This window comes from Wenjunlia tyrosinilytica (genome assembly GCF_014646055.1).
GTDB classification, from domain to species: Bacteria; Actinomycetota; Actinomycetes; order Streptomycetales; family Streptomycetaceae; genus Wenjunlia; species Wenjunlia tyrosinilytica.
In genome coordinates this window covers 1-115,343 of record NZ_BMMS01000016.1, presented here as the reverse complement: position 1 = coordinate 115,343, position 115,343 = coordinate 1, and the positions used below count along the sequence as shown (strand labels likewise).

Annotated in this window: 96 protein-coding genes (1 of these 96 running past the window's edge); 65 read left to right on the top strand and 31 right to left on the bottom strand. The window is 71.2% G+C overall.

From position 1 onward, the window contains the following. The 5 genes from IEY86_RS19385 to IEY86_RS19365 form a co-directional block, all read left to right on the top strand. Positions 1–1,982, top strand: the 3' portion of a protein-coding gene (locus IEY86_RS19385; RefSeq protein WP_189133014.1) for a DEAD/DEAH box helicase family protein. It extends 1,609 nt beyond the left edge of the window; the window shows 1,982 of its 3,591 coding nt (coding positions 1,610–3,591); the start codon falls outside the window, past its left edge; its stop codon occupies positions 1,980–1,982. Positions 1,983–2,179: 197 nt separating this feature from the next. Then, positions 2,180–3,412, top strand: coding sequence for a restriction endonuclease subunit S domain-containing protein (locus tag IEY86_RS19380; RefSeq protein WP_189133013.1), 1,233 nt, complete (start codon positions 2,180–2,182; stop codon positions 3,410–3,412). Next, positions 3,409–4,962, top strand: coding sequence for an HsdM family class I SAM-dependent methyltransferase (locus tag IEY86_RS19375; protein WP_189133012.1), 1,554 nt, complete (start codon positions 3,409–3,411; stop codon positions 4,960–4,962). Before IEY86_RS19380 ends, IEY86_RS19375 begins: the two co-directional genes overlap by 4 nt. Positions 4,963–5,299: 337 nt before the next feature. Continuing rightward, positions 5,300–5,647: a hypothetical protein gene (locus IEY86_RS19370; protein WP_189133011.1), complete on the top strand. Its 348-nt coding sequence runs from the start codon at positions 5,300–5,302 to the stop codon at positions 5,645–5,647. 526 nt (positions 5,648–6,173) lie between these two features. Continuing rightward, positions 6,174–6,989, top strand: coding sequence for a S1 family serine peptidase (locus IEY86_RS19365; RefSeq protein ID WP_229698576.1), 816 nt, complete (start codon positions 6,174–6,176; stop codon positions 6,987–6,989). 137 nt (positions 6,990–7,126) lie between these two features. Here the strand turns inward: IEY86_RS19365 and IEY86_RS19360 are convergent, their stop codons facing one another. Further along, entirely contained in the window at positions 7,127–7,357 is a 231-nt protein-coding gene (locus IEY86_RS19360; protein WP_189133010.1) for a DUF7455 domain-containing protein, read from the bottom strand. Between the two features lie 475 nt (positions 7,358–7,832). Here IEY86_RS19360 and IEY86_RS19355 point away from each other — a divergent pair, with 475 nt between their 5' ends. The 3 genes from IEY86_RS19355 to IEY86_RS19345 all read left to right on the top strand — a co-directional run bounded on the left by IEY86_RS19355 (position 7,833) and on the right by IEY86_RS19345 (position 12,329). Next, entirely contained in the window at positions 7,833–9,953 is a 2,121-nt protein-coding gene (locus IEY86_RS19355; protein ID WP_189133009.1) for a DNA gyrase/topoisomerase IV subunit B, read from the top strand. Between the two features lie 178 nt (positions 9,954–10,131). Continuing rightward, positions 10,132–10,608, top strand: a complete 477-nt coding sequence (locus IEY86_RS19350) for a DUF485 domain-containing protein (protein ID WP_229698575.1) — start codon at positions 10,132–10,134, stop codon at positions 10,606–10,608. After that, positions 10,605–12,329 (top strand): monocarboxylic acid transporter, encoded by a 1,725-nt coding sequence (locus tag IEY86_RS19345; RefSeq protein ID WP_506016879.1) that lies wholly within the window; start codon positions 10,605–10,607, stop codon positions 12,327–12,329. The genes IEY86_RS19350 and IEY86_RS19345 overlap by 4 nt, the downstream gene beginning before the upstream one ends. 86 nt (positions 12,330–12,415) lie before the next feature. On the opposite strand, the gene IEY86_RS19340 is transcribed toward IEY86_RS19345, so the two are convergent. Then, entirely contained in the window at positions 12,416–13,102 is a 687-nt protein-coding gene (locus IEY86_RS19340) for a response regulator (protein WP_189133008.1), read from the bottom strand. Beyond that, positions 13,099–14,820 carry a sensor histidine kinase gene (locus tag IEY86_RS19335; protein WP_189133007.1) on the bottom strand — a complete coding sequence of 574 codons (1,722 nt, stop codon included), beginning with the start codon at positions 14,818–14,820 and terminating at the stop codon, positions 13,099–13,101. Before IEY86_RS19335 ends, IEY86_RS19340 begins: the two co-directional genes overlap by 4 nt. Positions 14,821–15,161: 341 nt before the next feature. Between IEY86_RS19335 and IEY86_RS19330 the strand changes: the two genes are divergently transcribed. Genes IEY86_RS19330 through IEY86_RS19320 form a run of 3 tightly spaced genes read left to right on the top strand, consistent with a single transcriptional unit; the run spans position 15,162 to position 18,115 of the window. After that, positions 15,162–15,992: an ABC transporter ATP-binding protein gene (locus tag IEY86_RS19330; RefSeq protein ID WP_189133006.1), complete on the top strand. Its 831-nt coding sequence runs from the start codon at positions 15,162–15,164 to the stop codon at positions 15,990–15,992. Further along, a complete protein-coding gene (locus IEY86_RS19325; protein ID WP_229698574.1) occupies positions 15,982–17,049 on the top strand; it encodes an ABC transporter permease in 1,068 nt (355 codons plus the stop codon). The genes IEY86_RS19330 and IEY86_RS19325 overlap by 11 nt, the downstream gene beginning before the upstream one ends. A 28-nt stretch (positions 17,050–17,077) precedes the next feature. Continuing rightward, on the top strand, positions 17,078–18,115 hold the full coding sequence (locus IEY86_RS19320; protein WP_189133005.1) for an ABC transporter substrate-binding protein: 1,038 nt from the start codon (positions 17,078–17,080) through the stop codon (positions 18,113–18,115). Positions 18,116–18,133: 18 nt separating this feature from the next. On the opposite strand, the gene IEY86_RS19315 is transcribed toward IEY86_RS19320, so the two are convergent. Beyond that, the gene (locus IEY86_RS19315) at positions 18,134–19,048 is read right to left on the bottom strand and encodes a ferredoxin family protein (RefSeq protein WP_189133004.1); all 915 of its coding nucleotides are present in this window, start codon (positions 19,046–19,048) and stop codon (positions 18,134–18,136) included. Between the two features lie 131 nt (positions 19,049–19,179). Then, positions 19,180–21,630 (bottom strand): DNA gyrase/topoisomerase IV subunit A, encoded by a 2,451-nt coding sequence (locus IEY86_RS19310; protein ID WP_189133003.1) that lies wholly within the window; start codon positions 21,628–21,630, stop codon positions 19,180–19,182. A gap of 185 nt (positions 21,631–21,815) precedes the next feature. Between IEY86_RS19310 and IEY86_RS19305 the strand changes: the two genes are divergently transcribed. The 4 genes from IEY86_RS19305 (at position 21,816) to IEY86_RS36575 (ending at position 26,982) form a co-directional block, all read left to right on the top strand. Then, the gene (locus IEY86_RS19305; RefSeq protein ID WP_189133002.1) at positions 21,816–23,234 is read left to right on the top strand and encodes a M16 family metallopeptidase; all 1,419 of its coding nucleotides are present in this window, start codon (positions 21,816–21,818) and stop codon (positions 23,232–23,234) included. Between the two features lie 17 nt (positions 23,235–23,251). Then, positions 23,252–24,616 (top strand): M16 family metallopeptidase, encoded by a 1,365-nt coding sequence (locus IEY86_RS19300; protein WP_189133001.1) that lies wholly within the window; start codon positions 23,252–23,254, stop codon positions 24,614–24,616. Between the two features lie 526 nt (positions 24,617–25,142). Then, positions 25,143–26,030, top strand: a complete 888-nt coding sequence (locus IEY86_RS19295; protein WP_229698573.1) for a M23 family metallopeptidase — start codon at positions 25,143–25,145, stop codon at positions 26,028–26,030. A gap of 277 nt (positions 26,031–26,307) precedes the next feature. Continuing rightward, on the top strand, positions 26,308–26,982 hold the full coding sequence (locus tag IEY86_RS36575) for a GntR family transcriptional regulator (protein WP_229698572.1): 675 nt from the start codon (positions 26,308–26,310) through the stop codon (positions 26,980–26,982). Between the two features lie 212 nt (positions 26,983–27,194). Here the strand turns inward: IEY86_RS36575 and IEY86_RS19285 are convergent, their stop codons facing one another. Beyond that, positions 27,195–27,476: an HPr family phosphocarrier protein gene (locus IEY86_RS19285; protein ID WP_189132999.1), complete on the bottom strand. Its 282-nt coding sequence runs from the start codon at positions 27,474–27,476 to the stop codon at positions 27,195–27,197. 181 nt (positions 27,477–27,657) lie between these two features. Between IEY86_RS19285 and IEY86_RS19280 the strand changes: the two genes are divergently transcribed. The 5 genes from IEY86_RS19280 to IEY86_RS19260 all read left to right on the top strand — a co-directional run bounded on the left by IEY86_RS19280 (position 27,658) and on the right by IEY86_RS19260 (position 33,681). Continuing rightward, positions 27,658–30,456: a bifunctional acetate--CoA ligase family protein/GNAT family N-acetyltransferase gene (locus IEY86_RS19280; protein WP_189132998.1), complete on the top strand. Its 2,799-nt coding sequence runs from the start codon at positions 27,658–27,660 to the stop codon at positions 30,454–30,456. Positions 30,457–30,759: 303 nt separating this feature from the next. Continuing rightward, positions 30,760–30,990 carry a hypothetical protein gene (locus IEY86_RS19275; RefSeq protein WP_189132997.1) on the top strand — a complete coding sequence of 77 codons (231 nt, stop codon included), beginning with the start codon at positions 30,760–30,762 and terminating at the stop codon, positions 30,988–30,990. Positions 30,991–31,093: 103 nt separating this feature from the next. Then, positions 31,094–31,681: a DUF5998 family protein gene (locus IEY86_RS19270; RefSeq protein ID WP_189132996.1), complete on the top strand. Its 588-nt coding sequence runs from the start codon at positions 31,094–31,096 to the stop codon at positions 31,679–31,681. A 27-nt stretch (positions 31,682–31,708) separates the two neighbouring features. Then, positions 31,709–32,872, top strand: coding sequence for an alkaline phosphatase family protein (locus IEY86_RS19265; RefSeq protein ID WP_189132995.1), 1,164 nt, complete (start codon positions 31,709–31,711; stop codon positions 32,870–32,872). A 158-nt stretch (positions 32,873–33,030) separates the two neighbouring features. Continuing rightward, positions 33,031–33,681 (top strand): thymidine kinase, encoded by a 651-nt coding sequence (locus IEY86_RS19260; protein ID WP_189132994.1) that lies wholly within the window; start codon positions 33,031–33,033, stop codon positions 33,679–33,681. A gap of 72 nt (positions 33,682–33,753) precedes the next feature. Here IEY86_RS19260 and IEY86_RS19255 read toward each other — a convergent pair whose 3' ends face one another. Further along, the gene (locus IEY86_RS19255) at positions 33,754–34,530 is read right to left on the bottom strand and encodes a VOC family protein (RefSeq protein WP_189132993.1); all 777 of its coding nucleotides are present in this window, start codon (positions 34,528–34,530) and stop codon (positions 33,754–33,756) included. A gap of 241 nt (positions 34,531–34,771) precedes the next feature. Here IEY86_RS19255 and IEY86_RS19250 point away from each other — a divergent pair, with 241 nt between their 5' ends. Continuing rightward, positions 34,772–35,608 carry a sulfurtransferase gene (locus tag IEY86_RS19250; RefSeq protein WP_189132992.1) on the top strand — a complete coding sequence of 279 codons (837 nt, stop codon included), beginning with the start codon at positions 34,772–34,774 and terminating at the stop codon, positions 35,606–35,608. 141 nt (positions 35,609–35,749) lie between these two features. On the opposite strand, the gene sepH is transcribed toward IEY86_RS19250, so the two are convergent. From sepH to IEY86_RS19235, 3 genes are all read right to left on the bottom strand, one after another. After that, a complete protein-coding gene (sepH, locus tag IEY86_RS19245; RefSeq protein WP_189132991.1) occupies positions 35,750–36,799 on the bottom strand; it encodes a septation protein SepH in 1,050 nt (349 codons plus the stop codon). 433 nt (positions 36,800–37,232) lie between these two features. Then, entirely contained in the window at positions 37,233–38,573 is a 1,341-nt protein-coding gene (locus IEY86_RS19240) for a D-arabinono-1,4-lactone oxidase (protein WP_189132990.1), read from the bottom strand. Further along, the gene (locus IEY86_RS19235; protein WP_189132989.1) at positions 38,500–39,768 is read right to left on the bottom strand and encodes an MFS transporter; all 1,269 of its coding nucleotides are present in this window, start codon (positions 39,766–39,768) and stop codon (positions 38,500–38,502) included. Before IEY86_RS19235 ends, IEY86_RS19240 begins: the two co-directional genes overlap by 74 nt. 172 nt (positions 39,769–39,940) lie before the next feature. Here IEY86_RS19235 and IEY86_RS19230 point away from each other — a divergent pair, with 172 nt between their 5' ends. After that, positions 39,941–41,077: a ferrochelatase gene (locus IEY86_RS19230; RefSeq protein WP_189132988.1), complete on the top strand. Its 1,137-nt coding sequence runs from the start codon at positions 39,941–39,943 to the stop codon at positions 41,075–41,077. A gap of 298 nt (positions 41,078–41,375) precedes the next feature. Next, complete coding sequence (locus IEY86_RS19225; protein WP_189132987.1) at positions 41,376–42,176, top strand: inositol monophosphatase family protein; 801 nt, start codon at positions 41,376–41,378, stop codon at positions 42,174–42,176. Positions 42,177–42,362: 186 nt separating this feature from the next. Here IEY86_RS19225 and IEY86_RS19220 read toward each other — a convergent pair whose 3' ends face one another. Beyond that, positions 42,363–42,533: a hypothetical protein gene (locus tag IEY86_RS19220; protein WP_189132986.1), complete on the bottom strand. Its 171-nt coding sequence runs from the start codon at positions 42,531–42,533 to the stop codon at positions 42,363–42,365. 516 nt (positions 42,534–43,049) lie between these two features. Here IEY86_RS19220 and IEY86_RS19215 point away from each other — a divergent pair. The 4 genes from IEY86_RS19215 (at position 43,050) to IEY86_RS19200 (ending at position 46,772) form a co-directional block, all read left to right on the top strand. Further along, on the top strand, positions 43,050–43,703 hold the full coding sequence (locus tag IEY86_RS19215; protein WP_189132985.1) for a response regulator transcription factor: 654 nt from the start codon (positions 43,050–43,052) through the stop codon (positions 43,701–43,703). A gap of 5 nt (positions 43,704–43,708) precedes the next feature. Further along, positions 43,709–45,007 (top strand): sensor histidine kinase, encoded by a 1,299-nt coding sequence (locus tag IEY86_RS19210; RefSeq protein WP_189132984.1) that lies wholly within the window; start codon positions 43,709–43,711, stop codon positions 45,005–45,007. Between the two features lie 548 nt (positions 45,008–45,555). Further along, positions 45,556–45,855: a DUF4193 domain-containing protein gene (locus IEY86_RS19205; RefSeq protein ID WP_189132983.1), complete on the top strand. Its 300-nt coding sequence runs from the start codon at positions 45,556–45,558 to the stop codon at positions 45,853–45,855. An 11-nt stretch (positions 45,856–45,866) separates the two neighbouring features. Continuing rightward, entirely contained in the window at positions 45,867–46,772 is a 906-nt protein-coding gene (locus IEY86_RS19200) for a hypothetical protein (protein ID WP_189132982.1), read from the top strand. 229 nt (positions 46,773–47,001) lie between these two features. On the opposite strand, the gene IEY86_RS19195 is transcribed toward IEY86_RS19200, so the two are convergent. Then, on the bottom strand, positions 47,002–47,454 hold the full coding sequence (locus IEY86_RS19195) for a DUF3093 domain-containing protein (RefSeq protein WP_189132981.1): 453 nt from the start codon (positions 47,452–47,454) through the stop codon (positions 47,002–47,004). Positions 47,455–47,586: 132 nt separating this feature from the next. Next, complete coding sequence (locus IEY86_RS19190; protein WP_189132980.1) at positions 47,587–48,468, bottom strand: SDR family oxidoreductase; 882 nt, start codon at positions 48,466–48,468, stop codon at positions 47,587–47,589. Positions 48,469–48,676: 208 nt separating this feature from the next. Between IEY86_RS19190 and IEY86_RS19185 the strand changes: the two genes are divergently transcribed. The 3 genes from IEY86_RS19185 to IEY86_RS19175 are packed head-to-tail and all read left to right on the top strand — an operon-like array spanning position 48,677 to position 50,584. Beyond that, a complete protein-coding gene (locus tag IEY86_RS19185; RefSeq protein WP_189132979.1) occupies positions 48,677–49,282 on the top strand; it encodes a PaaI family thioesterase in 606 nt (201 codons plus the stop codon). Beyond that, complete coding sequence (gene dut, locus IEY86_RS19180; protein ID WP_189132978.1) at positions 49,279–49,815, top strand: dUTP diphosphatase; 537 nt, start codon at positions 49,279–49,281, stop codon at positions 49,813–49,815. Before IEY86_RS19185 ends, dut begins: the two co-directional genes overlap by 4 nt. A 1-nt stretch (position 49,816) precedes the next feature. Further along, positions 49,817–50,584, top strand: coding sequence for a DUF3710 domain-containing protein (locus tag IEY86_RS19175; protein ID WP_229698571.1), 768 nt, complete (start codon positions 49,817–49,819; stop codon positions 50,582–50,584). 297 nt (positions 50,585–50,881) lie between these two features. Here IEY86_RS19175 and IEY86_RS19170 read toward each other — a convergent pair whose 3' ends face one another. The 6 genes from IEY86_RS19170 to ybiA form a co-directional block, all read right to left on the bottom strand. After that, complete coding sequence (locus tag IEY86_RS19170; protein WP_189132976.1) at positions 50,882–54,214, bottom strand: SAV_2336 N-terminal domain-related protein; 3,333 nt, start codon at positions 54,212–54,214, stop codon at positions 50,882–50,884. A gap of 2 nt (positions 54,215–54,216) precedes the next feature. Further along, positions 54,217–55,167, bottom strand: coding sequence for an AAA family ATPase (locus tag IEY86_RS19165; protein WP_189132975.1), 951 nt, complete (start codon positions 55,165–55,167; stop codon positions 54,217–54,219). Beyond that, positions 55,164–57,359: a VMAP-C domain-containing protein gene (locus tag IEY86_RS19160; protein ID WP_189132974.1), complete on the bottom strand. Its 2,196-nt coding sequence runs from the start codon at positions 57,357–57,359 to the stop codon at positions 55,164–55,166. Before IEY86_RS19160 ends, IEY86_RS19165 begins: the two co-directional genes overlap by 4 nt. A gap of 3 nt (positions 57,360–57,362) precedes the next feature. After that, positions 57,363–57,785: a CU044_2847 family protein gene (locus tag IEY86_RS19155; protein ID WP_189132973.1), complete on the bottom strand. Its 423-nt coding sequence runs from the start codon at positions 57,783–57,785 to the stop codon at positions 57,363–57,365. Positions 57,786–57,980: 195 nt separating this feature from the next. After that, a complete protein-coding gene (locus tag IEY86_RS19150; RefSeq protein ID WP_189132972.1) occupies positions 57,981–58,499 on the bottom strand; it encodes a GNAT family N-acetyltransferase in 519 nt (172 codons plus the stop codon). Positions 58,500–58,631: 132 nt separating this feature from the next. Next, positions 58,632–59,219, bottom strand: a complete 588-nt coding sequence (ybiA, locus tag IEY86_RS19145; RefSeq protein WP_189132971.1) for a riboflavin biosynthesis intermediates N-glycosidase — start codon at positions 59,217–59,219, stop codon at positions 58,632–58,634. A gap of 388 nt (positions 59,220–59,607) precedes the next feature. On the opposite strand from ybiA, the gene IEY86_RS19140 reads away from it, so the two are divergent. Then, positions 59,608–60,630, top strand: coding sequence for an isopenicillin N synthase family dioxygenase (locus IEY86_RS19140; protein ID WP_189132970.1), 1,023 nt, complete (start codon positions 59,608–59,610; stop codon positions 60,628–60,630). A 287-nt stretch (positions 60,631–60,917) separates the two neighbouring features. Continuing rightward, positions 60,918–61,694 (top strand): SAM-dependent methyltransferase, encoded by a 777-nt coding sequence (locus IEY86_RS19135; RefSeq protein WP_189132969.1) that lies wholly within the window; start codon positions 60,918–60,920, stop codon positions 61,692–61,694. 72 nt (positions 61,695–61,766) lie between these two features. On the opposite strand, the gene IEY86_RS19130 is transcribed toward IEY86_RS19135, so the two are convergent. Further along, positions 61,767–62,684, bottom strand: coding sequence for a TauD/TfdA dioxygenase family protein (locus tag IEY86_RS19130; RefSeq protein ID WP_189132968.1), 918 nt, complete (start codon positions 62,682–62,684; stop codon positions 61,767–61,769). Beyond that, positions 62,681–64,024, bottom strand: a complete 1,344-nt coding sequence (locus IEY86_RS19125) for an ROK family transcriptional regulator (RefSeq protein ID WP_189132967.1) — start codon at positions 64,022–64,024, stop codon at positions 62,681–62,683. Before IEY86_RS19125 ends, IEY86_RS19130 begins: the two co-directional genes overlap by 4 nt. Before the next feature lie 1,087 nt (positions 64,025–65,111). On the opposite strand from IEY86_RS19125, the gene IEY86_RS19120 reads away from it, so the two are divergent. The 4 genes from IEY86_RS19120 (at position 65,112) to IEY86_RS19105 (ending at position 69,634) form a co-directional block, all read left to right on the top strand. Next, complete coding sequence (locus tag IEY86_RS19120) at positions 65,112–67,658, top strand: DUF4118 domain-containing protein (RefSeq protein ID WP_189132966.1); 2,547 nt, start codon at positions 65,112–65,114, stop codon at positions 67,656–67,658. Further along, entirely contained in the window at positions 67,655–68,335 is a 681-nt protein-coding gene (locus IEY86_RS19115) for a response regulator (protein WP_189132965.1), read from the top strand. Before IEY86_RS19120 ends, IEY86_RS19115 begins: the two co-directional genes overlap by 4 nt. Before the next feature lie 94 nt (positions 68,336–68,429). Continuing rightward, the gene (locus tag IEY86_RS19110) at positions 68,430–68,828 is read left to right on the top strand and encodes an OB-fold nucleic acid binding domain-containing protein (RefSeq protein WP_189132964.1); all 399 of its coding nucleotides are present in this window, start codon (positions 68,430–68,432) and stop codon (positions 68,826–68,828) included. 2 nt (positions 68,829–68,830) lie between these two features. Then, positions 68,831–69,634: a DUF3159 domain-containing protein gene (locus IEY86_RS19105; protein ID WP_229698570.1), complete on the top strand. Its 804-nt coding sequence runs from the start codon at positions 68,831–68,833 to the stop codon at positions 69,632–69,634. A 130-nt stretch (positions 69,635–69,764) separates the two neighbouring features. On the opposite strand, the gene IEY86_RS19100 is transcribed toward IEY86_RS19105, so the two are convergent. Both IEY86_RS19100 and IEY86_RS19095 read right to left on the bottom strand, forming a co-directional pair. Then, positions 69,765–70,442, bottom strand: coding sequence for a potassium channel family protein (locus IEY86_RS19100; protein ID WP_189132963.1), 678 nt, complete (start codon positions 70,440–70,442; stop codon positions 69,765–69,767). After that, positions 70,442–71,107, bottom strand: a complete 666-nt coding sequence (locus IEY86_RS19095) for a potassium channel family protein (RefSeq protein WP_189132962.1) — start codon at positions 71,105–71,107, stop codon at positions 70,442–70,444. Before IEY86_RS19095 ends, IEY86_RS19100 begins: the two co-directional genes overlap by 1 nt. 215 nt (positions 71,108–71,322) lie before the next feature. Between IEY86_RS19095 and IEY86_RS19090 the strand changes: the two genes are divergently transcribed. Both IEY86_RS19090 and IEY86_RS19085 read left to right on the top strand, forming a co-directional pair. Continuing rightward, entirely contained in the window at positions 71,323–72,501 is a 1,179-nt protein-coding gene (locus IEY86_RS19090; RefSeq protein ID WP_229698569.1) for a carboxylate-amine ligase, read from the top strand. Between the two features lie 56 nt (positions 72,502–72,557). After that, positions 72,558–73,607 carry an iron-containing redox enzyme family protein gene (locus IEY86_RS19085; protein WP_189132960.1) on the top strand — a complete coding sequence of 350 codons (1,050 nt, stop codon included), beginning with the start codon at positions 72,558–72,560 and terminating at the stop codon, positions 73,605–73,607. 18 nt (positions 73,608–73,625) lie between these two features. Here the strand turns inward: IEY86_RS19085 and IEY86_RS38125 are convergent, their stop codons facing one another. Next, complete coding sequence (locus IEY86_RS38125; RefSeq protein WP_373287053.1) at positions 73,626–73,880, bottom strand: CDGSH iron-sulfur domain-containing protein; 255 nt, start codon at positions 73,878–73,880, stop codon at positions 73,626–73,628. After that, a complete protein-coding gene (locus IEY86_RS19075) occupies positions 73,864–74,517 on the bottom strand; it encodes a HemK2/MTQ2 family protein methyltransferase (protein ID WP_229698568.1) in 654 nt (217 codons plus the stop codon). The genes IEY86_RS38125 and IEY86_RS19075 overlap by 17 nt, the downstream gene beginning before the upstream one ends. A 158-nt stretch (positions 74,518–74,675) precedes the next feature. On the opposite strand from IEY86_RS19075, the gene IEY86_RS19070 reads away from it, so the two are divergent. After that, complete coding sequence (locus tag IEY86_RS19070; protein WP_189132958.1) at positions 74,676–76,715, top strand: APC family permease; 2,040 nt, start codon at positions 74,676–74,678, stop codon at positions 76,713–76,715. A gap of 43 nt (positions 76,716–76,758) precedes the next feature. Beyond that, complete coding sequence (locus IEY86_RS19065) at positions 76,759–78,081, top strand: class I SAM-dependent RNA methyltransferase (protein ID WP_189132957.1); 1,323 nt, start codon at positions 76,759–76,761, stop codon at positions 78,079–78,081. A 2-nt stretch (positions 78,082–78,083) separates the two neighbouring features. Here the strand turns inward: IEY86_RS19065 and IEY86_RS19060 are convergent, their stop codons facing one another. Together IEY86_RS19060 and IEY86_RS19055 are read right to left on the bottom strand one after the other, a co-directional pair. Continuing rightward, on the bottom strand, positions 78,084–78,497 hold the full coding sequence (locus IEY86_RS19060; RefSeq protein WP_189132956.1) for a DUF3052 domain-containing protein: 414 nt from the start codon (positions 78,495–78,497) through the stop codon (positions 78,084–78,086). After that, on the bottom strand, positions 78,494–78,769 hold the full coding sequence (locus IEY86_RS19055) for a winged helix-turn-helix transcriptional regulator (RefSeq protein WP_229698567.1): 276 nt from the start codon (positions 78,767–78,769) through the stop codon (positions 78,494–78,496). Before IEY86_RS19055 ends, IEY86_RS19060 begins: the two co-directional genes overlap by 4 nt. A 512-nt stretch (positions 78,770–79,281) precedes the next feature. Between IEY86_RS19055 and IEY86_RS19050 the strand changes: the two genes are divergently transcribed. After that, complete coding sequence (locus tag IEY86_RS19050; protein WP_189132955.1) at positions 79,282–80,670, top strand: serine hydrolase domain-containing protein; 1,389 nt, start codon at positions 79,282–79,284, stop codon at positions 80,668–80,670. A 199-nt stretch (positions 80,671–80,869) separates the two neighbouring features. On the opposite strand, the gene dapD is transcribed toward IEY86_RS19050, so the two are convergent. Next, a complete protein-coding gene (dapD, locus tag IEY86_RS19045) occupies positions 80,870–81,886 on the bottom strand; it encodes a 2,3,4,5-tetrahydropyridine-2,6-dicarboxylate N-succinyltransferase (RefSeq protein WP_189132954.1) in 1,017 nt (338 codons plus the stop codon). Positions 81,887–81,948: 62 nt separating this feature from the next. Beyond that, entirely contained in the window at positions 81,949–82,881 is a 933-nt protein-coding gene (locus IEY86_RS19040; RefSeq protein ID WP_189132953.1) for an MBL fold metallo-hydrolase, read from the bottom strand. Positions 82,882–83,021: 140 nt separating this feature from the next. On the opposite strand from IEY86_RS19040, the gene IEY86_RS19035 reads away from it, so the two are divergent. From IEY86_RS19035 to IEY86_RS18990, 10 genes are all read left to right on the top strand, one after another. After that, positions 83,022–84,158 (top strand): AAA family ATPase, encoded by a 1,137-nt coding sequence (locus IEY86_RS19035; protein WP_189132952.1) that lies wholly within the window; start codon positions 83,022–83,024, stop codon positions 84,156–84,158. A gap of 85 nt (positions 84,159–84,243) precedes the next feature. Then, positions 84,244–84,564: a nucleotide pyrophosphohydrolase gene (locus IEY86_RS19030; RefSeq protein WP_189132951.1), complete on the top strand. Its 321-nt coding sequence runs from the start codon at positions 84,244–84,246 to the stop codon at positions 84,562–84,564. 233 nt (positions 84,565–84,797) lie between these two features. Beyond that, entirely contained in the window at positions 84,798–85,364 is a 567-nt protein-coding gene (locus IEY86_RS19025) for a DUF6099 family protein (RefSeq protein WP_189132950.1), read from the top strand. An 18-nt stretch (positions 85,365–85,382) separates the two neighbouring features. Then, positions 85,383–86,309 (top strand): LLM class F420-dependent oxidoreductase, encoded by a 927-nt coding sequence (locus IEY86_RS19020; RefSeq protein ID WP_189132949.1) that lies wholly within the window; start codon positions 85,383–85,385, stop codon positions 86,307–86,309. A gap of 127 nt (positions 86,310–86,436) precedes the next feature. After that, positions 86,437–88,044: a 3' terminal RNA ribose 2'-O-methyltransferase Hen1 gene (locus IEY86_RS19015; protein WP_189132948.1), complete on the top strand. Its 1,608-nt coding sequence runs from the start codon at positions 86,437–86,439 to the stop codon at positions 88,042–88,044. Next, positions 88,041–90,770, top strand: coding sequence for a polynucleotide kinase-phosphatase (locus IEY86_RS19010; RefSeq protein WP_189132947.1), 2,730 nt, complete (start codon positions 88,041–88,043; stop codon positions 90,768–90,770). Before IEY86_RS19015 ends, IEY86_RS19010 begins: the two co-directional genes overlap by 4 nt. A 92-nt stretch (positions 90,771–90,862) precedes the next feature. Further along, entirely contained in the window at positions 90,863–92,089 is a 1,227-nt protein-coding gene (locus IEY86_RS19005; RefSeq protein ID WP_189132946.1) for an arginine deiminase, read from the top strand. Positions 92,090–92,225: 136 nt separating this feature from the next. Continuing rightward, on the top strand, positions 92,226–93,242 hold the full coding sequence (gene argF / locus IEY86_RS19000) for an ornithine carbamoyltransferase (RefSeq protein WP_189132945.1): 1,017 nt from the start codon (positions 92,226–92,228) through the stop codon (positions 93,240–93,242). A 282-nt stretch (positions 93,243–93,524) separates the two neighbouring features. Continuing rightward, a complete protein-coding gene (locus tag IEY86_RS18995; RefSeq protein WP_189132944.1) occupies positions 93,525–94,352 on the top strand; it encodes an enoyl-CoA hydratase family protein in 828 nt (275 codons plus the stop codon). A 78-nt stretch (positions 94,353–94,430) separates the two neighbouring features. Beyond that, entirely contained in the window at positions 94,431–96,749 is a 2,319-nt protein-coding gene (locus IEY86_RS18990; protein ID WP_189132943.1) for a bifunctional salicylyl-CoA 5-hydroxylase/oxidoreductase, read from the top strand. A 28-nt stretch (positions 96,750–96,777) separates the two neighbouring features. On the opposite strand, the gene IEY86_RS18985 is transcribed toward IEY86_RS18990, so the two are convergent. Then, positions 96,778–98,415 (bottom strand): AMP-binding protein, encoded by a 1,638-nt coding sequence (locus IEY86_RS18985; protein WP_189133084.1) that lies wholly within the window; start codon positions 98,413–98,415, stop codon positions 96,778–96,780. A 183-nt stretch (positions 98,416–98,598) separates the two neighbouring features. Between IEY86_RS18985 and IEY86_RS18980 the strand changes: the two genes are divergently transcribed. The 5 genes from IEY86_RS18980 (at position 98,599) to IEY86_RS18960 (ending at position 102,826) form a co-directional block, all read left to right on the top strand. After that, a complete protein-coding gene (locus IEY86_RS18980; protein WP_189132942.1) occupies positions 98,599–99,711 on the top strand; it encodes an acyl-CoA dehydrogenase family protein in 1,113 nt (370 codons plus the stop codon). Further along, positions 99,708–100,106, top strand: a complete 399-nt coding sequence (locus IEY86_RS18975; RefSeq protein ID WP_189132941.1) for a RidA family protein — start codon at positions 99,708–99,710, stop codon at positions 100,104–100,106. The genes IEY86_RS18980 and IEY86_RS18975 overlap by 4 nt, the downstream gene beginning before the upstream one ends. Positions 100,107–100,282: 176 nt before the next feature. Further along, a complete protein-coding gene (locus IEY86_RS18970; protein WP_229698566.1) occupies positions 100,283–100,846 on the top strand; it encodes a DUF3761 domain-containing protein in 564 nt (187 codons plus the stop codon). 139 nt (positions 100,847–100,985) lie between these two features. Further along, positions 100,986–101,696, top strand: coding sequence for a GntR family transcriptional regulator (locus tag IEY86_RS18965; RefSeq protein ID WP_189132940.1), 711 nt, complete (start codon positions 100,986–100,988; stop codon positions 101,694–101,696). A 125-nt stretch (positions 101,697–101,821) separates the two neighbouring features. Continuing rightward, a complete protein-coding gene (locus IEY86_RS18960) occupies positions 101,822–102,826 on the top strand; it encodes a 1-aminocyclopropane-1-carboxylate deaminase (protein ID WP_189132939.1) in 1,005 nt (334 codons plus the stop codon). A 267-nt stretch (positions 102,827–103,093) separates the two neighbouring features. Here IEY86_RS18960 and IEY86_RS18955 read toward each other — a convergent pair whose 3' ends face one another. Further along, a complete protein-coding gene (locus IEY86_RS18955) occupies positions 103,094–103,321 on the bottom strand; it encodes a hypothetical protein (protein ID WP_189132938.1) in 228 nt (75 codons plus the stop codon). A 201-nt stretch (positions 103,322–103,522) separates the two neighbouring features. Between IEY86_RS18955 and acnA the strand changes: the two genes are divergently transcribed. The 9 genes from acnA to IEY86_RS18910 all read left to right on the top strand — a co-directional run. After that, on the top strand, positions 103,523–106,243 hold the full coding sequence (gene acnA, locus IEY86_RS18950; protein WP_308425152.1) for an aconitate hydratase AcnA: 2,721 nt from the start codon (positions 103,523–103,525) through the stop codon (positions 106,241–106,243). 354 nt (positions 106,244–106,597) lie between these two features. Further along, complete coding sequence (gene ngcE / locus IEY86_RS18945) at positions 106,598–107,980, top strand: N-acetylglucosamine/diacetylchitobiose ABC transporter substrate-binding protein (protein ID WP_189132936.1); 1,383 nt, start codon at positions 106,598–106,600, stop codon at positions 107,978–107,980. A gap of 86 nt (positions 107,981–108,066) precedes the next feature. Then, positions 108,067–108,999 (top strand): carbohydrate ABC transporter permease, encoded by a 933-nt coding sequence (locus IEY86_RS18940; RefSeq protein WP_189132935.1) that lies wholly within the window; start codon positions 108,067–108,069, stop codon positions 108,997–108,999. Positions 109,000–109,012: 13 nt separating this feature from the next. Beyond that, positions 109,013–109,954, top strand: coding sequence for a carbohydrate ABC transporter permease (locus IEY86_RS18935; protein WP_189132934.1), 942 nt, complete (start codon positions 109,013–109,015; stop codon positions 109,952–109,954). 216 nt (positions 109,955–110,170) lie between these two features. Next, positions 110,171–111,406, top strand: a complete 1,236-nt coding sequence (locus IEY86_RS18930; protein ID WP_229698584.1) for an ROK family transcriptional regulator — start codon at positions 110,171–110,173, stop codon at positions 111,404–111,406. Between the two features lie 172 nt (positions 111,407–111,578). Beyond that, positions 111,579–112,691 (top strand): substrate-binding domain-containing protein, encoded by a 1,113-nt coding sequence (locus tag IEY86_RS18925; protein ID WP_229698565.1) that lies wholly within the window; start codon positions 111,579–111,581, stop codon positions 112,689–112,691. Between the two features lie 200 nt (positions 112,692–112,891). Next, complete coding sequence (locus IEY86_RS18920; protein ID WP_189132933.1) at positions 112,892–113,680, top strand: ATP-binding cassette domain-containing protein; 789 nt, start codon at positions 112,892–112,894, stop codon at positions 113,678–113,680. Between the two features lie 8 nt (positions 113,681–113,688). Next, positions 113,689–114,975 carry a sugar ABC transporter permease gene (locus tag IEY86_RS18915; protein WP_189133081.1) on the top strand — a complete coding sequence of 429 codons (1,287 nt, stop codon included), beginning with the start codon at positions 113,689–113,691 and terminating at the stop codon, positions 114,973–114,975. A 209-nt stretch (positions 114,976–115,184) separates the two neighbouring features. Beyond that, on the top strand, positions 115,185–115,343 hold a 159-nt coding region (locus IEY86_RS18910; protein ID WP_189132932.1), incomplete at its 3' end, for a 1-deoxy-D-xylulose-5-phosphate synthase N-terminal domain-containing protein.

Genomic DNA, 115,343 nt, shown 5'->3' with positions numbered 1-115,343 from the left:
CCGCACACGTGGTGGTGTCCACCGTGCAGCGGCTGTGGCTCGCGCTGACCGGCCAGGCGGTGCCGAGCGCTGACGACAACACCGAGGCGCTAGACCGCTACGACCTCGTTGACGAGCCGGTGGGGGTCGGCTATAATCCGGCCCTGCCGCCGGAGTCCTTCGACCTCATCGTCGTCGACGAGTGCCACCGCTCCATCTACGGCAAGTGGCGAGCGGTTCTTGAGTACTTCGACGCCCACCTGATCGGCCTGACCGCCACTCCGGTCATGCAGACCTTTGGGTTCTTCTTCCAGAACCTGGTCAGCGAGTACCCGTACGAGCAGGCCGTCGCCGACGGAGTCAACGTCGACTTCGACGTCTTCCGGATCCGTACGGAACTGGGGGAGAACGGCGGAACGATCCCCGCCGAGACGGTAGTGCCGATGCGGGAGCGGAAGACCCGGCGGGAGCGGTACCAGGAGTTGGAGGAGGACCTGGAGTGGAAGGCGTCCCAGTTGGGCCGCCAGGTCATCAGCAAGGGCCAACTGAAGCTCGTCATCGAGACCTTCCGCCAGCACCTTTACACGGACATCTTCCCGCCGGTGGGCGAGGGTGAGGTCCAACGGTCGCGTACGCATGTGCCCAAGACGCTGATCTTCGCGGCGGACGACAACCACGCCGACGAGATCGTCCAGATGGTGCGGCAGGTCTTCGGTGAGAGCGACGACTTCTGCATGAAGATCACCCACGCCGCGAAGCGCCCCGCCGAACTCATCAAGGCATTCCGCAACAGCCCCGAGCTGCGTGTCGCGGTGACCGTGGACATGATCGCCACGGGCACTGACATCCCGCCGCTGGAGTGTGTCTTCTTTCTGCGGGACGTCAAGAGCTGGGCCTACTTCGAGCAGATGAAGGGCCGGGGTTCGCGGACGATCGACCCCGCGGAGTTTCAGGCGGTCACGCCCGACGCCGAGGTCAAGGAGCGGTTCGTGATCGTCGACGCGGTCGGTGTCACGGACTCGCCGCGTGTGGACGCGCGCCCGCTCAACCGTGTCTCCGAGCGGAAGATCCCGCTGGAGCGGCTGATGGCCAAGACGGCCGGACTGGCGCTGACGGAGGACGAGGTCGCCACGCTGGCGGGCCGCTTGGCGCGCCTCGACCGGCAGCTCACTCCCGAGGAGCGCGAGGAGGTCCAGGAACTCGCCGGCCAGCCGCTCCAGGAGATCGTCGGCGGGCTGGTCCGATCCGTCGACCCTGACCAGCAGGAGAGGGCTCGGCGGATCGGCGGCCAGGAGCAGATCCGGCAGGACATGTTGGAGGCATTGAAGCCGATCGCCGCCAACCGTGAGTTGCGCGACCGGCTGATGTCGATGCGCCGCGCCCACGACATCGTCATAGACGAGGTCAGCGTGGACGAGGTGAAAGAGGCGCGCGGCATCACGGCGGACGAGCTGGCGATGCGGCGCGTGTCCTCCTGGCAGCAGTACCTGAAGGACAACCGGGACGAGATCGCCGCGTTCAGCATCGCGTTCAGTGAGCGGCGTGACCCGAAGGAGGTCTACCGGCGGCTGCGGGATCTCGCGCGGAAGATCGAGCGTCCTCCGTTCCAGTGGACTCCGGCGCGGCTGTACGACGCGTACGTGCAGCTGGGTAAGGCAGCTCAGCATCCGCGGGGGGCAGCTGGTGTCGTCGACCTGATCGGCTTGCTGCGGTTCGAGTTGGGGCTGGACGAGGAGGTACGGCCGTACCGGGCGCTGGTAGAGGAACGGTACGCGGCGTGGCGGGCCCGGCAGGAACAGGCGGGGGCGGTGTTCACCGAGGATCAGGTGTGGTGGCTCGACCGGGTCGTGGATGTGATAGCGACAGATGCAGCGATCGAGCCCGAGCATTTGAAGGACGTACCCTTCATCGAGCGTGGGGGTGTGGATGGATTCCTTCGGGAGTTCGGGGCCGAGCGAGGGGCTGAGATTTTGGATGAGCTGGGACGGGAGTTGGGCGCGTGAGTGAGGGCGGTGTTCCTTCGGAACTGCCGAAGGGGTGGGCTTGGGTACGCCTGGGTGACCTCGGTACCGAGTGCCGGGAGGCAGTGGCGCCAGAGGGTGGCACCAGGTATGAGCTCTGGAGTGTGCCGTCTTTTGCAACGGGCCGTCCAGAAATTCTCGACGGTGCAGAGATCGGAAGTACTAAACTCCGGACCGCTGTGGACGACGTGCTTGTCTGCAAGATCAATCCAAGGATTAATCGTGTATGGCTAACTAAGCCAGGGGTCTCTAGACGGCCTAAGATCGCATCCTCTGAGTGGCTGGTCTTGCGCTTTCCGGAATCGGTCAAGGCTGTGATGGCGCCATACGTTCGCCGCTACCTGTCGTCTCCTGCATTTCGCGAGTGGATCACCGGGGCCGTGTCGGGTGCCACCGGCAGCCATACGCGCGCGAAATCCAAGGACATTCTGAATCAGCTAGTGCCAGTGCCCCCCCTGGAGGAACAGCGGCGCATCGTTGCCGCGCTCGACGAGCAGCTGTCACGGCTTGACACCGCCAGCGGAACCCTTCAGATCACGGGACGTCGTATTGATCGGTACCTCCAGGCAACGCTCCACAGGATGACGTCTGACTATGCCCCTGTCCAACTGCGTGAGGTTTTGACTTCCGGTCTGACGAATGGCCGCTCTGTCCCGACCCGCGAGGGTGGCTTCCCTGTGCTCCGCCTCACAGCTCTATCTAAAACCTACGTCGACGTTTCGCAACACAAAGACGGTGACTGGGAGGCGAGCGATGCTGAGCCGTTCCTAGTTAGGCAAGGGGACTTCCTCATCGCTCGCGGCAATGGTTCGCTTTCTCTGGTCGGTCGGGGGTCGCTCGTTATTAATGCTCCCATTCCGGTCGCCTACCCGGACACCGTAATTCGAGCGTGCCCCGACACCGAAAAGATCCTTCCCGAGTATCTACGCACTATCTGGTCTTCCCTTGCGGTGAGGCGTCAGATTGAAAGCCGGGCGCGTACCACAGCGGGCATCTACAAGGTGAATCAGAAGATTCTCGGCTCGATTGAGTTCCCGTTGCCGGACTTGTCGACTCAGCGAGTGCTATGCACTCAATGGTCGAGCATCGAACAACAAGCCGGGCATCTCACTCATACTGTGTCCGTCAGCAAACGGCGAAGCGCCACTCTCCGCCACTCGCTCCTCGCGGAAGCCTTCGCTGGCCGTCTGGTCCCCCAGGACCCCGCCAATGAGCCGGCCGATGCGCTGCTCGACCGTATCCGCGCCGAGCGCGAGGCGGCTGGAGTGAGCAAGTTCCGACGCCGAAGCCCCCGACGGGCACCCGCTCAGCGCGCGCACACGTCGGAACTGGCACCCCCGCCACCCTCGACCGACACATCCGCCCTGGCCGCCGCCACTCAGCCCACCCTTGACCTGGAGATTCCCTCGTGACCACGACCGAGGCCCGTCGGCTCGTCGACAAGCTTTGGAGCTACTGCCACGTCCTGCGCGACGACGGCGTCTCCACCATTGACTACGTCGAGCAGTTGACGCTGCTCGTGTTCCTCAAGATGGCGCACGAGGCGCAGTCCCGCCCGCCGATGTTCCGCGAGCAGATCATGCCCGAGGGGTCGGTCTGGGAGGGCCGCGGCTGGCCCGAGCTGCTGAACAACAACGGCGCCGCGCTCGAAGCCGCGTACACCGAACTCCTCGAAGACCTCGGCGCCCAGCGCAAGGACACCACCTTCCACCTGATCTTCAACGGGGCCCGGAACCGCATCCACGACCCCGCCAAGCTCAAGCGCCTGGTCAAGGACCTGATCGACAAGGAGAACTGGTCGGGACAGAAGACCGACATCAAGGGCGACGCCTACGAGGAGCTGCTGTCCCGGGGCGCGGAGGACATCAAGTCGGGTGCAGGGCAGTACTTCACCCCGCGTCCGCTGATCCAGGCGATTATCGACTGCGTCCGCCCGACCCCGGACGACACCATTACCGACCCCGCCTGCGGAACCGGCGGCTTCCTGCTGGCCGCGGCCGAGTACATCCTCCACGAGTACGGCAACCAGCTCACCCCCGAGCAGCGCAAGCACCTCAGCAGCGGCGGCATCTGGGGCACTGAGCTGGTCAAGAACACCGCCCGTCTCGCTGCGATGAACCTCTTCCTGCACGGCATCGGTCAGCCCACCGGACCTGCTTTGGTTCGTACCAAGGACGCCCTCGCCGCTCCGCCCGACAAGCGGGCAAGCCTGGTCTTGGCCAACCCGCCGTTCGGCAAGAAGTCGTCCATCACCGTCTACGGCGACGACGGTTCCGCCGCCCGCGAGGCGATCGCCTACGAACGGCGCGACTTCTGGGTAACCACGACCAACAAGCAGCTCAACTTCGTGCAGCACATCGCCTCGCTCCTGGAGATCCACGGCCGTGCTGCGGTCGTCGTTCCCGACAACGTGCTCTTCGAGGGCGGCGCGGGTGAGACCATCCGCCGGCGTCTGCTGAACGAGTACGACGTCCACACGCTGCTTCGCCTGCCCACCGGCATCTTCTACGCGGGCGGCGTCAAGGCCAACGTCCTGTTCTTCGAACGCAAGCCGGCCCGGCCTAACCAGCCGTGGACCGAGAAGCTGTGGGTCTACGACTTCCGTACGGCCCAGCACTTCACCCTCAAGCAGAACCCGCTCACCCGGACCCACCTTGAGGACTTCGTGCAGAGCTACCGCGCTGACGAGGACCGCTCCAAGCGCGTGGAGACGGAACGCTTCAAGGCGTACACGTACGAGGAAGTGATGGCCCGCGACAAGGCGAACCTCGACATCACCTGGCTCCGCGACCCGAGCCTCGACGACGCGGCCAACCTTCCCACGCCCGAGGTGCTGGCCGCCGAGATCGTCGAGGACCTCCAGGCCGCCTTGGAGGAGTTCGCCGCGATCGCAGAGACGCTGCAACAGGCCCGCGGCGAGGCGCTGAGCGTGGCGGCGGAGGAAGCGCACGTCACGGACTGAGCGCACATGCGGCCCCGTATGCGTGAAGTCGCGTGTGGGGCCGCATGTGTTTGCTCTGACAGTGCCCGAAGGCAACCCGGGCGCCCCTGGCCGGTCTCCGCCTCCCCGAAAGCGTCTGGGGCAGCGTGCGCCCGATGGTCACAGTCCCACTCTGTCTGACCGGGGGATGACGAGCCCCCGAGGACAGCGAATCTTTGCGGTCTTGTGCTTCATGACGATCTTCCTCCGACAGGTCCCGCCAGTCCTCGATCAGGCTTGCGATAGGGCACCGGCGTAATGTTTTGATTACGCAGTGAAATCGTATGCCCCCGCCTTGCTCGTGGAGGAGGCCTAACTGATGACCGACACCCCGCCCCCACAGTGGGGTCGGCCACCCCCTGGGGCTGGGAACCCCCTAGGCCCCGCCCCGGTTGCTAAGAGGAAGAAGCCCCGCAGGATCTTCCTCTGGATCTTCCTTGCGGTGCAGGTGCTGTTCTTGATCTGGATCATCGTGGGCGTGAACAGCGGCAGCGATGACCCCTCCTGCGAGGGCTTGACCGGAGACGCACTTCAGCTGTGTAAGGACGCCGGGGATGCCGGGACCGCGATCGGCGTTGGCCTCGTGATCGGCCTATGGGCAGCCGTGGACATCATCCTGGGCATCACGTACGGCATCTACCGGCTCAACCGCCGAGAGCGAACGTGAATCCAGGATATTTCGGCTCTCTCGCTCGGCTCCGACCTGCGTCTATGCAGGTCAAGCACAGCGTTCAGCCGCTCATGCTGCGCGACTACCTCGACTAGGCCGCTGGGCTGAGCACATCCCGCGAGCGGGGTTGAGAAGCCGAGAACGCCGGGGCCCGGGAGCGATGCGCTTCCGGGCCCCGGCGTTTGTCGTCTCAGCCGATTGCGCGATCATCACAGCATCACGATCCGCGTTCGCCTTGTTACGCTGAGTGGATCTGTCGTGACATGGGCGAGGAGGCGTTTTGCGCACTGAGGCCGCGGCCCTCGGCGGGATCCCGGAGACCCCGTCCGACCGGCCCCCCACCGACCGGCCCCCGACCGAGCGACACCTGACCCAACGACTCGCCACAGGACGAACCGCGTTCGACCGGTCCCCGGCGCAAGCATCGGCCGTCGGCCGGTCCCCGGGCTCCGGCCCCCTGGCCGGACATGCTCCGACGGAAGGGACGCAGGCCGACCGCCCCCCTACCGGGCGGACCCGGACAGTGCCCGCGTGCCTGCGCGCGTCGCTGGCCACCGGCGTCTTCGCCGCCGCGGCCCTCGCCCTGGCCCCTTCGGCCTCCGCGGCGCCCACGGTGGTTGGCGGAGGTCCCGCCGCGACCGAGACGCATCCCTGGGTCGTGGCCCTGGCGAGCCGCGAACGCTTCGGGGAGGAGCGCTCCGGGCAGTTCTGCGGAGGGGCGCTGGTCTCCTCGACCAAGGTCGTCACCGCGGCCCACTGCTTCGGCCGGGACATGCTCGGCGTGGCCGACGTGGACGCCGACCTGAGCGTGCTGGTCGGACGCACGGACCTGCGTACGGACGCCGGACGGCGGATCGATGTGAAGGACGTCTGGGTCAACCCGGCGTACGACGGCTGGACGAACGAGGGGGACATCGCCGTCGTCACCCTCGAGGAGCCCGTGCCGGCGGATTACGCGATCCGGATGGCGGCCCCGTCCAACACGACGCTGTACCGCAGCGGCGCCCGCGCCGAGGTCTACGGCTGGGGCGACACCACGGGGCGGCGCGACCTCAGCGACACGCTGCGGTCGGCCGAGGTGGAGATGCTGGGCAACGAGGCCTGTGAGCGCGCCTACCCCGGGGACTCGGAGGGCAGGTTCCTGTCCCGGTCCATGGTCTGCGCGGGAGAGCCCCAGGGCGGCCGTGACGCGTGCCAGGGGGACAGTGGGGGCCCGCTCGTGGCCGGCGGGCGGCTGGTGGGCGTGGTGTCGTGGGGCAGCGGCTGCGCCCGGGCGGACCATCCCGGTGTCTATGTGAGGATCGCCGCTCTGGCGCGTCTGCTGGCAGATCAGCTCTGAGCGAAATCAGGGAAGCCGCTCCGCTTCGACTACGGAAACGGCACAGAGAAATGCCGAGCGGCCACTCAGCGTGAGTGAGTGGCCGCTCGACCGCCGGCCTCAGGCGCCGGCCCAGAGCTCGTCGTGGGGTCCAGGAATCAGCGCTCTTCCTCGCTGGCTACCGCCGAGGTGGCGGACAGCCGGCCGGTCTCGTCCTGTATTTCCGCTGCGATCTTCTTCAGTTCGGGCTCGAACTTCCGCCCGTGGTGAGCGCAGAAGAGCAGCTCGCCACCGCTGATGAGAACGACACGCAGGTAGGCCTGGGCGCCGCAGCGGTCGCAGCGGTCCGCTGCGGTCAGCGGGCTTGCGGGGGTCAGAACTGTAGTCACGTCGCCTCTTCTCTAGCTCGACGAGCTGTCGTACCAGGGTCAACATCCAACCAGGCCGAAAACGTTCCCGCTCGTGGCTTTTCCTCAAAGTGGCTGTCTGAGGAGGACGGATGCTGCCAGGTGGCGGCGGGTAGGGCCGTAATGCTCTAGTTGTCAGATTTCTATGGAGTTGTCCGGCTTCTTCTCCCCCGATGGGGTCTCCATCGTGTTGAGGAGGACGTGCCCGCACCCTAAATGGTTCATGCGTCTCGGGGAACGTGATATTTCCATCACCCGAACGTGGGATCGAACGTGCGTGCGATGTGGGCGTAGCATCAACGGATATCGGGTCGCGGCGGAAGCACTCGACCCGGCCTCGGTACCCTGCTCACCGGCGGACGCGCAAGAACCCCTGTTTCAGGGCGACTCATTCGCCCGCCCGCGTACCCCCAGGGGTAGGCGAACACACCTGAACGAGACGAGGAGCTGTACCCGCGTGACCGCCGAAACCTCCGTGTCGTCCACCGCGCTGCTGACCGGCGCGGACCGTGACGGCTCCAACTACACCGCGCGGCACCTGCTCGTCCTCGAGGGTCTGGAGGCGGTCCGCAAGCGCCCTGGCATGTACATCGGCTCGACCGACAGCCGCGGTCTCATCCACTGCCTGTGGGAGATCATCGACAACTCCGTCGACGAGGCCCTGGCCGGCTACTGCGACCGCATCGAGGTGCTCCTGCACGCCGACGGGTCGGTCGAGGTCCGGGACAACGGCCGCGGCATCCCCGTGGACGTCGAGCCCAAGACCGGCCTGTCCGGGGTCGAGGTCGTCATGACCAAGCTGCACGCCGGAGGAAAGTTCGGCGGCGGCTCCTACGCGGCCTCCGGCGGCCTGCACGGCGTCGGCGCCTCCGTGGTCAACGCGCTGTCGGCCAGGCTCGACGTCGAGGTGGACCGCGGTGGGCACACCCACGCCATCAGCTTCCGCCGAGGGGTGCCCGGGATCTTCGTCGAGGACGGCCCCGACAGCCCGTTCGAGCCCGCCAACGGCCTGCGCAAGGCCCGCAAGGTGCCGAAGAACCGCACGGGCACGCGGGTGCGCTACTGGGCCGACCGCCAGATCTTCCTCAAGGACGCCAAGCTCGACTTCGCGAACCTCCAGGGCCGCGCCCGCCAGACCGCCTTTCTCGTGCCGGGCCTGACCATCGTCCTGCGCGACGAGCGCGGGATCGACGGGGCGGAGCCGACCGAGGAGGTCTACCGCTACGACGGCGGCATCAGCGAGTTCTGCGAGTACCTGGCCCCCGACAAGGCCGTGTGCGACGTGCTGAGGCTGACCGGCCAGGGCACCTTCAAGGAGACCGTCCCGGTGCTGGACGAGCTCGGCCACATGACCCCGACCGAGGTCACCCGCGAACTCGGCGTGGACATCGCCCTGCGCTGGGGCGCGGGCTACGACACCACCGTGCGCTCGTTCGTCAACATCATCGCCACCCCCAAGGGCGGCACCCACCTCACCGGTTTCGAACGTGCCATCACCAGGACGGTGAACGAGGCGCTACGGGGAGCGAAGCTCCTGCGGGTCGCCGAGGACGACGTCGTCAAGGACGACGCGATGGAGGGCCTGACCGCCGTGGTGACCGTCCGCCTGGCGGAGCCTCAGTTCGAGGGCCAGACCAAGGAGGTGCTGGGTACCTCCGCGGCCTCCCGGATCGTGGCCGCGGTGGTGTCCAAGGAGCTCAAGGCGTTCCTGACCTCCACCAAGCGCGATCACAAACAGCAGGCCCGCTCGGTCCTGGAGAAGGTCGTCGCGGCGGCCCGGACCCGTATCGCGGCCCGCCAGCACAAGGAGGCGCAGCGCCGCAAGACCGCGCTGGAGTCGTCCTCGCTGCCGGCCAAGCTCGCCGACTGCCGCAGTGACGACGTCGAGCGCAGCGAGCTGTTCATCGTCGAGGGGGACTCCGCGCTCGGCACGGCCAAGCTCGCCCGCAACTCCGAGTTCCAGGCGCTGCTGCCCATCCGGGGCAAGATCCTCAACGTGCAGAAGTCGTCCATCTCGGACATGCTCAAGAACGCCGAGTGCGGCGCGATCATCCAGGTGATAGGGGCCGGGTCGGGGCGGACCTTCGACATCGACGCGGCCCGCTACGGCAAGATCATCCTGCTGGTCGACGCCGACGTCGACGGCGCCCACATCCGCTGCCTTCTGCTGACGCTCTTCCAGCGCTACATGCGGCCGATGGTCGAGGCCGGAAGGGTCTTCGCGGCGGTTCCCCCGCTGCACCGCATCGAGCTGTCCAACCCCAGGAAGGGGCAGGACAAGTACATCTACACCTACTCGGACAACGAGTTGCGCTCGACGCTGCTCGAGCTCCAGCGCAAGGGTGTGAAGTACAAGGACTCCATCCAGCGGTACAAGGGCCTCGGCGAGATGGACGCCGACCAGCTCGCGGAGACCACGATGGACCCGCGCCACCGCACCCTGCGCCGGATCAACCTCGGCGACCTCGAGGGCGCCGAGCAGGTCTTCGACCTGCTGATGGGCAATGAGGTGGCCCCCCGCAAGGAGTTCATCGTCAACTCCGCCTCGACGCTGGACCTCTCCCGTATCGACACCTGACGTCAGCGCCCGAGTCGGCGCCCCGGTTCAGCGGCGCCCGACAAATCGCCATCAGCCGATAAAACATCTCATACTCCACCTGAAGGAATGAACGTTGCCGGGAGTTGCCCCGGCACCGCCGTGCCTTCCGCACGCTGGGTCGGGCCCATACCGGGCCCGACCGGCTTGAGGAGACGCGGTGGACGAGCACGACCGGATGGAACCGGGCACGCTCCAGGTGGACGATCCGTGGTACGCAGGCGCGGCCACGCAGGAGTGGGAGCGGGAGGCGCCTCCACCCTCGCGGGCGCCCGCCCCAGCGCCCGCCCACGAGCCCGAGCGGGGCTCCGGCAACCGGCAGGGCGCGGAAGCGGTGTACCTCGACGTCCAGCAGAGCGACGCCTTCCAGCGGATGCGCCGCGGCTACCGCCGCTTCGTGATGCCCGCCACGACGGTCTTCCTCGGCTGGTATCTCGCCTACGTCGTCGCCGCCACCGCCGCCCCCGAGCTGATGGGGCGCCAGGTCTTCGGCGCCGTCAATGTCGCACTGCTCGCGGGTCTGGCCCAGTTCGCCTCGACATTCCTGCTGACCTGGGCGTACGCGCGCAACGCCCGGCTGCACCGGGACCGAACCGCGCTCGATCTGCGCTGGGACACCCAGGAGCGCATCCGGTGACCGCTCTCTCCCTGACCGCCCTCCCGCCGGCGGCGCTCCCGCTGACCGGCCTGCCGCCGACCACCCTCCGGCCGACCACCCTCCCGTCGGCCGCCCTCCCGGCCGATCCCCGGCTCGCCGCCGAAGCGGCGTCCCAGGACCATCAGGGCCTCGCCCTGGTCCTGTTCACCGTCTTCGTCGCGGTCACCCTCGGCATCACCGCCTGGGCCGGGCGCAGACGCCGCGGCACGGTGGAGTTCTACACAGGCGGACGGCTGTTCTCGCCCCTGCAGAACGGCTTCGCCATCGCGGGCGACTACATGTCCGCCGCCTCGTTCCTCGGCATCTCCGGGATCATCGCCCTCTTCGGCTACGACGGGCTGCTGTACGCCGTGGGGTTCTTCGTCGCCTGGCTCGTCGTGCTCATGCTCGTCGCCGAACTCGTCCGCAACTGCGGCCGCTACACCATGGCCGACGTGCTCAGCACCCGGATGCGCCAGCGCCCGGTACGGCTGGCGGCGGGGGCCTCCTCCATCGCCGTCTCGATCCTCTACCTGGTCGCGCAGATGGTCGGCGCGGGCACCCTCGTGGGGCTCCTGCTCGGCCAGTCCGGCGGCCGGGCCATGACCTGGACGGTCGTCGGCGTCGGCGCACTGATGGTCGTCTACGTGACCGTCGGCGGCATGCGCGCGACCACCTGGATCCAGATCGTCAAGGCGGTCCTGCTGATGGGCGGCGCCCTGACCCTCACCGCGCTCGTCCTGGCGCGCTTCCACGGCAATGTCAACGACCTGCTGAACGCCGCCGCGGGAGGCTCCGGCCACGGCGCCTCGTTCCTCGGCCCCGGCCTGCGCTACGGCCAGTCGTGGACCTCGCGGGTGGACTTCATCAGCCTGGCCCTGGCGCTGGTGCTGGGCACCGCGGGGCTGCCGCACATCCTGTCCCGCTTCTACACCGTGCCGACCGCCCGCTCCGCCCGGCGCTCGGTGGTCTGGTCGATCGGCCTCATCGGCTCGTTCTACCTGATGACGGTGGTGCTCGGCTTCGGCGCCGCCGCGGTCGTCGGCTCCGGCGAGGTGCGCTCGTCCAGCGCCTCCGGGAACACCGCCGTCCCACTGCTCGCCCGCGACCTCGGAGGAGGCGCCGGATCCACCGGCGGCACGGTGCTGTTCGCCGTCGTCTCCGCCATCGCCTTCGCCACGATCCTCGCCGTCGTCGCCGGGCTCACGCTCGCCTCCTCGGCCTCCTTCGCCCATGACCTGTGGGCCACCGTCGCCCGCAAGGGGAAGGCGAGCGAGAGCGAGGAGGTCGGCGCCGCCCGGGTCTCCGCCGTCGTCATCGGCGCCGTGGCCATCGCGCTGAGCCTGTTCGCCCAGGAGCTCAATGTCGCCTTCCTGGTCAGCCTGGCCTTCGCCGTCGCCGCCTCGGCGAACCTTCCCGCGCTGCTGTACACGCTGTTCTGGCGAAGGTTCACCACTCGGGGCACGGTCTGGGCGATCTACGGCGGCCTGGTCCCGGCCATCGTCCTGGTGGTCTTCTCACCCGTCGTCTCCGGTGGCCCGGAAGCGATCTTCACCGGTGCCGACTTCCACTGGTTCCCGCTGGAGAACCCCGGCGTCGTCTCCATCCCGCTGGGCTTCCTCGCCGGCTGGCTGGGCACCCTCACCTCCCGTGAGGAGGCCGACCCCGCCAAGCACGCCGAGATGGAGGTCCGCGCGCTGACAGGTGCGGGAGCCGCCTAGCGCTGCCCCACGCCCAGGAGGGGTGCGCCCACGTCCAGGGGGCGCCGTCTGCGGACCGCCGCGGATCGGCAGCCACCGATCCGCGGCTACAGGTCCGCGGGCGCCGCCCAGGCGTAACGGTGCTCGGGACGGCCGGTGTCCCCGTACTTCAGGGTCAGCCGCAGCCGCCCCGCGCGCTCCAGATACTTCAGATAGCGCTGCGCCGTCGACCGGCTCAGGCCCGTGCGCTCCGCGACCTCGTGCGCCGACAGCGGCTCCGGCGATCCCGACAGCACCCGCCGGATCAGCTCCGCCGTCGGCGCCGAGTGCCCCTTGGGCAGCGGCGAGGCCGTGTCGGCGGTGCGCAGCGCCCCGAAGATCCGGTCCACCTGCTCCTGCCCCGCCTCGCTCACCCCGTCCAGCGTGCGCCGCAACTGGGCATAGGCGTCCAGCTTGCCCCGCAGGTCCGGGAAGCCGAACGGCTTGACCAGGTACTGCAGAGCCCCGAAGCGCATCGCCGCCTGGATCGTGGCCACGTCGCGGGCGGCCGTCACCATGATCACATCGGTGCGGTGCCCGAGCTGGCGCATCCGGCGCACGAGCGTCAGCCCCGTCTCGTCCGGCAGGTAGTGGTCGAGCAGGACCAGGTCGATGGACCCGCGCTCCAGCAGTGCCAGCGCCTGTGCCGCGTTGTGGGCGCGGCCGGCCACCCGGAAGCCGGGGACCTTGGCGACATAGGCGGCGTTGATCTCCGCCACCCGGAAGTCGTCGTCCACGACCAGGACATCGATCACCGTGCCGCCCCTTCCAGTTCGCGCAACGGCTCGTCGCGCAGCGCCTCGGGCAGCACGACCGTGAACACCGCGCCACCGCCTTCCCCGTTCGACACCCGGGCGGTGCCCCCGTACCGCTCCGCCAGCCTGCGCACCAGCGACAGTCCGATGCCCCGGGAGCGCACGGGTGCGTCGCGGGCGACCTCCGGGACGGCCGCGGAGGGGGCGTCCTGGGAACAGTCCGGGGAAGAGGCGGGGGAAGGGCGCCGGGAGACGCTCGGGAACGCGGCCGGCACCTTGGTGGACCAGCCCTCCGTGAACACCAGCTCCCGGGCGAGCACGGGAACCCCGGGACCGCTGTCCGAGACCTTCAGCACCACCGTGCTGCCGTCGGCCCGCAGCTCCACCTCGACGAAAGGCTCCCGGCAGGTGCCGGTACCGGCGGCGTCCAGGGCGTTGTCGAGGAGATTGCCCACCACCGTGACCAGGTCACGGGCGTCCACCACCCGGTCCGGCAGCAGGGTCGCCTCGCTGACCCGCAGCGCCACCCCGCGCTCCGCCGCGATGGCCCCCTTGCCCACCAGCAGCGCCGCCACCAGCGGGTCGTGCACCCGCTCGGTGACCTCCTCGGCCGTCGCCCGGTGGGCATGGGCCACCTCGGCGATGAACTCCACCGCCTCCTCGTGCATCCCCAGCTCCAGCAGGCCCACCAGCGTGTGCAAGCGGTTGGCGTGCTCGTGGTCCTGGGCCCGCAGGGCCTCGGTCAGCCCGCGGGTGCTGTCCAGTTCGCGGCCCAGGTGCTCCAGCTCCGTGCGGTCACGCAAGGTCGCCACCGCCCCGCCGTCGGCCGTGGGCATCCGGTTGGTGACGAGCACCCGCCCTCCGCACACCGTGAGCAGGTCCTTGCCCTCGACCCGCCCCTCCAGTACATCGGCGGTTCGCCCCGGCGGCACGACCTCGGCCAGCGGCCTGCCCGCCATGTCGCCGCTCACGCCCAGGAGGCGCTGCGCCTCGTCGTTGACCAGGCGCACCCTGCCGCGCCGGTCGAGCGCCACCACGCCCTCGCGGATGCTGTGGAGCATCGCCTCGCGTTCGTCCAGGAGCGCGGAGATCTCGGACAGCTCGATGCCGTGCGTGCTGCGCCGGAGCCTGCGGGAGACGGCGAACGCGGCGACCGCGCCGACACCGAGGGCGGCCCCGGCGTACATGAGGATCCCGGGGATGGCGTGCAGCAGGACATCCCGCACGCTGTCGTAGGCGATACCGACCGAGACCGCGCCGACGATGGCGCCCTCGGAGTCGTGGAGCGGGACCTTTCCCCGGGCGGAGCGGCCGAGGGTGCCCTCGTCGATGCCCGTCCACTCGTGCCCGGCCAGCGCCTCTCCGGGGTCGGTGCTCACATGCCTGCCGATCTCGGCGAGGGTGGTGTGCGAGTACCGGATGCCGTGGATGTCCATCACCACGACGTAGCTCGCCCCCGTGGCCAGCCGGATGCGCTCGGCCGCGGCCTGCACCGGGCCGTCGGGCGTCGGCCGGCTGCTGAGCAGGTCACGGGCGATTCCCGGCTCGACGGCCGTGGTCTGGGCGATGGCCTTGGCGCGCGCCATCGCCTGCTTGTCGAGCTGGGAGCTCAGCGGCGCGAGGAACAGCCCCGCCGCCAGCATGATCACTCCGGTGGTGATGGCGAGCTGGACGACCAGGACCTGGGAGAAGACGCGAGTGGGCCAGCGAAGTCGCATACGTCCCGTCCTCTCCCCTCAGCGAAACCGTCTCGACGAAGCCGTCTCGACGAAGCCGACTCAGCGACGCCGTCTCAGCGAAGCCCTCTCAACGAAGCCTTCCGCGCGGGCGGACCGGAATGCGTACGTCCATTTCAGGCCGGTCAACGCAACGTATCCGCCGTATGTCCCGGTGCCCAGTGCTGTTGCGCTTCCGTTGTTGTAGCGCGAGCAAAACGAGCACAACAGGCCCTGTGCGCTGAAGTCGCATTGCGCTCACAAGGCTGCCGCTGTGGTCCGGGCCACACCTAGCCTCCATCCCCAGTCGCCCCGAGCGGGACAGCAGGGGCAGGGAGGTACAGATGATCACCAGCGGGAAGAGGCACAGCGACGCCCCCGCCATTGAGCTGCGAGGCGCCAGCAAGGTGTTCCGCACCCCGTCGGGCGGGCTGCACACCGCCGTGCGCGATCTCGATCTGACGGTCGAGCAGGGTGAGTTCGTGGCCGTCGTAGGACCCACGGGATGCGGGAAGTCGACCACGCTGACCCTGGTCAGCGGTCTCGAGGAGCCGACCGAGGGCGAAGTCCTGGTCGGCGGCGTGCCGGTGGAGGGCATCGGCCCCGAGGTGGGCTTCGTCTTCCAGCAGGACGCCGTCTTCCCCTGGCGGACCGTGCTGTCGAACGTCATGGCGGGCCCGCGCTTTCGGGGGGTGCCCACGGCCCAGGCCAAGGAGCGCGCCCGTGAGTGGCTGGCCCGGGTGGGCCTGGCCTCGTTCGAGGACCGCTACCCCCACCAGCTCTCCGGCGGTATGCGCAAGCGCGTCGCGCTGGCCCAGACCTTCGTCAACGACCCGTCGATCCTTCTCATGGACGAGCCCTTCTCGGCGCTCGACGTGCAGACCCGGGCCCTGATGTCGGACGAGTTGCTGGAGCTGTGGGGCGGCACCGGCTCCTCCGTCGTGTTCGTCACGCACGACCTGGAGGAGGCCATTGCCCTCGCCGACAAGGTCGTGGTGATGACCGCCGGTCCCGCCACCGTCAAGCAGACCTTCCCGATCGACCTGCCGCGGCCGCGCAAGGTCGAATCCGTGCGGCTGGAGCCGAGGTTCGTCGAGATCTACCGGGAGATCTGGTCCTCCCTCGGCGAAGAGGTCCGGATCACCCGCGAGAGGGGTGCCGCCAGTGCCGCCTGAGAACGCGGCCGCCGCGGCGGCCTCCCAGACCAAGGACGCCGAGGACGCCATGGACATCCATCAGGCCGAGCAGACGAAGCACGCCGAGCAGACGGAGCGCGCCGAGCAGACGAAGCACGCCGAGCAGACGAAGCGCGCCGAGCAGACGAAGCGCGCCGAGCAGGCGAACGAAGCCGGGGGAGCCGGACGAGGCCAGGGGACCAAGGGCGCCGAGCGCCCCGCGGACCCAGCCCGGGGCGGGCGCACCCAGGCCAGGGCCAGGGCGGCCCGCAACCGCAGACTGGTCGTCTACGCCACCCGAGTCCTCCTGCTCATCGCCGTGCTCGCGCTGTGGGAGGTCCTGGCCCGCACCAAGACGATCGACCCGTTCAACTTCTCGATGCCCTCGAAGATCTGGGACCAGATCACCCAGTGGGCGCTGCACGGCACGGCGCAGGGCTCGCTGTGGGAGCAGATCTGGTACACCCTCTACGAGGCGCTGTTCGGCTGGATCATCGGTGTCATCGGCGGTGTGGTGCTCGGTATCGCGCTCGGCCGCGTCCGCTTCCTCGCCGATGTCCTCGGGCCCTACATCAAGGTCCTCAACGCGCTGCCGCGTATCGTCCTCGCACCGATCTTCCTGATCTGGTTCGGTCTGGGACCGGCGTCCAAGGTCGCCTCGGCCGTGGTCCTCGTCTTCTTCCCGGTGTTCTTCAACGCCTTCCAGGGCGCCCGCGAGGTGGACCGCAACCTCGTGGCCAACGCCCGGATCCTCGGCGCCGGCAACCGCCGTGTCACCTTGCAGGTCGTCATCCCGTCCGCGACCTCGTGGATCTTCACCAGCCTGCACGTCAGCTTCGGCTTCGCGCTGATCGGCGCGATCGTCGGCGAGTACATCGGCGCGACCAAGGGCCTCGGCCTGCTGGTCTCCGCCTCGCAGGGCACCTTCAACGCCGCCGGTGTGTACGCGGCGATGGTCATCCTCGCCGTCGTCGCACTGCTCGCGGAAGGGCTGCTGACCTTCGCGGAGAAGCGCCTGTTCCGCTGGAAGCCGGCCGAGCCCGGCGCCGACCGCTGAACCCCCTCTCACCCTCAAGGAACCAACCATGCGTACTTTCAGCAAGATCTCGGCGGCCGCGGTGGCGGGTGCGATGGCCTTCACCCTCAGCGCCTGCGGCGGGGACTCCTCGGCGGACAGCTCCGGCAAGAGCGGCGGCAAGGTGAAGATCATGGTGGGCGGCCTGGACAAGGTCATCTACCTGCCGGCGATGCTCACGCAGAAGCTCGGCTACTTCAAGGCGGAGGGCGTCGACGTCCAGCTCCTGACCGAGCCGGCCGGTGTGCAGGCCACCACCTCGCTGGTCTCCGGTGACGTTCAGGGCGTCGTCGGCTTCTACGACCACACCCTGGACCTCCAGGTGAAGGGCAAGCAGGTCGAGTCGGTCGTGCAGTTCGCCCAGGCTCCGGGCGAGGTCGAGGTCGTCTCCAACAAGGCGTCCGGCGACCTGACGTCGCCCGCCGACTTCAAGGGCAAGAAGCTCGGCGTGACCGGCCTCGGTTCCTCCACCGACTTCCTCACCAAGTACCTGGCGGTGAAGAACGCGGTGAAGGTCAGCGAGTTCACCCCCGTCGCCGTCGGGGCCGGACAGACCTTCATCTCCGCGCTGAAGCAGGGCTCCATCCAGGGCGGTATGACGACCGACCCGACCGTCGCCCAGATCCTGGAGCAGAAACTCGGCAAGGTGCTCGTCGACATGCGCACCCCCGAGGGCTCCAAGGCGGCGCTCGGCGGCCTCTACCCGTCGTCGAGCCTGTACATGAACACCGACTGGGTCAACGGGCACAAGGAGACGGTCCAGAAGCTGGCCAACGCCTTCGTCAAGACCCTCGACTGGATGTCGACCCACTCGCCGGAGGAGATCGCCGCCAAGATGCCGGCCGACTACCAGCAGGGCGGCAAGGAGCTCTACGCCAAGGCGATCAAGGACACGCTGCCGATGTTCACCAAGGACGGTGTGATGCCGGCCGACGGTCCCCGGACGGTCAACGACGTCCTCAAGGCGTTCAACCCGAACCTGAAGAACGCCAGGATCGACCTGGCCAAGACCTACACCACGGAGTTCGTGAAGAAGGCGGCCGGCTGACCCCGGCCCCACCCACGCTCAGGGACTCGACCGGCCCTCGGCCACCGACCGGACCACCATCCGGCCCGGTCGGCCGGGGGCCTTTCCGCAGCTTTCCGGACGGGGCGGCTCCTGCGCCCGCTGCTCCACCACGACGCTCCAGCGCCGGCCGTCCTCGTGCCGCACCGCCACCGTCCAACGGCCGTCCTCGGCGGCTGTCTCCTCCACCGCCAGCGTGTCGGCCCGGTCCTCGCCCGTGCGCTCGCGCACCACCAGCTCCGCGGCCTGCCCCGGCCGGTCCCAGGCCGAGCGGCCCCGGCACCGCTCCAGGACGACCCTGCCCTCGCGGGTGGCCAGCAGCACATCCTTGGCGGCGTGCGCCGAGAGCCTTCCGTAGGCGTAGCCGTGGGGGAGGGCGAGCATCGTGGGAGCGAAGCGGTGACCGCCGATGTGGGTGATCTCCCAGACCTCCGCACCGCCCATGGCCGCCAGCTCCGCGGCGAGGGGACGGCCCAGCAGGGCGCAGCAGCGGTCCCGTTTGCCATTGGTGCACACCAGAGCAAGCGGATCGCCCCGGTGCTCGCGCCCGAAGCCGCCGTGATCGCCCCGGCCGAGGGCCGCGAGATCGAGGGACGTGAGCTGCTCGGGATCGGCGACCGTGGCGCGGCGCACCCAGGCACGGCCCGGAACGGTGTGGGCGACGATCACCTCATGGCGGTCCGGCCGGTGGACATCGGCGTGCCGTCCGGGCCGGCGCACCAGGGCGACCCTGGTCCCCGTGCCGTCGGCCGACGTCTCGAGGCGTCGGCCGACGGCACGGTCGAGGTGGCTGGAGGTGAGCGCCTTGGCGCCCCAGGGACCCGGCTGCTCGACGAGCAGCCACGTGCGTGCCGTGGCCGCCGTCGCGGCGAGTGGTTCGTGCAGTTCCCGGGCAGCGGTAGCGCAAGTGCTCACGTCGTGAGCGTAGCCCGCGGGGCAGGACACCGGCTCGACGCGAGGAGGCGAGCACGCGCGGGGACGAGGGACGCGCGGGGGCGAGCACCCGAGGGCGCCCGCCGGGCTGGCGGGCCGTGCGGGCCAGTGACCTACACCGGCCCCGCGACCACCGCCACGGCCCCGGTCAGGGATGTGCCCGAGCCGTCCCGGCGCGGATCCCGCTCCGGGAGCGTCACCGGCGAGCCATTGGCCGCAGCCGCCCGTGCGGGAGCCGCCCCCGCCCAGGCGAACACGAGCACGTCCTCACCTCTGAGGAAGCGCTGGCAGCGCACACCGCCGGTCGCCCGGCCCTTGCGCGGGTACTGCTCGAACGGGGTGAGCTTCGCCGTGCCCTGACCGGTGCCGTCCAGGGCGCCGGTGGCACCGGCCACGGTGAACACCTCGGCCTCCCCCGCCGGGTCCACGGCCGTGAACGAGATCGCCTTCGCCCCGGCCGACAGCTTGATTCCGGCCATACCGCCCGCCGCCCGGCCCTGCGGCCTGACCTGTCCGGCCTGGAAGCGCAGCAGCTGGGCGTCGGAGGTGATGAAGACGAGGTCCTCCTCGCCCGTGCGCAGCTCGACCGCGCCGACCACGCGGTCACCCTCCTTGAGGCCGATGACCTCGAACTCGTCCTTGTTCCCCGGGTACTCCGGCACCACCCGCTTGACCACACCCTGCTCGGTGCCGAGCGCCAGGCCCGGCGAGGACTCGTCGAGTGTGGTCAGGGCGAGGACGGCCTCGTCCGCCTCCAGCTCCAGGAACTCCGACACCGGCGCCCCGCCCGCCAGATTCGGCGTGGAAGCGCTCGGCGGCAGCGCCGGAAGGTCGATCACGGGCAGCCGCAGCAGGCGGCCCGCGGAAGTGACCACGCCGATGTCCCCACGTGCCGTCGCCGGGACGGCCGAGACGATCACGTCGTGCCTGGTGCGGGCGGCCGCCTCCTGCTCCAGCGGCTCGTCGGTGGCGGTGCGCGCCAGCAGGCCGGTGGAGGACAGCAGCACCCGGCACGGGTCGTCGGCCACCTGGAGGGGGACAGCGGCCACGGACTGGCCGGCGGACTCCAGCAGTATCGTGCGCCGCTCGGTGCCGAACTGCTTGGCCACGGCCGCCAGTTCGCCCGAGACCAGCTTGCGCAGCTCCGCGTCCGAATCGAGGATCCTGGTCAGCTCCTCGATCTCCGCGTTGAGCTTGTCGCGTTCGCTCTCCAGCTCGATCCGGTCGAACCGGGTCAGCCGCCTCAGCGGTGTGTCGAGGATGTACTGCGTCTGGATGTCCGACAGAGAGAAGCGCGCCATCAGCCGCTCCTTCGCCGCGGCCGCGTTGTCGCTGGATCGGATGATCGCGATGACCTCGTCGATGTCGACGAGAGCGATCAGGAGTCCGGCCACGAGGTGGAGCCGGTCGCGGCGCTTGGTCCTGCGGAACTCGCTGCGCCGCCGCACCACGTTGAACCGGTGGTCGACATAGACCTCGAGCAGTTCCTTGAGGCCCAGTGTCAGCGGCTGGCCGTCGACCAGCGCCACGTTGTTGATGCCGAAGGTCTCCTCCATCGGCGTGAGCTTGTAGAGCTGTTCGAGGACCGCCTCCGGGTGGAAGCCGTTCTTGATCTCGAAGACCAGGCGCAGCCCGTGCTCGCGGTCGGTGAGGTCCTTCAGGTCGGCGATGCCCTGGATCCTCTTCGCCGAGACCAGGTCCTTGACCTTGGCGCGGACCTTCTCCGGGCCCACGTTGTACGGCAGTTCGGTGACGACGATGCCCTTGCGGCGCGGCGTCACATTCTCGATCGAGGCGGTGGCGCGCATACGGAACGTGCCGCGTCCGGTCTCGTAGGCGTCGCGGATGCCGTCGAGCCCGACGATCCGGCCGCCCGTGGGCAGGTCGGGACCCGGCACGAACCGCATGAGTGTCTCGAGGTCGGCACCCGGGTGCTTGATCAGGTGCCGAGCGGCGGCGACGACCTCGCCGAGGTTGTGCGGGGGCATGTTCGTGGCCATGCCGACCGCGATGCCGGAGGCCCCGTTGACCAGGAGGTTCGGGAACGCGGCGGGCAGGGCGCCGGGCTCCTGCTCGCTGCCGTCGTAGTTGGGCGTGAAGTCGACGGTGTCCTCGTCGATCGACTCCACCATGAGCGAGGTGGCGCGTGCCATCCGCGACTCGGTGTAGCGCATGGCCGCCGGAGGGTCGTCGTTGCCCAGCGAGCCGAAGTTGCCATGGCCGTCCACGAGCGGCAGCCGCATGGAGAACGGCTGCGCCATGCGCACCAGCGCGTCGTAGATCGAGGCGTCGCCGTGCGGGTGGAGCTTTCCCATCACCTCGCCCACGACACGGGCGCACTTGACGTACGAGCGCTCGGGGCGCAGCCCCATCTCGTTCATCTGGTAGAGGATCCGGCGGTGCACGGGCTTGAGGCCGTCACGGGCGTCGGGCAGCGCGCGCGAGTAGATGACCGAGTAGGCGTACTCGAGGAAGGAGCCCTGCATCTCGTCGACGACGTCGATGTCGAGGATGCGCTCCTCGAAGTCGTCCGGCGGCGGTGTCTTGGTGCTGCGGCGGGCCATCGGTCCCGGTGCTCCCTTGTCGTGTGCGCTGGCTCTGGCGGGCTCCATTGTGGACCCAGTGACCGACACCGCGGTCCCCGACCCGGCGAAGGCTGCCGGTTCATCCAGGTCAAGGCGGGTAGCGACCGTATCGCAGTAGGGTTCAAAGACGCCCGTCAAGCAGCGCATCGGAAGGACCCTTGCCCATGGGCCACACGGCCACGCCGGACACCGGCTCGGCGGCAACCCCGCAGGTCGGGTTGACCGCCACCGAACACCGCCTCGCCAACGGTCTGCGAGTGGTGCTCTCCCAGGACTCCCTCACGCCGGTCGCCGCCGTCTGCCTCTGGTACGACGTCGGCTCGCGGCACGAGGTCAAGGGGCGCACCGGACTCGCCCACCTCTTCGAGCACTTGATGTTCCAGGGCTCGGCGAACGTCCCCGGCAACGGGCACTTCGAGCTCGTCCAGAGCGCCGGCGGCTCCCTGAACGGCACCACGAGCTTCGAGCGCACCAACTACTTCGAGACCATGCCGGCCCACCAGTTGGAGCTGGCGCTGTGGCTCGAGGCCGACCGGATGGGCAGCCTGCTCACCGCCCTGGACCTCGAGAGCCTGGACAACCAGCGGGACGTGGTGAAGAACGAGCGCCGCCAGCGCTACGACAACGTGCCGTACGGCACCGCGTTCGAGCGCCTGGTGGCCATGGCCTTCCCCGAAGGCCACCCGTACCACCACACGCCGATCGGCTCCATGGCGGACCTGGACGCGGCCTCGCTCGAGGACGCCCGCGCCTTCTTCCGCACCTACTACGCCCCGAACAACGCGGTCCTGGCCGTGGTCGGCGACATCGACCCCGAGCAGACGCTCGCCTGGGCGGAGAAGTACTTCGGCTCCATCCCGGGCCACAACGGCAAGCCCGCCCCCCGCGACGGCTCGCTGCCGGGCGTCATCGGCGAGCAGCTGCGCGAGGTCGTCCACGAGGACGTGCCCTCGCGGGCCCTCATGGCCGCCTACCGGCTGCCGCAGGACGGCACGCGTGAGGCGGACGCCGCGGACCTGGCACTGACCGTCCTCGGCGGCGGGGAGTCCTCCCGCCTGCACAACCGCCTGGTGCGCCGCGACCGCCTCGCGGTCGGCGCGGGCTTCGGCCTCCTGCGCCTGGCGCAGGCGCCCTCGCTGGGCTGGCTGGACATCAAGGCCTCCAGCGGGGTCGACGCCGACGCCATCGAGGCCGCGGTCGACGAGGAGCTGGCCCGCTTCGCCGAGGAGGGCCCCACCCCCGAGGAGCTGGAGCGCGCGCAGGCCCAGATCGAGCGGGAGTGGCTGGACCGACTGGCCACTGTCGGCGGGCGCGCCGACGAGCTGTGCCGCTACTCCGTGCTCTTCGGCGACCCGCAGCTGGCCCTGGGAGCGGTTTCCCGGGTGCTGGAGGTCACCGCCGAGGAGGTGCGCGCGGTCGCCGCGGCGCGGCTGCGCCCGGACAACCGGGCGGTGCTCGTGTACGAGCCCACGGGGCCGCAGGCCGAGGACGCCCAGGACCCGGGGAACGCGGCCGATGCCGGGAACGCAGCCGATGGCGGGAACGCCGAGGGGTCCAGTGAGGAAGCAGGGGACGAGCAGTGACTGAAGGCGCAGCGACGATGACCTTCCATCCCAAGCCGGAGGCGGGCCCCGCCAGGCCGTGGGACTTCCCGGCGCCGGAGCGCTCGGCGCTGGACAACGGCCTGACCGTGCTGCACTGCCACCGCCCGGGCCAGAAGGTCGTGGCGGTCGAGGTGAGCCTCGACGCGCCCCTGTACGCCGAGCCCGAGGGGCTGGACGGGGTGGCCACGATCATGGCCAGGGCGCTGTCGGAGGGCACCGACAAGCACACCGCGGAGGAGTTCGCGGCCGAGCTGGAGCGCTGCGGGGCGACTTTGGACGCGCACGCCGACCACCCCGGGGTGCGCGTGTCCCTGGAGGTCCCCGCATCCCGCCTGGAGCGGGGCCTGGGGCTGCTCGCGGACGCCCTGCGCGCCCCGGCGTTCCCCGACGACGAGATCGAGCGGCTGGTCGCCAACCGCCTGGACGAGATCCCGCACGAGCTGGCCAACCCGGTCCGTCGCGCGGCGGTGGCGCTGTACGCCGACCTGTTCGACGCCGACCAGCGCATCTCCCGGCCGCGCCAGGGCAGCGAGGAGACGGTCCGCCGGATCGACGCGGACGCCGTGCGCGCCTTCTACGCCACCCATGTGCGCCCCTCCACGGCGACCGTGGTCGTCGTGGGCGACCTGACCGGCGTGGGCCTCGAAGGCGTGCTCGGCAGCACGCTGGGGGAGTGGACCGGGGACCAGGCCAAGCCGCGCTCCCACCCCGCGATCAGCGCCGACGACACCGGCCGCGTGATCGTCGTCGACCGTCCGGGCGCCGTGCAGACCCAGTTGCTGATGGGCCGGATCGGCAGCGACCGGCACGACCCGGTCTGGCCGGCCCAGGTGCTCGGCACCTACTGCCTCGGCGGCACCCTGACCTCGCGCCTGGACCGGGTGCTGCGCGAGGAGAAGGGCTACACCTACGGGGTGCGTGCCTTCGGCCAGGTGCTCCGCTCGTCGGCGGACGGCGGCGGGGCGTCGATGCTGGCGATCTCCGGCTCCGTGGCGACCGAGGTCACCGGCCCCGCGCTCGCCGACCTGTGGCAGGTGCTGCGCACGCTTGCCGAGGAGGGGCTGACCGACGACGAGCGTGAGGTCGCCGTCCAGAACCTCGTGGGTGTGGCACCGCTGAAGTTCGAGACCGCCGCCGCGGTGGCGGGCACCCTCGCCGACCAGGTGGAGCAGGAGTTGCCGGACGACTACCAGGCGCAGTTGTACGCCCGGCTCGCCGATGTGGGCACGGTGGAGGCCACGGCGGCGGTGGTGCGCGCCTTCCCGCCGGACCGGCTGGTGTCGGTGCTGGTCGGGGACGCCTCGGCCATCGTGGAGCCGGTGAAGGAACTGGGGATCGGCCCCGTCACCGTGGTGAATTAGGCCGCGCCGTCCTCGCGGACGCCGCGAGAGACCGGTATCCGGCGGCGGATACCGGTCTCTCGTCGTTTTCCGCCCCCCTTGTGGATATTTTGTCCATAAATGCCCTCCTGGGTGATCCGAGGTGATCCGGGGTGATCCGCCGGGGCCGGGATGTGTCCTGTGCGACAAATCCCGTCGTGGGTTTGGTGAAACCCGGAACATCGTTTTAGCGTCGGGCCCCGTTGCGTGGAAGCAATCAGCCGCATCCGCGGCACCACGCACCATCGCCGAGTCCCCCCGGAGCGAGAGCCAGGGGAGCCGAGGGCCCGCCCTCCTCGCCCGTCGCCGGGCCGGGGAGGGTTTCTGTCGGCAGGGAGCGTTTTCCCGCCGAGGGCCTGTCGCCGGACCGGGTGGAACGGGCCTGCCGCGGCTCGTCGGGGGCCCTGCGAGGCTCCGCACCCGGCCTCCGCCGTCCGCGTCGCCCGCGTCCGGACAGGAGGGCCCTCCGGCATCGGTAGGCGAAGGAAGGAAAGGATCACGCCTGCCCATGGCGAACAGCACCCGCGGCTCGCGCCGCCGTGTCCGCCGCAGCCCGGCCCGCGGTACGTCCGGCTTCCTCGGTCTCGCCGCGGTCGCGGTCGCCGGTGTCGGCGCCGCGGCATCCTCGTCCGCGGCACCTTCGTCCGCGGCCCCGTCTTCGGCGGTCCCCTCGTCCGCGGCCCCTTCTTCGGCGGCCCCGTCTTCGGCGGCACCTTCGTCGGCCGCGCCGGTGTCCGGCGCCCACGCGCCGACCGCCTTCGCCTCCATCGCCCGCGGCGGCGAGCGGCTGCACACCGGCATCGCCGCGCAGGCCGACGCTCAGAAGAAGTCCGCCGACGAGGCCAGGAAGGCGGCCGAGGCCGAGAAGAGCGCACGGGAGAGGAAGGCACGGGAGGAGAAGCGGCGCGAGGCGGCCGAGGCGGCGCACGAGCGCGCCTCCCGCGGTGAGGCCCGCACCCGGCTCGGCGCGGCTCCCGGTTCCGCCACGGCCTTCGGCTGGACCGCACCGGTCTCCCATGTCGCCCTGTCCGCCCGCTACGGCCGGCCCGGCCCGTGGTCCTCCGGCCATCACACCGGCACCGACTTCGTCGCCCCCGTCGGTACCCCGGTCCACTCCGTGGGCCCCGGCACCGTCGTCACCGCCGGATGGGGCGGCTCCTACGGGAACAACGTCGTCATCCGCCACCCCGACGGCATGTACACCCAGTACGGGCACTTGTCCTCCCTCTCCGTCTCGGTGGGCCGGACCGTCACCGCGGGGCAGCGGATCGGCCTGTCCGGCGCCACCGGCAATGTCACGGGTCCGCATGTCCACTTTGAGGCGCGCACCACGCCGGAATACGGCTCCGACACCGACCCGCTGGCCTATCTGCGCTCGCACGGCGTCGGCATCTGACGGACATTTCCCTGCGAAGAGTAATTATCCGGCATTCCCGGCAAAGCATCCCGATCATTCGGCGGGAAGGGCCCGAAACCTTCCTTGCCGGCGTGTTCGCTGTCAGGAAACCGTCGCCGATATTTCCTGCCTTTTACCTGCCGGGAGTCCGCCTGCAATAGAGTCGCGAAATAAAGGCGGTACACCGCGTTACGCGGTCATTAAGTCATCGGCCATCGGGGCGGCGGTCATCGAGGCGGCGGTCTTCAGGACAAAGGGCGGTCATGCGGGGACGGGCGTGAACGGGGCGGGCGCGCCGGGCGGGCGCATTTCCGCGCAAGCGGTCTGCGCGGCGATTCGGGACGACATCGTTGGCGGCTACTACCCGCCGGGCAGCCGCCTCGCGGAGGAGCTGCTGGCCAAGCGGTACGGGGTCTCACGGGTCCCCGTCCGCGAGGCGCTGCGCACGCTGGAGTCGGAGGGCTTCGTGCGTACCCGCAGGCACGCGGGCGCCAGTGTCGCCGAGCTCAATGAGCGGGAGGCCGCCGACCTGCTGGAGATCCGGGGCCTGCTGGAGCCGCTGGGGGCCGCCAGGGCCGCCCAGCGCCGCACCCAGGCGCACATCAAGGTGCTCCGAGGGCTGGTCAGGCTGGGTCAGGAGCGGGCGGCGCAGCGGCAGTTGTCGGATCTGCCGTCGCTGAACAGCTGGTTCCACGAGACGCTCGCCCAGGCTTCCGGCAGCGCCAGCCTGGCGCAGTTGCTCACCCAGCTGCGCTACAAGCTCGCCTGGGTCTACTCGGTGGAGCTGCCGCTGCGGGCGGAGGAGTCCTGGGGCGAGCACGCGGCGATCGCGGACGCGGTGGTGCGCGGTGACGCGGACCGCGCCCGCCGGCTCGCGGCCCTGCATGTGGAGCGCGCGGCGGCGACCCACCGCCTGCGGCGGGTGCCGAAGGCCACCCCGCGGCGGGAATGATGAAACACGCCGTATACATGGCGCGCCATCGGATTTAACAGATGTCCTGTATACAACCCCCGGTAATTCCGCGGAAATTCCCGGCGGTGCCCCCGGTGGCAGTCGGCACCACCCGGAATTGGCCGGGAAACCCGAAGCGGCCGCGGCGCCCCCGGGGACACCGCGGCCGCTTCCGTCACGGGGAATGCGACCCGACCGTGCGGCAGGACGGCTCAAACGGTCTGCGGGAGCTCGTCCAGTCCCTCGGAGACCAGCTTCGCCAGGCGGTCGAGCGCCTCCTGCGCGCCGTCGGCGTCGGAGGCCAGCACGACCTCGTCGCCACCGACCGCGCCCAGGCCCAGCACGGCCAGCATGCTGGCGGCGTTGACCGGGTTGCCGTCTGCCTTGGCGATCGTCACGGGGACCCCGGCAGCGGTCGCCGCGCGGACGAAGATCGAGGCGGGGCGGGCGTGCAGGCCTTCGGCCCACCCGACGGAGACTCGGCGCTCAACCATGGTGCTGCCCTTCGCGTCGTACACGTTGTCTAGACCAGTTAACCACGGACCCGGATGTGCTCCCTCTGGTCCGTGGAGAACCGCTCCGCGGTCCGGTGGAGCGCGGGTTCCGCTCCACTGTCTCACCGGCGGCGCCCGCGGGGACGGTCCCCCCGGCCTCGCGACGGCATACGCTGGCGCAATGGCAGCCGGCACGCCACATGAGCCCGCATACCCCGTCCACTGGGAGGCGGACGTGGTGCTGCGCGACGGAGGCACCGCGCACATCCGCCCCATCCGGCCGGACGACGCGGAACGCCTGGTCGACTTCTACGCCGAGGTCTCCGACGAGTCCAAGTACTACCGGTTCTTCGCACCCTATCCGCGCCTGTCCGACCGGGACGTGCGCCGGTTCACCCACCACGACTACGTCGACCGGGTGGGGCTCGCGGCGATGGTCGGGGACGAGTTCATCGCCACTGTCCGCTACGACCGCGTCGACGCGCAGGGGCAGGCCGCCTCCACGGACGCGGCTTTCAAGGACGCGGCTTTCAGGGACGAGGGGCGGGGGCCGGGTGTCGCCGCGCAGGCCGAGGTCGCCTTCCTCGTGCAGGACGCGCACCAGGGGCGCGGTGTCGCCTCCGCGCTCCTGGAGCACATCGCCGCCGTCGCCCGGGAACGCGGTATCCGCCGCTTTGTCGCCGAGGTGCTCCCGGCCAACCGCAGGATGATCAAGGTATTCACGGACGCCGGCTACACCCAGAAGCGCAGCTTCGAGGACGGTGTCGTCCACCTCGAGTTCGGCCTCGAACCCACCGACGCCTCTGTCGAGGTCATGCGCGCCCGCGAACTGCGGGCCGAGGCCCGCTCGGTACGGCGTCTGCTCAGCCCCCGCTCGGTCGCCGTCGTCGGCACCGGCCGGCAGCCCGGAGGCGTCGGCCGCACCGTCCTCGGCAACCTCCTCGCGTCCGGCTTCACCGGGCGCCTCCACGCCGTCAACAAGGCGTTCGAACCCGGCCGGGAGACCCTCGAGCCGGAGGGGGTGCCCGCCTACCGGTCGGTCACCGAGATCCCCGAGCCGGTCGACCTCGCCGTCATCGCGGTCCCCGCGCAAAGCGCTCTGGAAGCGGTTGCCGACTGCGGACGGCACGAGGTCCAGGGCCTCGTCGTGGTCGCCGCCGGATACACGGAGACGGGCGAGGAGGGCCGCGACCGCCAGCGCGAACTCGTCCGCCGCGCCCGCGCCGACGGCATGCGCGTGATCGGCCCCAACGCCTTCGGCATCGTCAACGCCTCCCCGGACATCCGGCTGAACGCCTCCCTGGCCCCCGAGACACCGCTCTGCGGCCGGGTCGGCCTGTTCACCCAGTCGGGCGCCATCGGCATCGCCCTGCTCGCGGGGCTGCACCGCAGGGGCATCGGGCTCTCCTCGTTCGTCTCCGTCGGCAACCGCGCCGACGTCTCCGGGAACGACCTGCTCCAGTACTGGCACGAGGACCCCGACACCGACGTGGTGCTGATGTACCTCGAGTCGTTCGGCAATCCGCGCAAGTTCACCCGGCTCGCCCGCCGCACCGCCCGGACCAAGCCCGTCGTCGTGGTCAAGGGAGGCCGCCACACCGCCAGCGGCATCCCCGCCGGCCACGCCGTGCCCTCCACCCGGGTGCCCGACGCCACCGCCGACGCCCTCTTCCGCCAGGCCGGGGTCATCCGCGTGGACACCGTCACCGAACTCCTGGACGTGGGGCTCCTGCTGGGCACGCAACCGCTGCCCGCCGACGACCGGGTCGCCGTCGTCGGCAACTCCGAGTCCCTCGGGGTCCTGGCCCACGACGCCTGCCTCAATGCCGCCCTGCGCCCGAGTCCGCCCCGCGACCTGACCACCGCCGCGGGCCCCGACGACTTCCGCGCCGCCGTCACCGCGGCCCTCGCCGACCCCGAGGCGGACGCCGTCCTGGTCACCGCGATCCCGCCCGTGGGCGCCGACGGGGCAAGCGCTCCCTGGGACTCCGCCGCACTCGCCCGGGCCCTGCACGACGCGGCCAAGGGCGCGGGCAAGCCGGTCCTCGTCACCCACCTCGCCCTCGACGACCTGCCGCAGGCGCTCCTCGACGCCGACACCCGCGTGCCCGCCTACCCGGCCGCCGAACGGGCGGTACGCGCCCTGGCCGAGGCCGCGCACTACGCGCGCTGGCGCCGCCAGGAGGCCGACCCCGGCCGGGTGCCGCAGTTCGAGGACGTCGACGAGGCGTCCGCCCGTGCCCAGGTGGCCGCCCTGCTGACCGACCACGAGGAGCGTGACGGCGGCCCCGGTCCCCATCTGCTCGGCGCCTCCGACACCTCCCGGCTGCTGGCCCGCTACGGCATCCATCCGCGGACCGCCCTGCCCGCCCCCACCGCCGACTCCGCCGCCGAGGCGGCCCGGCTCGTCGGCTACCCGGTGGCGCTCAAGACCACGGTCGAGCGGCTGCGGCACCGCGCCGACCTCGGCGGGGTCCGGCTCGACCTCGCCGAGGAGGACGATCTGCGCCGGGCCTTCCGTGAGCTCACGCAGAGCCTCGGCGCCCCCCGAGACCTCGGCCTGGTCGTCCAGTCGATGGCCAGGCGCGGAGTGGACACGGTCGTACGGGCCGCGGTGGACCCGGCGGTGGGCGCCGTCCTGTCGTTCGGCCTGGCCGGTCCGGCCTCAGAACTGCTCGGCGACGTCGCCCACCGGCTCGTCCCGGCCACCGACCGGGACGCCCATGAGCTGGTCCGCTCGATCAAGGCCGCGCCCCTGCTCTTCGGCTACCGGGGGACCGAGCCCGTGGACACCGCGGCACTGGAGGAACTCCTGCTGAGGATCTCCCTGCTCGCCCACGACCTGCCCGAGGCCGTCTCGGTGGACCTCGAACCGGTCGTGGTGGCGCCGCGGGGGCTGACAGTGCTGGGGGCACAGGTTCGCCTGGCCCGGCCGCCCGCCCGCACCGACCTGGGTCCGCGAAGCCTCGCCTCCTACTGAGGGTTTCTGCTGAAGGCGTCCGCTGAAGGCGTCTACGGAGGGCGTCCACTGACGGCGTCGGCTGAAGGCGTCCACTGAAGGCGCCGCGTGCGCCCCTCCAGCGACGCCGCCGAGATCGCCCTCTCGGTCGTCCACGAGTCCGGAGTGCGGCAGGTCGCCGACAGCGTGGAGTCCCACGAGAGCCTTGCCCCTGACCCGGTGTTTCCTGCACGGTGTGCCCACCGCCCCGGACGAGACCGAGCCGGTCGACGGCGACCCCGGAGACCGGGCGGTGCCGCCCGGAGGTCCGCGGACGATTGGTTCATGGATGCCGTGACCTCCGGCGCGCCGCGCACCCTGAGAGATAAACCGGCCTTCCTCGGGCACGGCGACCGGCTCGCCGACCTCTGCACCGACGGGCCCCGACGGGAAGATCGTGAGCCGGACCCCGGAGGTCACCGCGGACACCGCGCGGACCCGGATCTCGCCCGCAACGGCGGCTCCCCCGCACGGATCTGCCCCGCGGTGCCCGGCCGGAACACCTGCGGCTCGTAGCGGTCCCACCACGGCCGCCGCCGTGTCCGAAGCCCCCTCGTGCCCGGCGGCGGCCTTGCGTCTGTGTCTGTCCGCAGGCTGGATACGCCCTAGGATGGTCCCCATGGCGAAGACCGGTACCCCGACCCAAGGCCTGCGCACGGCCATCGAGCGCAGCGGCTACTACCCCGCGCTCGTCTCGGAGGCCGTGGAGTCCGCCGTGGGCGCGGAGCCGGTCGTGTCGTTCCTGGTCCACCAGGAGACGACGTTCGACGCCAACGAGGTGCGCAGGCATGTCACCGTCCTGGTGCTGACCGGCACCCGGTTCATCGTCAGCCACACCGACGAGCAGGCCGCCGACGACACCTCGCCCTCCCCGTACGCGACCACCTCGACCGAGTCGGTCAAGCTCGACCGGATCTCCTCGGTCGTGCTCAGCCGGGTCGTCGCGAACCCCGAGTCCTACACCCCCGGCACCCTGCCCCGCGAGGTCGTCCTCACCATCGGCTGGGGCGCCGTCAACCGCCTCGACCTCGAGCCCGCCGCCTGCGGCGACCCCAACTGCGAGGCCGACCACGGCTACACCGGCTCCTCCACCTCCGACGATCTGAGCCTGAGGGTCAGCGAGGCGGGCGACGGCCCGGAGACGGTCACGCAGACGCTCGCGTTCGCGCAGGCACTCTCCGAGGCCACCGCCCGCTCCGCGGGCTGAAGCCTGCCCTGCGACGACCGGCAGACGATGAACCACCCCACCCCCGTCGACCTGGCCACCGCGCCCGTGCCGCGCTACGGCACGGCTTCCCTCAGCGATGTACTGCCCGCGATGGCGCGCGGTCTGGGGGTGCCCGGCTGCGAGAACGGGCTGGACCTGCGGCCCGCCGACCGCGCCTGCCTGTTCCTCGTGGACGGGATGGGGTGGGAGCAGCTGCGGGCCCACCCCGACGAGGCGCCGTTCCTCAACTCCCTGCTCGGCACGTCCCTCGGCGGCACCGGCCGCCCGCTGACCGCAGGATTCCCCTCGACGACCGCCACCTCGCTCGCCTCGGTGGGCACGGGGCTGCCGCCGGGCGCCCATGGGCTCGCCGGGTACACCGTTGCCGTGCCGGGTACGGCCACGCTGATGAACCAGCTGCGCTGGCAGCCCTACACCGATCCGCACGTGTGGCAGCCGTACCCGACCGTCTTCCAGCGCGCCCACGCCGCCGGGATCGAGACCTGCCAGGTGTCCTCGCCGCTTTTCGAGCAGACGCCGCTGACGAAGGTCGCGCTGTCCGGAGGAACGTTTTACGGCAGGCTGTCGGGCGAGGACCGCATGGACCTGGCGGCGGAGCGGCTGGCCGCGGCCGACCGCAGCCTCGTCTACACCTACTACAGCGAGCTGGACTCCATGGGGCACCGGCACGGTGTGGACTCCGACGCGTGGCGCGGCCAGCTCATGCGGGTCGACCGACTCGCCCAGCGCCTCGCCGAACTCCTGCCGCCGCGTTCGGCCCTGTACATCACCGCCGACCACGGGATGATCGACATCGCCGACGAGGACAGGATCGACTTCGACGACGACTGGGAGCTCGGGGCGGGCGTGGCGGTGCTCGGCGGGGAGGCCCGCGCCCGCCATGTGTACGCGGTGCCGGGGGCGGCCGCCGATGTGTACACGGTCTGGAGCGAGGTGCTCGGTGACCGGATGTGGGTCGCCACCAGGGAGGAGGCGATAGCGGGCGGCTGGTTCGGGCCGGTCGTGGACGACCGGGTCCACGGCAGGATCGGCGACGTGGTGGCCGCGGCCCGCGACGACATCGCGGTGATCGCCACCCGCAATGAGCCGGGGGAGTCCACCATGGTCGGGCTCCATGGTTCGATGACGCCCGTGGAGCAACTCGTCCCGCTCCTCGAAGTGCGCACCTGACCACACGCACCCGTGACCACCCGCCGGACCGGACCGGCCCGCCCCGTTCCGTTCCGCAGGAGCCGGCGCGGACACGCAGACACAGACACACCGACGCAGACACGCAGACACGCAGACACACGCAGGCAGACACACGCAAAGAGAGGCCGCGCCCACCGATGCCCGAGCTTGTGTTCTTCTCCGGAACCATGGACTGCGGGAAGTCGACGCTCGCTCTGCAGATGGACCACAACCACTCGGCTCGCGGCCGCCAGGGCCTGATCTTCACCCGCGACGACCGGGCGGGGGAGGGTGTGCTCTCCAGCCGCCTCGGCCTCAGTACCGAGGCGCTCGAGGTCAGCGACGACTTCGACTTCTACGGGCACGTGGTCGGCCATTTGTCCTCGGGAGGACGGGCCGACTATGTGATCGCGGACGAGGCCCAGTTCTTCACACCCGGTCAGATAGACCAGCTCGCCCGGGTGGTGGATGAATTGGGCATCGACGTCTTCGCGTTCGGCATCACCACCGACTTCCGCACCAAGCTCTTCCCCGGCTCCCAGCGGCTGGTCGAGCTCGCCGACAGGGTCGAGGTGCTCCAGGTCGAGGCGCTGTGCTGGTGCGGCGCCCGCGCCACCCACAACGCCCGTACGGTGGGCGGCCGGATGGTCGTCGAGGGCGCCCAGGTCGTGATCGGCGACGTGGATGTCCACGAGGGCGAGATCGGGTACGAGGTGCTGTGCCGCAGGCATTACCGACGTCGGGCCACCGCGGCGTCCAGTCGTTCCGGAGTCCTCTCGCCGGACGTCCTGCCCGTCGACGCGCGCTGACGCGTCGGCGTCCGCCGTGAGGCAGCGCTTCCCCGCCCGGGGCGGGAGCGGATCTCGGGCCGGACCGTTTCCTCAAGCTGTCCGGGGCGCCTCGATGACCGAGAAGGCGGCGCCCTCGGGGTCAACGACCGTTGCCTGTCTGCCGTAGGCGGAGTCCTGGGGTTCACGTACCACCGTGCCGCCCAGTTCCCCGGCCCGTGCCACCGAGGCGTCCGTGCTCTCGACCGCGAAGTACGTCATCCAGTGCGGACCCCGGTCGCGCGGCAACTCGTCGCCCAGACCGGTGATTCCCGCCACCTGACGGCCCTCCAGCTCCAGCAGGACCCTGCTCTCGAAGGGTGATTCCACCTCGACCGAGGTGAAGCCGAACACCGCCGCGTAGAACTTGTCCACCCACGTAGGGTCCCGCGTGATCAGCTCGTTCCAGGCGAGGGACCCCGGGTCCCCCGTGAGGTCCGTTCCGGGGTGATGATGCGGCTCCCAGACGCCGAAGACGGCGCCGGAGGGGTCGGAGGCGACGGCCATGCGCCCGGCCGCGTCCGCGTCGAGGGGGCCCACCGCCACGGTTCCCCCGCTCTCGCGGATGTGCTCGGCGGTTCGATCGGCGTTCTCGGTGGAGAAGTACGTGGTCCAGGCGACCGGAATCGCCCTGCCCTCGGGCAGCGCACCGAGCCCCGCGACCTGGTGCCCGTCGAGAAGCGCGCGCGTGTAGGGTCCGAGATTCTGCGGGCCCGGCCTGAACTCCCACCCGAACAGGCGGCCGTAGAAGTCCTGGGCCGCGGGCAGGTTGCGCACCAGCAGGCTCACCCGGCAGGGAGCGCCCTGGGGCCGGGCCACTACCTCGCTCATCAGTAAATCTCCTCGAGACCTTGATCAGGGGGCATGGGGGACGTGCCCGGTGCCGATGCTTCCACCACCTGCCGAACCGCGCGCCCTGGCCGCGCCGCATTCGGGCCGTTCTCGCACGAGAATGCCCGCTCGCTCATTTCCTGCCGGTTTCGTGACCGTTGCCGAGCGGTGATGATCTGTCGTATCTCTGCTACCCCGCCCCAAGACCATGTCACCGGCGAATGAGAACCACAATGGGGCCATGGAACCCATCACCACCACCGCAGAGCTCTCCCGTGACCTCGAAGGTTCGGGCCGACCGGTACTGCTGGACGCCCGCTGGAAGTTGGGTGGACCGCCCGGGCGGTCCGAGTACGAGTCCGGCCACATCCCGGGCGCGCACTACATCGACCTCTCCACCGAACTGGCCGGCCCGCCCGGCAGGCAAGGGCGCCATCCGCTGCCGCCCCCCGAGGTCTTCGAGACGGCGATGCGCCGGGCCGGGGTGTCGGCGCGGCGCGACGTCGTCGTCTACGACGGCGGGGACACGATCGGCGCGGCTCGTGCCTGGTGGATGCTGCGTTGGGCGGGACACGACCGCGTCCGGGTGCTCGACGGTGGCCTGCGCGCGTGGAGCGCGGCCGGACTGCCGCTGGAGCGCGGGACGGTGGCGCGGGAGGAGGGCGACTTCACCGTGCGCCCCGGCGGCATGAAGGTGCTGGACGCCGATGAGGCGGCAGCGCTTGCTCGTTCGGGACTGCTGTTGGACGCACGCGCGGGGGAGCGCTACCGCGGCGAGGTGGAGCCCATCGACTCCGTGGCCGGCCACATCCCTGGCGCCGTCGGCGCGCCCACCGCGGCCAACATGACCGAGGACGGGCGCTTCCTGCCCCGGGAAGCGCTCGCGGAGCGCTTTCACGCGCTGGGCGCCACCCCGGCGGCCGAGGTGGGCGTCTACTGCGGCTCCGGCGTGAGCGCCGCCCAGCAGGTGATCGCCCTGGAGCTCGCCGGGGTGGAGGCCGCTCTCTACGTGGGCTCGTGGAGCGAGTGGTCCGCGGACCCCTCCCGGCCGGTGGCCAAGGGCCCGGAACGGGGCTGATCCCGCGCTCGACGCCGACGGCGCCGGTACCGCTTTCCCGCGGTGCCGGCGCCGTCGGACGTGCCGCTCGGACCTGCTGCCCGGTTCAGTCCTGCGTGCCGTTCAGTCCCGCTGCCCGCTGCCCGCTGCCCGCTGTCCCGTTCAGTCCTGTTTCTTGCGGCGGCTGCCGAAGACGATCTCGTCCCAACTCGGCACCGTGGCCCGGCGTCCGGGGCGCACCCCGTCGGCCTCCGCCTGGCGGTCGGTGTTGCCGACGAGCCGGTCGCGGTGGCCCGCCACCGAACGCGGCATCAGGACGTCGGCGTAGGCGGAACCCGCTCCCGCGCTCGCCGCCGGGGCGGCGGGCGCCTCGGGTACCGCTACCTCGTCCTCCTCCGGTTCCTTCTCCTCGGTGGCGGCCACCGTCTCCGGGACCACCATGTCGCCGCGGAAGTTCGGCACCACGTCGAGCAGGCTCGTCAGCGAGTCGCGCTCGTCCTCGGCCATCGCCCGGTCGGGCCGGTCCGCCGAGCCCGGCCGGTCCAGCGGACGGTCCCGGGGCAGCCGGGCGATCCTCGGGACGAACGGGAAGCTCGGCTCCGGAGCCTCGGCCGTCTCGCCGATCAGCGACCTGGCCTCGTCGTCGCACGCCTGGACAAGACGCCGCGGCGGGTCGTAGGTCCAGCTCGCCGAGTGCGGCTCGCCCGCGACCCGGAAGACGAGCAGGACCTCCCAGGTCCCGTCGTCACGGCGCCACGAGTCCCACTGGGCGGTGTCCTTCTCCGCGCCGCGCAGCAGCAGCCGCTCGGCCACCGCGTCACCGAGCATGGGCCCATTGCTCTCGCCCTGGCGCCGTACGGGGGTCTTGCGGGCGCGCTCCGCCATGAAGGCGCGCTCGGCGAGAACCGGTCCCTCGAAGCGCCGGACGCGCTCCACGGGGATGCCCGCGAGCTGGGCGACCTCCTCGGCGCTGGCGCCGGCCCTTATCCGCGCCTGGATGTCCCGCGGACGCAGATGGCTCTCGACCTCGATCTCGATCTGGCCGAGGCGGGCGCGGTCGTTGCGGACAGCGGCGCGCAGACGCTCGTCGATCGCGAGCGTGTACTCCGTGTTGTCGGCAGCCTTGAGCACCAGCCGTGTGCCGTCGTTGCTGACGGCCACGACACGCAGTTCGGGCATGGGGACCTCCCGGGTGGTGCCTGCCGACGTCACGTGCGCCGCTGCTCCCGTTGAACGATGTGACCTGCCCGGGTGCAGCCTGCCACTACCTTGCAGAGTCGCCCGGCGTGTCGTGCGCGTGCCACGACCCGCCGTTATGGCACGGTAATCGATTTGCAACACTGCGTGACGATCTCCGTCACCCTCCGTCGCTCATCTCCGTGCTGCACAGCGGCACCCTGGGCACAGTACTCCATTCGGGCCACAGGGGTGGACCGCCGCGCCGCCGAAGTTGAGCGGTGCAGCGGGAGTTGACAGCGTGCCCCGCGCGGGCGATCGGCCGCAACGGTGTTCATCCGCCCGGAAACGGGATCTTTCCATACGATTCTCTCCGGCCGGTCAGTCGTTTCTTGTGCCGATACGGTTACGGCGCCGACCGGGCGGTGTTCGGCGGTCCGTTCGCCGGCGCCCCACCCCGTCCGGTGCCTCATTCCCCCAGGACCCGCCGCAGGTAGTCATTGGCGAACCGCCGCTGCGGATCGACCCGGTCGCGTGTCTTCGCGAACTCCCCGAACCGCGGATACACCTGCTCCAGGTACTCCGCGTCGCGGCTGTGCAGCTTGCCCCAGTGCGGCCGCCCCTGATGGGCGGTCATGATCCGCTCGACCGCGGTGAAGTACTCCTGGTGCGAGGTCCCCCGGTACATATGGACCGCCACATAGGCGGTCTGCCTGCCCGAGGCCGTGGACAGCGCGATGTCGTCGGCGGGCGCGAAGCGCACCTCCACGGGGAAGCTGATCCGCCACGGCGAGCGCTCCACCAGCGCCTTCAGCTCCCGCACGACCTCCTCCGCCGCCTCGCGCGGCACCGCGTACTCCATCTCCACGAAGCGCACACGCCGGGGACTGGTGAACACCTTGTAGGCGGTGTCGGTGTAGGAGCGGGCGGACAGCGCCCGGCTGGAGACCCGGGCGATGCCCGGGATCGCCGCCGGAAGGGTCTGGCCCAGGGCGCACGCCACCTGGAACGCCCCGTTGGACAGCAGTTCGTCGTCCACCCATCCGCGCACCTTGGGCAGCGGCGCCGCGGGACCGTGGCTGCGGTTGTTCCGCTTGGTGTTGCAGCGGTCGGTGTGCGGGAACCAGTAGAACTCGAAGTGCTCGTTCTCCGCCGTCAGCTCGTCGAGCTCCGCTATCACCCGATCGAACGACATCGGCTCCTCCCTCGCGGTGAGGAGGAACGTGGGCTCGACCGCGAACGTGATCGCGCTGAGGACGCCCAGCGCCCCCAGGCCGACCCGGGCCGCGGCGAACAGCTCCGGGTCCTGCTCGGCGGACGCGCGCACGACCGAGCCGTCCGCCAGCACCAGTTCCAGGGCGCGGATCTGCGCGGAGACCGAGGCCGAGTCCCGGCCGGTGCCGTGGGTCCCGGTGCTCGTCGCCCCGGCCACGGTCTGCTCCATGATGTCGCCCATGTTCGTCAGGGAGAGTCCCTCGGCGGCGAGCAGGCGGTTGAGGTCCTTCAGCGGCAGCCCCGCCTCGACGGTGACGGTCCCGCCCGCGCGGTCGATCTCGCGTACCGCCGTGAGCCGGTGAGGCCCGATCAGCAGTCCGTCGGTGGCGGCCGCCGCCGTGAAAGAGTGCCCGGTGCCCACCGCCTTGACCCGAAGGCCCTGCTCCCCGGCGGAGCGCACGGCCTCGGCCAGCTCCTCGACGCAGGAGGGGAGCGCGGTGCGTTGCGGCCGCGCGGTGACGTTACCCGCCCAGTTGGTCCACGTCCTGCTTGCCGGTCTGCCCGCCCGGCTCGATCCGGTGCTCGTCGAGCTCACGTTGCCCCTCCCGCTCCTGCGCCGGCCGGAGCCTGCGCCAACCGAGGAACGCCACCACCGCGGCGGCGGCCCCGGCGACAGCCGGTACCGCGAAGGCGGTCCGCGCGTCGGCCGTGTCCACGACCCACCCGCTCGCCGAGGACCCGACCGCGACCCCGGCGGCGAGTCCGGTGCTGGTCCACGTCATGCCCTCGGTCAGCTTCGACGCCGGGACCATCTGCTCCACCAGGGCCATGGTGGTGACCATGGTGGGCGCGATCGACAGGCCCGCGACGAAGACCGCCACCGCCAGGGACGGAAGGTTCCTGACCAGTAGGAGGGGGATCATACTCACGGCCATCACGGCCACCCCCACCAGGAATCGACGCCCGGCCGAGCCCTTGGGGCTGACCAGCCCGAACACGACTCCGGCCAGACACGAGCCCAGCGCGTAGGCGGCCAGGACCAGGCTGGCGGCGCCCTTGTGCCCCTGTTCCTCCGCGAAGGCCACGGTGACGACGTCGACGGCTCCGAAGATCGCGCCCATGGCGGTGAAGGTCGCGACCAGCACCTGGAGCCCGGGGGAGCGCATCGCCGAGCCCTTGGTGTGGTGGGTGCGCGGATGCGGCGGCGGCTCCGTCGAGCGCTGCGCGGTGACGGCGAAGACGCCCACCGCCAGGAAGCCCGCCGACAGGACCGGCCCCGCCGCAGGGAAGAGCATCGTGGACAGGCCGATGGACAGCACCGGCCCGATGATGAAGCACACCTCGTCGACGACGGATTCGAAGGAGTACGCGGTGTGGAGCCGGGGGGTGTTCCGGTACAGGTGCGCCCACCGGGCCCGCACCATCGACCCCATGCTGGGGGTGCACCCGGCGACGACGGTGAACGCGAAGAGGGTCCACGTCGGGGCGCCGACGCCGGCGCACACGACCAGACCGAGGATCGCCGCCACGGTGACGGCGGCGGCGGGCCGCAGCACCCGGCGCTGGCCGAACCGGTCGACCAGCCGGGAGACCTGGGGTCCGAACGCGCCCCCCGACAGGGCCAGCGTCGCGGACAGGGCCCCGGCGAGCCCGTACTCGCCGGTGAGCTGCGAGACCATCGTCACGATCCCGATGCCGAGCATCGACAGCGGCATGCGCGAGACGAAGCCGGCCGAGGAGAACCCCTTGGTGCCGGGGGCGGCGAATATCGCGCGATAGGGGGTGAGCACGGGGCACTCCACGGCTTGCGCTTGCAACGGAACCGCGCGCGGCTACGGGAGGACGGCGCAGGTAAGGCGTGTCGAAGTCCTCACAGGTTACGGGGCGGGGCAAGTGGATTTCCCGGTCGTTCGCCGAAGGGCCGTTGCCCCCTCGTCCCCGGTCAGTGGCAGGATCAAAGGCATGCCCGATCTGCGTGCTCCGGGCGGCTCGGCCGCCCCCTACGACGCCCTGCTCCTGCTCTCGTTCGGCGGGCCGGAAGGACCCGAGGACGTGGTCCCCTTCCTGGAGAACGTCACCCGGGGCCGGGGCATCCCCCGCGAGCGGCTGGTCGAGGTGGGGCAGCACTACTTCCTCTTCGGCGGCGTCAGCCCCATCAACGAGCAGAACCGGGAGCTTCTCGCGGTCCTGCGCAAGGACTTCGCCGAGCACGGGCTGGACCTGCCGGTCTACTGGGGCAACCGCAACTGGGCCCCCCACCTCGTCGACGCGATGCGGGAGATGGCCGGCGACGGGGTGCGCCGGGTCGCCGTCCTGACCACGAGCGCCTACGCCTCCTACTCGGGCTGCCGCCAGTACCGCGAGAACCTCGCCGACGCTCTCGCGGTCCTCGAGGCCGAGGGCGCCCCCCGGATGCGGGTGGACAAGCTGCGGCACTACTACAACCACCCCGGCTTCGTGGAGCCGATGGTGGACAACACCCTCGCGGCCCTGGCCGAGCTGCCCGAGCCCGTGCGCAACCACGCCCATCTGGTGTTCACCACGCATTCCATCCCCACGACGGCGGCCGACGGCTCGGGTCCGGTCGAGGGTCACGGCAAGGGCGGGGCGTACGTGCCCCAGCACCTCGAGGTGGCCGCGCGGATCGCCGCCGGGGTGACCGAGGCGACCGGGGTGGAGCACCGGCGCTGGGAGCTCGTCTACCAGAGCCGCAGCGGCGCCCCGCACATCCCGTGGCTGGAGCCGGACATCTGCGACCATTTGGAGGCGCTTCACCGCGCCGGGGCGGCAGGGGCGGTGATGGTGCCCATCGGCTTCGTCTCCGACCACATGGAGGTCAAGTACGACCTCGACACCGAGGCCATGGCCAGGGCGGCCGAGCTGGGACTGCCGGTCACCCGTGCGGGAACGGTCGGCGCGGACCCGCGCTTCGCTGCGGCCGTGCGCGACCTCGTACTGGAGCGGGCCGCCGTCGAGCGGGGCGAGGAGGTGGAGCGGCGCTGCGCGGTGGGAAGCATGCTCCCCAGCCACGACGTCTGCCCGAGGGGCTGCTGCCCCAACCCGAGAGCGAACCGGCCCGCGGCCGCGGGGACGGACTGAGGCAGGGGAACGGGCCCGGCGGCGGGGCCCGCGGGATTCGACCGGTTCTCGCCGGTCCTCGCCGGCCCTCTCGGCGGGCGGTCCCCGACGGGTGGATCCGGCGCCGACCCCCGGCGCCGGGTACGCGTTCATCTCACAGCGGATCCCGGTAGCAGGCCGCGACATGTTCTCGACAGAACTCCCCGGCACACTCGGCAGAAGATCTCCACACGCCTCGACAGACCTCGACACGCACAGACCCCGACAGACTCGACACGCCTCGACAGATCTCGACAGATCTCGACAGATAGGGAAGCCCGTGACCGAAGCACCCCGGACCGAGTTGCTGGCGATCGCGGTGGAGGCCGCTCGACGGGCGGGGGAGCTGCTGCGCACCGGCAGGCCGGACGACCTCGGTGTGGCGGCGACCAAGAGCAGTCCCATCGACGTCGTCACCGAGATGGACATCGCGGCGGAGAAGCTGATCACCGAGTTCATCGGGGGCCACCGCCCCGAGGACGGGTTCCTCGGTGAGGAGGGGGCCAGCGTCGAGGGCACCAGCGGGGTGAGGTGGGTGATCGATCCGCTCGACGGCACGGTCAACTACCTCTACGGCCTGCCCGCGTGGTCGGTGAGCATCGCCGCCGAGCAGGACGGGCGCGTGGTGGTCGGCGCGGTGGAGGTGCCCATGCGGGCCGAGACCTTCCATGCCGTCGAGGGGGAGGGCGCCTTCCGCAACGGGGAGCGGGTCCGCTGCCGGACCGCGCCGCCGTTCTCCCAGGCCCTGGTGGCCACCGGCTTCGGCTATCTCACCCAGCGCCGCGACAACCAGGCCGCGGTGGCGCGGCAGTTGCTGCCCCGGGTGAGGGACATCCGCCGCGCCGGGTCGGCCGCGATCGATCTGTGCGACGTCGCCTGCGGGCGCCTCGACGCCTACTACGAGCGCGGCCTGCACCCCTGGGACTACTCCGCGGGCGGCCTGATCGCCCAGGAGGGACGGGCACTGGTGGGAGGCCGGCCGGGCGACGGGGCGTCGGAGGAGCTCACCGTGGCCGGGGTCCCCGGAGTGTTCGAGCCGCTCCAGACCCTCCTCGACGACCTCGGCGCCTGGCACGACTGACCGGACCTCCACCCACGCCGAAGGCGCTCCCCCTGGCGCATCGCGGGAGAGGCCCCGTCGGACGCGCGTAGACGCAAAGACGCCCCGGCACCGTCAGCGGTGTCCGGGGCGGTCAGCGGTGTCCGGGGCGTACCGGTCGAGCGGGTGGTCCGTCGGGCCTGGGTCCTGGGCCGGGAGAGGTCCGCGTCAGGCGCTCTGCGGTACCCGTACGCCGTGCTCCGCCGCGAGGCGGTGCAGGTCGTCGAGCTCGGCCTGCTCCACCTCGGCCAGGAACTCGTCGCCCGACCGAAGGGCGTCGTGGAGGTCGGACTCTGTGCTGCGTATGCGCTGCAGGATGCCTGCCGTGAACGCGTCCATATGGCGCCCCCAATGTGTCAGTCGTCGATGAGTCGTCTTCTCAGGCCCGTCCTGGACGTGCCGCTTCAGTGGCTTGATGCCGCGCCCCCCGTGCGGGCGTGTCCCTCGTCCGTCGAGCCGCGTGCCGTGGCGTGCGGGATACAGGGGGTGATCGCGGGTTGCAGTCGTCCTCCCCCGCACGCTCGAGGGGGAAACCTCATCGAGTCGAGGAATCTTCCCGCCCGCCTCGACGCCGATCGCCGTACGACGGGGGCGCACCCGCCGTCCCGCTCGTGTCCATCCTGCGTCCATCCGGTGCCAGGAGTCCGTTTCCCCTGGCTTACCGCCGTTTTACGTACCCTCGGTGCACGATGGAGCCACCGTCGGTCCCGCTCGGCCTTCGCACCTCTGTGACAGGGGAGACCCTTGAACACGGAGGTAGCACGGGGGTCCGGCCACGCCGGGCTCCGAGCCCGGACGTCCCATGAGCGGCACCGGCGGTCCAAGCATGCAGGAAACCGAGGGAAGGACACCCCGTTGCGGGTTCTCGTCGTCGAGGACGAGCAGTTGCTCGCCGATGCTGTGGCCACTGGCCTGCGCCGCGAGGCCATGGCGGTCGATGTCGTGTACGACGGGGCCGCCGCCCTCGAGCGCATCGGGGTCAACGACTACGACGTCGTCGTCCTCGACCGCGATCTCCCCCTGGTCCACGGGGACGAGGTGTGCCGCGAGCTCGTCGAGCAGGGGTTGCCGACCCGTGTGCTGATGCTCACTGCCGCCGGGGACGTCAGCGACCGGGTCGAGGGCCTCGAGATCGGCGCCGACGACTACCTCCCCAAGCCGTTCGCCTTCAGCGAACTCATCGCCCGAGTACGGGCGCTGGGCCGCCGTACCACCGCCCCGCTGCCCCCGATCCTGGAGCGTGCCGGGATCCGTCTCGATCCGAACCGGCGCGAGGTCTTCCGCGACGGCAAGCCGGTCCAGCTCGCTCCCAAGGAGTTCGCCGTCCTCGAGGTGCTCATGCGCAGTGAGGGGGCGGTGGTCTCCGCCGAGCAGCTGCTGGAGAAGGCCTGGGACGAGAACACCGACCCGTTCACCAATGTCGTGCGGGTCACGGTCATGACCCTGCGCCGCAAGCTCGGCGAGCCCGCGGTGATCATGACCGTGCCCGGCTCCGGATACCGGATCTGAGTTCCATGGCCACATCCCCGCCTCCCAGGCCCCCCAGGCACTCGCCCCCGCCCTCCGGCGGACCGGGTGCCAACGGGACCCGCCCGGTGCCGCCCAAGCCCACGTGGGACCCGCGCCCGCCGATGCGGCCGCTCCCGTGGCTGCGGCCGACGATCCGCTTCCGGCTCACGGTGCTCTACGGCGGCATGTTCCTCATGGCCGGCGTCATCCTGGTCTCGCTGATCTACCTCCTGGTTGCCCAGAGCCTCAAGACGGGCACGGCCCTGCCGTTCCGCCTGGTCCCCGGCAGCCGTGTGCAGACCACCCAGGGTTTCTGCCCGTCGGCCGGGCCGCAGATCGACCCCGACGAGTTCTACAGCTGCCTGCAGGCCTTCATGACCAAGCAGCGCAACGAGGCCCTGGACTCCCTGCTGCGCCGGGCGCTGATCGCCCTGATGGGCCTGACCGTGGCCGCCTTCGCCTTCGGCTACGTGATGGCCGGGCGGGTGCTCCAGCCGCTCGGCCGGATCACCCGCATGGCGCGCAGCGTCGCGGGTTCGGACCTGCATCGCCGGATCGAGCTGGACGGCCCCGACGACGAGCTCAAGGAGCTCGCCGACACCTTCGACGACATGCTGGACCGGCTCGACCGCTCCTTCGACTCCCAGCGCAGATTCGTGGCCAACGCCTCGCACGAGCTGCGTACGCCGCTGGCGATCAACCGCACGCTGCTGGAGGTCCAGCTCTCCGATCCGGAGGCCTCGGCGGATCTCCAGCAGCTCGGCAGGACCCTGCTGGCCACCAATGAACGCAGCGAGCAGCTCGTGGAGGGCCTGCTGCTGCTCGCCCGCAGTGACAACGAGGTGGTCGAGCGCAAGGCCGTGAATCTGGCCGAGGTGGCCTCCCAGGCGCTGGAGCAGACCCGCTCCGAGGCCGAGGCCAAGCGTGTGGAGGTGCGCTCGACGCTCAAGGAGGCCGTTGTCCAGGGAAATGGCGTACTGCTGGAGCGCATCGCGCTCAATCTCATGCAGAACGCCGTGCGGTACAACGTCCCCGAGGCCGGCTGGGTGGAGATCTCCACAGGCGTCCAGCCCGGGGAGGCGGTCCTGGTCGTGTCGAACACCGGGCCGGTGATCGCCGCCTACGAGGTGGAGAACCTCTTTGAGCCGTTCCGCAGGCTCCGCACGGAGCGCACCGGCAGCGACAAGGGGGTGGGCCTGGGACTTTCCATCGTCCGCTCGGTCGTACGGGCCCACGGTGGCTCGATCACGGCGCACCCCCGCGAGGGAGGCGGTCTGGTCATGCGTGTCTCGATTCCCGTGTGAGGGGTATCCATACCGGGAATGTCATGATTCTCGGACAAGATCGTTCAGCTGTGATGGATCACACACATGTTTCTGGTCATTCTGGATGGTGACTGACGGTGTGGTAAAGATGACGCCGAGTTCCGGCCCCCGCAGGTCGGAACCGGCCCCGTGCCCGGCCCGCAGATCACTCAGCGTGGTCGATGCCGAAGGCGTACGGTGCTCCGCGGAGGGTGCCGCCTACGCTGGAAGCGCTCCGGAAGCCTGCTGTTCACCGGGGTGTTCATCCCTTCGCGGTTCTGTGTCAAGACCACGGTGGGCGGGACGTTTCCGGGGGGCATGATCACGGGAAGTACACGATGAAGCACTCCGAAGGTGCGACTGTCGGACGGTCTTCGAGGAAGACGGCAATCCAATCCGATCACCTCTTCGGGGGGCCGGTTGGGTGTCGATTGAGTAACAGGCCTTGATGTAAGGCAAAATCTCCGCTTCGGGTCGGGCACAAGTCCGGCCTCTCACGCGTTACGTGCGCTGGAGACATCGCAAACACCCGGAGGGGGAGAGGCGACATGGCAACGGACTACGACACACCACGCAAGACCGATGACGACCTCAATGAGGACAGCATCGAGGAGCTGAAGGCCCGGCGGAACGACAAGTCCACCTCGACCGTCGACGTGGACGAGTTCGAGCAGGCCGAGAACCTGGAACTGCCCGGTGCGGACCTGTCCAACGAGGAGCTCTCGGTCCGCGTGCTTCCCCGGCAGGCGGATGAGTTCACCTGCATGAGCTGCTTCCTTGTGCACCACCGCAGCCAGCTCGCCAAGGAGAAGAACGGCCAGCCGATCTGCCGCGACTGCGCGGCCTGAGCCGGCCAGCCGTGGCCGGCGAGGGCCCGTTCCGGAACAACCGCAAGGGCGGCAGCCCGGCGGACGGCTCAGGCGTGCCCGCCGACGGTGCCGCCCCCGGCGGCTCCGAGGCGTGGCGGCCGCCGACCGCCGCGCAATCCGCTGCGGCGGGCCGAGCGGGCGGGCGCGGCCGGGGCATGGCCCGGCTCGCGGGCAGGGGCGCGACGAAGGTGGGCCAGGGCGCGATGGTCGGCCTGGCCACGCTCGCGGAGCGCCTCGCGGAGAACGCGCCGCGCATCCCTGTGCGCGACCTGCCGACCCTGCGGGCCCAATTCCCCGGGCTCGACGCCGAACAACTGGCGGACAAGCTGGTCGCCGGAGCCGCGAAGAGCAGCGCCGCTGTCGGCGCGAGCATCGGAGCGGTGGCGGCACTGCCGATGCCACCGGCGATGATCGTCGAGCTGACCACGGAGACGCTCGCCGTGGCCGCCGTCGAGATCAAGCTCATCGCCGAGCTCCACGAGGTCTACGGGCAGCGCGCGCCCGGGAACGCCACTCAGCGCGCCTACGCCTACCTCGGCTCCTGGGCGAACCGCCGAGGAGTCGACGTCCTCAAGGTGGGCAGCCTGACCTCGGCGCTCAGCGGGCAGCTCAAGCGTGAGCTCCGCCAGAAGCTGCTCAGGCGCACCCTGCGCAATGTGCCGACGCTGACCCCGTACATGGTCGGCGCGACCATCGGCGGCGTGGTCAACCGGCGTGACACCCTCAGACTCGCCCTGTTCGTCCGCGCGGACCTGCGTACCCGTGCCGTCCCGTGGGACAAGCTCGACCTTCCACCGCTCGAGGCGCCCGACGCGCTCGAACCGGCCGACTCCCCCCGGCCGGAGCGAAGCGCGCTCCCCCGTCCGAAGCCGTGGAGACCGAACCGCGGGACGTAGGAACCGCGGGCCCCGGGAACCGCGGCCTGTGGAAACGGAAGCCTCTGGAAACGGAAGCCGGGAAACGGGTCGCGGGAAAGCGGCGCACGGGAACGACGCGGGAAGAACGCACGAAGAAGGCGCACGAAGAGGACGCACGAAGAAGGCGCACGAAGAGGAAAACGCCGTAGCCGCTCCCTCGGGAGCGGCTACGGGCGTCAGCGGGCTCGCGGGAGCTCGCCCGACCCGTTCAGGAGCCGTCCGGCGGGGCCGGCTTCAGGGCCCGCGCCAGCCGTTCCGGGTGCCGTGTCGACAGGTAGACATAGGGCGTCGGGTCCTCGGGGTCGGTCACCTCGACCCGTACCGCCGTAGGAATGTACGCCCGCAGCAGCATGAAGGCCCGGGGGTCGGCCCGGTAAGACCGCCACGCGGCCGCCTCCCGCGCGTCCAGCGCATGGGCCTGCCCCAGGGCCTCCACGGGGATACGGGCCTCTCCAGCGACCAGGGAGCCCTGCACCACCCGGATCCTGGCCGAGCCGTAGGCGCTGACCGCAGCCGCCGCGAGGGCCCCGCCGCCGACCAGCGCCGCCAGCATCGGCACCGTGCCGAGCGGCAGCGCGATCAGGCCGAGGGAGACCGCCGCCGCCGCGGCGATGAGCCACCAGCTGACCGGGGCGGTGAGGCGTTCGTCGTAGGACTGCATGCGGACAAGCTTGGCACGCCCCGCGGAGCCCCCGGCATCCACCGCCGATCCGCCCCCGATCCGCCCCCGATCCGCCCCGATCCACCCCCGATCCGCGGTCGGCCCGCCGCTCGGCCGCGCCCCCCGCACCGCTCACCGGCCGCGCAGGCGCTCCAGCATCCGCGCCACGTGCGGCGGGGGAGTGCGCAGACCCGTCGCCACGGACTTCGCCCAGTCCGTGGCCGCCGTCGGCGCCAGCGCCTCGAAGAGGACGTGCCCCCGGGCGTCATTGCCCACCAGGTAGCGCGGCTGCGGCCGCCGTGCCCGCAGGGCCCGCAGCACCGTCTTCGCCACGGGGCGCGGGGACGGCATGTCCTTCACCCCGCGCAGCATCTCGTGGGCGCTGTCGTACTGGTCCTGATAGGCGGACTGCTGCCGCTCGGGCAGCAGCTCGAGGCCGCGTTCCCAGATCTGCGTGCCGTACGAGCCGGGCTCGATCAGCGACACCCGGATCCCGAACGGCGCGACCTCCATCCGCAGCGCGTCGGACATCGCCGCCAGCCCCTGCTTGCTCGCGCAGTACCAGCCCAGGAAGGGCAGAGGGACACGGCCCGAGACCGACGAGATGTTGATGATCCGGCCGCTGCGCCGCTGCCGCATCCGGGGCAGCACCAGGCGGGCGATCCGCGCTGGTGCGACGAGGTTGGTCTCGAGCTGGCGGCGCACCTGCTCGTCGTCCACATCCTCCACCGCGCCCGGCTGGGCCATCCCGGCGTTGTTCACCACCGCCCAGGGGCCGCCGTCGGTCAGCTCCGCGACGTGGGTGAAGGCGCAGACCGTCGAGGTCGCGTCGGTGACGTCCAGCAGGACCGTGCGCACCCCGGCACCGATCCGCTCGGCCTTGTCCCTCAGCGACCGGGCCTTCTCCTCCGTGCGGGCCGTGCCGATCACGTCGAATCCCGCGCTCGCCAGCTCCAGCGCTGTGGCCAGGCCGATGCCGCTACTGGCACCCGTGACGACGACGGTCTTGGTCATGGAACGCTCCGGAGCGTGAGTGCGGTCGGGATCTCGGTCGGGTTCACGGGCAGAGACCTCGGCCTCGGTCACGGGCAGGGATCTCGGAAAAGCGGCCGGGGCGGAGCCGGGCGCCTGGTGCCGGACGTCTGAATAGGGGCAACGGACGCGGGACGCGAAAAGATCCTGCCGCCACCCCCGGCAGCCACCGACGGTAGTGTCAGCAGGTGTGAGTGGACCAACAGCATCCAGCGTTTCCGGGCGGGCGTCCCTGGTGCCGCCGCCGGACGCCCGACCACCGGTGCGTCACCCCGACGCGCCTGAGCCCGGCACCCTCCTCGGCGCGCACTACGACCAGTGCTTCGGCTGCGGACATGAACAGCCGCACGGACTGCGCCTCGACGCGACCGCGGGCGAGGGCGTCAGCATCACCGCCGAGTTCACGGTGCAGCCCGCCCACCAGGGCGCGCCGGGCCTGGCCCACGGCGGGGTCCTCGCCACCGCGCTGGACGAGACCCTGGGTTCGCTGTGCTGGCTCCTGCAGACCATCGCCGTGACCGGCCGCCTCGAGACGGACTTCGTCCGCCCGGTGCCGGTGGGCACGGTGCTGCACCTGTCCGCCCGCTGCACCGCCGTGCACGGCCGCAAGATCTTCTCCTCGGCCGTCGGCCGGATCGGCTCCCCCGACGGCCCCGTGGCCGTCCGCGCTGACGCGCTGTTCATCGAGGTGCCGGTCGCGCACTTCACCGACAACGGCCGTGACGAGGACATCAAGGCCGTCATGGAGAACCCCGACCGCATGAAGGTCACCCGCGCCTTCGAGGTGAACCCGTGACCCGTGTCCCCGTCGACGTGCTCGTCCGGCGTCTGGAGCCGGACCTGCCGCTGCCGTCCTACGAGCACCCCGGCGACGCCGGCCTCGACCTGCTCACCGCCGAGGGCGCGACCCTCGCCCCGGGGGAGCGGGCGGTGCTGCGCACCGGTATCGCCATCGCGCTGCCGGACGGCTACGCGGCGTTCGTTCACCCCCGGTCCGGGCTCGCCGCCCGCTGCGGCGTCTCCCTGGGGAATGCGCCTGGAACGGTGGATGCCGGGTACCGTGGTGAGATCAAGGTGATCGTGGTCAACCTGGACCCGCGAGAGCGGGTGGTCTTCCAGCGGGGAGACCGGATCGCCCAGCTGGTCGTCCAGCAGGTCGAGAAGGTGCGCTTCCACGAGGTGGCGCAACTGCCGGGGTCGGCCAGGGCCGAGGGTGGCTTCGGTTCGACCGGTGGCCATGCGGGCTTGAGCGCCGGCAGCGGCGCGGGTGGCGGCCGGACGGGCGGGAATGGATACTCTTCGGTCGTTGCAGACCGGGAAGGACAGTGACGTGTTCCGTCGCCGCCGCAAGGACAGCGAAGACGCTGCCGAGCTCAATGGCAAGATCGGCCAGGAGGAGTCGGCCGACGACTCGGAGGAGTCGGCAGACACCGAGACGGGCCGAGTGAACCTTCCGCCCGCGCCGCGGCCCGAGGGCCCGTGGGACGCGAGCGAGGTCAAGGACCCCGCCGAGGGCCGGGTCGACCTCGGTGGACTGTTCGTGCCCGGTGTCGAGGGCATGGAGCTGCGCGTCGAGGTCGCGGGCGACGCCATCGTGGCCGCCACGGTAGTGCTGCAGAACAGCGCCATCCAGCTGCAGGGCTTCGCCGCCCCCCGTTCCGAGGGCATCTGGAGCGAGGTCAGGGACGAGATCGCCTCCGGCATCACCCAGCAGGGCGGCATCATCGACGAGGTCGAGGGCCCCCTCGGCTGGGAGCTGCGGGCCCAGGTGCCCGTGCAGCTGCCGGACGGCACCAACGGGGTGCAGCTCGTGCGCTTCGTCGGAGTCGACGGACCGCGCTGGTTCCTGCGCGGTGTCATCTCCGGTCAGGGCGCGGCCCAGCCGCAGAGCGCCGGGGTGCTGGAGCAGATCTTCCGTGACACCGTCGTGCTGCGCGGTGACGCCCCGATGGCACCGCGCGACCCGATCGTGCTGAAGCTGCCCGAGGACGCGCAGATGGTGCCCGAGGGCGTGGCGCAGGACGAGGGCGACTCGCGCTTCGGCGCCGACGGTCTCGACCCACTGCGCCGCGGTCCGGAGATCACCGAGGTCCGCTAGGGCACACGGACAGGGCACACGGAGGTCCCCGGTCACCTGAGACGGTTTCCGGAGACGTTCCTCCCAGAAGGTCTTCCCAGAAGGTCTTCCCAGACGTCGTTGCGCCCGTGGGCGCCCCGTTCGAGGGCGCCCACGGGCGTTTCCCGCCCGGCTTGCCCTCGGCTGTCCGGCCGCCTGCGGCGCCTTCTCTCCGCCTGTCCCTCTGGCTGTCTCTCTCTGCCTTCGGCCGCTTTTCTGCCTTCGGCCGGCTTTTCTGCCTTCGGCCGGTTTTCGCCTACGGCGCGTGCCCGCCTCCGCTCAGATGGCGCCGCCCACCGGCCCCGCCGTGACATTGGCGAGCAGGCGGTACTCCAGCAGGGTGTCCTTGGCGAGGCGGGCGCTGTCGAGCTCGCCGCCGTCGGCGAGCCTGCGGTCGTGGGGGAGGAAGTGCACGCTGCGGCACCGCTGGCGCAGCCGTGCCTCCGCCCCCCAGACCGAGACCGGGCGGTCGTGGCCCTGCTTGATCGCCACGACCGCGTTGCGGCCCAGCCCGTCGCCGCCTTCGGCCGCCAGCCGGAGAGTGGCCCGTTCCACCTGCTGGAGGCCATGGGCGCTCTGGTCGGCCACGAGGAGCACCTGAGTGGTCGTCTCCACGGCGCCTCGGCGCATCAGCGCGGCGTACTCGCCCCCGCCCGGCTCCACCAGCACCGTCCCGTACTGCTCGGCGGCGGCCTCGCAGACCTGCCGGTAGCCGTCGGCGGCGAGCTGGGCGGAGGCCCTGGGGGAGTAGGTCAGGACGTCGAGCCCGGAGCGGTGCCTCGACACGAACGCCCGCGCTCCGGCGAAGTCGAGGCGGTGGGCGCGCCGGGGGCCGTCCGCGGAGTAGCGCATCCGGTTGTCCAGCGCCGTGACGGCCGAGGCCCCGTTGATCACCAGCACCTCGCCGTCTCCCCGCTCGGCGAGCAGTATGCCCAGCAGCGCCGTGGTGCTTCCGCGCTCCTGCCTGCTGGAGAAGTCGATGACGGTGATGTGGCGGGCCGGTCGGCGTGTGCTCGCCTCGGGGCGGGCCGGGGCGGCCTTTCCACGCTCGGGCGGCAGGCGCAGAGCGAAGGCGTCCGCGACGGCCCGGGCGGTCGGCCGAAGGGCAGGGTCGGGATCGACGCAGCGCCGCAGGAGCGACTCGAGATCGGCGTCCAGGGGCTGCGCCAGCCGGTTCCGTGACGCCATGAGGAGCGTCGCGCCGAGGGAGTACACATCGCTCGCCTCGGTGTGCGTGCCGGGGTCCGCCACCTCCGGGGCCCGGTACGGCCCGCCGCCCAGGACCGCCTGCCCGCCGTCCCTGTCCTCGCCGTCGATCAGCGCCGCCATCCAGCCCACGACGGTCACCTGGTCCTCGGTCACCAGGACCGTGTCCGGGCTCAGCGCCCGGTGCACCATCCGCTCCCGGTGGCAGACGCTCACCGCCTCGGCCAGCTGATGGCCGAACCGCGTGAAGGAGTGCTTGGGCCAGCGCCAGTCGGGCACCCGGTCCAGGGCCCGCAGGGTGGGCGCGGGCGACCCGGCGCGGGTCCTGACCAGCCGGGTGGCCAGCCAGGGCGGTGCGCCGTGCGAGTCCGCGTCCATGAGCCGCGGTGCGTGCCGGCCCGCCATCCGCCGCAGCGCCCGCTGCTCGGTCGACAGCATCGCCCAGGCGGCGGAGTATCCGCGGGCGCGGGCGAGCTTGACCAGCACACGTGCCGAGCCGGGCGTCACAGCGCTGAACGACAGCGCGTTCGCTCCCGCGTCGTTGCGGGCCACCAGCCCGTACCGGCCGACGGAGGGCGGGTCCGATCCGCGCAGGGGCTGCCAGGAGGTGGCGGCGCCGCGCAGCACCCGCGGGGACATCAAAGGGGAGTCGGCGTCGTCGGCCTCCTCCGCCGACGTCGGCTCCGGCTTCTCGGGCGTTATTCCCAGATGGGCCAGCAGAGGCGCTCCGACCCAGGCGAACGGGCGGGCCGCCGGGTCGAGTTCCCTGGTGCCGTCGGGGTGGGCGAGCCATGCCGGGAAGTCGGGGGAGCGGCCCACCAGCCGGGTCAGCCGGTCCGCGATCGCCCGCCCGGTGCTCAGCAGCTCCGCCGCGGGTACGGCGTCGAGCAGGACGGCCCGCGCCGACTCGTCGAAGTCGAAGCTGCGGTGCTGGGGCGGCAGTTCATGGCCGTCGTGGTCGCTGCGGCGCATCAGTCCGCCGAGGAAGACCTCCGCCAGGTGCGCGGTCTGCGCCCGCCACGGCACCGAGAGCTGAACCAGGCGCATCACGGGCACCGAGACCGGGGCGACGGCGGCGAGATGGGAGGCCAGCCGGTACGCCTCGGGGGAGGCCACGTCACGGAAGCGGAGCACGGGATCGGCCGCCCCGGACCCGCCTGCCCCGCACGGGCCCGCCCCGGACGCGCCCGCCTCGGGCAAACGTGGTGCCGACGCGTCCGCGGAGGGCGCGCACGGCACGGGCACGGGCGGTGCTGAAACGCCCGGCGCTTGGGCGCTGATCCGCCCCGCGGAGGCGGGCGGCGCCAGCAGGGGCAGCATGGCGCTGTCCCCCTCGGAGGCCACCAGCCGCGCCCAGGAGGCCACGGCGGACGGCTCGGGCTCCAGCACGGGAACGGGGACACCCTCGAACATCGCCAGCTCCGGCGGAAGCACCGGATCGGCCACCTGCCAGGTGTCGTTCGCCGAACCGGCCTGGCGCACCGTCACCTGCCAGTCCTCGGCGCGGATGCCGGAGCCGGGCCACATCCTCAGCGGCAGCGCGTGCACCACGGCCGTCGGCCCGCACCCGGCCCAGCGCTCCAGCGCCGAGTGCATCCTGCCGTCCCGCCACATCGCCCCGACGCCGTCGCTGACCACGAGCACCAGGGTGTGCCCCGACGGGTCGGCCGCGGTCGCCGCATCCAGCATCGCCTCCTCCCCGCCGAACGGCCGGGCCGACAGCCTCGGGCGTCCCGGGCCTCGGCTGCACAGCCCGTACACCCGCACATTGCGGAAGGCCCCCAGCCGCTCCAGCAGGGCCCGCAGCTCCGCGCACAGCCGCCGCCACAAGAGCATCGAGACACCGTCGTCGACGACCAGGGCCAGATCGAGCCAGCGCTCCCGGCCAGGGCGCAGCACCACGTCCGGCAGACCGGTCTCCGCCATGGCCGAGGCGGTGGCATCCTCGTCGATCTCGTCCTGTCGGGCACCGGCCCGGTGCTGCTTGAGCGCCCGCAGCGCCCGTCCGAGCCCCAGCTCGGCGGTGAGCGCCTTCTCCTCCGGCACCCGCAGCGCGAGGGCGGAGCGGGAGGTGGCGCCGCGCGGTCCGGGGCGGTGGTCCCCGGCGGCCGCGTGGAGGGCCGAGGCGGAGCCGCCCTCGACCCGTGACGTCCGCGCGGTCCCGCCCGAGCCGGGGGAGTCGGCCCGCTCGGGGTCGGTGGCCCCCTGTCCCGTGTCGCCGCCCGTAGCGGCGCCCTGCCGAGCGGCCTCGCCCCCGGTGGGAGCGGCTACGGGCCCCAGGGCATGCGCCAGGGGAGCCGCCGCGCCCTCGGGCAGCCGCGACGCCAGCCACAGCGCGTCCACCAACTCGTGCGCCGACAGCTCCACTCCGCAGTCGCGCAGGACGCGGACCAGCCGCTGCGGCATCGTCAGACCGTTCCGCCCAGCCGGTGGAGCACGGCCTCCAGCAGCCCCTCGGCGTTCATGTCGACCCCGTTCATGCGCAGGAACACCGCGTTGAGGAGCTGGTCGGTGGCCAGTTCGCCCGGAGCGCGGCGGTTGAGGAAGGCCTGGATCAGCCCGTCCACCGCGGCCATCGAGCTGTCGCCCAGGTGCGCCGAGACGATGTCGCGCAACTGGCGCTCGTCCGGGTCGGGCAGGTCCAGGCGGATGCAGCGGCGCAGGAACGCGGGAGGGAAGTCCCGTTCGCCGTTGCTGGTGATGACCACCACCGGGAACTCCCGGCAGTCCACTCTCCCGCGGTGCACCAGCGCCTCTTCACCCGGATCGGCGGTCAGCACCGACACCTGGGACTGCTCCTCGGGCAGCCGGGCCAGCTCCGGAATCTCGAACTCGCCCTCCTCGAAGACCGTCAGCAGGTCGTTGGGCAGGTCCACATCGCCCTTGTCGAGTTCGTCGACCAGCAGTACCCGGGGCCTCCCGGTGCCCGCCAGCGCCGTGCCCAGCGGGCCGAGGCGAACATAGCTGCCGATGCCGGGCTCCTGTTCCCCGTTGCCGCGGTGGAGGTTGGCCTCGCGCAGCCGCCCGATCGCGTCGTACCGGTAGAGCGCGTCCTGGAGGGTGGAGCGGCTGTTGACCGGCCAGCGCAGGACCCGGCCCAGCGTCAGCTCGTGCGCCACGGCGTGCGCCAGCGAGGACTTGCCGGTCCCCGGGTGCCCCGTCACCAGCAGGGGACGGCGCAGGTGCAGGGCGGCGTTGACGACGTCGGCGTGCCGCCGCTCGATCAGGTAGGGGCGCTCCCACGGCCCCGATCGGCCCTCGCCGGAGGAGAAGCTGCGCCACGGGGGCGCCTCGGGGAACTCCACCCGCCGGGCGGCGCCGTCGCCCCGGAAGAGCCGCCAGTCGCCGGTGCCCGTCATCGTGTCTCCGTTCGTTGCCTGCTGTCGGGGTCGGCCAGCCACAGCTCGCCGGGCAGTGACTGCGCGGCGTCCTCCCACACCAGTGCGGGTCTGGCCTGGTGCGAGCGCGGCGCCGAGTATGCCTTGACACGGAAGAAGCGGACCCGTTCGGGCAGCCCGTCCGGCGGTCCGGTCGGGCTCACCGGGTCCAGCAGGTCCGCCTGCTCGTGCCCATCGGCCTCGCGGTCCCACAGCACCACGGGCACACCCATCGCCAGGCACACCTCGAGCAGCTTGCCGCGGTGCTCCCGGGGCCCGTGCAGCACCACATGGCCGCAGTCCCGGCACTCGGTCTTCAACTCCGCGATGACCTGGCGGGCATCGGAGAACCGCTGGTCCACCACCAGCGGGGCGGAGCGGCCGCGCTCCGCCCAGCGCCGGGTCAGATCCGCCTCTCCCGTGCGTGACCTGCGGCGCAGCTCCGGGCAGCGCAGCACGACATGCCAGTCCTCACCCAGCACCTCGGGCATGATCGCGTCGGAGTCGGCGCTGTCCCACTCGTCCACGGGCAGTTGCAGACCCGAGCGGTCCACGACGAACGCCACCGACGGCACACCGCTCGCCCCGCTGCCGCTCTGGACGCCCTCCTCGACGTCGCGCACCAGGCGGGCGATCTCCTGGGGCGGCCGGGGGCGGTCCTCGCCGATCGAGACCCGTGCCGCCGAGCCGTCCGGGCGGCCCTGCCACACCGTGCAGCGGTAGGTGTCCTCGGGATCCCCGAAGCGGGTCGACAGCTCCACCACCACCCGTGACCGCTGCCGTGCGCCCGCCTGTTCGGCCCAGGCGACGGCGTCGGAACGGCGCTCCGCCAGCGCGGAGCGGTGGATCCCCAGCCTGACCGCCACGTCCTGGCACCACTGGCGCAGCTCCTCGCGCACCGGCTCGCCCAGACCCGCGGCCAGATACTCGACCACCCTCAGCAGAGCGGGCACCCGGGCCGTGCCGTAAGGGACGGGGGTGCTGTCGCCGGTGAACTGCTCCAGCGAGGCCACCGCCTCCTCGACCCGGACCGGGGGCAGTTGCGGCAGACGCAGCGCGGAGGGCAGCTCCACGTAGGGCAGCGCGCCGCGCACGGCCCGCGGCAGTGAGCCGGAGTCCTGCTCGGCCAGGCTCACCAGCCGGGTCAGCAGCCGGTTGTGCTCGGTGTGCGAGAGCAGGTGCGAGGGGGCGAGCAGGCGGCCCACGGCCAGGAGTTGGTCCAGCGCCTCCCGCGCGCGGGCGTCCCCGAGCGCCGGGACCAGCGACTCGGCGAGGGTCGGCAGCGCCCGGTCCACCTCCACGAGCACATCGGCCAGTTCCTCCAGGGTCGGGGCCGAGCTGTCGTCCGGGGCCCGCAGCCCGCACCTGGCGGCGAGCGCGCGGGCCCGGTCGGCGCGCAGGGAAGGGTCGCCGAGCAGAGCGGTGAGCGCCCCGAGCAGCCGGTGCCGCAACCCCTCGTCCACCGCGGGCGCGGGCCGCCTCGAGGACAGCAGATGGGCGGCACCCGCCCGCTCCAGCTCGTGGCGCACGGCCTGCAGCGCGATGCCCCAGCTGCGCCGGACGACATGCCGCGGAGTGAACGCTCCCGCCGGAGCCGTGGCCTGCCCGGCGACGAGCCCCACGACGGCGCCGTCCCGCTCGGACCACAGCGGGCCCCCGCTGTAGCCGGGGCCGATGGCCGCTCCCGACAACTGCCCGTCCAGGTAGCCGATGCGCCCGTCGCACGAGCCCACCCGGGCCTGGGCGTAGGTGAAGCGCTGCCCGCCGCCGTACCACGCGCGCACCTGCTGGCCGTCCGCCATCTCCAGCCATGGAACGGGGCGCACGGCCGGGGGAGGGTCGCTCTCGAGCTCCAGCAGCGCGACATCGCCGCTCCACTCCATCGCGCCCTCGTCACCGCCCGGAGGGACCCACAGGATCAGCCGGGCGGGGTGCCTGGTGCCCGTGCCGCTGCCCGGAAAGGTGACCTTCACGGTGACCTCGCCGGGGTGGACCTGATGGAACATCCCCTGGCCGAGCGCGTCGTTGACGACATGGGCGCAGGTCAGCAGGGTCCGCCCGGACAGGTAGACCCCGGCGCCCGCGGTACGGCTGCCGTCCTGGTGGACCACCCCGACCAGCGCCGCACGTGCGCCGTCATCACCGCTGTCGCCGACCCGCCCGAACCAGACCATCGCTCAGCGCGCCCCCGAAGCGGTGGCGCCATCGTGCGCCGGTAGCTGCCATGTGGCCGAGACCGTCAGGCTGGCCTGGCCGTTCGTACCCACGATGCCCAGTTTGAGGTCCTGCCCGATCTGCACGCCGAACGAGACATTCATCTCCTGGGGCCGGTCCGGGGTCGCCGCCACGGCGTCGTGGACCTCCTGGAGCAAGGGGCCGAGGGGGCGCAGGACGGCGCGCAGGGTGTCCAGTGCGACGGCCGGCGCGCCGGAGCCGCGGGCCACCGGTGCCACCCCCGCGAACCCGTCGGGAAGGTCGTCGGGAAGGTCGTCGGAACCGCCGGGCACCGTGGTCGGGACGACGGGGGCGTCCCCCACCGGCGCCAACTCGAGGCGGACGGAGGTCTCGTCGGCAAGAAGGATCTCGGCGAAGTGCGGCACGTCACCATTCTGCCGATCAACTCGCCTCCGATCAGCGGCTTTTCCGGTCAGCACCACCCCTGTGAGGCATCGCACTCCTTGATCGAACAGGCAGCCTTACCGCTGTGAAGTGCGGTGAGACGGGCGTGCGCCCGGCGCGCCCGGCGTGCATCCATGAGCTTCCATCGGGCTCGCGTGTCCGCCCGGCGCCACCGCTCATGGCGTCTGCCGGCCGTACGTCGGCGCCTCCTGGCCGTACATCAGCGTGGTGCGGCCCAGGAGTTGGATCTCCCCGAGCAGGTGATGGCCGATGCGCTCGGCGACGGCGATCGAGGCCCGGTTGGCCGGGTGGATCAACGAGCACAGATCCGCGGCCCCCAGCTCGTTGAACGCGAAGTCCCGGGAGGCCAGCCCAAGCTCGGTGGCGTACCCCCTGCCCCACGACTGCCGCTCCAGCACCCAGCCGACCTCGAGACCTGGCCAGCCCTGCGGCCGCCACAGGCCGCCGCGCCCGACCAGCCGTCCGGTGGACTTCTCCACGACGGCCGAGACGGAGTAGCCGCGCAGATCCTGATGGCCCAGAAAGAGCGCCATGGCCCGCCATGCCTCGTCCCGGTCGGCGGGACCGCCGAGGTACCGCATCACCTCGGCGTCGGCGCACATCCGGGCGAAGGAGTCCAGGTCCTCCTCGCGGAAGCGCCGCAGCTTGAGTCTCGGTGTCTCGATCAAGGTCACCCGGGCAGTCTGCCACCGCGTCGGCGGCAGCCGCGGTCACGACGCCGCGAAGTCACGGCGCCGTGAACGGCGGCATGCCCGTGAACCGCGGGCCGCCCGCGACGAAGCGCATGCACCAGCGCACGCCGCCCGTCATTCCCCGGCGGCGGCCAGACGTGCCCTGGCCTCCATGAGGGCGAAGCCCAGCAGATTGAGCCCCCGCCAGCGCTGCGGATCACTCGCCCTCTCGTCGTCCGCCGCCAGCCCGATCCCCCATATGCGGTCCACGGGACTGGCCTCGACCAGTACCCGGGGAGCGGTCCCGAGCAGAAAGGCCCTCAGCTCCGGACGCGCGGCGAACTTCGCCTCGCTGCCCCGCACCACCAGCTCGTACCGGTGGGCGCGCCAGGTCTGCTCGTCGAAGCCGCGGACGGATCTGCCCTCGCTCTTCGCCGCCCCCGGATGCGGAGCCTCCAGGACGCGCCCCAGTGCCTCCTCGTCCCTGAACAGGCGCGCCTTGCCCGCCATCATCCAGTGCTCCGCCGTGGCGTACCTCGTCCCTTCCACCTCGAACGGCGACGGCCACCACTGGCTCAGGCACCCGGGCCCGACACTGCCGTCCCGCTGCGGACGATGACCCCAGAACAGGAGGTACTCCAGCCCGGGGTCCCCGGCCACCGCGGCGGTCAGCTCGGCGACGGAACGGGGCTCGGGCAGCTGATCCACTACTTTCCGTGACATGCGACCGAGTGTGGCACCCACCACTGACAGCGGCCACGGGTTTGCGCCGCGGACCGCCGACCCACCCGCCCCACCCGCCCCGGGGCCACCGCGGGGCCACCGTCCGGCCGCCCCCCGGGGCCCGAATGCTGGCCCATTCGCACCCATGACCTACGATTTCCCGCGTGACCATGCTCGTCAGCCGCCGCCACGTGGACTTCGTCCGCGTCACGAGCATGTCCTGTCTCCGCATCGGCTGATTCTCCCCCTTTCGCCCGTTTCCGGGCCAGGCATACCCTCGCCATCCATCCGGCCACCGCGGCTGCCGCCTCACCCTGCGCGACCGCGGGCCGTCCAGCCACCGCTGGACCGGACCGGTTCCTCAAGCTGTGGAGGCTGTGGAAACCCCATGACCAATGAGCTCCCCCTCATCGACCTGGCAGCGGCCACCGGTGATCCCGAAGCCCGTGCCCGTCTGCGTGACTCGCTGCATTCCGCCGCCCGCGATGTCGGCTTCTTCCACCTCGTCGGCCACGGCGTCCGCGCCGCCGAGACCGACGCGCTCATGCGGGCCGTCCGGGCCTTCTTCGCCCTTCCCGAGGCCGAGCGCTTCGCCATCAGCAATCTGAACTCACCGCACTTCCGCGGCTACACCCGCGTCGGCGACGAGCGCACGGGCGGCAGCCAGGACTGGCGCGACCAGCTCGACATAGGCGCCGAGCGCGCCGCTCGAGTCCCCGGCCCCGACGAACCCGGATACTGGTGGCTGGAGGGTCCCAACCAGTGGCCGGCCTCCCTGCCCGAGCTGCGCACCGCCGCCCTCGGCTGGGTCGACCGGCTGAGCGCGGTGGCCCGTAGGCTTCTGCGGGAGCTGCTGGCCGCGATCGGCGCGCCGCGGACCTTCTACGACGGTGCGTTCGCCGAGCGCCCCCATCTGCACCTGAAGCTGGTCCGGTACCCGGGCAGCGCCCCCGACGGCGCCGGACAGGGCGTGGGCGCCCACAAGGACTACGGCTTCCTGACCCTGCTCCTCCAGGACGGGGTCGGCGGCCTCCAGGTCGAGACACGGGACGGCTCGTTCCTCGATGTGCCGCCGATGCCGGGGGCGTTCGTGGTGAATCTGGGCGAACTGCTGGAGGTTGCCACCAGGGGCTACCTCAAGGCGACCAACCACCGGGTCGTGAGCCCGCCCGGCAGCCGGGAGCGCTTCTCCGTGCCGTTCTTCTACAACCCCCGGCTCGACGCCCGTATCGAGCCCGTGCCCTTCCCGCACGCCCACCTCGCTCCCGGTGTCACCGAGGACCCGGCCAACCCGCTGTTCGCCGAGTACGGGCGCAACGAGATCAAGGGCTGGGTCCGCGCGCACCCCGCGGTGGCCCGCCGCCACCACGCCGAGCTGATCGACACGGGGCTGGCGGCCGCCTCGGGCTGAGCGCGACGGGGCCGAGCGCGACAGGGGCCCGAGCGCGACGCGGGGGGAGCGCGGGGCGGGCCGAGCCGGAAGCGCGCCGGGCTCGACGGCGGGCGGCTCCCTGCCCCAGGGGCCGCCCGCCGTCGCACTGTCCACGGGCGGCACCGCTCGCGCGGCGCCAATGACGAGTCGAAACCGATTCTTGCTGTGCATAGGCGTTCAGATGTGCAACGCTCCTGCTCAACATGGCGGTCCGTCACATAAGCTGACCTACCGTAAGGAATCGAGGGGTTCCGGGGGGCTCATCAGTGATCGACCACACAAGGCCGAACATCGCGCGTGTCTACGACGCCATCCTCGGAGGGAAGGACAACTACGCGGCGGACCGGGCCGTGGCCGCGCAGACGCAGCGGATCGTTCCAGAGATCCGCGATGTCGCCCGCGACAACCGGGCGATGCTCGGCCGCGCCGTGCGCTACATGGTGAAGGCGGGCATCCGCCAGTTAGTCGACCTGGGCTCCGGCCTGCCCACCGCGCAGAACACCCATGAGGTCGCCCAGAGCGTCGCCTCCGACACCCGGGTGGTCTACGTCGACAACGACCCGGTGGTCTCGGCCCACGGCCGGGCCCTGCTCGCGGAGAACGACCGGACAACGGTGGTCACCGCGGACCTGCGCCGGCCCAAGGCGGTGCTGGACCACCCCGATCTGCGGGCCGCCATCGACTTCGACCGGCCCGTGGGAATGATGCTCGTGAGCGTGATCCACTACCTCAACGACAACGAGGACCCCACGGGGATCGTGCGCGCGTACACGAACGCCCTCGCGCCGGGCAGCCATCTGTTCCTCACCCACTTCTGCGCCGGGACACCCGAGGCACTGGCCCTGGAACAGGCACTGCTGTCGGGCCTGGGCACCGGGCGCTTCCGCTCGACCAAGCAGATAGCGGCGTACTTCGACGGGCTGGACCTCGTGCCGCCCGGTGTGGTCCACCTGCCCCAGTGGCGCCCGGAAGGCGGAGTGCGCCGCCCCCTGACGATCGCCCAGCGCCTGATGGTCGGCGGCCTCGCCCGCAAACCCGCCTGAGCCGGACACCGCGGGGGTGCCCGGCCCAGTCGGTACTCGCCGGCTGCTCGCGCGCGGGCGCTCGAACAGCGTTCAGGACGCCAGCGCCGTGTTGTAGTGCGTGTCGTCGCCCGTGATCGAGCGGCTTCGCTCTCCTGTCACCGACACCGGGACGTCCCCGGCCAGCGTGATGCGCTGCACGCGCCGCGGGTCGGTGCCGTAGTCGGCGATCGCGTAGTGCTGGGTCGCCCGGTTGTCCCAGAAGACCAAATCTCCCGGTGCCCACTGCCAGCGCACCGTGTTCTCCAGCCGGGTGACGTGGTTCTGCAGGATGCGCAGCAGGTCACGCGAGTCCTCACCGGTCCAGCCGACGAAGCGGCGAACGAATCCGCCCAGGACCAGGACCCGTTCGCCGGTCTCCGGGTGGACCCGCACCACGGGGTGCTCGGTGACGTACTCGGTCGAGGTGAAGACCTCGCGGTGCCGCCTGGCGTCCTCGGTGTCGTCCCCGGGCTTGGCGTCGGCGACGTAGTCGTAGGCGTTGGAGTGCACCGCCCACAGGCGGTCGGCGAGTTCGCGCAGCTCCGGCGGCAGGCTCTGGTAGGCGCGGGCGGTGTCGGCCCATACGGTGTCACCGCCCGCGGGAGGGATGGTGACGGCACGCAGCAGGGAGCCGAGCGGCGGGTGCTGGACGAAGGTGACGTCGGTGTGCCAGTGGTTGGCCCGCCCGGTCGTGCGGCCGTAGTCCAGGTCCAGGACGGCCGGGGCACCCTCCAGGGCGGGGACGGTGGGGTGCGCGGTGGTCGGGGTGCCGAAGCGCCGGGCGAACGCCTCCTGGGAGTCGGCGTCCAGGTTCTGGCCGCGGAAGAAGACGACCTTGTGCTCCAGCAGGGCCGCGCGGATGGCGGCGATCACGGAGTCGTCCAGGTCGGAGGCGAGGTCCACGCCGTCGATGCGGGCGCCGATGTTTCCGGCGACCTTGGAGACGGTGAGGGACAGGGCGGTGGTCATGGCAGGGCTCCTTGGGGGAGTTGGGATGGTGAGGAAAGCGGTGGACCGAGGTGCGAATCGAGTGGTGGGTCGAGCGGTGCAGCGGGGGGTGGAGCGGGCAGCGAATCGGGTTGTGAGTTGGGTTGTGAGCTGGGCTGTGGGTTGAGCGGTGAATCGAGCAGGGTCAGCGGGCGCTGGTAGAGATCGGCGAGGACGACGGCTCCGGCCGCGACGCCCAGGACATCCGTCCCGAAGCTCGACGGCACGACCACCTCCTCCGGGTCGTCGCACACGTGCGAGTGGGCACGGACCTCCTCGTGCACCTCGGGCAGGTAGTGCGGCGAGAGGATCAGGCTCTGGTCGGTGAGGACCAGCACCTCCGGATTGACCACGTCCAGCAGGAGGGCCACGGCGCGGCCGGTGAGCCGGGCGCGACGGCGAAGAAGGGCGTCGGCACGCCGGTCGCCGCTTGCCGCCGCGTCCAGGAGATCGTTGAAGTCCGGTGCGGGAACGATCCCCAGGTCGGCCGCCCGGTTGGCGGCAGCGGCCTCCGAGACCGCGGCCTGGAAACAGCCGGTGCGCCCGCAGGGACATCGCACCGACGCCTCGCCCAGGGGCAGATGCGCGACATCGCCCGCGCCCGCACGGGGACCGTGGTGGACAGTGCCGCCCGTGGCCAGTGCGGCATCGACCACATTGCCCACGAACAGATGGACGAGGCTGCGCCGTGCCCTCGGGTCGCCGAAGAGGACTTCGGCGTGGGCGAGTGCGCGGGAGTGGCTGTCCACATGGACCGGCAGCCCGGCGGCACCCAGCAACTCCCGCACCGGGACGCCGTTCCACCCCAGCGGCACATGCTCGACGACGACGCCCCGGCCGGGATCGACCCAGCCGCCCACGGCGACCCCGAGAGCCAGCGCCCGCCGACTGCCCAGGTGCTCCTCGAGGAAGCCGGGGAGCCGTTCCGTGGCCTGCCCCAGCACGAACGGGGGATCGCGCCGCTCGCGTTCGAGCACTTCCTGCGCGAGCACCCGCCCGCGCAGATCGACCAGGACCAGGCGCGTGCCCGGTACGGCGAGGTGCACCCCGGCGACGACCGGGCCGTCGCCGTCCGCGGCGGCGGCCACGTCGATGGGCACCTGGGGGCGGCCGACGCGTGTGCTCGTCATGGGCGGCAGTTCCCGTACCAGGCCCAGACGGGCGAGTTCGGCGTACTGCCGGGTTACCGAGGCCGGGCTGAGGCCGGTGAGCCGGGCGACCTCGCTGCGCGAGACCGGTCCGTTGTCGAGGACGGCCCGCAGGACGGCCGCGGTGTTCGCCTGACGGCGCCCGTCGCCGACGGGTCCGATGCGGTGGAGCATGAGATGTCCTCCCGTGGGGGCCGGACTTCGGGGCGGGACGTGCTTTTCTCACGGTGAGCAACTAATGCGGGGCGGCCTGCGCGCTGGGCGGCGTGCCCGCCGCCCCGCCCTTGCCCGAGCCCCCGGTCGGAGCCGGGGGCCGGACCGAGCGGATCCAACGCCGAGCCGCCGCCCCCGGCGCGGCGCGCATGTCCGGGGACTCCGGTCGGAGCCGGACAACTGTCGCGGTGGACCGAACGGCCGCCCGGTCGAGCGGTGCATCCGCTGCCCCCGGCTGCGACGCGTGCATCCGGGGACGTCGGTCGGCCCGAGGGGCCGGGATCGAGCGTCCCGCCCGGCCGAGCCGTCCCGGGCGTGGCGCGTGTGTCCGGGGACTCCGGTCGGAGCCGGACAACTGTCGCGGTGGACCGAACGGCCGCCCGGTCGAGCGTCGCGTCGGGCCGAGCGGTGCAGCCGCTGCCGCGGCGTGCCTCGCGCCTTCGGGGACTCCGGTGGGAGCCGGAATCGTCCTGTGGACCGAACGGCCGACCGGTCGAGCCTCCATCCCCGCCCCAGCGGTGCAGCCGCTGCCCCCGGCGCTGCACGCGCGTCCGGGACTGCGGTCGGCCGAGGAATCGAGCGCCCGCCTGGCCGAGCGGCCGGCGGCCGAGGCGCTGTCGCCGCGCCCCGTGCGCATCCGAGAACCCGGTTGGGCGGGCCGGAGCGAACGGTCGACTGGATCCGGCGTCCGGCGGGGCCGGACGGCCCCCGGCTCAGGCCGCCGCGCGGCGCCCGCGGGCACACAGCGCGGCGGCCACACGACACAGGTCGATATGGCGGCGGGAGCAGAGCGCTGCGGTGGGCATGGATCCATCCTGGCAACGCGGCGCGGGCCGATCCATGCACGGCGTATTGCACGGTCGTGACAACTGCGCGAAGCGCCAACGCCCCGCCAACGGGTGGGCCGAGGCGTGGGCCGAGGCGTCGGCCAACGCGTCAAGGCCGCGCCAAGACAGCGGCGGAACGGCTCCTGCATCCGTTATGTCCGAAGTAGGAGTCGTAAGGTCTGACCTGCGAACACGCGATACGGCAGAAGAGAATGGGACCCATGGCCCGCGGCAAGCTGCGCATCTACCTCGGATCAGCGCCCGGCGTCGGAAAGACCTACGCCATGCTCTCCGAGGCGCACCGCCGTGCCGAGCGGGGGACCGATCTCGTGGTGGGCTTCGTGGAGCACCACGACCGCGCCCGCACCCAGGCCCTGCTGGACGGCCTGGAGACCGTGCGGCGACGCACGCTGGAGTACCGGGGCGCCGCGTTCACCGAGATGGACGTGGACGCCGTGCTCTCCCGTCGGCCCGCCGTGGCCCTCGTGGACGAGTTGGCCCACACCAACGTCCCCGGCTCCCGCAACACCAAGCGCTGGCAGGACATCGACGAACTCCTCGACGCGGGGATCGACGTCATATCGACCGTCAACATCCAGCACCTGGAGTCGCTCGGCGACGTCGTGGAGTCCATCACCGGGGTTCGCCAGCCGGAGACCGTCCCTGACGAGGTGGTCCGCCGCGCCGACCAGATCGAGCTCATGGACATGTCCCCCCAGGCGCTGCGCCGCCGGATGGCCCACGGCAACATCTACGCCCCCGACGAGGTCGACGCCGCCCTGTCGAACTACTTCCGCCCGGGCAATCTCACCGCCCTGCGCGAGCTGGCCCTGCTGTGGACCGCCGACCGCGTGGACGAGTACCTCCAGGAGTACCGCGCCGAGCACGACATCTCCTCCACCTGGCAGGCGAGGGAGCGGATCGTCGTCGGCCTGACCGGAGGGCCGGAGGGCCGCACTCTCATCCGCCGTGCCGCCCGGATCGCGGCCAAGGGCTCCGGCAGCGAGCTCCTGGCCGTCTACATCGCCCGCAGCGACGGCCTGACCGGGGCGTCTCCCAAGGAGCTCGCCGTCCAGCGGGCACTGGTGGAGGACCTCGGCGGAACGTTCCACTCGGTGATCGGCGAGGACGTCCCCAGGGCCCTGCTGGAGTTCGCCAAAGGGGTCAACGCCACCCAGATCGTCCTCGGCAGCAGCCGCCGCTCCCCCTGGCAGTACATGCTCGGCGGGCCCGGGGTCGGGGCGACCGTGGCCCGTGAGTCGGGCGACGTGGACGTGCACATCGTCACCCACGAGCACGCCGCCAAGGGACGCGGCCTGCCCATCGGGCGCGGTGCCCGGCTGGGCCGCTCCCGGGTGGTCGCGGGCGGGCTGACCGGGGTCGCCGGCCCCGCCCTGCTCACCCTGCTGCTGACGCACACCGACAGCGGCCTCGCCACCGACATGCTGCTCTTCCTCACCTGCACGGTGGCGGCGGCGCTGCTCGGCGGCCTCTTCCCCGCCCTGGCAGCCGCGGTCATCGGCTCCCTGCTGCTGAACTACTACTTCACCCCGCCGACCCACACCTTCACGATCTCCCAGTTCGAGAATGTGCTGGCGCTCGGCATCTTCATCCTGGTGGCGGCGGCGGTGGCCTCCGTCGTCGACGTCGCCGCCCGAAGGACCCAGCAGGCCGCCCGGCTGCGCGCCGAGGCCGAGACGCTGGGCTTCCTCGCCGGAAGCGTCCTGCGCGGCGAGACGGCGCTGCCCGCCCTCCTGGAACGGGTCCGCGAGACGTTCGCCATGGAGTCCGTGGCCCTGCTGGAGCGGGAGAGCGACCTCGCGCCCTGGTCGTGCGTCGGCAGTGTCGGCCGTGATCCGGTGCGCCGCCCCGACGACGCCGATGTGGACGTCCCCGTCGGGGACCGCCTGGCGCTCGCCCTCAGGGGCCGGGTGCTGCCCGCCGAGGACCGGAGGGTGCTCGGGGCGTTCGCGACGCAGGCCGCCGTCGTCCTGGACCGCCAGCGCCTGGTCGGCGAGGCTGAGCGGGCCCGCGAGCTCGCCGAGGGCAACCGCATCCGCACCGCCCTGCTCGCCGCCGTCTCCCACGACCTGCGCACCCCGCTGGCGAGCATCAAGGCCGCTGTCTCCTCCCTGCGCTCCGACGATGTCGCCTGGTCGCCCGAGGACGAGGCCGAACTGCTCGCCGGGATCGAGGAGGGCGCGGACCGCCTCGACCACCTCGTCGGCAACCTCCTCGACATGAGCCGCCTGCAGACGGGGACCGTCACCCCGCTGGTGCGCGAGGTGGACCTGGACGAGGTCGTCCCGGTGGCGCTGGGCGGGGTCCCGGACGGCAGCGTGGTCCTCGACATCCCCGAGTCCCTGCCCATGGTGGCCGCCGACCCCGGACTGCTGGAGCGCAGCGTCGCCAACGTCGTGGAGAACGCCGTCAAGTACAGCCCCGACGGCGAGCCCGTGCTCCTGTCGGGCAGCGCCCTCGGGGACCGGGTGGAGCTGCGGGTGGTCGATCAGGGCCCGGGTGTCCCCGACGCGGCCAAGGACGGGATCTTCGAACCCTTCCAGCGCTACGGCGACGTCCCGCGCGGCAGCGGGGTCGGCCTGGGGCTCGCGGTGGCGCGCGGCTTCGCCGAAGCCATGGGCGGAACGCTCGTCGCGGAGGACACTCCCGGCGGAGGCCTGACCATGGTGCTGACGCTCAGGGCCGCCGCCTTCGGCAGCCTCACGCCCTCGGGTGCCCCGGCCCCCCGTGGAAAGGACTCGATATGACGCGGGTGCTCGTGGTGGACGACGAGCCGCAGATCGTGCGGGCGCTGGTGATCAACCTCAGGGCGAGGAAGTACGAGGTCGACGCGGCCCACGACGGCGCCGCCGCGCTCCGGCTCGCCGCGGCCCGCCATCCCGACGCGGTCGTGCTCGACCTGGGCCTGCCGGACATGGACGGGGTCGAGGTGATCCGGCGGCTGCGCGGCTGGACGAGGGTGCCGATCATCGTGCTGTCCGCCCGCCAGACCTCCGACGAGAAGGTCGAGGCCCTCGACGCCGGCGCCGACGACTACGTCACCAAGCCCTTCGGCATGGACGAGCTCCTCGCCCGGCTGCGGGCCGCCGTGCGCCGGGCCGCGCCATCGACCGCCGGGGACACGGTGCTCGTGGAGACCGACGACTTCACCGTCGACCTGGCCGCCAAGAAGGTCAACCGGCACGGCGGCGACGTCCGCCTCACCCCGACCGAGTGGCACCTGCTCGAGGTCCTGGTCCGCAACACCGGGCGCCTGGTCGGTCAGAGGCAACTGCTCCAGGAGGTGTGGGGGCCCTCGTACGGCACCGAGACCAACTACCTTCGGGTGTACATGGCGCAGCTTCGCCGCAAGCTGGAGGCCGACCCCTCCCACCCCCGCCACTTCGTCACCGAGCCGGGCATGGGCTACCGCTTCGAGCCCTGAGTCCCGCGTTTCGGCGCCGCGTCCGAGCGCCGCACCCCGGGGGCCCGATCTGCGAGGTCTCCGATCGGCCGGATCATCCGGGTACCCTTCCCGCATGACTGGTGCCACCGGGAACAAACGTCCTCAGGGGCGCTTGCGCCGCATGCTGGGCAGGCTCGCGTCCACGCAGGAGGAGCTGCAGGCCGAGGAGTTGCAGCAGGACGCGGCCGATGCCGGGTGCACACCGATCGCCACGTGCGGCGACCGGCAGATCGTCACCGTCACCGGTACGCTGCGCACCGTCACCCTGCGTCCGCGCGCGGGCGTGCCCGCCCTCGAGGCGGAGCTGTTCGACGGTTCCGCCGCCCTCGACGTGGTGTGGCTCGGCCGCCGCGCCATCGCCGGTATAGAACCTGGCCGCAAGCTCATCGCATCGGGCCGGGTCTCCATGAACCGGGGACGTCCGGTGCTGTTCAATCCCAAGTACGAGCTGCGACCGGTCGGTCAGGAGTGAGCATGGCAGACGCCCCCGAGGACACCACCGCGATGGATCATCACGTGGACGAGGCGCTCGGGCGCCCCCTCGACGGGATGGTCCGCCGGACCGCGGATGAGGCCGCGCAGCCCACGGAGGAGGAGCGCCGGGCGGCCCACGAGGAGGCCAACCGCGAGGCCGCGGCCACGCTGATCAAGGCCTTCGGCGGCGTTCGCGGCATGGTCGACACCACCTTGCCGGGGCTGGTCTTCGTCGTCGTCTTCACCATCACGCACAAGGTCGCCCCGGCCGCGTGGTCGGCGTTCGGCCTCACCGCGGCGTTCGCCCTCGTCCGCCTGCTCCGCCGCGAGACGCTCCAGCACGCGCTCAGCGGTGTCTTCGGTGTCGCGATCGGCGCGTTCATCGCCACGAAGTCGGGCAAGGCCGAGAACTTCTACCTGCCGGGGCTGATCTACAGCGTCGGCTACGTGATCGCCTTCATCGTCTCCGCGGTGGTGCGCTGGCCGCTGATCGGCGTGCTGCTCGGCCCGATCCTCGGCGAGAACCTCACGTGGAAGAGGAACAACCCGGGCCGGTACAAGGCCTATCTGAAGGCCACCTGGGTCTGGGCGGGGATCATGGCGATCAAGCCGCTGATCCTCTTCCCCGTCTACTTCACCCATGATGTGACCCTGCTGGGCTGGCTGAAGGTGGCGCTGGGCATCCCGCCGTTCCTGCTCGCGGTCTACCTCACCTGGTTGATCCTCGCCAAGGCGCCACCGCCCGTGAAGGTCGTCCTCGACGACGAGGACGGGCGGCGCGACACCGCCGGGAAGAATCTCTAGCGGCAGTCTCCACAACGCGAGGGTCCCCACAACGCGAGGGTCCCGGGAGCACCGCTCCCGGGACCCTCGCGCGTGTACTGGCCTGTACTGGCCCCGTACTGGGCGTGTACCGGCCCGCGTACGGGCCGGGTCAGTCGCGCACGTCCTCGCGCTGCACCGACAGCAGGTCCTCCAACTGCTCCTCACGCGCCTGGGCGGCCACGAACAGCAGCTCGTCACCGGCCTCCAGGGCGTCGTCCTTGCTCGGTGTGAGCACCCGGCGGCCGCGGATGATCGTCACCAGCGAGGTGTCCTCGGGCCAGCTGACATCCCCCACACGTGTGCCGACGAGGGCGGCGTCCGGCGGGAGGGTGAGCTCCACGAGGTTGGCGTCACCCTGGCTGAACCGCAGCAGCCGCACCAGGTCGCCTACGCTCACGGCCTCCTCGACCAGCGCCGACATCAGACGCGGTGTGGACACGGCCACATCCACGCCCCAGGCCTCGTTGAACAGCCACTCGTTCTTCGGGTTGTTCACCCGCGCCACGACCCTGGGGACCCCGTACTCGGTCTTCGCCAGGAGCGAGACCACGAGGTTGACCTTGTCGTCGCCGGTCGCGGCGATCACCACATTGCAGCGCTGCAGCGCGGCCTCGTCCAGCGAGGTGATCTCGCACGCGTCGGCCAGCAGCCACTCGGCCTGCGGGACCCGCTCCACGGAGATGGCGGAAGGGGCCTTGTCGACGAGAAGCACCTCGTGACCGTTCTCGAGCAGTTCGCCCGCGATGGAGCGGCCCACCGCCCCGGCACCAGCAATAGCGACCCTCATCAGTACTTCTCCTCAGGGCCCTTGGCGAAGACCGCCTCCACCTGCTCGACCTCGTCCGAGCGCATCATCACATGCACCAGGTCGCCCTCCTGGAGGACGGTGGACGACGTCGGCAGGACCGCCTCGCCCAATCGGGTGACGAAGGCGACGCGCACACCCGCCTCCTCCTGGAGCTTGTTCACGCGCTCGCCCACCCACGCCGGGGAGGTGTGCACCTCGGCGAGCTGGACCCCTCCGCTCGGGTCCCGCCACAGCGGCTCCGAGCCGGACGGCAGCAGCCGCCGCAGCATCTGGTCCGCGGTCCACCGCACGGTCGCGACGGTGGGGATGCCCAGGCGCTGGTAGACCTCGGCGCGCCGGGGGTCGTAGATGCGCGCGGCCACGTTCTCGATGCCGAACATCTCGCGGGCGACCCGCGCCGCGATGATGTTGGAGTTGTCGCCGCTGCTGACCGCGGCGAAGGCCCCGGCCTCCTCGATCCCCGCCTCGCGCAGCGTGTCCTGGTCGAAGCCGACACCGGTCACCCGGCGCCCGGTGAACCCGGAGCCGAGCCGCCGGAACGCCGTCGGGTCCTGGTCGATGACGGCGACGGTATGTCCCTGCTGTTCCAGGGTCTGCGCGAGGGCGGAGCCCACCCTGCCGCAGCCCATGATGACGATGTGCATGAGGTCTCTACCTCGCACCTTTCCCTAGTGCTCCGACCTGCGCAGACACCGTTCATCTTCCTTCCGTCGGCAAAGGGCTGACCCTGTGGCGGCGGGGACTTCGTGTCGCCGCCGCCGGTAACGCTACCGGTCCCTCCCGGCGATGCGACCATGGCGTCGTTGACCTTTCCAGTGCACCACGGATGACGGCCGCCCGACGCGAACCGGAGGATGCTGTGGGACAGGCAGAGGGGGACCAGGCAGAGGGGGACACGGACACGGCGGGGCGCACCTTCGGGGTCGAGGAGGAGTTCCTGCTCGTCGCCGCCGACACCGGGCGCCCGGCCGCCGTGGCGCCGCGGGTACTCGCGCGCGCGTCCGCTCAGGGGCCGCCCGCCCCGGGGGCCGCGCGCCAAGCGGAGATGCTCACCACGCAGATCGAGGCCGCCACCGGTATCTGCACCCGCTCGGACGAGCTGCGAGAACACCTGGCCACGGCGCGCGGCGGCCTCGCGGAGGTCGCCGCCGCCGAGGGCGCCAGGCTGCTGTCCGTGGGCATGCCCGTCCTCGAGGGACCGCCACCGCCGACCACGCCCACAGACCGGTACGAGCGCATCTCGGACGTCTACGCCGGGGTCGTCGCCGACTACCAGGCGTGCGGGTGCCATGTGCACGTGGGCGTGCCCGACCGGGAGAGCGCGGTGGCGGTGGTGAACCGGCTGCGCCCCTGGCTGCCCACCCTGCTCGCGATCTCGGTGAACTCGCCGTTCGAGCGGGGACGCGACACCGGCTGCCACAGCTGGCGCATGGTGGCGCAGAGCCGGTTCCCCGGCGGGGGAGTGCCGCCGTGGACGGGCTCGCAGAAGGAGTGGGACGGTCGGCTGGGCGCTCTCGTGGAATGCGGTGTGCTCATGGACGAGCGGATGACGTTCTGGCTCGCGCGCCCGTCCGGCCACCTGCCGACCGTCGAGGTACGCGCGGCCGACGCGGCACTGACCGTCGACGAGGCGGTCCTCCAGGCGCTGCTGACCCGGGCGATGGTGCGCACCGCGCTCGCGGAACACCGGGAGGGGCGGCCGGAGCCGGTGGTGCGGGACGTGATCGCCGACGCGGCGCTCTGGTCGGCGGCCAGGTACGGGCTGGACGGGCCCGGGGTGGACGCGGTCCACGAGCGGCAGGTCCCGGCGGTGTGGCTGGTGAGGGACCTGCTCGCCTGGATCCGGCCCGCGCTGGAGGAGCTGGGCGACCTGGAGGAGGCACGCGCGCTGCTCGGCGCCGTCACCGGGGCAGGCACGGGTGCCCTGCGGCAGCGCACGGCCGCCGCCGGGGGAGGGATCCGGGCGGTCCTGGACCTGCTGGCGGAGTCCACCTCGCCCGGCCAGGCGGGGGAGTGGGGGAGGAAGGCGGGCGCATAACCGGCGCGGTCGAGGGCACACGGACGGATCCGAGCCCTACGAAGTGGAGCCATGTCATGACCTCCGCCACTTCCAGCGACGGCACCGCCACCGCCACCCGTGACGCGGCCGAGCCGGCCCTCCCCGGTGCCCGCGGCCCGCTGTCCGCTCACGTGATGGCCGCACTGCGGGGCGAACCCGGCTCCCTCGCCCCGCCGCCCGTGGACGTCCGCGCCGCGGACCCGCTGGGTGACGACGCGCAGCTCGCCCTGTACCTCTGCTACGAGCTGCACTACCGGGGATTCGCCGGGGTGGACGCGGAGTGGGAGTGGGACGCCGGCCTGCTGAGCCTGCGGGGCACGTGGGAGCGCGCCTTCCTGGCGGCGCTGCGTGCGGGCACCGAGCCGGGGAGCGATGCGACGGCGGCCCTGGAACCGCTCCTGGAGGAGCCGGTGGAGGGCACCGGGGTCTCGCACCACCTGCTCGGCAAGGGCGAGTGGTGGCAGATGCGCGAATACCTCGCCCTGCGTTCGGTCTACCACTTGAAGGAGGCGGACCCGCACGCCTGGGTGATCCCCCGGCTCCAGGGGCAGGCGAAGGCGTCTCTCGTCGCGGTGGAGTTCGACGAGTTCGGGGGCGGACGCGGTGAGCGCCTGCACGCCCGGCTGTTCGCGGACATGATGGCGCAGGCGGGGCTGGACCCGGCGTACGGCCGCTACCTGGACGCGGCGCCCACCCCGATGCTGGCCGTGGTCAACATGATGTCCCTGTTCGGCCTCCACCGGTCGCTGCGCGGCGCGCTGGTGGGCCACTTCGCCGCCGCCGAGACCAGTTCCTCGCCCAGCGCGTTCCGGATGGCGAAGGCGCTCCAGCGGCTGGGCGCCGGGCCGAGGGGCGCCTTCTTCTACACCGAGCACGTGGAAGCGGACGCGGTCCACGAGCAGGTCGTGCGGAACGAGGTCATGGCCGACCTCCTCGACCACGAACCGGCTCTCGCCCAGGACGTGGTGCTGGGCATCAGGGCCACGGACTTCGTGGAAGCCCGCCTGGCCGAGCACATCCTCACCAACTGGCACAAGGACCGGACCTGCCTGCGTCGGCCCCTGCCGCAGCCGGCCACATCCTGACCGGCGCCGTCCGCGCCCTCACTCCTCGTGCGCCGTGTGCCTGCGGCGGCGGTGGCTGGTGTCGCACAGGGGGTACGCCCTGCTGCGGCGACAGGTGCACACCGCCACCTGGAAGCGGTCGCAGACCACCGTGCTGCCGTCCTCCAGGACGATCTCCACCGGGCCCTCCACGAGCATCGGGCCCCCGGGCACCAGCCTGACCCTCCGGGGCTCGTCCGTTCCTCGCCGGATCTCAGGGGCGGATCCTCGCCGGTTCTCAGGGGCGGACGGCACGGATCACCACCAGTTCCTCCGTGCGCTCCCCCGGCTGGATCAGGCCGCGTGCCTCCAGCCACGACGCCCGCGCCCGCAGCACCGGGCCGAAGGGGACCCGGTGGCGGCCGACGAGCGTCCCCCGCAGCCCCGCGCCCTCCAGGCGCGCCAGGGTAGGGGCCACCCCGCACAGCCCCGAGTGGACCATCAGGAGGACCCCGCCGGGTGCCACCAGCGGCGGGGCCTGGGCACACACCCGGTCCAGCACCGCCCGGCCGTCCTGCCCCGCGTCCCAGGCCAGCGCGGGGCCCCTGCGGGGCAGCCACTCCGTCGCGCAGGGCACGTACGGCGGGTTGGTCAGGACGACGTCGAAGGACCGGCCGTGGACGGGGCGGGTGAGGTCGCCGCGAAGGACCCGGATCTCCAGGCCGCGCAGCATCGCGTTGAGGCGCGCCGCCAGCACCGCCCTGGGGCAGATGTCGACGGCGGTGACGCTCGCGGCTCCTTCACGGGCGGCCACCACCGCCAGGGCGCCGGTACCCGTGCCGATGTCGAGGACGCGCGCCCCCGGCACCCGTTCCTCGCGGCGCAGAGCCTGCGCGAGCAGGTCGGTGTCGGCCTGCGGGGAGTACACCCCGGGTGGCTTCAGCAGGAACACGGTCCACGGGTGCCCCGGGCGCGGCGGAGAAAACCGGGAAACCTCATACCTCCTCACGCCCGCCCGCCCCGATCGGACACCCATTCAGTGCTCCGGTTTGGTCAAGTGTTCGGGCAGCGAGTGTGTGTCTTCCACCTTCAGCCCTTACGATCCTCAGCGTGTCCAAACTGACCGACCTGCCGAAACGAATCCTCATCGGCCGGGCGCTTCGCAGCGACCGCCTGGGAGAGACCCTTCTCCCCAAGCGCATCGCGCTCCCCGTCTTCGCGTCCGACCCGCTGTCGTCCGTCGCCTACGCGCCGGGCGAAGTGCTGCTCGTGCTCTCCGTGGCAGGGGTCTCCGCCTACCACTACAGCCCGTGGATCGCGGTCGCCGTCGTGGTGCTCATGTTCACCGTGGTGGCGTCCTACCGGCAGAACGTCCACGCCTACCCCAGCGGCGGCGGCGACTACGAGGTGGCCACGACCAACCTCGGCCCCCGCGCCGGCCTGACCGTGGCCAGCGCCCTGCTCGTGGACTACGTGCTCACCGTCGCCGTGTCGGTCGCCTCCGGAGTGGAGAACCTCGGCTCCGCCATCGGCTTCTTCAACGAGCACAAGGTGCTCTCGGCCATCGGCATGATCGTCGTGCTGATGCTGATGAACCTGCGCGGTGTCCGCGAGTCCGGGTCGATCTTCGCGATCCCCACCTACGCCTTCGTCGCCGGAGTCATGATCATGATCGGGTGGGGCATCATCCGCCTCGCCTCGGGCGACAACATGCTCGCGCCCACCGCGCACTACGAGGTGCACCAGGAGGTCTCCGGCATCGGCGGCTTCGCCCTGGTCTTCCTCCTGCTGCGCGCGTTCTCCTCCGGATGTGCCGCCCTCACCGGCGTCGAGGCGATCAGCAACGGCGTCCCGGCCTTCCGCAAGCCGAAGTCGAAGAACGCCGCCACCACCCTGGCCCTCATGGGCGGCCTCGCCGTCACCATGTTCTGCGGCATCATCGCGCTGGCCCTGAACACCAAGGTCCGCATGTCCGACCACCCGGCGACGGACATCCTGATCGACGGGAAGCCGGCCGGACCCGGATACACCCAGGACCCGGTGATCGCCCAGGTCGCCTCGGCGGTCTTCGGGCACAACTCGATCCCGTTCATCTTCCTCGCCGCCGTCACCGCGCTGGTGCTGTTCCTCGCGGCGAACACCGCGTACAATGGCTTCCCGGTCCTCGGCTCGATCCTCGCCCAGGACCGCTACCTGCCGCGCCAGCTGCACACCCGCGGCGACCGCCTGGCGTTCAGCAACGGCATCGTCCTGCTCGCCCTGTTCGCGGCGCTGCTCGTCTACGCCTACGGCGCGGACTCCACCCGGCTGATCCAGCTGTACATCGTGGGCGTCTTCGTCTCGTTCACCCTCAGCCAGACCGGCATGGTGCGGCACTGGAACCGCCACCTCGCCCAGGAGACCGACCCGGCCAAGCGCCGCCACATGGTCCGCTCCCGGGCGATCAACGCCTTCGGCGCGTTCTTCACCGGCATGGTGCTCGTCGTCGTGCTCCTGACCAAGTTCACGCACGGCGCCTATGTGGCGGTGCTGGGCATGGTGATGTTCTACGCGATCATGACCGGCATCAGGCGTCACTACAACCGCGTCGCCGACGAGCTGGCCTCCGCCGAGGCGGCGGACGACGACGTACTGCCCTCCCGGGTCCACTCGATCGTCCTCGTCTCCAAGCTCCACAAGCCGACCCTGCGCGCCCTGGCCTACGCCAAGCTCTTCCGCTCCGACACCCTCGAGGCGATCACGGTCAATGTCGACCCGGCCGAGACCAAGGCGCTCCAGCGGGAGTGGGAGGACCGAGGCATCGACGTACCGCTGAAGATCCTGGACTCGCCCTATCGCGAGATCACCGACCCGGTCGTCGACTACGTCAAGAACCTGCGCAGGACCAGCCCCCGCGACGTCGTCTCCGTCTACATCCCCGAGTACGTCGTCGGCCACTGGTACGAGCACCTGCTGCACAACCAGAGCGCCCTGCGGCTCAAGGGCCGCCTGCTGTTCAAGCCCGGTGTGATGGTCACCTCCGTGCCCTGGCAGCTGGCCTCCTCCGAGCGGCGCAGGCAGCCCCGCGACTGGAACGCGCCGGGCTCGGTGCGCCGCGGTGAGCCCCGGGCCGACTCGGGCCCGAAGCGGCGCGCGCCCGAGCGCACGTAGACTGACACGTCTGCCGCGAGTCCGATCAAGGAGCAAGTCCCCCGTGCGAACCCACCCCCAGGACGACTCCGCCGCCTTGGCCGGCGAACGGTACGAGGTCGAGGTGGGGCCGGTCGCCCACGGCGGGCACTGCGTCGCCCGCCACGACGGCCGGGTGCTGTTCGTGCGCCACGCGCTGCCGGGGGAGCGCGTCGTAGCGCTCGTCACCGAGGGCACCGAGAGCTCCCGCTTCCTGCGTGCCGACGCGGTCGAGGTCATCGAGGCGTCCCGGGACCGGATCGAGGCCCCGTGCCCGTTCTCCGGCCCCGGCAGGTGCGGAGGCTGCGACTGGCAGCACGCGACCCCGGGCGCCCAGCGCAGGCTCAAGGCCGAGGTCATCACCGAGCAGCTCCAGCGCCTCGCCGGGCTCACCCCGGCCGAGGCCGGGTGGGACGGCAGCGTCGAGCCGCACCCCGGGGACAAGGTCCCGGCCGGGCAGGTCCCCGCGTGGCGCACCCGGGTGCAGTACACCGTGGACGACTCCGGCCGTGCGGGACTGCGCCGCCACCGCAGCCACGACGTCGAACCCGTCGACCGCTGCCTGATCGCCGCCCCCGGCATCCAGGAGCTGGGCGTGGAGTCACGGCAGTGGCCGGACACCGCCGCCGTCGAGGCCATCACGGCCACCGGGTCGAACGACCGCCAAGTGCTCATCACCCCGCGGCCCGGCGGGCGGCTGCCGCTCGTCGGACTGGACCGGCCGGTCTCGGTGCTGCGCATCGACGACCAGGGCGGTGCCCACCGCACCCATGGCCGCCCGTTCGTGCGCGAACGCGCCGCCGACCGCACCTGGCGGGTCAGCTCGGGCGGTTTCTGGCAGGTCCACCCCGCGGCCCCCGACACCCTCGTCTTCGCCGTGCTGGAGGGGCTCGCCCCCAAGCCGGGGGACACGGCGATCGACCTCTACTGCGGCGTCGGTCTCTTCGCGGGGGCGCTCGCCCAGAATGTGCGCGCCGTCCTCGGCATCGAGTCCTCCCGCCAGGCGGTCGACGACGCCCGCCACAACCTGCGGGACATGGACAACGTCCGCATCGAGCAGGGCAAGGTCGAAAAGGTCCTGCCGCGCACCGGCATCACCGAGACCGACCTGATCGTCCTGGACCCCCCTCGCGCCGGCGCCGGCAGGGAGGTCGTCTCCCATCTCTCGGGCCTGGACGCCCGCCGCATCGCCTACGTGGCGTGCGACCCGGCGGCCCTCGCCCGCGACCTGTCCTTCTTCGCGGACAAGGGCTACCGTCCCGCCTCACTGCGCGCCTTCGACTTCTTCCCGATGACGCACCACGTGGAGTGTGTGGCGATCCTTGAACCGGTCGAAGAGGGCCGCTGAGGCTACCGCGGGCGGTTCTCCCTGCGCCAGGAGAACTTCAGGCCCGACCAGTGCTCGCCGAGCGCTGCCACCTTCACATCCACCAGCCCGGTGGGCAGCAGGAGCTCCCGCAGGTCGTTCTCCGTGATGTCCGACTCATGGCCCCCCGCCCGGCGCGGCCACGCGATCCACAGCGAGGAGGCAGGCGGAAGGCAGGAGACCAGCCCGGGAGCGTCGCGCTCGAGATCGGCGTGCGTACGGAAGAACGCGACGGTCACATCCGCCGCCCGCCCCCGCTCGGTCCCATGGACCGTCACATCCGCGGGCAGCTCGGGAATGCGCCAGTCCTGCGGCCGGTGCACGAGCACCACCTCATGGCCCGCCTTGATGCCGAGCTTCTTGGCGAGCGGCGTCGCCGAGTATCCGGCCGACGTCATCGGGGCAGCGCGCCTTCCGGATCACCGCTGCGGTGAGGCGCCGTCCCGGCCGCACGGCGCTCGTGGGCCTCACGAGCCTGGGCCATCTCCGCGGGACGCTCACGCGCCCGATCGCGGGCGGCCGCCAAAGGGTTGGGAAGCGAGCGCCCGAGGGCGGTCGGCTCGTACTCCGCCCGCGGCGGACTCTCCTCGGACGCGGTCCGGATCACCGGCCCGTCGCGCTCCATCGCCCGCAAGGCCTCGGTGAGCACAGGACTGAGCGGTTCGGTCACACCGCCGACGATAACCCAGCCCACCGACAGCGCTCCGATTCCCCGGAGCGGGCGCCCGACACCGTTGAAGCAACCGGTGAAGTGACCGGCACCCCCGTGGCCACCGTCCGGGCACACGTGGCCGAGCTCGACGTGAGCGAGCTCGCCGTGACCAAGTCCGACCAAGTCCGACCAAGTCCGACGTGAACCAAGTCCGACGTGACCGAGCTCGGCGTGCTCACCGCTTCGGGGCCGGCGTTGACCGGCCGGCCGTAGTCCCTCCGATGGAATCCGATGGAACTGATGCGGCGGGCCCCGCGTACCGGCCGCTACCGGACCGGGGGTACGACGCTCCTCGCCCACGCCGAGGGCGTGGGCCGTATCCCGCACGCTGACCTGGCCACCGCCCTCCTCGACGAGATCGACACTCCGACCCATCACCGCACTCTGCTGTCCGTGGCCCGGCGAGCTCGCCAAGGCCCCGTGGGCTCGCCGTCGCCGGGCGCCGTCCGCGGCTGCCATGATCGGGGGCCATGGAAGAGCTCTTGCCCGAGACCCGCCGAGCCCTGCTGCACAGGATCGCCACCGTTCAGGCCGAGGGGCGCGCCCCCGCACTGGTCGGAGCCGTCGTCCGCGACGGACGTCCCGTCTGGCTGGACGCCCGGGGAACGGTCCACGGGCAGCGGCCGACCGGGGACACGCAGTTCCGCATCGGATCACTGACGAAGACCTTCGTCGCCGTGATGGTGATGCGGCTGCGTGACGAAGGACTGGTGGACCTCGCCGAGCCCGTCGTGAGGTATCTGCCCGACACCGGCGCAAAGCTGAGGGACGGAGTGGGCCGGGCGACCGCGCACCAACTGCTCTCCCACACCTCGGGGCTCGCGGCCGAAGCGCCGGGGCCCTGGTGGGAGCGCACCCCGGGGGAGCTGCGGCCCCGGCTGGAGGACGTCGTCCCCGAAGGCCCGGCGCCCCACCCTGCGGGACGGCGGTTCCACTACTCCAACCCGGGTTACGCCCTGCTGGGAGCGCTCGTGGAACACGTACGCGGCGAGGACTGGGCCGGCGTGCTGCGCCGCGAGGTCCTGGAACCGCTCGGGATGCGGCGGACCTCGCTCAAGCCCCGGCCCCCGCACGCCGAGGGGTGGGCCGTTCACCCATGGGCGGACGTCCTGCTGGCCGAGGCCGTGCAGGAGACGGGTCGGATGGCCCCGGCGGGGCAGCTGTGGTCCACGGCCGAGGATCTGAGCCGATGGGCCGCCTTCCTCGCCGCCGGGCACCCGGATGTGCTGTCCGCCGACACGGTGGCGCGGATGCGGGAACCCGCCGCCCCGTCCGACCCCGGCACCCCGGCCTCCGGGTACGGCCTCGGTCTGCAGACCACCTGCGTGGACGGGCGGCAGCTCGTGGGGCACAGCGGCTCCATGCCCGGATTCGTGGCGACGCTGTGGCTGAGCACGGCGGACGGGCTCGCCGGGATCGCGCTGGCGAATGCGACGTCGGGGCTCGCGGCCGCGGCGCTCGCCGCCGACCTGGTGGCCGTCGTCGCCGAACGCGAGCCGCGCATCCCCGAGGAGTGGCGGCCGCTGGAGGACGTGGACACCCGGCTGCTGGACCTGACCGGTCCCTGGTACTGGGGCGCGAGCCCATTCGTCCTGCGGCTCAAGGCCGACCGCAGCCTCGAGCTGCAACCCATGGACGGCAAGGGACGCGGTTCGCGCTTCCGCGCCGAGCCGGACGGCACCTGGACCGGGCTCGACGGCTACTACGCGGGGGAGGTGCTGCGGGTGGTCCAAAGCCCCGACGGCCGGGTCGGCCACCTCGACCTGGGCACCTTCGTCTTCACCCGCAAGCCGTACGCTCCCGCGGCGCCGGTGCCCGGCGGCGTCGACCCCCGGGGGTGGCGCGGGGCGTCGCACTGAGCGAGGGGCGCGAGGCCGCCGCCGAAGGATGGCGGTCGGCGCGCGGTCGGCGCGGGCACCGCCATCGCCGCTTTTTCGCGGGCACCGCGATCGGCGCCGTTGGCGGCGCACCGCGGTCTTCCCGGTCCGCAACGACGACCGGCCCCGCCACCCGCACGCGGCGGGGGCGGGGCCGGAGCGGTCGTGCCGACTCGTTGGCTCAGTTGTGGCTGTGCAGGTCCGCGTTCAGGCCGCCCCAGGAGCCCGAGCGGGTCAGGACCTCGACCGTGCCGGACTGGGAGTTGCGGCGGAAGAGCAGGTTGGACTGGCCGGACAGCTCGGCCGCCTTGGCCACCTTGCCGTCCGGGGTGGTCACCCGGGTGCCCGCGGTGACGTAGAGGCCCGCCTCCACGATGCAGTCGTCACCCAGCGAGATGCCGATGCCGGACTCGGCGCCGAGCAGGCAGCGCTCGCCGACCGAGACGATCGCCTTGCCGCCGCCCGAGAGGGTGCCCATGATCGAGGCGCCGCCGCCCACGTCGGAGCCGTCGCCGATCACGACGCCCTGGCTGATGCGGCCCTCGACCATGGAGGTGCCGAGGGTGCCCGCGTTGAAGTTGCAGAAGCCCTCGTGCATGACCGTGGTGCCGGAAGCCAGATGGGCACCCAGACGGACCCGGTCGGCGTCCGCGATCCGTACACCGGAGGGTGCCACGTAGTCCGTCATGCGCGGGAACTTGTCCACGCCGTACACCGACAGGTGCAGTCCCTCGGCGCGGGCGAGCAGGCGGGCCTGCTCGAGCCGGTCGACCGGGCACGGTCCGATGCTCGTCCAGGCCACATTGGCCAGGAGGCCGAACAGCCCCTCCAGGCTCTGGCCGTTCGGCCGCACCAGGCGGTGGCTGAGCAGATGCAGTCGCAGGTAGGCGTCGTGCGCGTCCAGCGGCTTGTCGTCGAGGGAGGAGATGACGGTGCGGACCGCCACGATCTCGACGTCACGGCGCGGGTCCTTGCGCAGCGCGCGGGAGGCGGCCTCGCCGAGCTCCGAGGCGGCTTCCTCGGCCGTCAGGCGGACAGTGCCGGCCGGCCCCGGCTGTTCGACCAGGGACGGAGCGGGGAACCAGGTGTCGAGAACGGTGCCGTCGGCTGCCACGGTGGCGAGACCGGAAGCGCTGGCACCTGCCTTGCGGGGGGCGGTGTTGTCAGTGGTCACACCCCGCACGCTAGTCAATGGCATGCCGGGATGCCGAACCGGGCCACCCCTGGCCCGCCCCACCCTCGCGGGCTCAGCAACGCGGATCAGGCGCGGCAGGGGATGTCGCCGCCCGAGAACGCCGCCATGTCCGTGATCGCCGCGATGTAGTCGATGGGCGCGCCCGGGGGCAGCCCGTCGAGCTCGGCGTAGGCGCGGTGGAGATTGCCCACGAGCCTCTCCCGCTCCCCCAGGGCGGCGAACTCCCCGAGGTCGGTCTCCAGGGCCACATCCAGCGGAGCGCGCCCCCGGGCGTGGCCTCGGGCCGCCAGCTCCGTGACGAACCGCAGATAGCGTTCGCACGTGTCGTACACCTCCGGTCCGCACAGCGGGCCGTGGCCGGGAACGACGGTCGTGGCACCGAGCTCGCGCAGCTGGTCCAGTGCCCGCAGCGAGCCCTCGACCGTCCCCATCAGGACGAACGGCGTTCCACCGGAGAAGACCAGGTCCCCGGTGAAGACGACGCGGTGCTCGGGGATCCAGACGATGGAGTCGCCCGTGGTGTGCGCCTCGCCCGGGTGGATCAGCTCGACCTCGGTCTCGCCCGCGTGCAGGACGAGCCGGTCGGTGTACGTGACGGTGGGCGGGCTGACCCGTACATCGCCCCAGGTGACATTCGGCCACAGGCCGGGCAGGTCCAGGCCGGCCGCGATCACCTCGCGGCGGCAGCCCGCGTGCCCGACGACGGTCGCCTCGGGAGTGAAGACGCAGTTACCGTACGTGTGGTCGCCGTGGTAGTGGGTGTTGATCACGAGGCGGGGCGCCGGAGCCCCGGCGGCCGCGACGGTGTCACGCAGGTGCTCCGCACGGGCGACGGTGGCGGCGGTGTCGATGAGGATCGTGGCGCCGGAGCCGGTGACGAAACCCGCGTTGTTCAGGCACCAGCCGCCGTCCGGCTGCACAAAGGCGTGGACGCCGGGGGCGACCTCTGTTGTGTAGGGGGCCGCGGGGGCCTTGCCCGCAGTGGTCGCGGATTCCATCGTGCGTCTCTCCTCATTTCCCTGCGTTCCCGCGCGAGCGGATGAATGGCCTCGGAGCCGGATCTCAGCATTCCCCGGTACGGGCGAACTACCGCGTGACGTAACGCTTCGGCTGAAATTCGTGCGCTTGGCTGCCGAACATGAATGGGGAGTGCGCGCGTCCTGCGGTCACCGAGTTGCGGTTGTCGTCCTTCAAGTCCTTCCGAGGGGCACGGCTGCGCCTGGGGCCTTTGACGGTGCTCGCCGGTGGGGCGGGTGCGGGCAAGTCCAACGCGCTCGAAGCACTCGCCGTACTGGGGCAGTTGGCGAACGGTGAGACGGTATCGGACGCGTTGCGCGGGGTGCGCGGAGGGGCCGCGGCGTGCGTACCGCTGGGCGTCGGGGCGGACGTGCAGGGGCGGCGGGGGATCCGGATCGGCTGCACGGTCGACGGCAGGCTGGGCCCCGTGCGGCTGGAGTTGGCCGTCCAGGTCGAACCGGAGCTGAGAATCGTCGGAGAACGGATGACCGGAGCGGGGGAGGTGCTGCTGGAGACGGCGCTGCGGGACCCCCGACGCCGGTCGGTCCAGGCGGCCTGGCACACGGCCGGTCTGGTCCCCGTCACCAGGGCGCCCCTGCCGGACGACCGGCTGGCCTCGGCACTGCTGCCGCTGCGGGTGGCCGGGAAGACGCAGGGGCAGCGGCTGGTGCTGGACGCGGCGGAGCAACTGGTGGTGGGCCTGCGCGGGGTCTTCGGCGTCGATCCGGCGCCGGGCGCGATGCGCGGCTGGGTGGCCGCCCGCGACGGGCTTCTGCACCCGAGCGCGCGCAATGTCTCCGCGGTCGTGGGCCGTACCGAGAACGAGTGCCGGATCCGCCACGGTCTGCTGGGCGACGCCATGAGGGCGCTGTGCCCTTACCCGGTCGAGCGGGTGACGGCGGTGCGCGGTGAGTCGGGGAACGTCATGGCGGCCGTGGACCGGGGACGGCTGGGACTGATGCCCGTGGAACTGATGGGTGAGGGTGAGCTGAGAGCGCTGGCCTTCGCGCTGGTCCTGCTGACCGGGCCGGGAATCCTGGCGATGGACGTGGCCGAGGTCCCGGACGCGCTGCAACTGCTGACGGTGCTCGCCCACGACGTGGACCGGGGCCTGGACCGCCGCCAGGTGCGTGAACTCCTCGCACTCGCCGGGCGGATGTGCGAGCGCGGCCATGTGCGGGTGGTGGCGACCGCGCACGCGGGGACTTGGGTGGAGGACCTGCCGGGGGTGACGCTCGCCTCCCTGCCACTGGGGTAGTGCACGCGGTCCCCGCGGTTCCCCGCGGTTCCCCGCGGTTCCCCGCGGTCGCCGCGGTCCGCGGTCCCTGCGGTAGACAGGTGCGGTGAGCGAAGATCTGAACCACTTGCGGCAACGGCTGGCCGAATTCGCGGATGCCCGCGACTGGCAGCCCTACCACACACCGAAGAACCTGGCCTCGGCTCTGAGCGTGGAGGCGTCCGAGCTGCTGGAGATCTTCCAGTGGCTCACTCCGGAGGAGTCCGCGCGGGTCATGGAGTCGCCGGAGTCGGCCCGGCGGGTGGAGGACGAGGTCGCTGATGTCCTGGCGTATCTGCTCCAGTTCTGCGAGGTGCTGGGAGTCGATCCGCTGAAGGCGCTGACCGCGAAGATCGAGCGGAACGAAAGGCGCTTCCCGACGCCGTGACGGCAGCGCCACGCTGAACTCCCACCCGTTCGAGTGATGGTTCTTTCCCCAGGTGGGGAGTTGTCCACAGATCCGCGGGCGAGGCTTTTTCGTCGCGTCCGGATCCGTCAGTGTTGGCACCGGCGGGAAACGCCGGAGAGCAATCGCCGGAGGGCAGTTGCTCCGACAGCAGTTGCTGGAGGGCGGTTGCCGGAGAGCAGTTGCCGGAGAAGGACACGGGGGAAGGAAAGCCCATGGACGCATTGAGGCTTGTGGAGGCGGGCCGGCACGCGCTGGCGCAGGCGCGCGGTGTGCAGGACGTCGTCGCCGAGGCATGGCAGGCGCAGGCCCTGGTGGAGGCGGTCGGAAGCCATCTGGCCGTGCACGGGCGGATCGGCACACAGGCGGCGGCGTTCGCGCTGTCCGAGGCGGGCAGCAAGGCATGCGGCTCGCTGCACCACCCGGGCACCGGGGTGGGCAGAGTCAGGGCGCTGGGGCTCACGGGGGTGAAGGATCCCCCCGCCGTACTGCGGGCGCTGCGCGCGCTCCTGGACGAGGCCGGGGTGGCACTGGTCGGTGTCGCCTGCTCGGTGGAGGACGAGCCGGTGTACTGGCAGTGCATCGACGCGGTGGACGCGGCGGACGACTCCAAGGACCGGCTGGCCGACCTGCTCCGGCTGCTGGGCGACCCCGGTGTGCCGGGGGAGGAGTCGGCGGCCGAGGACGGTGGCTCGCGAAGCGGTGCGGAGGCTGCGGACGGCGCGCGACCTCGTGTGGAGACCGGCGGCGCGCGGACCCGTGTGGATGGAGTGCTCGGATGACGGGGCAGGATGGGAGGCATGGACCTTCGAATCTTCACCGAGCCCCAGCAGGGCGCTTCCTACGACACCCTTCTCGCCGTGGCCAAGGCGACCGAATCCCTGGGATTCGATGCCTTCTTCCGCTCGGACCACTATCTGCGGATGGGCGCCGCGGACGGGCTCCCCGGCCCGACGGACGCCTGGATCACCCTGGCCGGGCTCGCCCGGGAGACCGAGCGGATCAAGCTGGGCACGCTGATGACCGCGGGCACCTTCCGCCTCCCCGGAGTGCTGGCCATCACCGTGGCGCAGGCGGACCAGATGTCGGGCGGCCGCGTCGAGCTGGGAATTGGAGCGGGGTGGTACGAGGAGGAGCACACCGCATACGGGATCCCCTTCCCCAAGGCGAAGTTCGGACGGCTGGAGGAACAGCTCGCGATCGTGACGGGGCTGTGGCGCACCCCCGTCGGCGAGACCTTCGACTTCGACGGGAAGTACTACCACCTCAAGGACTCACCCGCCCTGCCGAAGCCTGTCCAGGGCACGGTGCCGGTGATCATCGGAGGGCACGGGGCGAGGCGCACCCCGGAGCTGGCGGCGCGGTACGCCGACGAGTTCAACATCCCCTTCGCCTCGCTGGAGGACACCAAGCGGCAGTTCTCCCGTGTCCGGGCGGCCGTCCAGGAGCGGGGCCGCGGCCCCGAGGAACTGGTGTACTCCAACGCGCTGGTGGCCTGCGTGGGCAGGGACGACGCCGAGGTGGCCCGCCGGGCGGCGGCGATCGGCCGGGATGCCGCCGAGCTGCGGGAGAACGGGCTGGCCGGATCTCCCGCCGAGGTGGTGGACAAGATCGGGCGGTATGCCGAGGCCGGTGCGAGCCGCTTCTATCTCCAGATCCTCGACCTCGACGACCTGGACCACCTGGAGCTGATCTCGCAGGAGGTCCAGTCACAGCTGGACCGGTGAATTCCCGGATACTCGAGGGGTTCTGAGGCTCGCCGCCGCCGGGCGGGCGACGGGAGACCGGCGTCCGGAAACGGAACGGAGGGAAAATCGCTGGGGCGCCGACCTGTCGGCGGCGATACTCGATCATGTGTTTCTGACTATAAGCACAACGGGTGATGAGAGCAGTCCGGCCACCGACCTGGGATTCGTGCTGCACAAGCATCCGGAGAAGGCGCAGCGGTTCTCCACGTCCTACGGCGAGGCGTATGTCTTCTACCCGGAGGCGTCGCGGCGGCGGTGCACGGCGGCCCTGTTGCTGGACGTCGATCCCGTCGCCCTGGTGCGCAGGGGGAAGGGCAAGGGCCGCGGCGGTGCTCCCGACTCGGCGCTCGCCCAGTACGTCAACGACCGCCCCTACGCCGCCTCGTCGCTCCTCGCGGTGGCACTGCGGACCGTGTTCGCCAGCGCTCTCAAGGGGCGGTGCGAGGCCCGTCCCGAACTCGCCGAGCGTGCCCTGCCGCTGAGCATCGAGGTGCCCGCGCTGCCCGCCAAGGGCGGGGTGGAGCTGGCCCGTCGGCTCTTCGAGCCCCTGGGCTGGGCCGTCGAGGCCGAACCCGTGGTGCTGGACGAGCGGTTCCCCGAGTGGGGCCCGTCGCGCTATGTGCGGCTGGTGCTCAGCGGGCGGGCCAGGGTCGCCGACGCCCTGCGCCATCTGTATGTGCTCCTGCCGGTGCTCGACGACGCCAAGCACTACTGGGTCGCGGAGGACGAGGTGGACAAACTGCTGCGCGCGGGCGAGGGGTGGCTCGACGAGCACCCGGAGCAGGCGCTGATCACCCGCCGGTATCTGGCCCGCCGGTGGGCGCTGACCCGGCAGGCGATGGAGCGCCTCGAGCTGGCCCGGCTCGCCGAGGCGGACGACACGGAGGCGGACGATCTCGACAACGCCGTGGACGAGGCGGCCGACACGGAGGAGAAGCCGGTCCCGCTGGCGCAGCGCAGGCGCGAGGCCATCCTCGACGCCCTGCGCGACGCCGGGGCCGGAAGGGTGCTCGACCTCGGCTGCGGGCAGGGGCAGCTGGTCGGAGCGATGCTGAAGGAGAGCCGGTTCAGCGAGGTCGTCGGAGTGGATGTGTCCGTGCGGGCGCTGAAGGAGGCGTCGCGCAGGCTGCGCCTGGACCGTTTGCCGGAGCGGCAGGCGGCACGGGTGCGGCTGATCCAGGGCTCGCTCGCCTACACCGACACCCGGCTGAAGGGGTACGACGCCGCGGTGCTCAGCGAGGTCATCGAGCATGTCGACCTGCCGAGGCTGCCGGCGCTGGAGTACGCGGTGTTCAAGGCCGCCCGTCCGGGGACGGTCGTGGTCACGACGCCCAACGCCGAGTACAACGTGCGCTGGGAGTCCCTGCCCGCGGGGCACGTGCGGCACGCGGACCACCGGTTCGAGTGGGACCGCGAGCAGTTCGGGGCCTGGGCCAGGCGCGTGGGGCGGCGCTACGGCTACGGCGTCGAGCTGCGTCCCGTGGGCCCGGACGACCCCGAGGTAGGACCGCCCACGCAGATGGCCCTGTTCACCCGTACCGCGGCGGATGGGACCACCCGGCCCGCCTCCGACGCGTCCACGACAGCACCGTCCGCGACCGCACCACCCACGACCGCACCCTCCGCGACCGCACCGTCCAGCACCGTCACCACCACCCCCGTCACCACCACCCCCGTCACCCCCGTCACCAAGAGAGAGGAGGGCACACGATGACGAGCGACCGCACCGCCCTCGGCGTGCCCGACCTGTCCCTCGTGGTCCTCGTCGGCACCACCGGATCCGGCAAGTCCACCTTCGCGCTGCGCCACTTCGCGCCCACCGAGGTCCTGTCCTCGGACTTCTTCCGCGCACTGGTCGCGGACGACGAGAACGACCAGTCGGCGACGCCGGACGCCTTCGAGGTCCTGCACTACGTAGCGGGCAAGAGGCTCGCCGCGGGGCGGCTGACCGTCGTGGACGCGACCAATGTCCAGGCGGAGTCCCGTCGGCGGCTCGTGGCGCTGGCCCGTGAGTACGACGTGCTGCCCGTGGCCATCGTGCTCGACATCCCGGAGAAGGTGTGCGCGCAGCGCAATGCCGGGCGCCCCGACCGCGCGGACCTGCCCGGGCATGTGCTGCCGCGCCAGCGACGCGAGCTGCGCCGCTCGATCGCCTCGCTCCAGCGCGAGGGCTTTCGTAAGGTCCACCTCCTGCGGAGCGTGGAGCAGGTCGAGGCCGCCGAGATCGTGCTGGAGAAGCGGTACAACGACCTTCGGCACCTCACCGGCCCCTTCGACATCGTGGGTGACATCCACGGCTGCCGGGAGGAGCTGGAGGCGCTTCTCGCCCGCCTCGGCTACGAGTTCACCCGGGACGCGCGACGGCGGGCGGTCGGCGCCCGGCACCCCGGCGGACGCACCGCCGTGTTCGTCGGGGACCTGGTGGACCGGGGGCCGGACAGCCCAGGAGTCCTGCGCCTGGTGATGGGCATGGTGGCCGAGGGGCACGCGCTCTGTGTTCCGGGCAACCACGAGAACAAGCTCGGCCGCTACCTCAAGGGCCGCAAGGTCCAGCACACGCACGGTCTCGCCGAGACCGTCGAGCAGCTCGCCGTCGAGAGCGAGGGTTTCCGGGCGGAGGTGGCCGAGTTCATCGAGTCGCTGGTGAGCCACTACGTGCTCGACGGCGGCAGGCTGGTGGTCTGCCACGCCGGTCTGCCGGAGAAGTACCACGGCCGCACCTCCGGCAGGGTGCGCTCGTTCGCCCTGTACGGGGACACCACCGGTGAGACCGACGAGTACGGCTTGCCCGTGCGCTACCCGTGGGCCGAGGACTACCGGGGGCGGGCCGCGGTGGTCTACGGCCACACGCCGGTGCCGAGCACGTCCTGGATCAACAACACCATCTGCCTCGACACCGGGTGCGTCTTCGGGGGGCGGATGACGGCCCTTCGCTGGCCGGAGCGTGAGCTGGTCGACGTGCCCGCGCGCAAGGTCTGGTACGAGCCGGTACGGCCGCTGGTGCCGGACGCGCCCGGGGGAAGCGAAGGGCGCCCCCTCGACCTGGGCGATGTGACCGGGCGGCGCGTGGTCGAGACGTCGCGGCACGGCCGCGTTGCCGTGCGGGAGGAGAACGCCGCCGCGGCGCTGGAGGTGATGAGCCGCTTCGCCGTGGACCCGCGGTGGCTGGTGTACCTCCCGCCGACCATGGCGCCGTGCGCCACCTCGCGGGAGGACGGCTTCCTGGAGTACCCGGACGAGGCGTTCGAGGCCTTCCGGGCCGAGGGCGTGGCCAGGGTGGTGTGCGAGGAGAAGCACATGGGCTCGCGGGCCGTTGTGCTCGTGTGCCGGGACGCGGAGACGGCACGGGAGCGCTTCGGGGTCCTGGACGGTACGACCGGCGCGGTGTACACGCGCACCGGCCGACCGTTCTTCGACGACGCGGAGGTCACCGAGGAGGTTCTGGCGCGCCTTCGCCGGGCGGTCGACGGAGCCGGCCTCTGGGGAGAGCTCGCCGACCGGGCTCCGGGCTCCCCGGGTAGGGGCGCCCCGGCCGCCGGCTCCGCCCCGGCCGCCGGCTCCGCCCCGGCCGCCGGCTCCGCCCCGGCCGCCGGCTCCGCCCCGGCCGCCGGCTCCGCCCCGGCCGTGCCCGCCCCCGGCGGCTGGCTCCTGCTCGACGCCGAGTTGCTGCCGTGGTCGCTCAAGGCGTCCGGGTTGCTGCGCAAGCAGTACGCGGCCGTGGGGGCGGCGGCGCGGGCGGTCTTCCCGGCAGCGCTGTCCGCCCTGGAGGCTGCCGCGGAGCGCGGAGTCGAGGTCGCGGGACTGCTGGAGCGGCAGCGTGAGCGGGAGGCGGACGCGTCGGCGTTCCGGGATGCCTACCGGCGCTACTGCTGGACGGTCGACGGGCTGGACGGGGTGCGCCTGGCACCGTTCCAGCTCCTGGCGGCCCCCGGGCGCAGTCTGGCGCTCGGCCCCCATGACGAGCAGCTGGCCTGGATCGACCGGCTGGTGGAGGCCGACCGGGCCGCCGCGCACACCGACGGCAGACCGCCTCTGCTCATGCGCACGGCGCGGTTGCCGGTGGACACCGGCGACCCCGCCTCCACGGCGGCCGGGACGAAGTGGTGGCTCGACCTGACCACCGCGGGCGGTGAGGGCATGGTGGTCAAGCCCCTCCAGGGGTTCGCCCGTGGTGAGCGGGGAATAGTGCAGCCGGGGATCAAATGCCGTGGCAGGGAGTATCTCAGGATCATCTACGGTCCCGAGTACACCCGGCCCGAGCACCTGGCACGGCTGCGGTCCCGCTCGCTCGGCCACAAGCGCTCGCTTGCCCTGCGCGAGTACGCACTCGGCCTCGAGGCCCTGGACAGACTGGCGGCGGGCGAGCCACTGTGGCGGGTCCACGAGGCGGTGTTCGCCGTGCTCGCACTCGAATCCGAGCCGGTCGATCCCCGCTTGTGACAGGGTCCAGTCGGGCGGCGGCCCCGGCCGCCGCCCGGGACACGTGTCCTGATCGTCTCCCGCGCACAGCCGATCCCGGTAAGGATGGTCAGATGGGTTTCCACGTCGATTCCGAGGCCGGACGGTTGCGCCGGGTGATCCTGCACCGCCCCGATCTGGAGCTGAAGCGGCTCACTCCCACGAACAAGGACGCGCTGCTCTTCGACGACGTCCTGTGGGTGCGGCGGGCCCGCGCCGAGCACGACGGGTTCGCGGACGTCCTGCGGGACCGCGGGATCGAGGTGCATCTGTTCGGTGACCTCCTGAGAGAGGCCATGGATGTGCCCAAGGCCCGTGATCTCGTGCTGGACCGCGTCTTCGACGAGAACGAGTACGGACCGCTGGCGGTGGACCATCTGCGGGAGGTCTTCGCCGGACTGCCCTCCGACGTCCTGACCGACCACCTCGTGGGAGGGATGACCAAGCGGGAGTTCCTGGACCGGGCCGGTGAGCCGACCTCGGTGCGCTTCCACGTCATGGACCTGGACGACTTCCTGCTGGCGCCGCTGCCCAACCACCTGTTCACCCGCGACACCTCGGCCTGGGTCTACGACGGCGTGAGCATCAACGCCATGCGCTGGCCCGCCCGCCAGCGCGAGACCGTGCACTTCGAGGCGATCTACCATCACCACCCGCTCTTCGCGGACGCCGGCTTCAACATCTGGTCGCAGGGCCAGGACGCCTACCCGTCCACGATAGAAGGCGGGGATGTGCTGGTGATCGGCAATGGCGCGGTCCTGATCGGCATGAGCGAGCGGACGACGCCGCAGGCGGTGGAGATGCTGGCGCGGGGGTTGTTCCGCCAGGGCTCGGCGCGCAGCATCGTGGCGCTGGACATGCCCAAAGCCAGGCATCTGATGCATCTGGACACGGTGATGACCATGGTGGACGGGGACACCTTCACCAAGTACGCGGGGCTCGGCATGCTGCGCTCGTACACCATCGAGCCGGGTGCGGGCGAGCAGGAGCTGAAGGTCACCGACCACCCGCCGGAGCATATGCACCGCGCTATCGCCGCCGCGCTGGGACTGGACGGGATCAAGGTGCTCGCCGCGACGCAGGATGTGCACTCCGCCGAGCGCGAGCAGTGGGACGACGGCTGCAATGTCCTCGCGATCGAGCCCGGGGTCGTGGTGGCCTACGAGCGCAATGTGACGACCAACACCCATCTGCGCAAGTGCGGGGTGGAGGTCATCGAGATCCCCGGCAGCGAACTGGGCCGGGGCAGGGGCGGCCCGCGCTGCATGAGCTGTCCCATCGAGCGGGACCCCGTGCCATGAACCCTCGGCACCCGAGGACATGAACCCTCGGCACCCGAGGACCGAGGGATGAGACAGACCGGGGGCTCTGTATATAAATGCTGAGCATCGTATAGACTTCCGGTCTCAGTAATTCCGCAGCAAGGAGTCACCAGTCATGCCCGTCGATCTGCGCCGCCGGAGCTTCCTGAAGGAGCTGGACTTCACTCCCGAGGACTTCCGCTTCCTGATCGACCTCGCGGCCCGGCTCAAGGCGGAGAAGCGTGCCGGTACCGAGCGGCGGCGGCTCACCGGTCGGAACATCGCGTTGATCTTCGAGAAGACCTCGACGAGGACGCGCTGCGCCTTCGAGGTCGCCGCCTACGACCAGGGCGCGGCCGTGACCTGCCTCGATCCCGCCGGGTCCCAGATGGGGCACAAGGAGTCCACCAGGGACACCGCCCGAGTCCTCGGCCGGATGTACGACGGCATCGAGTACCGCGGCTTCGACCAGGAGGTCGTGGAGGAACTGGCCGAATACGCCGGCGTCCCCGTGTGGAACGGCCTCACCGACGCCTGGCACCCCACTCAGATGCTGGCCGACATGCTCACCGTCTCCGAGCACGCCGGAAAGCCGCTCGACGAGGTCACGCTCGCCTACCTCGGCGACGCCCGCAGCAACATGGGCAACTCCCTCGCCGTGGCCGGCGCCATGCTCGGCCTCGACATCCGCCTCGTCGCTCCCGAGCAGCTGTGGACCGACGAGAAAGTCGTGGACCAGGCCCGGGTCATCGCCGCGAGGACCGGTGCCCGGGTCACCCTGACCGAGGACGTGGAGGACGGGGTGCGCGGAGCCGACTTCGTCTACACCGACGTCTGGGTCTCCCTCGGCGAGCCCAAGGAGGTGTGGGACGAGCGCATCGGGCTTCTGCGGCCCTATGCCGTCACCATGGACGTCCTGCGCGCCACGGGGAACGCCGATGTGAAGTTCATGCACTGCCTTCCGGCCTTCCACGACCTGGGCACCAGCATCGCCCGGGACCTCCACGCCCGCACCGGGCTGACCTCGCTGGAGGTCACCGACGAGGTCTTCGAGTCCGACCGCTCCGTCGTCTTCGACCAGGCGGAGAACCGGCTCCACACCATCAAGGCGCTCCTCGTGGCCACGCTCGCCGACGACGGCACCGGGCTGTGACGGCACCGGGCTGTGACGGCACCGGCTGTGACGGAACCGGGCTGTGACCGCGCCGGGCTGTGACGGACCGGGGTCTGACCGCGCCGAGCGCTGACTGCGCCGAGCTGTGGCGGCATCCCGAGGGGCGGGTCAGAGCCCGAGCGGGCCGGACTCCCGCTCGGTGCAGCGGTGGCGGAAGCGTTCCACGCGGTCGCCGCCCGTGTCGAAGGCTCTCGCACGTCGTTCGCCAGGCTTATATCGCACTGGTGACGACAGTCACGTCCCGGTGATACCTTCGCGTTCATGAGCCCCTACCGAGGATCGGTCCCGTTCACCGAGGAGTGGCGGCACTTCCGCCTCGAGCGGCAGGGCGGCGTCGTGACCGTCACCCTCGACCGACCGGACAAGCTCAACGCGCTCACCTTCGACTCCTACGCTGACCTGCGCGACCTCCTGCTCGAACTGCCCCAGCGGGGCGACACCCGGGTGCTGGTGCTGCGCGGGCAGGGCCGGGGCTTCTGCTCGGGCGGGGACGTGGACGAGATCATCGGGGCCACGCTGGAGATGCGCCCCGACGAGCTGCTGGACTTCACCCGGATGACCGGCCAGGTGGTCAAGGCGGTGCGCGAGTGCCCGCTGCCCGTGATCGCCTCGATCCACGGCATCGCGGCGGGCGCGGGCTCGGTGCTGGCGCTGGCCGCGGACTTCCGGGTGGTGGCCCGCTCGGCCCGGTTCGCCTTCCTCTTCACCAAGGTGGGCCTCGCCGGCGCGGACATGGGCGCCGCGTACCTGCTGCCGCGCCTGGTCGGGCTCGGCAACGCCACCAAGCTCCTCATGCTCGGCGACACCATCGGCGCCGAGGAGGCGGACCGGTACGGACTGGTGAGCGAGTTGGTGGACGACGACGGGCTGGACGAGGCGACGGGCGCCCTCGCGGCCCGGCTCGCCACGGGACCGGCGTTCGCCCACCAGCAGACCAAGGCGCTGCTGACCCAGGAGCTGGACATGCCGCTGGCCGCCTCGGTGGAGCTCGAGGCCGTCACCCAGGCGCTGCTGATGAAGAGCGGCGACTACGCGGAGTTCCACGCGGCGTTCAAGGCCAGGCGCGACCCCAAGTGGGAAGGGCGCTAGCAGCCGCGGCCCGCCGCGGCCGCCGCCCGCCGAAGGCGCCGGGCCAGAAGCCGAAAGCCACCTGAAGGGAGCGAAGGGTTGCGGATCGCGTGCATCGGCGGCGGCCCCGGAGGGCTGTACTTCGCCGCACTGATGAAGCAGTTGAACCCCGCCCACCGGATCACCGTGTGGGAGCGGAACGCGCCCGACGACACCTTCGGCTTCGGCGTCGTGCTCTCCGACGAGACGCTGGGCGGTATCGAGCACGCCGATCCGGCCGTGTACGCGCGGATGCGGGCGGAGTTCGCCCGGTGGGACGACATCGACGTGCACCACCGGGGCCATGTCGTCACCTCCGGCGGCCACGGCTTCGCGGCGATGAGCCGCAAACGCCTGCTGGCCATCCTCCAGGAGCGCTGCCGTGAACTCCGCGTCGAACTGCGCTTCCGCCAGGAGGCTCCGGGGGCGCACGACCTGGCCGGCGCCTACGACCTGGTGGTGGCCGCCGACGGAGTGCACAGCGCGACCCGGGGGGCGTTCGCGGACGCCTTCGGACCGCGGCTGACGAGCCACCGCTGCAAATACATCTGGTTCGGCACCGACCTGGTCCTCGACGCCTTCCGCTTCCACTTCGCGCGCACCGCGGCGGGGTTGATGCAGGTTCACGGCTACCCCTACAGCGCCGACGCCAGCACCTTCATCGTGGAGATGCGCGAAGAGGTGTGGCGGGCCGCCGGACTGGACGCGGCCGACCCCGTGGGAGCCTGCGAGAAGCTGTTCGCCGACGTCCTCGACGGCCACCGCCTGCTCGGCAACAACAGCCGCTGGATCGACTTCACCACAGTGCGCAACGACACCTGGCGGCACCGCAATGTCGTCCTGCTCGGCGACGCAGCGCACACCGCCCACTTCTCCATCGGCTCCGGCACTAAGCTCGCCATGGAGGACGCCCTCGCCCTCGCCGCCTGCCTGCACGAGCAGGACGGGCTCGGCGCCGCCCTGTCCGCCTACGAGGAGGAGCGGCGCCCCGTCGTGGCCTCCACCCAACGGGCCGCGCAGGCAAGCCTGGAATGGTTCGAGAACCTCGCCCAGTACGCCGAGCAGCCGCCCCTCCAATTCGCGTTCAACCTCCTCACCCGCAGCCGCAGGGTCACCCACGACAATCTGCGCCTGCGCGACCCCGGGTTCACCGAGGAGGTGGAACGGTCCTTCGGCGCGTCTCCCGGCACACCGCCGATGTTCACGCCGTTCTCCCTGCGCGGACTCACCCTGCGCAACCGCGTGGTCGTCTCACCCATGGACATGTACTCGGCCGTGGACGGCACTCCGGACGACTTCCACCTCGTCCACCTCGGCGCCCGTGCCCTCGGCGGCGCCGGCCTGGTGATGACGGAGATGGTCTGCGTCAGCCCGGAAGGCCGGATCACGCCCGGCTGCACAGGGATGTACACCTCCGAGCACGAGAGGGCATGGCGCCGGATCACCGACTTCGTGCACGAGCGCAGCGGCGCGGCGATAGGCCTCCAACTGGGCCACTCGGGGCGCAAGGGCTCCACGAAACCGATGTGGGACGGCATCGACGAGCCGCTGCCCGAGGGCAACTGGCCGGTGGTCGCCCCCTCAGCGCTGCCGTACCGGCCGGGCGTCAACCAGGTGCCGCACGAGCTGACCGTCGACGAGCTCGCCGCGGTCAAGCGCCGGTTCACCGAGTCGGCACGTATGGGCGCGAGGGCCGGCTTCGACCTCCTGGAACTGCACTGCGCCCATGGCTATCTGCTCTCCAGCTTCGTCTCGCCGGTGACCAACCGGCGCACCGACGGCTACGGAGGAACACTCGCCGCCCGGCTGCGCTTTCCACTGGAGGTCCTGGACGCGGTCCGCGAGGTGTGGCCGAAGGACCTGCCGGTGAGTGTGCGCATCTCCGCCACCGACTGGGCGGAGGGCGGGCTCACGGCGGACGACGCGGTCGAGGTGGCCAGGGCGTTCGCGGCGCACGGCGCCGATCTGATCGACGTCTCGACCGGTCAGGTCACCCCGGACGAGCGGCCGGAGTACGGGCGCTCGTACCAGACCCCCTTCGCCGACCGGATCCGCAACGAGGCCGGGGTCCCGGTCGTGGCCGTCGGCGCGATCTCCTCCTACGACGACGTCAACTCCCTCGTCCTGGCCGGGCGTGCGGACCTCTGCGCCCTGGCCCGGCCCCATCTGTACGACCCCAACTGGACGCTGCACGCGGCCGCCGAGCAGGGGTACACCGGGCCGGGCGCCCTGTGGCCGGTCCAGTACGCGGCGGGCAGCCGCAAGCCGCAGACCGGACGCATCGACGGCCCCAAACCCCGCCTTCAGCTCATCCGCGACGGCGCCCCCGTCACGCGCCACCGCCGCTGGCGGCCCCGGCCGGCTCCACCGTCGCCCTGAGCTCGGCGTGTGCTGCACGTTCACCCGGTCACTCCGGATCGCGCAGCCGGAAGCGCTGGAGCTTGCCGGTGGCCGTGCGGGGCAGGGCGTCGAGGAACGCTATCTCGCGCGGGCATTTGAACGGCGTCATCTCGGCCTTGGCGAACTCCCGCAGCGCCCGCACGGTCTCCTCGTCCCGGCGCACCCCGTCCCGCAGGACGACGAACGCCTTGACTATGCGGCCGCGTTCCTCGTCCGGCTTGCCGACGACGGCGGCCTCGCGCACGTCCGGGTGGCGCAGCAGCGCCTCCTCCACCTCCGGCCCGGCGATGTTGTACCCGGCGGAGATGATCATGTCGTCGGCCCGTGCCTGGTAGTGGAAGTATCCCTCGCAGTCCCGGACGTAGGTGTCGCCGGTGACGTTCCAGCCGTCGCGCACGTACTCGCTCTGACGCGGATCGCCGAGGTAGCGGCAGCCGGTGGGGCCCTGGACGGCGAGCAGCCCCGGCTGCCCGTCCGGGACCTCGCGGCCGTCGGTGTCCACGATCCTCGCCCGGTAACCGGGGACGGGCACCCCCGTCGCGCCGGGTCTCGCGCCCTCGTCGGCGGCGGATATGAAGATGTGCAGCATCTCGGTGGCCCCGATGCCGTTGATGATCCGCAGCCCGGTCCGCTCGTGCCAGGAGTGCCAGGTGCCGGAGGGCAGGTTCTCGCCTGCGGAGACACAGCGGCGCAGGCTGGAGACGTCGTGCCCGTCGTTCCCGTCGCCGTGCCCGTCGAGCCGCCCGAGCATGGCCCGGTAGGCGGTGGGGGCGGTGAACAGCACGCTCACCCGGTGCCGTTCGACGGCCTCCAGCAGTGTGTCCGGGCTCGCCCGCTCCAGCAGGAGGGTGCTGGCCCCGGCCCGCAGCGGGAAGACCACCAGGCCGCCGAGCCCGAAGGTGAAGCCCAGCGGAGGGCTCCCGGCGAACAGGTCGTCCTCGCGTGGCCGCAGCACATGGCGCGAGAAGGTGTCCGCGATCGCCAGCACATCCCGGTGGAAGTGCATACAGCCCTTGGGCCGTCCGGTCGTGCCGGAGGTGAACGCGATCAGGCACACATCGTCCGCGGACGTGTCCACCGCCGGGAAGGCGGCGTCCGGTTCCCCCTCGGCGAGCCGGACCAGGTCGTCGGGGCCCTCGCCTCCGAACAGCACGGTCGTCAGGCCCGGGATCCCCGCCTTGGCCAGGTCGTCGGCGGACCGCGCGTCGCACAGGGCGTGCCGCACCCCCGCGATCTCGGCGATGGTGGACAGCTCACGGGCACGCTGGGCGGCGAGGACCGTGACCGCCACCGCCCCGGCCTTCATCACCGCGAACCAGGAGGCCACCAGCCAGGGTGTGGAGGGGCCGCGCAGAAGCACCCGGTTGCCCGGCACCACGCCCATGTCCTCCACCAGCACCCGCGCCACCCTGTCGCTGCGCTCGCGCAGCTGTCCGTAGCTCCACACCTGGCCATCGGCGGTGCGCAGGCAAGGACGGTCGGCGCCGAATCGTTCCGCCGCCCGGTCCAGCAGCTCCACACCGCAGTTGAGCCGGTCCGGGTAGCGCAGCTCCGGGAGGTCGAAGACGAGCCGCGGCCACTGGTCCTCGGGCGGGAGGCTGTCGCGCGCGAAGGTGTCGAGGTGGGCGGACGGGTTCAACTTCATGGCGTTCATGCGCTGCGCCCCCTTGTCCGGGCGGCCGCGGTGGGCGGCACCCGGAGTCGAGCAGGTCCGGTGGAGGGGTTGGTCCGGCCTTGCTGAGCCTGCCCACACAGTAACGTGATGGTGACGACAGTCAACGGTGCGAGATATCAATGCTTCAGTGACCTTCCGACCCGAGGGGTGCCGATGGACCGTCAGGACCGTCGAGAGTGGTGTGCGCACGTGAGGGAGCTGGGGGAGTCGGCGCTGGCGCCCCTGGCGCGGGCGGGTGAGCCGGGGAAGGTCAACCGCCCCCTCATCGAGGAGCTGGGCCGCCTCGGGCTGCTGGCCCGGGTCTTCCCCGACAAGGGGGCGGCGCCCGCCGTCGACCTGTGCCTGCTGCGCGAGTCGCTGGCCAGGGTCTGCACGGAGGCGGAGACCGCCTTGGCGCTCCAGGGGCTCGGCGCCTACCCGGTGCTCCAGGCCGGCAGCGACGAGCAGGTCGCCCGGTGGATTCCGCGGGTCACGGCGGGTCGCGCGGTCCCCGCCTTCGCCCTGACCGAACCCGAGGCGGGCTCGGACGCGGCCGCCCTCGGTCTGGCGGCCGAAAGGGACGGGCGGGGCTGGCGGCTCAGCGGTGAGAAGGTGTGGATCTCCAACGCGCCCGAGGCGGACTTCTACACGGTCTTCGCCCGTACGACGGCCGGTGCGGGCGCCAGAGGCGTGAGCGCGTTCGTCGTGCCCGCCGATCGGCCGGGGCTGTCGGGCGAGCATCTGGAGATGATCGTGCCGCACCCGATCGGGCGGCTGGTCCTGGACGCCGTACCCGTCGGGCCGCAGGACCTGCTGGGGGAGGCCGACCGGGGATTCGCGGTGGCGATGGGGACCCTGAACCTCTTCCGGCCGAGCGTGGGGGCATTCGCCGTCGGCATGGCACAGGCGGCGCTCGACGCGGCCGTGGCGCACGCGGGGGAGCGCAGGGCGTTCGGCGGGGTCCTGAAGGATCTTCAGGCGGTCGGCCACACCCTCGCCGAGATGGCCACCCGGATCGAGGCCGCCCGGCTCCTGGTCATGTCCGCGGCCGAGGCGTACGACGCGGGAGAGCCCGACATCGTGGCGAGGGCGGCGATGGCCAAGCTGTTCGCCACCGAGACCGCGCAGTACGCCGTGGACGCCTCGGTGCAGATCCATGGAGCCAGGGCCCTTCGCCGGGGCCATCTGCTGGAGCACCTCTACCGCGAGGTGCGCAGCCCGAGGATCTACGAGGGCGCCAGCGAGGTCCAGCGCACCGTCATCGCGAAGGAGTTGTACCGGCCATGACCGTCGAGCGCGTCAACCCCGAGTCGCTGGCCCCGCCGTCGGGGTTCAGCCACGCCGTGACCGCCACCGGCGGCACCCTGGTCTTCCTGGCCGGCCAGACCGCCCTCGACGGGGAGGGGCGGATCGTCGGCGAAACGCTGCCGGAGCAGTTCCGGCGAGCCCTGGCGAACCTCCTCACGGCGCTGGAGGCCGCGGGCGGCTCCCCGGCGAACCTGGTGCGCGTCACGGTCTACGCCACCGACCCCGGTGACTACCGCGCCCACGCCGCCGAACTCGGCCGCGTCTGGCGCGACTCGGCGGGGCGCGACTACCCGGCGATGGCCCTGATCGGCGTGACCCGGCTGTGGGACGAGGAGGCTCTGGTCGAACTGGACGGAATCGCCGTCCTGACATAACGAGGACTTATGTCGTAAAGCCTTCAACCAAGTCCCTTCCCGCTCTACAGTGCTGCCCTCCCGCTGCACCGGAGCGTCCGGCCGTCTTGGTTCGCGACGGCGAGCGGGATCCCGCGTGGACACCGAGTCGCGCAGGGCGGAGCCGCACAGCAGTTCGCGTCAGGGGGGACCTGATCATGAGCAATCCGTACTCGCCCGGACCTCAGTGGGGCAATCCACCGCAGCCGCCCGGGACTCCCGGTGCGCCGGGTGGCCGACGCGGTTTCGGCCGCCGCCGGGTGCTCCTGCCCCTGACCGCCTTGCTCGCCCTCCTCATGGGGGTCGGCATAGGCGCGTCGGGGGAGTCCCAGGGCAAGGACACCAAGCCCGCGGCGGCGTCCGCGCGCCCGGCGCCCACGGTCACCGCGACCGTCACCGCCTCGCCCGACCCGGCGCCCGAGGTGACCGTGACGGCCACCGAGAGCGTCAAGGTCAAGGTGACCGCGACGAAGACCGTCACCGCGCGCTCGGGGGTGGGCTCCGGCTCCGGCTCGGGCGGTTCGAGTTCGGGAGGCTCGGGCTCGGTCTCGGGCGGTTCGAGTTCGGGCGGTTCGAGTTCGGGGGGCTCCGGCGGCTCGGACAACACCGGCGGGGCGTCCGCGCGGTGCAACGACGGGACGCTGTCCTACTCCCACCACCGCCGGGGCACCTGCTCCCACCATGGAGGCGTCGCGGTCTGGTTGAAGAACCTGCCCGCCTGAGACGCCTTCGCCGAACCCCTTCGGAACACCCTTTCAACCGCTCGTCCGGGAGCCCGCTCCCGGACGAGCGGCATGTCCTGACGCGGATTGGCCGAGCCGACCCTTGACAGCCACTGTCATGCTGCGTGCAATATATTGCATGCCAGTTCCGCAGAGCCGAGGGCTCGTCTCCAGGTCACTCCTCCGAGAGAACGCCTACCGGGCGATCCGCGACGCGATCGTCGACGGCACCCTCGCGCCCGGCGAGCGGCTCAACGACACCGACCTGGTGAACTGGCTGGGCGTCAGCCGCACCCCCGTGCGGGAGGCGCTCACCCGCCTGGAGCACGCGGGCCTGGTGCACACCAAGCCCGGCCGCTACACCATCGTCAGCCCGCTGGACATCCGCGCCGCGCGCGCCGCCCAGTCGGTGACGGCCGCCATGCACGAGGTCGCCGTCCGTGAGGCACTGCCCAATCTGTCCACCGCGGAGCTGGACGCCATGCGCGAGGCCAACCGGCGCTTCGCCGACGCCCTGCGCCGCAACGATGTCGACGCCGCCATCGCCGCCGACGACGACTTCCACGGCGTACCGGTCACAGCGAGTGCCAACCAGGCGGTGCGGACCGTCCTCGAGCAGTTCACCCCGGTACTGCGGCGCGTGGAGCGGCTGCGCTTCTCCTCGCTCGGCGGTCGGAGCTCGGTCGCGCAGCACGAGAGGATCATCGCTCTGTGCGAGGCGGGGGACGTCGAGGGCGCGGTCGCCGCCACCCGTGCCAACTGGCAGACCCTGGTGCCCCTGCTCGACACCCTCGACGACGACGACGCCGCCACCGACGAGACCGGAGCCGGTACCCCTTCCCGTCCCTGATTCCCGTTCCTGGCCACCGCCTTCCGCTTCCACCGGCGGCGCCACCGCGTACCGGTCACTCCCACCGCCCGCCGGGCCGCTCACTCCCGCCGCTCACTCCCGCCGGTCACCCCAAGGAGCCCTGGATGCCCCTCGCCGACTTCGAGCGCTTCCCCCTGCTGTTCGGCCCCAGTCCCGTCCATCCCCTCGACCGGCTCAGCGGCCACCTCGGCGGCGCCCGCGTCTGGGCCAAGCGGGAGGACTGCAACAGCGGCCTGGCCTACGGCGGCAACAAGACCCGCAAGCTGGAGTACCTGATCCCCGACGCCCTGGCCGAGGGCGCCGACACCCTGGTCAGCATCGGCGGTGTCCAGTCCAACCACACCCGGCAGGTGGCGGCCGTCGCCGCCAGGCTCGGTCTCAAGGCCGTCCTGGTGCAGGAGAAGTGGGTGGACTGGCCCGATTCCGTCAACGACAAGGTCGGCAACATCCTGCTCTCCCGGATCATGGGCGCGGACGTCCGTCTGGACAGCGCGGGATTCGGGATCGGCTTCAAGGACAGCTGGCACCAGGCCCTCGAGGATGTGAAGGCGGCCGGAGGCACCCCCTACGCGATACCCGCCGGGGCCTCCGACCACCCGCTGGGCGGCCTGGGCTTCGCCAACTGGGCCTATGAGGTGCGGGAGCAGGAGCGTGAGCTCGGCGTCTTCTTCGACACCATCGTGGTGTGCAGCGTGACCGGCAGCACCCACGCGGGCATGATCGCCGGCTTCGCGGGCCAGGACCGCCCTCGCCGGGTCATCGGCATCGACGCCTCCGCCAAGCTCGCCGAGACCCTCGCCCAGGTGGAGAAGATCGCCCGCAGCACCGCCGAGCTGATCGGCCTCGGCAGGGATCTGCGCGACGACGAGATCACCGTGCTGGAGGGCTGGGCCGGCGACCTCTACGGTGTTCCTGTCGAGTCCACGCTCGAAGCCATCAGGCTCACCGGCAGCCTCGAAGGCGTGATCATCGACCCCGTCTACGAGGGCAAGTCCATGGCCGGACTCATCGACCTCGTCCGCGGCGGCGAGATCCCCAAGGACTCCAATGTCCTCTACGCCCACCTCGGCGGCCAGCCCGCCCTCAACGCCTACAGCGGCGCCTTCTGAGCGGGCCCGCCCCGCCCTCCGCCCGCCGCCTCCCCGGAACGCCGCTTCTCCGAAACGCTGTCCTCCTGACACGACCCCCGAAACGCTGTCCCCCCGAAACGCCCTCACCCCTGGAACACCAGCCCCCGGAAGGGGTCCGCCATGATCGATGCCGTCGAGACGAACGCGCGGGCTCCCACCCCCGTGAGGACTCCCACCACGTCAGGGGATCCGGGGCTCGCCCTGCTGGAGCCGGTGGGGCGAGCCGCTGCTGCCGATCGGTGTCGTCTACGACCAGGTCTTCCCCGCCGACCGCGCCACCGCGCTGGTCACCGTTCTGGACGGGCACCCGCACACCCTGGCCTTCCTCGCCACGGTCAACAAGGCGCCGGTCTCCATGCTGGGCGTCAGCCGCTTCGGCCAGTCCGGCGCCCTGGAGGAGGTCACCGCCACCACGGCGTCCACGCCGACGACATCGTCCGGGCCGCCCTCGACCTGGTCGAGTGACGCCCGCACCCTCCCGCATCACGGCACCGCGGCATGACCTCGCCGGGGCGATGTACTAGAGTTATCTCGACATCGAGATATCTGCCGAGGCGTACCCCGGCCCGGCTCCCCGGCGAGGGGCTCCAAGTAAGGGTTACCTTACCTGATGGCCGCCAGGGCTGTGTCGGCAGGATTGTTGCGGGTACGCGCACATTGATGAAGGAGACTGTCGTGTCGGCGAACAGCTTCGACGCCCGCAGCACGCTGCGTGTGGGCGACGAGTCGTACGAGATCTTCCGGTTGGACAAGGTCGAGGGCGTGGCGCGCCTTCCCTACAGCCTGAAGGTGCTGCTGGAGAACCTCCTGCGCACCGAGGACGGCGCGAACATCACCGCCGATCACATCCGGGCCCTGGCCACCTGGGACGCCAGTGCCCAGCCGAGCGAGGAGATCCAGTTCACGCCCGCCCGCGTGATCATGCAGGACTTCACGGGCGTACCGTGCGTGGTGGACCTCGCCACCATGCGCGAGGCCGTCAAGGAACTGGGCGGGGACCCGTCGCGCATCAACCCGCTCGCCCCCGCCGAGCTGGTCATCGACCACTCGGTGATCGCCGACCGGTTCGGCACCCCGGAGGCGTTCGGCCAGAACGTCGAGCTGGAGTACGGCCGCAACAAGGAGCGCTACCAGTTCCTGCGCTGGGGCCAGACCGCCTTCGACGAGTTCAAGGTCGTCCCGCCCGGCACCGGCATCGTCCACCAGGTCAACATCGAGCACCTGGCCCGCACGGTCATGGTCCGCGGCGGCCAGGCCTACCCCGACACCCTCGTCGGCACCGACTCGCACACCACCATGGTCAACGGCCTCGGTGTCCTGGGCTGGGGCGTCGGCGGCATCGAGGCCGAGGCCGCGATGCTCGGCCAGCCGGTCTCCATGCTCATCCCGCGTGTCGTCGGCTTCAAGCTGACCGGTGAGCTGCCCATCGGCACCACCGCCACCGACCTCGTCCTCACCATCACCGAGATGCTGCGCAAGCACGGCGTCGTCGGCAAGTTCGTCGAGTTCTACGGCGAGGGCGTCAGCGCCGTACCGCTGGCCAACCGCGCCACCATCGGCAATATGTCGCCGGAGTTCGGCTCCACCGCCGCGATGTTCCCGATCGACGGCGAGACGATCAGCTATCTGAGGCTCACCGGCCGCTCCGACCAGCAGATCGCGCTGGTCGAGGCGTACGCGAAGGAGCAGGGCCTGTGGCTCGACCCGGCCGCCGAGCCGGACTTCTCCGAGAAGCTCGAGCTGGACCTGTCCACCGTGGTCCCCTCGATCGCCGGCCCGAAGCGCCCGCAGGACCGCATCGTCCTCGCCGACGCCAAGCAGCAGTTCGCCCTCGACGTGCGCAACTACGTCCTGACCTCCGACCTCGACGAGGCGGGCGTCGAGTCCTTCCCGGCCTCCGACGCCCCGGCCGTCTCCAACGGCATGCCGAGCCACAAGGTCAAGGTCACGGCCCCCGACGGCACGGAGTACGAGCTCGACCACGGCGCCGTCGCCGTCGCCGCCATCACCTCCTGCACCAACACCTCCAACCCGTACGTCATGGTCGCGGCGGCGCTGCTGGCCAAGAAGGCGGTGGAGAAGGGCCTGTCCCGCAAGCCGTGGGTCAAGACCACCCTGGCCCCGGGCTCCAAGGTCGTCATGGACTACTACGACCGCGCCGGGCTCACCCCGTACCTCGACAAGCTGGGCTTCAACCTCGTCGGCTACGGCTGCACCACCTGCATCGGCAACTCCGGCCCGCTCCCGGACGAGGTCTCCAAGGCCGTCAACGACCACGACCTCGCCGTCGTCTCGGTGCTCTCGGGCAACCGCAACTTCGAGGGCCGGATCAACCCCGACGTCAAGATGAACTACCTGGCGTCCCCGCCGCTGGTCGTCGCCTACGCCATCGCGGGCTCGATGAAGATCGACATCACCCGCGAGGCCATCGGCAGCGACACCGACGGCCACCCGGTCTTCCTCACGGACATCTGGCCCTCGGAGCAGGAGGTGGAGGAGGTCGTCGCCTCCGCCATCGGCCAGGAGATGTTCGCCAACGACTACGCCGACGTCTTCGCCGGCGACGCCCAGTGGCAGGCACTGCCCATCCCGACCGGCAACACATTCGAGTGGGACTCCGAGTCCACCTACGTGCGCAAGCCCCCGTACTTCGAGGGCATGACCATGCAGACCACCCCGGTCTCGGACATCGAGGGCGCCCGCGTCCTCGCCAAGCTGGGCGACTCGGTCACCACCGACCACATCTCCCCGGCCGGCGCGATCAAGGCCGACAGCCCCGCGGGCACGTACCTCACCGAGCACGGCGTCGACCGCCGCGACTTCAACAGCTACGGTTCCCGCCGCGGCAACCACGAGGTCATGATCCGCGGCACCTTCGCCAACATCCGGCTGCGCAACCAGATCGCCCCGGGCACCGAGGGCGGCTTCACCCGCGACTTCACCGTCGACGGCGCCCCGGTCTCCACGATCTACGACGCCTCGCAGAACTACCAGGCCGCCGGCGTCCCGCTGGTGATCCTGGCGGGCAAGGAGTACGGCTCCGGCTCCTCGCGCGACTGGGCCGCCAAGGGCACCGCGCTCCTGGGTGTCAAGGCCGTCATCGCCGAGAGCTACGAGCGCATCCACCGCTCGAACCTCATCGGCATGGGCGTCCTGCCGCTGCAGTTCCCCGAGGGTGAGACCGCCGCCTCGCTCGGTCTGACCGGTGAGGAGACCTTCTCCATCAGCGGAGTGACCGCCCTCAACGACGGCGGCATCCCGCAGACGGTCAAGGTCACCACGGACGGCGGCAAGGATTTCGACGCCAAGGTCCGCATCGACACGCCCGGTGAGGCCGACTACTACCGCAACGGCGGCATCATGCAGTACGTGCTCCGTTCGCTCATCCGGAAGTAGCGCCGACCGGGGTGCCGGACGACCGATGAGAACCGGTCGTCCGGCACCCTTCCAAAGCCGCTGGGCCGCAGCCCTTCCGAGGGGTGCGGCCCAGCGGCGTTTCGGTCTCAACTCGGGAAAGACTGGGGGCACGACCGTCTCTGGCCTTGTTTTCTGCATCTCAAGTGGACTATACCTATCCGCGTCGCGGGCCTCGAAAACGTGGCCGGGACGACCGGAATCCGACAGGCCAGAGGCCATCCGGACTCCGTGTCCCCGGGGGGGACGCCAGCATGATCCAGCATCAACTGAGCGCGGTAGGGCCGGCGGAATCCGGTGCACCGCATGAGTCCTGGAGAAGGCGAGGACTTGAGCATGGGATCCGACTTCAACCGCCGCGATCTGATCAAGCGGGCAGTGGCCGTGGGGCTGGTCGCAGCCCCCGCGGCCGGCTTTCTGAGCGCGTGCGCCAGCGGCGGCGGCGACAACGAGAGCAGCGCCAAGGGCAAGAAGACCAAGGACAACCCCTTCGCCGTGGCCAACGGCGCCGGGCTCGACGTGGTCATCTTCAAGGGCGGCTACGGCGATGACTACGCCAGGGCGTTCGAGAAGCTGTACGAGAAGAAGTACAAGGGCAAGACCAGCCACCTCGGTACCCAGGACATCACCGGCAAGCTCCAGCCGCGCTTCAACACCGGCAGCCCGCCGGACGTCATCGACGACTCGGGCGCCAAGCAGATCAAGCTCGACGTTCTGCACAAGAACGGGCAGCTCGCCGACCTCACCCCCCTGCTCGACGCGCCGTACATCGACGACCCGAGCAAGAAGGTCCGGGACGTTCTTCAGCCCGGCACCATCGAGACCGGCTCCTTCGACGGCAAGATGTACTCCCTGAGCTACGTCTACACCGTCTGGGGCCTGTGGTACTCCGGCAAGCTCTTCAAGGACAAGGGCTACACCCCGCCGAAGACCTGGTCGGACTTCATGGCCCTGTGCAAGGAGATCAAGAAGGACGGCACCGCGCCCTTCTGTCACCAGGGCAAGTACCCGTACTACATCAACATCCTGGTGATGGACCTGATCGCCAAGACCGGTGGTCTGGAGTACGTCAAGCGCATCGACTCCCTCGACCCCACCGTGTGGGGCGAAGGCGCCGCCAAGTCCAGCATCGAGGCCGTCTACGAGCTCGTGGACAAGGGCTACCTGCTGCCGGGCACCAACGGCATGACCCACATCGAGTCGCAGACCGCGTGGAACGAGTACAAGGCCGCGTTCATCCCGTCGGGTTCCTGGCTGGAGAACGAGCAGCTCAAGTCCACTCCGCAGGACTTCGACATGAAGTTCCTGCCGGTGCCGACCCTGGACGGCGCCAAGCTGCCGTTCGAGGCCATCCGCGCCGGTGCCGGTGAGCCGTTCATCGTCCCGGAGAAGGCCAAGAACAAGGCCGGCGGCCTGGAGTTCCTGCGGATCATGCTGAGCAAGGAGGCCTCGGGCAAGTTCGCCCAGGCGGCCAACTCCCTCACCGTCCTCAAGGACGGCGTCGGCTCGGACGTCAAGCTGCGTCCGGGCACCCAGTCCACCGTCGAGGTGCTCAAGGCGGCGGGGACCAACACCTTCAACTACAACTACCCCAACACGGCGAGCGAGTTCGACACCGCCGTGCAGAACGCCAGCGGTGAGCTCATGGCGAAGCGCATCAAGCCCGCCGAGTGGCTCAAGCGCGTCAAGGCCGCAGCCGAGAAGGCCAAGAAGGGCTGACCGCAGCCCTGAGTACACGGTCCACCGCGGTCGGCCCCACCCGCCGGCCGCGGTGGGCCCCAGCCTCTTGAGCAGGAGCAGGAGCCATGCGTCACCGCAAGTACCCGTTCATCGCGGGATTCCTCTTCGTCCCAGTGGTGCTGTACGCGGTCTTTGTGATCTGGCCGTACATCCAGACCTTCGGGTACTCCCTGACCGACTGGTCCGGCCAGTCGCAGACCATGAACTTCGTCGGGTTCGACAATTACAGCAAGCTGTTCTCCGACAGTGTGTTCAAGAAGGCCCTCGTCCACAACATGCTGATCCTGGTCTTCCTGCCGGTGATCACCATCCTGCTCGCGCTGTTCTTCGCCTTCATGCTGAACGTGGGCGGGCGCGGCCGCGCCGGGGCGGTCCAGGGAGTGCGGGGCGCAGGCATCTACAAGATCGTCTTCTTCTTCCCCCAGGTCCTGTCCATCGCGATCCTCACGGTGCTCTTCCAGGCCGTGTACCGCAGTGACGAGGGCGGACTGTTCAACGGTGTCCTGGTCAAGCTGGGACTGGAGGACAAGCAGCACCCCATCGAGTGGCTGAACAGTCCCGACCTGGTGCTGTGGTGCATCATCGGCGTGCTGATCTGGGCCGGCGTCGGCTTCTACCTGGTGCTGTTCTCGGCGGCCATGCAGTCCATCCCCAAGGAGATCTACGAGGCGGCGCTGCTCGACGGCGCCCGCCGCGGCCAGACCTTCTTCCGGGTGACCCTGCCCCTGCTGTGGGACAGCGTCCAGACCGCCTGGGTGTACCTGGCCATCGCCGCCATGGACGTCTTCGCGCTCGTGGCGACGCTGACCCCGGGCGCCTACTACGGCGGCGGCCCCGACTTCCACAGCGAGGTCATGGCGACCTACCTGATGCGCAACTTCCTGACCTACGGCAAGAGCGGCTACGCCTGTGCGATGGGCGTTGTGATCCTCTTGCTCACCCTGATCCTGTCCGCCATCACGCTCCGGATCACCCGGCGCGAGCGCATCGAGTTCTGAGCGGGGACGCACGATGACCACACCCATCAAGGAGCCCACCCCCGTCCCGGTGGGAAAGGTGTCCACACCGGTCGGCGCACGCCCGAGGAAGCCGCGGAAGGAGGAGCGCTTCGCCGAGGGCGGCGGCGTTCTGAACGCCTTCTCGCACGGCTTCCTCATCCTCTGGGCGCTCATGATCGTCTTCCCGCTGCTGTGGGTCGTCCTGAGCTCGTTCAAGACCGACAAGCAGATCGGCGGAAGCGCCTGGAGCTGGCCGTCCCACTGGTCGTTCGACGCGTTCAGCCGGGCCTGGGACAAGGGCATCGGCGACTTCTTCGTCAACACCCTCGTCGTCCTGTGCGGCTCGGTCACCCTGACCATGCTCTTCGGCTCGATGGCCGCGTACGTCCTGGCGCGGTACGAGTTCCCGGGCAACCGGGCGCTGTACTACATCTTCGTGGCCGGCGCGATGTTCCCGGTGTACCTGGCGCTGGTGCCGCTGTTCTTCATGGTCAACCGCATGGGGCTGCTCAACAGCTACATCGGCCTGATCCTGGTCTACGTCGCCTACTCGCTGCCCTTCACCGTCTTCTTCCTGCACTCGTTCTTCAGAACGCTGCCCACGGCGGTGCACGAGGCGGCGGTGATCGACGGGTGCTCGCACACCCGGGCGTTCTTCCAGGTCATGGTGCCGATGGCCAAGCCCGGCCTGATCAGCGTCGGCATCTTCAATGTGCTGGGCCAGTGGAACCAGTACATCCTCCCGGTCACCCTCATGCAGCAGCAGAAGAGCGGCGACCCGGACCGGTCGATGCTCGCCCAGGGCCTGGTGAACCTCGCTCTCCAGCAGGGCTACTCGGGTGACTCCCCGGCGCTCTTCGCCGGTATGACCGTCGCCATGGTGCCGGTGCTCGTCGTCTATCTGTCCTTCCAGCGGCAGGTGCAGTCGGGTCTGACTGCCGGGACGCTCAAGTAGTCTTCACACCACAGAATGCGACAAATGGGGCATAGGCCTCATTTGTCGCATTCTGCATGTCCGATCTGATCCTCCGGGCCCCATTTCGGAGGTGAATTGCCCTGGCCCCTTGACGGAACATCACTCCGACGGCTCAGCTTAGACTTCACATGTTGTAGACGACGGAGCCTCAAAGGGCGCGGCTTCGTCCAATGAGGTTGGAGTGGGTTGACCGTGATGGAGACTCCGGGCTCGCAGTCGTCCCTGCACCGGGCGAACCTGGAACGGGTGCTGCGCGCGGTGCGTATGTCCGGTTCGCTGACGCAGGCCGAGATCGCCCGTTCGACGGGATTGTCCGCGGCCACGGTCTCCAATATCGTCCGGGAGCTCAAGGACACCGGGACCGTGGACGTCACGCCGACCTCGTCGGGCGGCCGCAGGGCCCGCAGCGTCTCGCTGAGCGGGGATGCCGGCATCGTCGTGGGGGTCGACTTCGGCCACTCCCACCTGCGCGTCGCCGTAGGCAACCTCGCCCACCAGGTGCTCGCCGAGCAGGCCGAGCCCATCGACGTGGACGCCTCGGCCGCACAGGGCTTCGACCGGGCGGAACGGCTGGTCGCGCAGCTGATCGAGGACAGCGGCATCGGTCCGGAGAAGGTACTGGGCGTCGGTCTCGGCGTCCCCGGCCCCATCGACGTGGAATCCGGCGTCATCGGCTCCACGGCGATCCTGCCGGGCTGGGGCGGTATCAATCCGCGCGAGGAGCTCGCCGACCGGCTCGGCATGCCCGTCCACGTGGACAACGACGCCAACCTGGGGGCGCTGGGCGAGCTGGTGTGGGGCAGCGGTCGGGGGCTGAAGGACCTGGCGTACATCAAGGTCGCCAGCGGTGTCGGCGCCGGACTGGTGATCAGTGGGCGCATCTACCGGGGCCCCGGCGGCACCGCCGGGGAGATAGGGCACATCACGCTGGACGAGTCCGGGCCGGTGTGCCGCTGCGGCAACCGGGGCTGCCTGGAGACGTTCACCGCGGCCCGCCACATGCTGGGCCTGCTGGGGGAGAGCCACGGCCCCGGCCTGACCGTGCCCAAGGTGGTGCAGCTGGCCGCCGGAGGCGATCCGGGGTGCCGCAGGGTCATCTCCGACGCCGGGCGCCACATCGGCATGGGGGTGGCGAACCTGTGCAACCTGCTCAATCCCCGGCGTGTCATCCTGGGCGGCGATCTGGCCGAGGCGGGGGAACTGGTGCTCGCCCCGATCAGGGAGTCCGTGGCCCGTTACGCCATCCCGAGCGCGGCGCGGCAGCTCTCGGTCGTGCCCGGAGCGCTGGGCAGTCGCGCCGAGGTTCTGGGTGCTTTGGCTCTGGTATTGAGCGAAATGGGCGATTCCACGCTTCTTGAATCGACCGGAGAGCCCGTTCCCGAGGCACAATCAGGACATCGGCGGCAAGGTGCCCTGAAGGCGCTCCCCTAGCGGATGTTCGCGTCCGGGGGAGGGTGGCTGGAGGATGTCTTCAGGTAGATAACGAATCAGCTCGTTTCCGCGTCGTTAAGTTTTTACTTCTTGACGCCATGGTGGAGGGCGGAGTTGACTTCGCTGCAACCTCGGCCGCGACGGAGCGGCCCAGTCAGGGAGGTCCTCGTTCGTGAACACCCATATGCGTCGTGCCGCGCTCGTTGTGGCGGCGGTGTCCATGGCCGCCGGTCTTGCGGCCTGTGGTAGCGCCAAGGAGTCGGGCAGCAACACCGGAAACGGTTCCGGCGACAAGAAGGACCAGGCGCTGACCATCGGCCTGCTCCTCCCGGAGAACCAGACCGCGCGCTACGAGAAGTTCGACCGGCCGCTGATCGAGAAGAAGATCAAGTCGCTGTGTCCGGACTGCAAGGTCCTGTACGCCAACGCCAAGCAGGACGCCTCGGCCCAGCAGCAGCAGGTCGACACCATGATCACCAAGAAGGTCAACGCCCTGATCCTGGACTCGGTGGACTTCAAGTCCATCGCCAGCTCCGTGAAGAAGGCCGACGCCGCGGGCATCCCGGTCATCGCGTACGACCGCCTGGCTCAGGGCCCGATCAAGGGCTACACGTCCTTCGACAACGAGCAGGTCGGCAAGGTCCAGGGCAAGGCCCTGCTCGAGGCCCTCGGCGCCAACGCCTCCAAGGGCCAGATCGTCATGGTGAACGGCGACAAGGGCGACCCCAACGCCGCCTTCTTCAAGCGCGGCGCGCACTCCGAGCTCGACGGCAAGGTCAAGATCGGCAAGGAGTACGACACCGTCGGCTGGGCCCCGGACGAGGCCAACAAGAACGCCAAGGGCGCCATCTCCTCCCTCGGCAAGAACAACATCGTCGGCTTCTACTCGGCCAACGACGGCATGGCCGGCGGCATCATCACCGCCCTCAAGGCGGCCGGCTACTCCAAGCTCCCCCCGGTCACCGGCCAGGACGCCGAGCTCGCGGGTGTGCAGCGCATCGTCACCGGTGAGCAGTACATGAGCATCTACAAGCCGTACCAGCCGGAGGCAGACGCCGCCGCCGAGATGGCCGTCGCCGCCGCCCGCGGCCAGAAGCTCGACACGGTCGCCAAGGACACGGTCGACAGCGACACGACCAAGGGCATCCCCGCGGTCGTCATCGCGCCGATCGCCCTGACGCAGAAGAACATCAAGGACACTGTGGTCAAGGACGGTCTCTACACGATCGACGAGATCTGCACCGCCAAGTACAAGTCCGCCTGCGACAAGATCGGTCTGAAGTAGGCCGCGCCGGCCGCCCTCCAGGCCGCCGTACGCGGCAGGACCCCCCTGAAAGCTGTCCGGCGCCTCGCCCCCACCTTTCATACCCCGCTGCCGGGGGAGGGGCGCCGGACGGTCGACCAAGTTCACACCAACTGCATCTGCATAGCCTCCGCGCCTCCCAGAGCGCGCGGGCATCCCCCGCCGGTCAGGCGGCGAAGGAGATGGTCAACGTGTCCGCTACGCCCGTGCTGGCGTTGCGCGGGATCTCCAAGCGGTTCGGTGCCGTACAGGCGCTCACCGATGTCGAACTGGAGATCCATGCCGGAGAGGTCGTCGCCCTGGTGGGCGACAACGGTGCCGGCAAGTCCACCCTGGTGAAGGTCATCGCGGGCGTCGGCCCGGCCGACGACGGCGTCATCGAGTGGGAGGGACGGCCGGTCCAGGTCGCCCGGCCCCACGACGCCCAGCACCTCGGCGTCGCCACCGTGTACCAGGACCTCGCTCTGTGCGACAACCTCGACGTCGTCGGGAACCTCTTCCTCGGCCGGGAGATCCGCCGCTTCGGCGTTCTGGACGAGGTCGAGATGGAGCGCCGCTCCCGTGAACTGCTGAACACGCTGTCCATCAGGATCCCGAGCGTGCGCATCCCGATCGCCTCGCTCTCGGGCGGACAGCGGCAGACCGTCGCCATCGCGCGTTCCCTGCTCGGCGAGCCCAAGGTCGTCATCCTCGACGAGCCCACCGCCGCGCTCGGTGTCGAGCAGACCGCGCAGGTCCTCGACCTCGTCGAGCGGCTGCGCGAGCGCGGCCTCGGCGTGATCCTCATCAGCCACAACATGGCGGACGTCAAGGCCGTCGCCGACCGGGTGGGCGTGCTCCGCCTCGGCCGGAACAACGGCTTCTTCGACGTCCGGTCCACCTCTCAGGAAGAGATCATCGCGGCCATCACCGGCGCCACGGACAACGCCGTGACCCGTCGCAGGGCCCGCAGCCCGGAGGCTTCGAAGTGAGCGCCAAGATGACCAAGGAACCGTCCGGCCAGGGCCGCCACGCGGTGGACGCCCCGCCCGCCGCCGCCAACGCGGTGCATCCGGTCGACCCCCGCCTGCTGGTCCGCCAGCAGGGCTTCAAGGGGTATCTGACCGAGTCCCTGCGCAAGCTCCGCAGCGGTGAGCTCGGCTCGCTGCCGGTAGTGCTGGGGCTGGCCATCATCTGGGCGATCTTCCAGATCAAGGACTCCGCGTTCCTGTCCGCGGAGAACCTGTCCAACCTCTCCATCAACATCGTCGGCACCGGCCTGATCGCCGTGGGCATCGTCTTCGTGCTGCTGCTCGGCGAGATCGACCTGTCGGTCGGCTCGGTCAGCGGTCTGTCCGCCGCCATCTTCGCCGTGCTCAACGTCAACCAGGGCATGCCCGAGTGGCAGGCGGTCCTGGTGGCCATCGGCTCCGGGGCGTTGATCGGCGTGGTCCAGGGCTTCTTCTTCGCCAAAGTCGGTGTGCCCGCCTTCGTCGTCACCCTGGCCGGTCTGCTCGCCTGGAACGGCCTGATGCTCCAGGTGCTCGGCTCCAGCGGCACCATCAACATCGACGACTCCGGCTTCGTGGCCAAGCTGACCAGCTACTACTTCACCGATGTCGGCGCGGCCTACGGTCTGGCCGCCGCCGCGGTCCTGCTGTACTTCCTGACCGCGTTCTCCGACAACCGGCGCCGGGCCAGGGCAGCGATCCCCAGCCGCCCGACGAGCGAGATCGTCCTGCGCACGGTGGGGCTGGCCGTCCCCACCTTCCTGGCCGCCTATGTCCTCAACCAGTACAAGGGCCTTCCCCTGGCGCTGCTGATCTTCCTCGCCGTGATCGTCCTGCTGGAGTTCGTGCTCCGCCGCACCCCCTACGGACGCAAGATCTTCGCCCTGGGCGGCAGTGTGGAGGCGGCCAGCCGCTCCGGCATCAACGTCGCCCGTGTGCGGATCTCGGTCTTCGCGATCTCCGGCGGCATGGCCGCCATCGGCGGTCTGTTCATCGCCTCGCAGATCGCCGCGGCCAACCAGAGCGCCGGTGGGGGCAACCTGCTGATGAACGCCATCGCGGCCGCCGTCATCGGCGGTACCAGCCTCTTCGGTGGACGCGGGAGCACCTGGTCTGCGCTGCTCGGCTCCCTGGTGATCGGCTCGATCAGCTCCGGCATGGCGCTGCTCGGTGTCGCCGCGGCGGTCAACTTCATGATCACCGGTGCGGTGCTGCTGGCCGCGGCCGTGATCGACTCGATCTCCCGCCGTACCCAGAAGGTGTCCGGACGCGCCTGACGACCCCTCGCGCGCCCCGCGCGTGCCACACCGGTGCCCGGCCGGGAGGACCGCCTCCCGCGCCGGGCACCGGCGTGCGCTCACTCACACGGGACACGCCTGACCCGGCTGTTTCGGGCACGGAACATTAGACTCGTCGGACCGGCCACGGCCGGAACTGCTCGACAGGGGGCGACGACGTCCCGGGAAGCTCGAAGAAGGAGGCACGGGTGGCGCTGCTGACCCGTATTCGTGAACCGCGCGATCTCGACCGGCTCACCCCCGAGCAGTTGGAGGAGCTTGCCCGGGAGATCCGGGTGTTCCTGGTCGAGGCGGTGTCGCGGACGGGTGGTCACCTGGGGCCGAATCTGGGCGTGGTGGAGCTGACG

Bases quoted from the DNA above. Each gene is read 5' to 3' on its own strand.
- IEY86_RS19370 (WP_189133011.1), top strand. From the start codon at position 5,300: ATGACCGACACCCCGCCCCCACAGTGGGGTCGGCCACCCCCTGGGGCT.
- IEY86_RS19335 (WP_189133007.1), bottom strand. From the start codon at position 14,820: ATGCGACTTCGCTGGCCCACTCGCGTCTTCTCCCAGGTCCTGGTCGTC.
- IEY86_RS19330 (WP_189133006.1), top strand. From the start codon at position 15,162: ATGATCACCAGCGGGAAGAGGCACAGCGACGCCCCCGCCATTGAGCTG.
- IEY86_RS19320 (WP_189133005.1), top strand. From the start codon at position 17,078: ATGCGTACTTTCAGCAAGATCTCGGCGGCCGCGGTGGCGGGTGCGATG.
- IEY86_RS19310 (WP_189133003.1), bottom strand. From the start codon at position 21,630: ATGGCCCGCCGCAGCACCAAGACACCGCCGCCGGACGACTTCGAGGAG.
- IEY86_RS19305 (WP_189133002.1), top strand. From the start codon at position 21,816: ATGGGCCACACGGCCACGCCGGACACCGGCTCGGCGGCAACCCCGCAG.
- IEY86_RS19300 (WP_189133001.1), top strand. From the start codon at position 23,252: ATGACCTTCCATCCCAAGCCGGAGGCGGGCCCCGCCAGGCCGTGGGAC.
- IEY86_RS19295 (WP_229698573.1), top strand. From the start codon at position 25,143: ATGGCGAACAGCACCCGCGGCTCGCGCCGCCGTGTCCGCCGCAGCCCG.
- IEY86_RS19285 (WP_189132999.1), bottom strand. From the start codon at position 27,476: ATGGTTGAGCGCCGAGTCTCCGTCGGGTGGGCCGAAGGCCTGCACGCC.
- IEY86_RS19280 (WP_189132998.1), top strand. From the start codon at position 27,658: ATGGCAGCCGGCACGCCACATGAGCCCGCATACCCCGTCCACTGGGAG.
- IEY86_RS19275 (WP_189132997.1), top strand. From the start codon at position 30,760: ATGGATGCCGTGACCTCCGGCGCGCCGCGCACCCTGAGAGATAAACCG.
- IEY86_RS19270 (WP_189132996.1), top strand. From the start codon at position 31,094: ATGGCGAAGACCGGTACCCCGACCCAAGGCCTGCGCACGGCCATCGAG.
- IEY86_RS19265 (WP_189132995.1), top strand. From the start codon at position 31,709: ATGAACCACCCCACCCCCGTCGACCTGGCCACCGCGCCCGTGCCGCGC.
- IEY86_RS19260 (WP_189132994.1), top strand. From the start codon at position 33,031: ATGCCCGAGCTTGTGTTCTTCTCCGGAACCATGGACTGCGGGAAGTCG.
- IEY86_RS19255 (WP_189132993.1), bottom strand. From the start codon at position 34,530: ATGAGCGAGGTAGTGGCCCGGCCCCAGGGCGCTCCCTGCCGGGTGAGC.
- IEY86_RS19250 (WP_189132992.1), top strand. From the start codon at position 34,772: ATGGAACCCATCACCACCACCGCAGAGCTCTCCCGTGACCTCGAAGGT.
- IEY86_RS19230 (WP_189132988.1), top strand. From the start codon at position 39,941: ATGCCCGATCTGCGTGCTCCGGGCGGCTCGGCCGCCCCCTACGACGCC.
- IEY86_RS19220 (WP_189132986.1), bottom strand. From the start codon at position 42,533: ATGGACGCGTTCACGGCAGGCATCCTGCAGCGCATACGCAGCACAGAG.
- IEY86_RS19210 (WP_189132984.1), top strand. From the start codon at position 43,709: ATGGCCACATCCCCGCCTCCCAGGCCCCCCAGGCACTCGCCCCCGCCC.
- IEY86_RS19205 (WP_189132983.1), top strand. From the start codon at position 45,556: ATGGCAACGGACTACGACACACCACGCAAGACCGATGACGACCTCAAT.
- IEY86_RS19195 (WP_189132981.1), bottom strand. From the start codon at position 47,454: ATGCAGTCCTACGACGAACGCCTCACCGCCCCGGTCAGCTGGTGGCTC.
- IEY86_RS19190 (WP_189132980.1), bottom strand. From the start codon at position 48,468: ATGACCAAGACCGTCGTCGTCACGGGTGCCAGTAGCGGCATCGGCCTG.
- IEY86_RS19170 (WP_189132976.1), bottom strand. From the start codon at position 54,214: ATGCCGCAGCGGCTGGTCCGCGTCCTGCGCGACTGCGGAGTGGAGCTG.
- IEY86_RS19165 (WP_189132975.1), bottom strand. From the start codon at position 55,167: ATGACGGGCACCGGCGACTGGCGGCTCTTCCGGGGCGACGGCGCCGCC.
- IEY86_RS19160 (WP_189132974.1), bottom strand. From the start codon at position 57,359: ATGGTCTGGTTCGGGCGGGTCGGCGACAGCGGTGATGACGGCGCACGT.
- ybiA (WP_189132971.1), bottom strand. From the start codon at position 59,219: ATGTCACGGAAAGTAGTGGATCAGCTGCCCGAGCCCCGTTCCGTCGCC.
- IEY86_RS19140 (WP_189132970.1), top strand. From the start codon at position 59,608: ATGACCAATGAGCTCCCCCTCATCGACCTGGCAGCGGCCACCGGTGAT.
- IEY86_RS19130 (WP_189132968.1), bottom strand. From the start codon at position 62,684: ATGACCACCGCCCTGTCCCTCACCGTCTCCAAGGTCGCCGGAAACATC.
- IEY86_RS19125 (WP_189132967.1), bottom strand. From the start codon at position 64,024: ATGCTCCACCGCATCGGACCCGTCGGCGACGGGCGCCGTCAGGCGAAC.
- IEY86_RS19120 (WP_189132966.1), top strand. From the start codon at position 65,112: ATGGCCCGCGGCAAGCTGCGCATCTACCTCGGATCAGCGCCCGGCGTC.
- IEY86_RS19115 (WP_189132965.1), top strand. From the start codon at position 67,655: ATGACGCGGGTGCTCGTGGTGGACGACGAGCCGCAGATCGTGCGGGCG.
- IEY86_RS19110 (WP_189132964.1), top strand. From the start codon at position 68,430: ATGACTGGTGCCACCGGGAACAAACGTCCTCAGGGGCGCTTGCGCCGC.
- IEY86_RS19105 (WP_229698570.1), top strand. From the start codon at position 68,831: ATGGCAGACGCCCCCGAGGACACCACCGCGATGGATCATCACGTGGAC.
- IEY86_RS19100 (WP_189132963.1), bottom strand. From the start codon at position 70,442: ATGAGGGTCGCTATTGCTGGTGCCGGGGCGGTGGGCCGCTCCATCGCG.
- IEY86_RS19095 (WP_189132962.1), bottom strand. From the start codon at position 71,107: ATGCACATCGTCATCATGGGCTGCGGCAGGGTGGGCTCCGCCCTCGCG.
- IEY86_RS19085 (WP_189132960.1), top strand. From the start codon at position 72,558: ATGACCTCCGCCACTTCCAGCGACGGCACCGCCACCGCCACCCGTGAC.
- IEY86_RS19060 (WP_189132956.1), bottom strand. From the start codon at position 78,497: ATGACGTCGGCCGGATACTCGGCGACGCCGCTCGCCAAGAAGCTCGGC.
- IEY86_RS19050 (WP_189132955.1), top strand. From the start codon at position 79,282: ATGGAAGAGCTCTTGCCCGAGACCCGCCGAGCCCTGCTGCACAGGATC.
- dapD (WP_189132954.1), bottom strand. From the start codon at position 81,886: ATGCCATTGACTAGCGTGCGGGGTGTGACCACTGACAACACCGCCCCC.
- IEY86_RS19040 (WP_189132953.1), bottom strand. From the start codon at position 82,881: ATGGAATCCGCGACCACTGCGGGCAAGGCCCCCGCGGCCCCCTACACA.
- IEY86_RS19035 (WP_189132952.1), top strand. From the start codon at position 83,022: ATGAATGGGGAGTGCGCGCGTCCTGCGGTCACCGAGTTGCGGTTGTCG.
- IEY86_RS19025 (WP_189132950.1), top strand. From the start codon at position 84,798: ATGGACGCATTGAGGCTTGTGGAGGCGGGCCGGCACGCGCTGGCGCAG.
- IEY86_RS19020 (WP_189132949.1), top strand. From the start codon at position 85,383: ATGGACCTTCGAATCTTCACCGAGCCCCAGCAGGGCGCTTCCTACGAC.
- IEY86_RS19010 (WP_189132947.1), top strand. From the start codon at position 88,041: ATGACGAGCGACCGCACCGCCCTCGGCGTGCCCGACCTGTCCCTCGTG.
- IEY86_RS19005 (WP_189132946.1), top strand. From the start codon at position 90,863: ATGGGTTTCCACGTCGATTCCGAGGCCGGACGGTTGCGCCGGGTGATC.
- argF (WP_189132945.1), top strand. From the start codon at position 92,226: ATGCCCGTCGATCTGCGCCGCCGGAGCTTCCTGAAGGAGCTGGACTTC.
- IEY86_RS18995 (WP_189132944.1), top strand. From the start codon at position 93,525: ATGAGCCCCTACCGAGGATCGGTCCCGTTCACCGAGGAGTGGCGGCAC.
- IEY86_RS18985 (WP_189133084.1), bottom strand. From the start codon at position 98,415: ATGAAGTTGAACCCGTCCGCCCACCTCGACACCTTCGCGCGCGACAGC.
- IEY86_RS18980 (WP_189132942.1), top strand. From the start codon at position 98,599: ATGGACCGTCAGGACCGTCGAGAGTGGTGTGCGCACGTGAGGGAGCTG.
- IEY86_RS18975 (WP_189132941.1), top strand. From the start codon at position 99,708: ATGACCGTCGAGCGCGTCAACCCCGAGTCGCTGGCCCCGCCGTCGGGG.
- IEY86_RS18970 (WP_229698566.1), top strand. From the start codon at position 100,283: ATGAGCAATCCGTACTCGCCCGGACCTCAGTGGGGCAATCCACCGCAG.
- IEY86_RS18965 (WP_189132940.1), top strand. From the start codon at position 100,986: ATGCCAGTTCCGCAGAGCCGAGGGCTCGTCTCCAGGTCACTCCTCCGA.
- IEY86_RS18960 (WP_189132939.1), top strand. From the start codon at position 101,822: ATGCCCCTCGCCGACTTCGAGCGCTTCCCCCTGCTGTTCGGCCCCAGT.
- ngcE (WP_189132936.1), top strand. From the start codon at position 106,598: ATGGGATCCGACTTCAACCGCCGCGATCTGATCAAGCGGGCAGTGGCC.
- IEY86_RS18940 (WP_189132935.1), top strand. From the start codon at position 108,067: ATGCGTCACCGCAAGTACCCGTTCATCGCGGGATTCCTCTTCGTCCCA.
- IEY86_RS18935 (WP_189132934.1), top strand. From the start codon at position 109,013: ATGACCACACCCATCAAGGAGCCCACCCCCGTCCCGGTGGGAAAGGTG.
- IEY86_RS18930 (WP_229698584.1), top strand. From the start codon at position 110,171: ATGGAGACTCCGGGCTCGCAGTCGTCCCTGCACCGGGCGAACCTGGAA.
- IEY86_RS18920 (WP_189132933.1), top strand. From the start codon at position 112,892: ATGGTCAACGTGTCCGCTACGCCCGTGCTGGCGTTGCGCGGGATCTCC.
- IEY86_RS18915 (WP_189133081.1), top strand. From the start codon at position 113,689: ATGACCAAGGAACCGTCCGGCCAGGGCCGCCACGCGGTGGACGCCCCG.